At 56.6% G+C, this 114,182-nt stretch carries 105 protein-coding genes (2 of these 105 cut by a window edge); 62 read left to right on the top strand and 43 right to left on the bottom strand.

Annotated elements, in window-relative coordinates; translation table 11 throughout:
* A protein-coding gene (gene gcvPB, locus ACWFTY_RS13695) for an aminomethyl-transferring glycine dehydrogenase subunit GcvPB (protein ID WP_447524744.1) crosses the window boundary here: on the top strand, positions 1–790 show its 3' end. It extends 794 nt beyond the left edge of the window; the window shows 790 of its 1,584 coding nt (coding positions 795–1,584); the start codon falls outside the window, past its left edge; it ends in the stop codon at positions 788–790.
* Between the two features lie 174 nt (positions 791–964).
* Entirely contained in the window at positions 965–1,123 is a 159-nt protein-coding gene (locus tag ACWFTY_RS13690) for a hypothetical protein (RefSeq protein WP_447524743.1), read from the top strand.
* Between the two features lie 52 nt (positions 1,124–1,175).
* Here the strand turns inward: ACWFTY_RS13690 and ACWFTY_RS13685 are convergent, their stop codons facing one another.
* The 3 genes from ACWFTY_RS13685 to ACWFTY_RS13675 form a co-directional block, all read right to left on the bottom strand.
* Positions 1,176–2,003 (bottom strand): hypothetical protein, encoded by an 828-nt coding sequence (locus ACWFTY_RS13685; protein ID WP_447524742.1) that lies wholly within the window; start codon positions 2,001–2,003, stop codon positions 1,176–1,178.
* 117 nt (positions 2,004–2,120) lie between these two features.
* Positions 2,121–3,785 (bottom strand): hypothetical protein, encoded by a 1,665-nt coding sequence (locus ACWFTY_RS13680; RefSeq protein WP_447524741.1) that lies wholly within the window; start codon positions 3,783–3,785, stop codon positions 2,121–2,123.
* A 94-nt stretch (positions 3,786–3,879) separates the two neighbouring features.
* On the bottom strand, positions 3,880–4,476 hold the full coding sequence (locus tag ACWFTY_RS13675; protein WP_447524740.1) for a methyltransferase family protein: 597 nt from the start codon (positions 4,474–4,476) through the stop codon (positions 3,880–3,882).
* Positions 4,477–4,577: 101 nt separating this feature from the next.
* Between ACWFTY_RS13675 and ACWFTY_RS13670 the strand changes: the two genes are divergently transcribed.
* The 5 genes from ACWFTY_RS13670 to ACWFTY_RS13650 all read left to right on the top strand — a co-directional run bounded on the left by ACWFTY_RS13670 (position 4,578) and on the right by ACWFTY_RS13650 (position 8,887).
* A complete protein-coding gene (locus ACWFTY_RS13670) occupies positions 4,578–5,393 on the top strand; it encodes an SDR family NAD(P)-dependent oxidoreductase (protein WP_447524739.1) in 816 nt (271 codons plus the stop codon).
* Between the two features lie 22 nt (positions 5,394–5,415).
* On the top strand, positions 5,416–6,057 hold the full coding sequence (locus tag ACWFTY_RS13665; protein ID WP_447524738.1) for a DUF938 domain-containing protein: 642 nt from the start codon (positions 5,416–5,418) through the stop codon (positions 6,055–6,057).
* A gap of 95 nt (positions 6,058–6,152) precedes the next feature.
* Positions 6,153–7,727 carry a long-chain-fatty-acid--CoA ligase gene (locus tag ACWFTY_RS13660; RefSeq protein WP_447524737.1) on the top strand — a complete coding sequence of 525 codons (1,575 nt, stop codon included), beginning with the start codon at positions 6,153–6,155 and terminating at the stop codon, positions 7,725–7,727.
* Positions 7,728–7,857: 130 nt separating this feature from the next.
* Positions 7,858–8,283, top strand: coding sequence for a PaaI family thioesterase (locus ACWFTY_RS13655; protein ID WP_447524736.1), 426 nt, complete (start codon positions 7,858–7,860; stop codon positions 8,281–8,283).
* A 181-nt stretch (positions 8,284–8,464) separates the two neighbouring features.
* Complete coding sequence (locus tag ACWFTY_RS13650; RefSeq protein WP_447524735.1) at positions 8,465–8,887, top strand: BLUF domain-containing protein; 423 nt, start codon at positions 8,465–8,467, stop codon at positions 8,885–8,887.
* Between the two features lie 49 nt (positions 8,888–8,936).
* Here ACWFTY_RS13650 and ACWFTY_RS13645 read toward each other — a convergent pair whose 3' ends face one another.
* From ACWFTY_RS13645 to ACWFTY_RS13635, 3 genes are all read right to left on the bottom strand, one after another.
* A complete protein-coding gene (locus ACWFTY_RS13645) occupies positions 8,937–10,295 on the bottom strand; it encodes an MBL fold metallo-hydrolase (RefSeq protein WP_447524734.1) in 1,359 nt (452 codons plus the stop codon).
* A gap of 107 nt (positions 10,296–10,402) precedes the next feature.
* A complete protein-coding gene (locus tag ACWFTY_RS13640; protein ID WP_447524733.1) occupies positions 10,403–11,323 on the bottom strand; it encodes a copper resistance protein B in 921 nt (306 codons plus the stop codon).
* The gene (locus ACWFTY_RS13635; protein ID WP_447524732.1) at positions 11,320–13,128 is read right to left on the bottom strand and encodes a copper resistance system multicopper oxidase; all 1,809 of its coding nucleotides are present in this window, start codon (positions 13,126–13,128) and stop codon (positions 11,320–11,322) included. The genes ACWFTY_RS13640 and ACWFTY_RS13635 overlap by 4 nt, the downstream gene beginning before the upstream one ends.
* Positions 13,129–13,188: 60 nt before the next feature.
* Between ACWFTY_RS13635 and ACWFTY_RS13630 the strand changes: the two genes are divergently transcribed.
* From ACWFTY_RS13630 to ACWFTY_RS13610, 5 genes are all read left to right on the top strand, one after another.
* Positions 13,189–13,464, top strand: coding sequence for a metal-sensitive transcriptional regulator (locus ACWFTY_RS13630; RefSeq protein ID WP_339827324.1), 276 nt, complete (start codon positions 13,189–13,191; stop codon positions 13,462–13,464).
* Positions 13,465–13,516: 52 nt separating this feature from the next.
* Positions 13,517–13,984 carry a DUF411 domain-containing protein gene (locus ACWFTY_RS13625; RefSeq protein WP_447524731.1) on the top strand — a complete coding sequence of 156 codons (468 nt, stop codon included), beginning with the start codon at positions 13,517–13,519 and terminating at the stop codon, positions 13,982–13,984.
* Positions 13,985–14,007: 23 nt separating this feature from the next.
* Positions 14,008–14,280 (top strand): hypothetical protein, encoded by a 273-nt coding sequence (locus tag ACWFTY_RS13620; RefSeq protein ID WP_447524730.1) that lies wholly within the window; start codon positions 14,008–14,010, stop codon positions 14,278–14,280.
* Positions 14,281–14,460: 180 nt separating this feature from the next.
* Positions 14,461–16,809 (top strand): heavy metal translocating P-type ATPase, encoded by a 2,349-nt coding sequence (locus tag ACWFTY_RS13615; RefSeq protein ID WP_447526896.1) that lies wholly within the window; start codon positions 14,461–14,463, stop codon positions 16,807–16,809.
* 98 nt (positions 16,810–16,907) lie between these two features.
* Entirely contained in the window at positions 16,908–17,420 is a 513-nt protein-coding gene (locus tag ACWFTY_RS13610) for a DUF305 domain-containing protein (RefSeq protein ID WP_447524729.1), read from the top strand.
* Between the two features lie 52 nt (positions 17,421–17,472).
* Here the strand turns inward: ACWFTY_RS13610 and ACWFTY_RS13605 are convergent, their stop codons facing one another.
* Complete coding sequence (locus ACWFTY_RS13605; RefSeq protein ID WP_447524728.1) at positions 17,473–18,723, bottom strand: adenylate/guanylate cyclase domain-containing protein; 1,251 nt, start codon at positions 18,721–18,723, stop codon at positions 17,473–17,475.
* A gap of 384 nt (positions 18,724–19,107) precedes the next feature.
* Between ACWFTY_RS13605 and ACWFTY_RS13600 the strand changes: the two genes are divergently transcribed.
* Complete coding sequence (locus ACWFTY_RS13600; RefSeq protein ID WP_447524727.1) at positions 19,108–20,370, top strand: cytochrome P450; 1,263 nt, start codon at positions 19,108–19,110, stop codon at positions 20,368–20,370.
* A gap of 9 nt (positions 20,371–20,379) precedes the next feature.
* A complete protein-coding gene (locus tag ACWFTY_RS13595; protein ID WP_447524726.1) occupies positions 20,380–20,700 on the top strand; it encodes a 2Fe-2S iron-sulfur cluster-binding protein in 321 nt (106 codons plus the stop codon).
* A gap of 820 nt (positions 20,701–21,520) precedes the next feature.
* Here ACWFTY_RS13595 and ACWFTY_RS13590 read toward each other — a convergent pair.
* On the bottom strand, positions 21,521–23,260 hold the full coding sequence (locus ACWFTY_RS13590; protein ID WP_447524725.1) for an amidohydrolase: 1,740 nt from the start codon (positions 23,258–23,260) through the stop codon (positions 21,521–21,523).
* Between the two features lie 25 nt (positions 23,261–23,285).
* Positions 23,286–24,209: a DMT family transporter gene (locus tag ACWFTY_RS13585; RefSeq protein WP_447524724.1), complete on the bottom strand. Its 924-nt coding sequence runs from the start codon at positions 24,207–24,209 to the stop codon at positions 23,286–23,288.
* Between the two features lie 90 nt (positions 24,210–24,299).
* On the opposite strand from ACWFTY_RS13585, the gene ACWFTY_RS13580 reads away from it, so the two are divergent.
* The 8 genes from ACWFTY_RS13580 (at position 24,300) to ACWFTY_RS13545 (ending at position 32,291) form a co-directional block, all read left to right on the top strand.
* Positions 24,300–25,802 (top strand): CoA-acylating methylmalonate-semialdehyde dehydrogenase, encoded by a 1,503-nt coding sequence (locus ACWFTY_RS13580; protein ID WP_447524723.1) that lies wholly within the window; start codon positions 24,300–24,302, stop codon positions 25,800–25,802.
* Between the two features lie 153 nt (positions 25,803–25,955).
* Positions 25,956–26,912 (top strand): polysaccharide deacetylase family protein, encoded by a 957-nt coding sequence (locus tag ACWFTY_RS13575; RefSeq protein WP_447524722.1) that lies wholly within the window; start codon positions 25,956–25,958, stop codon positions 26,910–26,912.
* 10 nt (positions 26,913–26,922) lie between these two features.
* On the top strand, positions 26,923–28,170 hold the full coding sequence (locus ACWFTY_RS13570) for a dipeptidase (protein ID WP_447524721.1): 1,248 nt from the start codon (positions 26,923–26,925) through the stop codon (positions 28,168–28,170).
* The gene (locus ACWFTY_RS13565) at positions 28,167–29,309 is read left to right on the top strand and encodes an acyl-CoA dehydrogenase family protein (protein WP_447524720.1); all 1,143 of its coding nucleotides are present in this window, start codon (positions 28,167–28,169) and stop codon (positions 29,307–29,309) included. Before ACWFTY_RS13570 ends, ACWFTY_RS13565 begins: the two co-directional genes overlap by 4 nt.
* 8 nt (positions 29,310–29,317) lie before the next feature.
* On the top strand, positions 29,318–30,361 hold the full coding sequence (locus ACWFTY_RS13560; RefSeq protein ID WP_447524719.1) for an enoyl-CoA hydratase/isomerase family protein: 1,044 nt from the start codon (positions 29,318–29,320) through the stop codon (positions 30,359–30,361).
* Positions 30,358–31,140 (top strand): enoyl-CoA hydratase-related protein, encoded by a 783-nt coding sequence (locus tag ACWFTY_RS13555; RefSeq protein ID WP_447524718.1) that lies wholly within the window; start codon positions 30,358–30,360, stop codon positions 31,138–31,140. The genes ACWFTY_RS13560 and ACWFTY_RS13555 overlap by 4 nt, the downstream gene beginning before the upstream one ends.
* Positions 31,141–31,205: 65 nt before the next feature.
* Positions 31,206–32,087: a 3-hydroxyisobutyrate dehydrogenase gene (mmsB, locus tag ACWFTY_RS13550; protein WP_447524717.1), complete on the top strand. Its 882-nt coding sequence runs from the start codon at positions 31,206–31,208 to the stop codon at positions 32,085–32,087.
* 6 nt (positions 32,088–32,093) lie between these two features.
* Entirely contained in the window at positions 32,094–32,291 is a 198-nt protein-coding gene (locus tag ACWFTY_RS13545) for a hypothetical protein (RefSeq protein WP_447524716.1), read from the top strand.
* An 8-nt stretch (positions 32,292–32,299) separates the two neighbouring features.
* Here ACWFTY_RS13545 and ACWFTY_RS13540 read toward each other — a convergent pair whose 3' ends face one another.
* A complete protein-coding gene (locus ACWFTY_RS13540; RefSeq protein WP_447524715.1) occupies positions 32,300–33,829 on the bottom strand; it encodes a CpaF family protein in 1,530 nt (509 codons plus the stop codon).
* 172 nt (positions 33,830–34,001) lie between these two features.
* Between ACWFTY_RS13540 and ACWFTY_RS13535 the strand changes: the two genes are divergently transcribed.
* Positions 34,002–34,919 (top strand): DMT family transporter, encoded by a 918-nt coding sequence (locus tag ACWFTY_RS13535; RefSeq protein WP_447524714.1) that lies wholly within the window; start codon positions 34,002–34,004, stop codon positions 34,917–34,919.
* 107 nt (positions 34,920–35,026) lie between these two features.
* Here ACWFTY_RS13535 and ACWFTY_RS13530 read toward each other — a convergent pair whose 3' ends face one another.
* Positions 35,027–36,160 carry a hypothetical protein gene (locus tag ACWFTY_RS13530; protein ID WP_447524713.1) on the bottom strand — a complete coding sequence of 378 codons (1,134 nt, stop codon included), beginning with the start codon at positions 36,158–36,160 and terminating at the stop codon, positions 35,027–35,029.
* Positions 36,161–36,232: 72 nt separating this feature from the next.
* On the opposite strand from ACWFTY_RS13530, the gene ACWFTY_RS13525 reads away from it, so the two are divergent.
* Positions 36,233–37,552: a lipopolysaccharide biosynthesis protein gene (locus tag ACWFTY_RS13525; protein ID WP_447524712.1), complete on the top strand. Its 1,320-nt coding sequence runs from the start codon at positions 36,233–36,235 to the stop codon at positions 37,550–37,552.
* A gap of 22 nt (positions 37,553–37,574) precedes the next feature.
* Here ACWFTY_RS13525 and ACWFTY_RS13520 read toward each other — a convergent pair whose 3' ends face one another.
* From ACWFTY_RS13520 to ACWFTY_RS13500, 5 genes are all read right to left on the bottom strand, one after another.
* Positions 37,575–37,832, bottom strand: a complete 258-nt coding sequence (locus ACWFTY_RS13520; RefSeq protein ID WP_447524711.1) for an ATP synthase F1 subunit epsilon — start codon at positions 37,830–37,832, stop codon at positions 37,575–37,577.
* Positions 37,833–38,019: 187 nt separating this feature from the next.
* Positions 38,020–39,465 carry a F0F1 ATP synthase subunit beta gene (atpD, locus tag ACWFTY_RS13515; protein ID WP_447524710.1) on the bottom strand — a complete coding sequence of 482 codons (1,446 nt, stop codon included), beginning with the start codon at positions 39,463–39,465 and terminating at the stop codon, positions 38,020–38,022.
* Between the two features lie 25 nt (positions 39,466–39,490).
* Positions 39,491–40,366 carry a F0F1 ATP synthase subunit gamma gene (locus ACWFTY_RS13510; protein ID WP_447524709.1) on the bottom strand — a complete coding sequence of 292 codons (876 nt, stop codon included), beginning with the start codon at positions 40,364–40,366 and terminating at the stop codon, positions 39,491–39,493.
* A 115-nt stretch (positions 40,367–40,481) separates the two neighbouring features.
* Positions 40,482–42,011, bottom strand: a complete 1,530-nt coding sequence (gene atpA / locus ACWFTY_RS13505) for a F0F1 ATP synthase subunit alpha (RefSeq protein WP_447524708.1) — start codon at positions 42,009–42,011, stop codon at positions 40,482–40,484.
* A 12-nt stretch (positions 42,012–42,023) separates the two neighbouring features.
* Positions 42,024–42,578 carry a F0F1 ATP synthase subunit delta gene (locus ACWFTY_RS13500; protein ID WP_447524707.1) on the bottom strand — a complete coding sequence of 185 codons (555 nt, stop codon included), beginning with the start codon at positions 42,576–42,578 and terminating at the stop codon, positions 42,024–42,026.
* Between the two features lie 289 nt (positions 42,579–42,867).
* On the opposite strand from ACWFTY_RS13500, the gene ACWFTY_RS13495 reads away from it, so the two are divergent.
* The 3 genes from ACWFTY_RS13495 to ACWFTY_RS13485 all read left to right on the top strand — a co-directional run bounded on the left by ACWFTY_RS13495 (position 42,868) and on the right by ACWFTY_RS13485 (position 48,033).
* Positions 42,868–43,335: a DUF1203 domain-containing protein gene (locus ACWFTY_RS13495; RefSeq protein WP_447524706.1), complete on the top strand. Its 468-nt coding sequence runs from the start codon at positions 42,868–42,870 to the stop codon at positions 43,333–43,335.
* 3 nt (positions 43,336–43,338) lie between these two features.
* On the top strand, positions 43,339–44,376 hold the full coding sequence (gene ada / locus ACWFTY_RS13490; protein ID WP_447524705.1) for a bifunctional DNA-binding transcriptional regulator/O6-methylguanine-DNA methyltransferase Ada: 1,038 nt from the start codon (positions 43,339–43,341) through the stop codon (positions 44,374–44,376).
* Between the two features lie 345 nt (positions 44,377–44,721).
* Positions 44,722–48,033: a PAS domain S-box protein gene (locus tag ACWFTY_RS13485; RefSeq protein ID WP_447524704.1), complete on the top strand. Its 3,312-nt coding sequence runs from the start codon at positions 44,722–44,724 to the stop codon at positions 48,031–48,033.
* A 192-nt stretch (positions 48,034–48,225) separates the two neighbouring features.
* On the opposite strand, the gene ACWFTY_RS13480 is transcribed toward ACWFTY_RS13485, so the two are convergent.
* The 3 genes from ACWFTY_RS13480 to ACWFTY_RS13470 all read right to left on the bottom strand — a co-directional run bounded on the left by ACWFTY_RS13480 (position 48,226) and on the right by ACWFTY_RS13470 (position 52,891).
* Entirely contained in the window at positions 48,226–48,969 is a 744-nt protein-coding gene (locus tag ACWFTY_RS13480; RefSeq protein ID WP_447524703.1) for a flavodoxin family protein, read from the bottom strand.
* A gap of 17 nt (positions 48,970–48,986) precedes the next feature.
* The gene (locus ACWFTY_RS13475) at positions 48,987–50,528 is read right to left on the bottom strand and encodes a trypsin-like peptidase domain-containing protein (RefSeq protein WP_447524702.1); all 1,542 of its coding nucleotides are present in this window, start codon (positions 50,526–50,528) and stop codon (positions 48,987–48,989) included.
* A 197-nt stretch (positions 50,529–50,725) separates the two neighbouring features.
* The gene (locus ACWFTY_RS13470) at positions 50,726–52,891 is read right to left on the bottom strand and encodes a primosomal protein N' (RefSeq protein ID WP_447524701.1); all 2,166 of its coding nucleotides are present in this window, start codon (positions 52,889–52,891) and stop codon (positions 50,726–50,728) included.
* Between the two features lie 64 nt (positions 52,892–52,955).
* Here ACWFTY_RS13470 and ACWFTY_RS13465 point away from each other — a divergent pair, with 64 nt between their 5' ends.
* Entirely contained in the window at positions 52,956–53,636 is a 681-nt protein-coding gene (locus ACWFTY_RS13465; protein ID WP_447524700.1) for a DUF4197 domain-containing protein, read from the top strand.
* A gap of 139 nt (positions 53,637–53,775) precedes the next feature.
* Positions 53,776–54,429 carry a fructose-6-phosphate aldolase gene (gene fsa, locus ACWFTY_RS13460; RefSeq protein ID WP_339693087.1) on the top strand — a complete coding sequence of 218 codons (654 nt, stop codon included), beginning with the start codon at positions 53,776–53,778 and terminating at the stop codon, positions 54,427–54,429.
* Between the two features lie 97 nt (positions 54,430–54,526).
* On the opposite strand, the gene ACWFTY_RS13455 is transcribed toward fsa, so the two are convergent.
* Entirely contained in the window at positions 54,527–55,720 is a 1,194-nt protein-coding gene (locus ACWFTY_RS13455) for a penicillin-binding protein activator (protein WP_447524699.1), read from the bottom strand.
* Between ACWFTY_RS13455 and rsmI the strand changes: the two genes are divergently transcribed.
* The 6 genes from rsmI to ACWFTY_RS13425 all read left to right on the top strand — a co-directional run bounded on the left by rsmI (position 55,721) and on the right by ACWFTY_RS13425 (position 60,171).
* Positions 55,721–56,560, top strand: a complete 840-nt coding sequence (gene rsmI, locus ACWFTY_RS13450; protein ID WP_447524698.1) for a 16S rRNA (cytidine(1402)-2'-O)-methyltransferase — start codon at positions 55,721–55,723, stop codon at positions 56,558–56,560.
* Positions 56,561–56,660: 100 nt separating this feature from the next.
* Entirely contained in the window at positions 56,661–57,014 is a 354-nt protein-coding gene (locus tag ACWFTY_RS13445; RefSeq protein WP_447524697.1) for a YraN family protein, read from the top strand.
* A gap of 216 nt (positions 57,015–57,230) precedes the next feature.
* Positions 57,231–58,184, top strand: a complete 954-nt coding sequence (gene gshB / locus ACWFTY_RS13440; RefSeq protein ID WP_447526895.1) for a glutathione synthase — start codon at positions 57,231–57,233, stop codon at positions 58,182–58,184.
* Positions 58,174–58,506 carry a hypothetical protein gene (locus ACWFTY_RS13435; RefSeq protein ID WP_447524696.1) on the top strand — a complete coding sequence of 111 codons (333 nt, stop codon included), beginning with the start codon at positions 58,174–58,176 and terminating at the stop codon, positions 58,504–58,506. The genes gshB and ACWFTY_RS13435 overlap by 11 nt, the downstream gene beginning before the upstream one ends.
* A 22-nt stretch (positions 58,507–58,528) precedes the next feature.
* Positions 58,529–59,131 (top strand): DedA family protein, encoded by a 603-nt coding sequence (locus ACWFTY_RS13430; RefSeq protein WP_447524695.1) that lies wholly within the window; start codon positions 58,529–58,531, stop codon positions 59,129–59,131.
* Between the two features lie 59 nt (positions 59,132–59,190).
* On the top strand, positions 59,191–60,171 hold the full coding sequence (locus ACWFTY_RS13425) for a hypothetical protein (RefSeq protein ID WP_447524694.1): 981 nt from the start codon (positions 59,191–59,193) through the stop codon (positions 60,169–60,171).
* 341 nt (positions 60,172–60,512) lie between these two features.
* On the opposite strand, the gene ACWFTY_RS13420 is transcribed toward ACWFTY_RS13425, so the two are convergent.
* Positions 60,513–62,978, bottom strand: coding sequence for a TonB-dependent receptor (locus ACWFTY_RS13420; protein ID WP_447524693.1), 2,466 nt, complete (start codon positions 62,976–62,978; stop codon positions 60,513–60,515).
* Positions 62,979–63,517: 539 nt separating this feature from the next.
* On the opposite strand from ACWFTY_RS13420, the gene ACWFTY_RS13415 reads away from it, so the two are divergent.
* A complete protein-coding gene (locus ACWFTY_RS13415; protein ID WP_447524692.1) occupies positions 63,518–63,892 on the top strand; it encodes a hypothetical protein in 375 nt (124 codons plus the stop codon).
* 157 nt (positions 63,893–64,049) lie between these two features.
* The gene (locus ACWFTY_RS13410; protein ID WP_447524691.1) at positions 64,050–64,211 is read left to right on the top strand and encodes a hypothetical protein; all 162 of its coding nucleotides are present in this window, start codon (positions 64,050–64,052) and stop codon (positions 64,209–64,211) included.
* A 48-nt stretch (positions 64,212–64,259) separates the two neighbouring features.
* Here the strand turns inward: ACWFTY_RS13410 and ACWFTY_RS13405 are convergent, their stop codons facing one another.
* The 3 genes from ACWFTY_RS13405 to hemW form a co-directional block, all read right to left on the bottom strand.
* Complete coding sequence (locus ACWFTY_RS13405) at positions 64,260–65,192, bottom strand: tyrosine recombinase XerC (RefSeq protein ID WP_447524690.1); 933 nt, start codon at positions 65,190–65,192, stop codon at positions 64,260–64,262.
* 217 nt (positions 65,193–65,409) lie between these two features.
* Complete coding sequence (locus ACWFTY_RS13400; RefSeq protein WP_447524689.1) at positions 65,410–67,197, bottom strand: long-chain-acyl-CoA synthetase; 1,788 nt, start codon at positions 67,195–67,197, stop codon at positions 65,410–65,412.
* An 89-nt stretch (positions 67,198–67,286) separates the two neighbouring features.
* Positions 67,287–68,474 (bottom strand): radical SAM family heme chaperone HemW, encoded by a 1,188-nt coding sequence (gene hemW / locus ACWFTY_RS13395; protein WP_447524688.1) that lies wholly within the window; start codon positions 68,472–68,474, stop codon positions 67,287–67,289.
* Between hemW and ACWFTY_RS13390 the strand changes: the two genes are divergently transcribed.
* The gene (locus ACWFTY_RS13390; RefSeq protein ID WP_447524687.1) at positions 68,469–69,128 is read left to right on the top strand and encodes a CAP domain-containing protein; all 660 of its coding nucleotides are present in this window, start codon (positions 68,469–68,471) and stop codon (positions 69,126–69,128) included. The two genes, hemW and ACWFTY_RS13390, sit on opposite strands and share 6 nt — an antisense overlap.
* 95 nt (positions 69,129–69,223) lie before the next feature.
* On the opposite strand, the gene rdgB is transcribed toward ACWFTY_RS13390, so the two are convergent.
* Positions 69,224–69,853, bottom strand: coding sequence for an RdgB/HAM1 family non-canonical purine NTP pyrophosphatase (rdgB, locus tag ACWFTY_RS13385; protein ID WP_447524686.1), 630 nt, complete (start codon positions 69,851–69,853; stop codon positions 69,224–69,226).
* Between the two features lie 113 nt (positions 69,854–69,966).
* Positions 69,967–70,680: a ribonuclease PH gene (gene rph, locus ACWFTY_RS13380; protein WP_339693106.1), complete on the bottom strand. Its 714-nt coding sequence runs from the start codon at positions 70,678–70,680 to the stop codon at positions 69,967–69,969.
* Between the two features lie 126 nt (positions 70,681–70,806).
* On the opposite strand from rph, the gene hrcA reads away from it, so the two are divergent.
* From hrcA to ACWFTY_RS13365, 3 genes are read left to right on the top strand one after another with little or no spacing between them, the layout of a single operon-like run.
* Positions 70,807–71,856 (top strand): heat-inducible transcriptional repressor HrcA, encoded by a 1,050-nt coding sequence (gene hrcA / locus ACWFTY_RS13375; protein WP_447524685.1) that lies wholly within the window; start codon positions 70,807–70,809, stop codon positions 71,854–71,856.
* Positions 71,857–71,878: 22 nt separating this feature from the next.
* Positions 71,879–72,469: a nucleotide exchange factor GrpE gene (gene grpE, locus ACWFTY_RS13370; protein WP_447524684.1), complete on the top strand. Its 591-nt coding sequence runs from the start codon at positions 71,879–71,881 to the stop codon at positions 72,467–72,469.
* Positions 72,470–72,502: 33 nt separating this feature from the next.
* Entirely contained in the window at positions 72,503–73,483 is a 981-nt protein-coding gene (locus tag ACWFTY_RS13365) for a cobaltochelatase CobT-related protein (protein WP_447524683.1), read from the top strand.
* A 74-nt stretch (positions 73,484–73,557) separates the two neighbouring features.
* On the opposite strand, the gene ACWFTY_RS13360 is transcribed toward ACWFTY_RS13365, so the two are convergent.
* Entirely contained in the window at positions 73,558–74,100 is a 543-nt protein-coding gene (locus ACWFTY_RS13360) for a hypothetical protein (protein WP_447524682.1), read from the bottom strand.
* A gap of 118 nt (positions 74,101–74,218) precedes the next feature.
* Positions 74,219–74,668 carry a hypothetical protein gene (locus tag ACWFTY_RS13355; RefSeq protein ID WP_447524681.1) on the bottom strand — a complete coding sequence of 150 codons (450 nt, stop codon included), beginning with the start codon at positions 74,666–74,668 and terminating at the stop codon, positions 74,219–74,221.
* 119 nt (positions 74,669–74,787) lie between these two features.
* Between ACWFTY_RS13355 and ACWFTY_RS13350 the strand changes: the two genes are divergently transcribed.
* Entirely contained in the window at positions 74,788–75,990 is a 1,203-nt protein-coding gene (locus tag ACWFTY_RS13350) for a PQQ-dependent sugar dehydrogenase (RefSeq protein WP_447524680.1), read from the top strand.
* Positions 75,991–76,005: 15 nt separating this feature from the next.
* Here the strand turns inward: ACWFTY_RS13350 and ACWFTY_RS13345 are convergent, their stop codons facing one another.
* On the bottom strand, positions 76,006–76,794 hold the full coding sequence (locus ACWFTY_RS13345; protein ID WP_447524679.1) for an SDR family oxidoreductase: 789 nt from the start codon (positions 76,792–76,794) through the stop codon (positions 76,006–76,008).
* A 91-nt stretch (positions 76,795–76,885) separates the two neighbouring features.
* Positions 76,886–78,013, bottom strand: a complete 1,128-nt coding sequence (locus ACWFTY_RS13340) for a serine hydrolase domain-containing protein (protein ID WP_447524678.1) — start codon at positions 78,011–78,013, stop codon at positions 76,886–76,888.
* A 226-nt stretch (positions 78,014–78,239) separates the two neighbouring features.
* Between ACWFTY_RS13340 and ACWFTY_RS13335 the strand changes: the two genes are divergently transcribed.
* A complete protein-coding gene (locus tag ACWFTY_RS13335; RefSeq protein ID WP_447524677.1) occupies positions 78,240–78,845 on the top strand; it encodes a PadR family transcriptional regulator in 606 nt (201 codons plus the stop codon).
* 176 nt (positions 78,846–79,021) lie between these two features.
* On the opposite strand, the gene ACWFTY_RS13330 is transcribed toward ACWFTY_RS13335, so the two are convergent.
* Together ACWFTY_RS13330 and ACWFTY_RS13325 are read right to left on the bottom strand one after the other, a co-directional pair.
* The gene (locus tag ACWFTY_RS13330; protein WP_447524676.1) at positions 79,022–80,380 is read right to left on the bottom strand and encodes a GntP family permease; all 1,359 of its coding nucleotides are present in this window, start codon (positions 80,378–80,380) and stop codon (positions 79,022–79,024) included.
* Positions 80,381–80,612: 232 nt separating this feature from the next.
* Positions 80,613–81,773, bottom strand: a complete 1,161-nt coding sequence (locus ACWFTY_RS13325) for an indoleamine 2,3-dioxygenase (protein ID WP_447524675.1) — start codon at positions 81,771–81,773, stop codon at positions 80,613–80,615.
* Positions 81,774–81,992: 219 nt separating this feature from the next.
* Between ACWFTY_RS13325 and ACWFTY_RS13320 the strand changes: the two genes are divergently transcribed.
* The 3 genes from ACWFTY_RS13320 (at position 81,993) to ACWFTY_RS13310 (ending at position 84,559) form a co-directional block, all read left to right on the top strand.
* A complete protein-coding gene (locus ACWFTY_RS13320; RefSeq protein WP_447524674.1) occupies positions 81,993–82,283 on the top strand; it encodes a YMGG-like glycine zipper-containing protein in 291 nt (96 codons plus the stop codon).
* A gap of 69 nt (positions 82,284–82,352) precedes the next feature.
* The gene (locus ACWFTY_RS13315) at positions 82,353–83,741 is read left to right on the top strand and encodes an MATE family efflux transporter (protein ID WP_447524673.1); all 1,389 of its coding nucleotides are present in this window, start codon (positions 82,353–82,355) and stop codon (positions 83,739–83,741) included.
* Between the two features lie 143 nt (positions 83,742–83,884).
* Positions 83,885–84,559 (top strand): OmpW/AlkL family protein, encoded by a 675-nt coding sequence (locus tag ACWFTY_RS13310; RefSeq protein ID WP_447524672.1) that lies wholly within the window; start codon positions 83,885–83,887, stop codon positions 84,557–84,559.
* A 206-nt stretch (positions 84,560–84,765) separates the two neighbouring features.
* On the opposite strand, the gene ACWFTY_RS13305 is transcribed toward ACWFTY_RS13310, so the two are convergent.
* The 3 genes from ACWFTY_RS13305 to ACWFTY_RS13295 form a co-directional block, all read right to left on the bottom strand.
* Complete coding sequence (locus tag ACWFTY_RS13305; protein WP_447524671.1) at positions 84,766–85,545, bottom strand: hypothetical protein; 780 nt, start codon at positions 85,543–85,545, stop codon at positions 84,766–84,768.
* A gap of 588 nt (positions 85,546–86,133) precedes the next feature.
* The gene (locus ACWFTY_RS13300; protein ID WP_447524670.1) at positions 86,134–86,583 is read right to left on the bottom strand and encodes a vgr related protein; all 450 of its coding nucleotides are present in this window, start codon (positions 86,581–86,583) and stop codon (positions 86,134–86,136) included.
* A gap of 9 nt (positions 86,584–86,592) precedes the next feature.
* Positions 86,593–87,045: a copper chaperone PCu(A)C gene (locus ACWFTY_RS13295; RefSeq protein ID WP_447524669.1), complete on the bottom strand. Its 453-nt coding sequence runs from the start codon at positions 87,043–87,045 to the stop codon at positions 86,593–86,595.
* A 192-nt stretch (positions 87,046–87,237) separates the two neighbouring features.
* On the opposite strand from ACWFTY_RS13295, the gene dnaK reads away from it, so the two are divergent.
* The 3 genes from dnaK to ACWFTY_RS13280 all read left to right on the top strand — a co-directional run bounded on the left by dnaK (position 87,238) and on the right by ACWFTY_RS13280 (position 92,037).
* Positions 87,238–89,187 (top strand): molecular chaperone DnaK, encoded by a 1,950-nt coding sequence (dnaK, locus tag ACWFTY_RS13290; RefSeq protein WP_447524668.1) that lies wholly within the window; start codon positions 87,238–87,240, stop codon positions 89,185–89,187.
* 105 nt (positions 89,188–89,292) lie between these two features.
* Complete coding sequence (gene dnaJ, locus ACWFTY_RS13285; RefSeq protein WP_447524667.1) at positions 89,293–90,447, top strand: molecular chaperone DnaJ; 1,155 nt, start codon at positions 89,293–89,295, stop codon at positions 90,445–90,447.
* A 933-nt stretch (positions 90,448–91,380) separates the two neighbouring features.
* Positions 91,381–92,037: a LuxR C-terminal-related transcriptional regulator gene (locus tag ACWFTY_RS13280; protein WP_447524666.1), complete on the top strand. Its 657-nt coding sequence runs from the start codon at positions 91,381–91,383 to the stop codon at positions 92,035–92,037.
* Between the two features lie 347 nt (positions 92,038–92,384).
* Here the strand turns inward: ACWFTY_RS13280 and ACWFTY_RS13275 are convergent, their stop codons facing one another.
* The 3 genes from ACWFTY_RS13275 to ACWFTY_RS13265 are packed head-to-tail and all read right to left on the bottom strand — an operon-like array spanning position 92,385 to position 96,516.
* Positions 92,385–92,780 carry a nuclear transport factor 2 family protein gene (locus ACWFTY_RS13275; protein ID WP_447524665.1) on the bottom strand — a complete coding sequence of 132 codons (396 nt, stop codon included), beginning with the start codon at positions 92,778–92,780 and terminating at the stop codon, positions 92,385–92,387.
* Between the two features lie 36 nt (positions 92,781–92,816).
* Positions 92,817–95,228 carry a TonB-dependent receptor gene (locus tag ACWFTY_RS13270; protein ID WP_447524664.1) on the bottom strand — a complete coding sequence of 804 codons (2,412 nt, stop codon included), beginning with the start codon at positions 95,226–95,228 and terminating at the stop codon, positions 92,817–92,819.
* A 58-nt stretch (positions 95,229–95,286) separates the two neighbouring features.
* Positions 95,287–96,516: a cytochrome P450 gene (locus ACWFTY_RS13265; RefSeq protein WP_447524663.1), complete on the bottom strand. Its 1,230-nt coding sequence runs from the start codon at positions 96,514–96,516 to the stop codon at positions 95,287–95,289.
* Between the two features lie 127 nt (positions 96,517–96,643).
* Between ACWFTY_RS13265 and ACWFTY_RS13260 the strand changes: the two genes are divergently transcribed.
* From ACWFTY_RS13260 to ACWFTY_RS13250, 3 genes are all read left to right on the top strand, one after another.
* Complete coding sequence (locus ACWFTY_RS13260; protein ID WP_447524662.1) at positions 96,644–97,351, top strand: MarR family winged helix-turn-helix transcriptional regulator; 708 nt, start codon at positions 96,644–96,646, stop codon at positions 97,349–97,351.
* A gap of 314 nt (positions 97,352–97,665) precedes the next feature.
* Positions 97,666–98,271 (top strand): DUF6445 family protein, encoded by a 606-nt coding sequence (locus ACWFTY_RS13255; RefSeq protein ID WP_447524661.1) that lies wholly within the window; start codon positions 97,666–97,668, stop codon positions 98,269–98,271.
* Between the two features lie 140 nt (positions 98,272–98,411).
* Positions 98,412–99,359 carry an MBL fold metallo-hydrolase gene (locus ACWFTY_RS13250; protein WP_447524660.1) on the top strand — a complete coding sequence of 316 codons (948 nt, stop codon included), beginning with the start codon at positions 98,412–98,414 and terminating at the stop codon, positions 99,357–99,359.
* Here ACWFTY_RS13250 and ACWFTY_RS13245 read toward each other — a convergent pair.
* Positions 99,356–101,710, bottom strand: coding sequence for a patatin-like protein (locus ACWFTY_RS13245; RefSeq protein WP_447524659.1), 2,355 nt, complete (start codon positions 101,708–101,710; stop codon positions 99,356–99,358). The two genes, ACWFTY_RS13250 and ACWFTY_RS13245, sit on opposite strands and share 4 nt — an antisense overlap.
* Positions 101,711–102,028: 318 nt before the next feature.
* Between ACWFTY_RS13245 and radA the strand changes: the two genes are divergently transcribed.
* From radA to ACWFTY_RS13225, 4 genes are read left to right on the top strand one after another with little or no spacing between them, the layout of a single operon-like run.
* Positions 102,029–103,393, top strand: coding sequence for a DNA repair protein RadA (radA, locus tag ACWFTY_RS13240; RefSeq protein ID WP_447524658.1), 1,365 nt, complete (start codon positions 102,029–102,031; stop codon positions 103,391–103,393).
* Positions 103,394–103,402: 9 nt separating this feature from the next.
* Complete coding sequence (locus ACWFTY_RS13235; protein ID WP_447524657.1) at positions 103,403–103,927, top strand: CvpA family protein; 525 nt, start codon at positions 103,403–103,405, stop codon at positions 103,925–103,927.
* Positions 103,924–104,364: an iron-sulfur cluster assembly scaffold protein gene (locus tag ACWFTY_RS13230; protein WP_447524656.1), complete on the top strand. Its 441-nt coding sequence runs from the start codon at positions 103,924–103,926 to the stop codon at positions 104,362–104,364. Before ACWFTY_RS13235 ends, ACWFTY_RS13230 begins: the two co-directional genes overlap by 4 nt.
* 3 nt (positions 104,365–104,367) lie before the next feature.
* Positions 104,368–106,134: a monovalent cation:proton antiporter-2 (CPA2) family protein gene (locus tag ACWFTY_RS13225; RefSeq protein WP_447524655.1), complete on the top strand. Its 1,767-nt coding sequence runs from the start codon at positions 104,368–104,370 to the stop codon at positions 106,132–106,134.
* A gap of 21 nt (positions 106,135–106,155) precedes the next feature.
* Here ACWFTY_RS13225 and aroB read toward each other — a convergent pair whose 3' ends face one another.
* Together aroB and ACWFTY_RS13215 are read right to left on the bottom strand one after the other, a co-directional pair.
* The gene (aroB, locus tag ACWFTY_RS13220) at positions 106,156–107,256 is read right to left on the bottom strand and encodes a 3-dehydroquinate synthase (RefSeq protein WP_447524654.1); all 1,101 of its coding nucleotides are present in this window, start codon (positions 107,254–107,256) and stop codon (positions 106,156–106,158) included.
* Positions 107,253–107,828 (bottom strand): shikimate kinase, encoded by a 576-nt coding sequence (locus ACWFTY_RS13215; protein WP_447524653.1) that lies wholly within the window; start codon positions 107,826–107,828, stop codon positions 107,253–107,255. The genes aroB and ACWFTY_RS13215 overlap by 4 nt, the downstream gene beginning before the upstream one ends.
* Positions 107,829–107,922: 94 nt before the next feature.
* On the opposite strand from ACWFTY_RS13215, the gene ACWFTY_RS13210 reads away from it, so the two are divergent.
* From ACWFTY_RS13210 to ACWFTY_RS13190, 5 genes are all read left to right on the top strand, one after another.
* Positions 107,923–108,057 carry a hypothetical protein gene (locus tag ACWFTY_RS13210; RefSeq protein ID WP_276308585.1) on the top strand — a complete coding sequence of 45 codons (135 nt, stop codon included), beginning with the start codon at positions 107,923–107,925 and terminating at the stop codon, positions 108,055–108,057.
* Positions 108,058–108,322: 265 nt separating this feature from the next.
* Positions 108,323–109,909: a hypothetical protein gene (locus ACWFTY_RS13205; RefSeq protein ID WP_447524652.1), complete on the top strand. Its 1,587-nt coding sequence runs from the start codon at positions 108,323–108,325 to the stop codon at positions 109,907–109,909.
* A 39-nt stretch (positions 109,910–109,948) separates the two neighbouring features.
* Entirely contained in the window at positions 109,949–110,845 is an 897-nt protein-coding gene (locus tag ACWFTY_RS13200) for a tyrosine recombinase (RefSeq protein ID WP_447524651.1), read from the top strand.
* Between the two features lie 31 nt (positions 110,846–110,876).
* Positions 110,877–111,824 carry an acetyl-CoA carboxylase carboxyltransferase subunit alpha gene (locus ACWFTY_RS13195; RefSeq protein WP_447524650.1) on the top strand — a complete coding sequence of 316 codons (948 nt, stop codon included), beginning with the start codon at positions 110,877–110,879 and terminating at the stop codon, positions 111,822–111,824.
* Positions 111,825–111,935: 111 nt separating this feature from the next.
* A complete protein-coding gene (locus ACWFTY_RS13190; protein ID WP_447524649.1) occupies positions 111,936–113,435 on the top strand; it encodes a M48 family metalloprotease in 1,500 nt (499 codons plus the stop codon).
* 68 nt (positions 113,436–113,503) lie between these two features.
* Here the strand turns inward: ACWFTY_RS13190 and ACWFTY_RS13185 are convergent, their stop codons facing one another.
* Both ACWFTY_RS13185 and ACWFTY_RS13180 read right to left on the bottom strand, forming a co-directional pair.
* Positions 113,504–113,668, bottom strand: coding sequence for a Flp family type IVb pilin (locus ACWFTY_RS13185; RefSeq protein WP_089131894.1), 165 nt, complete (start codon positions 113,666–113,668; stop codon positions 113,504–113,506).
* Between the two features lie 115 nt (positions 113,669–113,783).
* The gene (locus ACWFTY_RS13180) at positions 113,784–113,957 is read right to left on the bottom strand and encodes a Flp family type IVb pilin (RefSeq protein ID WP_447524648.1); all 174 of its coding nucleotides are present in this window, start codon (positions 113,955–113,957) and stop codon (positions 113,784–113,786) included.
* Positions 113,958–114,049: 92 nt separating this feature from the next.
* Between ACWFTY_RS13180 and ACWFTY_RS13175 the strand changes: the two genes are divergently transcribed.
* Positions 114,050–114,182: the start of a (deoxy)nucleoside triphosphate pyrophosphohydrolase gene (locus ACWFTY_RS13175; protein WP_447524647.1), read on the top strand. The gene runs 278 nt beyond the window's last position; 133 of the gene's 411 nt are visible here — the first part of the coding sequence; its start codon is at positions 114,050–114,052; the stop codon falls past the right edge of the window.

The following is a 114,182-nucleotide window of genomic DNA, read 5'->3' as shown; positions in this document are numbered from 1 at the left end:
TGGTCTGGTCTATTGCGATGGTGCCAATTTCAACGCCATTGTTGGCCGGGTGCGGCCCGGCGATCTCGGCGTCGATGCGATGCATATCAACCTGCACAAAACTTTTTCCACGCCGCATGGCGGCGGCGGTCCCGGTTCCGGACCGGTGGTCTTTTCCGAAGCACTGGCGCCCTTCGCGCCGCTGCCGATTGTCGAGAAAATGGACAATGGCCATTTCCGTCTCGTCGAGGAAGAAACGGCCGAGGACCATCACAGTAGCAGCTTCGGCCGGATGGTCGCCTTCCACGGCCAGATGGGCATGTTCACCCGCGCGCTGGCCTATATGCTCAGCCATGGTGCGGATGGCCTGAAGCAGGTCTCGGAAGATGCCGTGCTCAACGCCAATTATATCCTGCGCAGTCTTGAAGGCGTGCTCGAAGCGCCTTTTGCGAAGAGTGGCCCCTGCATGCACGAAGCTCTGTTTTCCGACAAAGGCTTCAGCAATGGCTTGTCGACGCTCGACTTAGCCAAGGGCATGATCGACGAGGGCTATCACCCGATGACCATGTATTTCCCGTTGGTGGTCCACGGCGCGATGCTGGTCGAGCCGACCGAGACCGAGAGCAAGGCGGCGATTGACCAGTTTATCGGTGCGTTCCGTTCCGTGGCTGAACGGGCCAAAGCGGGTGACGAACTGTTGAAATCCGCGCCCTACTTTGCCCCGCGCCGCCGCCTCGATGAAACCCAGGCAGCCCGCAAACCGATATTGGTATGGACCGAGTCTGAGGATCTTGCCGAAGCGGCCGAGTGATTGCGCTCCCTGATAGCGCAATCACCTGAGCTTGATTATTTTACGCAATATTTGCCGGAGGTTTTCAATCCACTCGAGCAGCTGCCGCTTCTGATTTCCGCATAATCGCCTTTATCACCGACGCAGTAATTGGCGGAGGATTTGAAGCCTGTGGGGCATGAGCCGATTTTGGCAATGGCGACTGCGCCAGAGCTGGATTTGCACGAGCTTCCCGATGATTTGAAGCCGGTCGGGCAGCTGCCATCCTTGGCCACGGTGGTCCCGCTCGACTGGGCGAAAGCCGCCGGAACGGCCATGCTGGAAATGATCAGTGATGACAAGGCGATTGCGTAACGCATATTCAGTTTCCTTTTGGAAATTGGGATAGTCTGTAGCGGGTTCGATACTATCGAGCCGGCGCGCTCAGATATTCGAATGCGACCAGGCTCTTGCCGGTTCTCTTGTTATAATATTGGCAGTAGAGTTTTTCCGTTTTCGCGCGGCTGTGCTCGTTGAGGCGAGCGAGAAAGCTGATGCCATATTTGCCACGCTTTTTCCGGTCGGCGGAATAGGCGGAGGCACGGGACGAGTTGGTGCCGGTGGCGCAATCGCTAACGCCCTGATCATTGCCGCAATGCAATTTCATATGGGAATCGCCAAGATATTGATCGCTATGCCAGGTCCAGTAATCGACCGTGCCGGCGCCCGGGTCGTCCGATTTCACACACTGCCAGGTAAAGTCATTGCCCTTGTCCATCGCCTTGTATTTTTTTTCGTCGACTTCGAAATAGAGAATTTCCTGCGGTTGCAGAGATGGCGCAATGCACGACCCGCTCACTGTGCCGGGCTTGCGGTTAATGAAGCCGGTGCGCTTTTCTTTGCTGAAGCCCTGCTGGAATGTATATTCCCCGAGATTGCCGACCGTCACATTGGAAAGCGCAAGGCCTGCACATTGGGTTTGTGATGTGAGATTGGCAGATGGCGTACCGAGGGCCACAGAACCGCTGCGGCCACTGCTTTTCCCGATCTTGATCTTTTTGCCTTTTTTCCCGCGTATCGCGTTATCAATTGCATTGGCGGCTTCTTCTGCGGCCTGTTCCTCCGCATCGCTCTGGGTCTTTCTCGCTTCTTTTTTGATCGCCTTGCTCAAGCCACCAAATTGGGCCTGCGCCGTGCCGCTGCCGAGCAGAGAAATGGCAAATATTGCCGCGATAGCTGGTTTCGAAAAATTCATCCTTGGCCTCCATTGGGTTCAGCAGCGGAACTAGGGGAGCCATGCGGGCTTTAGAATATACCATATGGTATAGTCGGGCAGATTATCTGGCTGGCGACAAGGCTTGCCGAAAGCGGTTCAATCCGGATGGCTTTTGGCGGCTTCCTCGAAGATCCTGTGCGGCACCTGCTGAATCGCCAGACTGCCGACATCGGGCAAGGGACCGATCAGGTTGAAGCCATAGTGGTCGCAAAATTTTGCAACCATGTCGGGCGGCGCAAGCCGGTCTTCCGCTCCGCAAATGACGGTGACCGGCACTTGCAGATCGCGGCACCATTTCGACCAGTCGCTCGCCGTCAGGATTGCCTGTTGCGCAGTCGATTCATAGCCATCTTCAAATGTCCGCTTCATCGAGAGCTGCATCAGTTCCGCGACATCGGGCCGGCTGAGCGTTTTCATATCGGCAGCGCTTTCGCCGTAAATGCTTTTGAAATAGGCCATGCTCTTTCCGCGCCGGACCATCGTCGAGATGGCCGCGAAATATAGCCGTACGAAGGACGGCGCGATCCGCGCCAGCCGCAGCGGTGCCCGATAGCCCATGGCGAGATGCGAGAAATCATTGGCATCGCCTGCCGGCAATATCGTCCCCGCCATGACCAGTCCGCAGAAGCGATCCGGGTGGTTGCGAATGGCGGCCATCCCATAAGGCGCGGCAACTCTCGCCGAAACCACCGAACAGCGCGCTATCTTCAGCTGATCCAGCAAATGGACAAGCCGTTCGACAAATTCGTCCACCACCGCGAGGCCCGTGCTCGCCATCTTGCTGCCGGCATAAAAGGGCAGCCAGGGCGCAATGATGCGCAAATTCTGCCGCGTCGCCGCGTCCTGTTGCCTGGCCGTCAGATAGGCACCGTCGATTGTGGCGTGCAGATAGAGGACCGGCCTGGCGTTCGGATTGCCATAGATTTCAAACGGCAGATGGCTGCCGTCCTGCAAAGTCAGTTTGTGACTGGAACAGGCAGGGTCCAGATTGGGGGCCTTTGCCTCAGCTGTCGCGAAGGCGTTGCTAAAACCGGCATAGAGGGCAATCAGATCGGTCTGCGAACCAATGGCCAGCTTGCGAAGCAGACCCTTGAGCTGGTTTCTCGCGGTCCCCAGAGCGCGCTGGCGATCGGACGCAAATTCCAGGACAGACAGGCCATTGACCAGATATTCCGCCAGCTTTTTCTCTGTGGCGGTAAGCCCTAGCGACCGCGCGAACGCATCGCCACTGACAGAATTCCAGCGCAGTCGCATCACCCGGAAATCCAGTTGCGCACTGTCGGCGCCGGATGTCTGCGCGGCGAACAGCACGCCTCTGTCATCCTCCGGATCCATATATAGGCGAATGATCACAGGTCCAGCCTTGCTTCCGCCAGCCATGAGCCTTTCGACCTGGGCAAAAGTCTCGCCATCGACGTCGAAAAGCCAGTCGGGTACCGATTGTCCCCGGACGATTTCTGCGCTCTGAAAAATCTGTTCGTCGGCGCGCAACACGATCATTGACGGACCAAGTTTCAGGTCCGCTGGCGTCAGTTCGCCGTCGGTCCCGTCCAGGTCCCGGGCATAGGTGGCAAAATCATCCCCGACACTAGGATCAATTTCGGTCAGCAACGCGGTTACATTGGCAAAATGCGGCTGAAGCGCGCCTTCATCCTCGGCAGTCGGCTCCTGCAACACCGTCAATAATTTAATCAACCGTTCCGGCTGGGCCGCTATAGCATAGGCGTCGCGGATCAGCGGATCGAGAGAATCATTCGGCATAGTTCCAGCCTACAGAAACCGACAAGTTTCGGAAAGAACATCTCGCTTTTTCAGGTGGTTGTCCGGGTGCCGGATAAAGGCCAGCGAGGTGGCTCTAAAACCAGCGTCGAACCTTGGCTTTATAGGCGAGATATTCGTCACCAAATTTCGCCGCCAGATAGCGTTCTTCCCGCGCGATCACCTGTGTGCGGATGACGATGAGTGCGACCGGCAACAGGATCACCGCCCAGCTGCTGCGGAACCACAAGGCCAGGCCGAGATAGAAGAGCGCCATGCCCAGATACATCGGATTGCGGGTGTAGCGGTAGACGCCGGTACTGACGATCTGGTTGCTGTGTTTCCATGGCTCGAGATTATTGCCCAGTTTCCTGAAACGGCTGGTTCCGGCGAGCATCACAAAGATACCGGACAAGAGCGCAATGCCTCCGGCCGCCATGATCAGGGGAGAAACCGGAATGAAGTCCGGTACCCGGTCGCTCAGACGGTCGAGCAACAATCCGGTCAGCAGAAAACCGACATAGACCAGCGGCGGTGGAAACCTGACTTGCGCGCTGTCTTCTTCGGGGCGGAAAAATTTCATCATCAACCGGGATAATATCGCAAAACCGCCGGACAGGCAAACTCTCGGTTGTAGCGACTGTGCGCTCAAAACTGCCGGTGCAAAAACTGTGACGGTGAAATTCTGAGCCATATAATCTCGCCAATCCGGACCATAAGGCTGGCATTCCCGCTCCATCGTCGGCAATAAGCTCGCAAATTCCTTCCACGAATATCCTTTCGAAAGCATATATTATGAAAATCGACAGCAGCAGCGTAGCCTTCATCACCGGCGGAGCTGCGGGTATCGGGCTCGGTATCGCTCAAGCCTTTGCCAAGCGCGGCGCGAAATTGATGCTCGCCGATATTGATCAGTCCACGCTTGATTCTGCTGCAGAAACATTGAGGGCCGACGGCGCTGATGTGGCAACCGTGGTCTGCGATGTCGCGGACGAAGCGCAAATGCGCGCGGCGGCGCAGGCGACCATCGACCGTTTCGGTAAAGTCCATATCGTCGTCAATAATGCCGGAGTCGCGCTGGGCGGTATGACCGGCGAGATTGACCTGAAAGACTGGCGCTGGATTGTCGATATCAATCTGATGGGCGTGGCGCACGGCGTCGAAATATTTACTCCGCTGATGAAAATCCACGGGGAGGGCGGTCATTTCATCAACACCGCGTCGCTGGCGGGCCACATCGCGGGTCCGGGCATGGCGCCCTATCATGCGACGAAATTCGCGGTCGTCGGATATTCCGAAGCCATGCAGCAGGAACTGGCTCCCGCCGATATCGGCGTCAGCGTATTGTGCCCCGCATGGGTTAAAACCAACATCCACCGTAGTGGCTTTAACAAGCCGACCGGCGGTGGGAATGAAGAAGATCCGAAGTTCAAGGAAATGAGCAAGGTGATCGATGGCGGTCTTGATCCTGCCGATCTTGGCGAGTGGACGGCGACTTGCGTCGAGGACAATCGGCTATATATCTTCTCCCATCCCGAGTTCGCAGCGGGCATCGATATGCGCTATGCAGCGGTGAAGGCCGATTATGACGCAGTTCCGTTTGGCAAATGACAAAGAATAGCAGGTTCTAGCAATGGCTGATTCCAAACCCTGGACGATCGACGACGCTGCCCCTGGCGAACAGCGGCATGCCCCGGCAACGCTCCGCAACCGCGATGCAATTGTCGAAGTCTTGCGCGATATCCTGCCAGAGCAGGGTGCCATATTGGAAGTCGCCAGCGGCACCGGCGAGCATGCCGTCTATTTTGGCCGGACTTTTCCCAATCTGACATTCCAGCCCAGTGACCCCGATCCCGCATGCTGCGAGTCGATCGCCGCGTGGACGAAGCGCGAAGTGGTGCCGAATATCCTGCCGCCGAAACAGCTCGATGCGCAGGCCGCGCAATGGGACGTGGAGAACGTGGCGGCGATCCTGTGCATCAATATGGTCCATATCAGCCCGTGGGAATCGAGCATCGGCCTGTTTGAAAAGGCCGGCAAGCTGCTCGCTCCCGGCGCGCCTTTCTATCTCTACGGTCCCTACCTGCGCGAGTATGTCGAGACCGCTCCGGGCAATCTCGCCTTCGAACGCAGCCTCAAGAGCCGCAATCTGCGCTGGGGCTTGCGCGATGTCGCGGATATGGACTCGCTGGCGGCACGCAACGGTTTCGTTCGTGAGAGCCTGATTGATATGCCGGCGAATAATATATCTTTGGTTTATAGAAAGCAGGATTAAGCCCCTCCTTTGAAAAGGAGAGGCTAATCACCGTTCCTCTTGCCATGACTTAATCGCCCGATTAACAAGGGTGCAAATCAATTAGGAGCGGGCAAATGACAGAGACACGACGCTGCATGGGGTCTTCCATTGCCCACTGGGCTGCGAACACGCCGGACAATATCGCGATCGATGATCCCGATGGTCTCGTCAGCTATGCCGAACTCGACAAGCGGGTCACTGCCTATGCGCAGGCCTTTACCGGCGCGGGCCTTTCCAAGGGCGACCGGATCTGCTGGCTGGGCAAGAATAGCGGTCTCTATTTCACCCTGTTCGCCGCGGCCAGTCGCGCCGGTATGGTTATCGCTCCGATTAACTGGCGCCTCGCTGCGCCGGAAGTCGCCTATGTCCTGAAAGACACAAGGGCACCGCTGCTGATGTGCGAACCGGATTTTGCCGACACCGCGAAAAATGCAGCGAAAGAATCGCCCGATACCAAGACGATAATCTGCACAAAGCCCGGCACCGATCTGCCAACACTGGCCGATTTTGTAGCCAACACCGCGTCCGGTGATCTGCCTCAGTGCGATCCGGCGGAAGGCGTACTGCAACTCTACACCTCCGGCACCACCGGCAATCCCAAGGGGGCTGTGCTGACCAGTGACAATCTGTTCAAGCTGCGGCCGCTGGTCGAGGATCATCCCGATCATAAATGGATCGATCTGAAGCCCGGTGACAGCACGCTGGCGGTCATGCCCTGCGCGCATATCGCCGGCTCCGGCATTGGCCCGATTGCCTTCTACAACGGCGCGACGATGATGGTCATCCCGGAGTTCCACCCCGACCATGTGCTCGATTGTATCGACAAGGGGCTCAACCAGTTCTTTCTCGTGCCGACCGCGCTGCAGATGCTGGTCAACTGGCCGCGCGCCAAAGACACGGATTTCTCCTGCGTCCGATCGGTCACCTATGGTGCCGCGCCGATCCCGCTGGAACTACTCCGGCAATGTATCCAGACCATGCCCAAGGCGCTGTTCTGCCAGCAATATGGCATGACCGAGACCACCGGCACCGTCTGCATATTGCCGCCCGGGGATCATGATCCCGAAGGCAATGAACGGATGCGCGGCATCGGCATCCCGCTGCCCAGTGTTGAGCTGAGGATTGTCGACGAGAACCGGCAGGAAGTTCCGCCCGGCACCATCGGAGAAATTGCCACACGATCCGGCCTCAACATGCTGCATTATTACGACAATCCGCAGAAGACCGCAGAGACGGTCGACGCCGATGGCTGGCTCTACACCGGCGACGCGGCGGTGATGGATGAAGACGGCTATTTCTACATCAAGGACCGGGTCAAGGACATGATTATCTCCGGCGGCGAGAATGTCTATCCGGCGGAAGTCGAGAATGCGATCTTCGGCCACCCGCAGGTCAACGAAGTCGCGGTTATCGGCATTCCTGACGCCAAATGGGGCGAAGCGGTCAAGGCGGTGGTGTCACCCAAGCCGGACGCCGGGGAGATCGACACCGACAGCGTCATCGCCTGGGCTAGGGAGCGGATTGCCGGTTTCAAGGTGCCGAAAACCGTCGACGTAATTGCGGAACTGCCGAGGAACGCCAGCGGGAAGATATTGCGACGCGAACTGCGCGCGCCTTATTGGGAAGGCAATGATCGCGGAGTGAACTGAGGGGGCACTTCCAAACCGGGCGGCAGTCAATGTCTCCTTCGGGAAAACGCTCTCGATCAATCGACTCCATAACTTAATCTTATTCGGGACGATGGAGCGTCGTCATGAACGGTCGACGCGGAATATATTTATGAAAAACAAAGAAAAAATAATAGAAGAAAGCAATCGAAACGGCCCCAAGTTTATCAGTATGCTGGGCGGGAAGCTGGTTGATATTGATGATGAGAAATGCGCTTGCACATTCGAATTTGATATCGGGAAAGACTATTGCCATTCGATAGACATTGTCCAAGGCGGATTTGTCACCGCTATGCTGGATGCTGCCATGAGCCACGCCCTGTTTCTACACGATCCGGATATTGTCGGCCTGTCATCGCTGGAAATAAAGACGACATATCTGGAACCGACCCGGGCTGGCAAGCTGCGGGTTGAAGGCTGGGCGATCAAGCAAGGCTATAAAATAGTCTTCATGGAAGGCCATGTTTACAACGAAGACAATGTTCTGACGGCGACAGCCAGTACGGTCAGCAAAATATCCCGTGGGCGTGCAGCCTGAGCTACTTGCAGACCGCACCACGTCCACGGGAATACTCTGCCGACACCGGATATTGCGCCGCGGATTCAGCCTGACGGGATACCACCTGTCTGCTCTATTTTGCGTCTAGCCACCGGCGTCAAATGGCGATAGCGTGATCGCTGTTTAACGGGAAATTGGACGGGGGAAAGCAAGCTACGCCATGCCGAACGGATTGATTACATCACTTTGTTATATCAGCACCGCGCGCGCGGATCTGACGGAGGCCGATTTTCAGGCTATTCTGAAAGAGGCCAACCAGCGGAACGACACGCTCGAACTGACCGGTCTGCTTGCGTTCAACGGACTGAATTTTATGCAAATTCTGGAAGGTTCCCGGGCGAGCGTTAACCAGTGTATCGCCCTCATAGAGACCGATCCGCGCCACGACGGCATGGTGATATTCGATCGTCGCGAGGTCCGGCGGCGTGAATTTCCCGGTTGGCAGATGGCCGGCATCAAGGTCGATCCAGAGAGTCAGGACAGCAAGGCCGATCTGGACCATATTCTTTCCGAGGACGGGGTCCGGCCCGACACCCGAAAGCACTTCGAGAGCTTTCGGTCCTTCGGTACGCCAGCGCAATAAGGGCAGGTCTGGAGACGGCCCGGTCTCTGTCTTTCGCCGGTAATATCTTCTAATTCTCTTCGCGAGCGGCTTTCCACGCCCCCATCGACCCCAGATAAATATCGAGTTTTTCAAATCCGCGGCTGGCCAGCCAACCCGCTGCCACCGTCGCCCGCATGCCGCTGGCGCACATCAATGTATAATGACGCGCCTTGTCGAGCTCTTTCCACCGTTCGCTCAATTCGCCAACATAGATATGCTGCGAGCCGTCGATCGAGAATTCGCTGCGTTCATCCGCATCGCGCACGTCGAGCAAGGTCCAGTTGTCGCGGCCCTCTTCGAGCCGCGTCTTGACCTCGTGCGTCTCGATCATCGGGATTTGCGCCATGTTTTTCCCTGACGCCGCTGCCGGAACCATGCCGGTATATCCGCCAACGATATTGTCGAGCGCGATACGAACGAGATGCTCCGTGGCACCGGCAAGCTCGCTTTCGTTCGAACCAATCAGCAATATGCTGTCGTCCTCGCCGATATACCATCCGGCAAAGGCAGAAACCATGCCGACCGGCAGGCTCATTGATCCCGGAAAATGACCCGAGGCATAGGCCATCGGATCGCGCACATCTACCCAATGGGTAGCGTTGCAATTGTCCAGTTCCGACAGGGTCAGGTTTTTCGGCCTTGGTACCCGCGGAGCAGGATCGCCACCTTCCATATTGAGGCGTTCCATCAACCGGAAATAGGGGGGCTGATAGTGGTTCTCGTTGACCTTCGCGTCGATAAATTCTTCCCGGCTCTGGATTTGCAACCGGGAATTGTTTCTCCGTTCATGCCCGACCGTCGAAAATTCCCGCTCGGCCATTCCCGATCCGCAAACCGACCCGGCACCATGGGCAGGATAGATCATCGCCTGATCGCCGAGCGCCAGAATTTTCTGCAGCGAATCGAACAACAGTCCGGCCACTTCCCGTTTGCGATCCGGGTAGAAATCGGTCCGGCCGACATCTCCCACGAACAGCGCGTCTCCGGTGAATACACCTACTGCGCCTTCAGGATATTCGCTGTCGTAGAGCGCGAAGGCGATATGATCGTCCGTATGTCCGGGCGTCTCGATGATCTCGATTACCAGCTGCCCAATTTCGAAACGGTCGCCTTCACGGGCGGTCTTCGCATAAACGATATCACCTGCCGGATTGGGGCCATGATATACTGTGGCGCCTGTCATGCTTGCCAATATTGGCGCACCGGAGACCAGATCTTCATTCCGATGGGTCTCGAAGATATGCGTTATTTCAAGACCCTCGGCGCGTGCGGTCTCGAGATAGATGTCGCAGTCCCGTCTCGGATCGATGACAGCTGCCTTGCCGCCTGAACCGACCAGATAGGAAAGATGGGACAGGCCGGGCGTCTTGATTTTCTTCAACAACATGATTTTTCCTCGCATCGATCAAATTACACGGAAACCCGCCTCGGGTTCCGCCGATATGTGGCCGGTAGCAATGCATTTGCTACAAGATCATCCGCTCCGCCACCTGATCAAAACCAGAAACGCACGCCCACCACATAATTGGTGACGCTCGGGTCCTCACCGGCAAGCCGCGCAAAGTCGCGGCTGCCGCCGAGTTTCCATTCCTGCTCGATCCCGACATAAGGCGCAAATTCGCGGACGATCTCGTAGCGGAGCCGGAGGCCAAGCTCGATATTGTCGATACCGGCGCCGATATCCAGTTCGGGAATCTCCTGAGCCGACAGGTTTATCTCTGCGCGCGGTTGCAGGATCAGGCGCTGGGTGAGGCGCTGGTCATATTCGGCTTCGATGCGCGCGGTCAGGTCGCCCTTGGTCGAGAGAAACGCCGCGATATCGACTTCGAACATATATGGCATCAGGCCCTGGACGCCGATCACCGCATGGGTGCGATCGGGGCCGGTCAGATCCTGTCGCACTCCGGCTTGCAGATCGAAAAAGGGCGCGATGGCGCGACTGTATAAAGCCTGCACTTCGGCGCTTTCCAGCGGCTCGCCAAAACTGCCTTCGCCCTCACTCTTGAACCAGAATTTGTTCAGATCTCCGCCATAATAGCCCTGCACATCCCAGAGATAGCCGTCATCGCCCTGGCGCGCACGATATTCCAGCCGGTCGCCCTGGAACCAGAAGACCTGCATATTGCCATGTTCTTCGTAGAGCGCTTCGCGAGAAGGACGCATCGCATCCGCGCCCCAGATAGCATCCGCCGCATTGGGAGGACCGGTCAGGTTGTTCGAAGAAGATGATGGCGGGGCGGCTGGCGTATCATGGCCCATCGCTCCATGATCCATCTGGCTATGGTCTACCTCTGGCGCGGCTTCCGGCGCAGCGGGCATCTGATGCGCGCTATGGTCCATCTGGCTGTGATCCTGAGCCAGTGCCGGCGTGGTCGCGATGATCGCTGCCAGGCTCGCTGAAAATAGCCGCATCATGCTGATCCTTCCGGAAAGGCAACGCTGACCGTCTGCATCATCCCGGCGTGCATATGATAGAGCAGATGGCAGTGAAAGGCCCAGTCACCCGGCTCGTCGGTGGTCACGTCAAAAGTCGCGCTGCTGCCCGGCTGGACGATCACCGTATGCTTTTTCGGCTGGTGATGACCCTGGCCATTGACGACCTCAAAGAACATGCCGTGCAAGTGGATCGGGTGGGCCATCATCGTATCATTGACCAGCTTTACACGCACGCGCTCGTTAAAGCCGAAGCGGATCGGATCATCGCCGACCGCGCTCATTTTCTTGCCGTTGAACGACCACATATAGCGTTCCATATTGCCGGTGAGATGCAGTTCCATCTCGCGGTCCGGCGAACGCTTCTGATGGTCCATCTCAAGCGACTTGAGCAGGCGATAGTTCAGAACGCGATGCGGCACATCATCGAGACCCAGTCCGGGATAGCCGGTGCGGTCCTGGGGGTTCATCGATACCATATCAATGCCGGGACCGACCTTGACCGTATCGGGCAGCAGCGAGGTGTCGCGCATGCTCATCCCGCCGCTCATATCCATCGTGCCCATATCATGGCCGCTATGCGCGTCATCTGAAGCCGCTTCCGGCATGGCATGACCCATGGCTGCGTGGTCCATCTTGCTGTGATCCATCGGCTCGGCTGGCTCAGTACTATCGCCACCATGATCCATATCGCCATGCCCCATGTCCACCATCGACAGCAAAGGGGGCGCGCGCAGGGCAGGGAAGGCGGCCTTGCGTCCGGGTTGCGAGGTCAGCGAGGCTCGCGCCATGCCGCTGCGGTCCATGCTTTCCGCCGCGATCGCAAAAGCACCCGCTTCGGTCGGGGTGACAACCACGTCATAAGTCTCGGCCACACCAATCTGCAGTTCGTCCACCGCGACCGGCTGCACATTTTGGCCATCGGCCTGTACCACCGTCATCGGCAGGCCGGGCAGGCGAACGTTAAAGAACGTCATCGCGCTGCCGTTGATGATCCGCAGCCTGACCCGCTCGCCCGGCGTGAATGGCAGCTCCAGCCGGTCCTGCGGCCCATGGCCGTTTATCAGATAGCTGTAGGTCGGCGCCGAAACGTCAGCGATATCGGTCGGCATCATCCGCATCCGCCCCCACATCCGCCGCTGTTCCGCGCTTAGTGGATAATCGTCCGTCGCACTGGTCTTCTGCATGCTGAAATAGCCTTCGGCGACCTTCAGCTTCTTCATGATCTGGTGTGGATGCATCGGCGTGAATTCGCTCAGCAATATGATATGCTCGCGGTCATATTGCACCGGATCGGGGACAGCGGGATCGATGATGATCGGGCCATAATGACCGACCTGTTCCTGCAGCCCGCTATGGCTGTGCCACCAGTAAGTACCGGATTGCCGCGGGGTCAGGGGGATATCGAAACGTGCGCCGGGCTTGATCCCGGGAAAGCTGATCCCCGGCACACCGTCAAACTGGAACGGCAGGAGCAGGCCATGCCAGTGAACAGAACTGTCCACGTCCAGCATATTGTGCACGGACAGCAGTGTCTGCTCGCCCTCTTTCAGCCGGATCAGCGGTCCCGGCACCGTGCCGTTGACCGCAATCGCATGGCCGGACCGACCGCCGGTGGCAAAGCTGCCATCGGCAATATGCAGATCAATGTTCGCGCCGGAAAGTTCATGGATACCCTTGCGCACCGGGCCACCCATCTTGCCCATGGACCAGGCAGGCATGGGCAGGGCAGCAAGGCCGCTCAATGCAGCAAGAGAGCCGATCATCGTGCGCCGCGAATATTTCATGTTGGTTTTTTGCATGGCTTCATATATACCCCCATAGGGTACCAAGACAAGAGGGAAGATATGGCCAAAGGTGCAGTGGATCAGAAAATCAACCGGCTTCGCCGCATCGAGGGACAGGTGCGCGGCATCGCGCAGATGGTGACCGACGACCGCTATTGTATCGACATATTGCATCAGGTGCAGGCGGTGAAATCCGCGCTGGCAAAGGTCGAAAGCCAGATATTGAAAGACCATGCCGCCTGCTGCGTCAGCGAGGCGATCGCGACCGGAAGTCCGGCCGAGCAAAAAGAGAAATTTGAAGAATTGATTGATCTGTTTGAAAAAGTGAAACGGTGATCCGCCGGTCTTGCTGCTTCGGCAGCGGGCGGCAATTGGAAAGGAAAGTTTGATGATTGGAGCTATTGCCAAATCGATGAGGGAGACCAGCGCGGCCGGACTGCTGCTGGTGTCGCTGGCAGCCTGTTCGACGGCAGCACAGGCCGCAAGCTACACCATGTACCGCGATGCTGGTTGTGGTTGCTGTCTGGAATGGGCGGATCATGCTTCTACCGGTCTTGATGCCGAGGTAATCGCTGAAAATGCCGATATGCAGATGGTCAAGGATCTGCACGGTGTGCCAAACGAACTGCGCGCCTGCCACACGATGATCGTTGAAGGCTATGTTATCGAAGGTCATGTCCCGGCCGAAGCGATCCGGAAATTGCTCAGCGAAAAACCCGAAGGCTTCACAGGACTCGCGGTTCCCGGCATGCCGGTGGGATCGCCTGGCATGGAATATCAGGACATGACGGAACCTTATCAGGTGATCGCTTTTGGTCCCAAGGGTCAGCGCGTATTCGCCAGTTATAACCAATAAACAAGACCTCGAAGGAATCGATAATGAACAGATTTACACTCTCGCTCTCTGCCGCAATCTTCGCTCTAGCTTCTCCCGCGGCGGTTCTTGCCGAGCATCATGAAGGCGGAGTTGATGGTCATCAATGCGAGAAGACCGAAGACGGAAAAATGAAATGCTGCATGACCGACAAGGACGGTAAAAAAGCCTGCCATATGATGGAAGGCGACAAAATGGATCACAGCAAGATGGACCATTCAAAAATGGATCATGGCAATATGGCGGACTCTGAAACGCCGGATGCAAATCCCGAGTAAATCCGGTTCGGCTTTAACCGCCGTGCTCCCGTAAAATCTCCATTAGCCCCATGTCGCTATTCCAGTGACATGGGGCTTTTTGACAAGTGCTGTTGCCGTCAGGCAGCGGTCCTCATTGACTCCTGCTTTATTTGAACCCATATACCCCTATAGGGTATATTGATCGCAATCGAAAAGGATATGGATATGACCGAGCCCGCTTCACACGAACATGGCCACGAAGAAAATGCTGCACCGGTCAAAGACCCAGTCTGCGGCATGACGGTCGATCCCGCCAACACCGAACATCACGCGCATCATGCCGGTCAGGATTATCATTTCTGCTCCGCCGGTTGCCGGACGAAATTCGTCGCCGATCCGGATCGCTATCTATCGCCAAATCCTTCTGTCGCGCAGGAGGACGTACCCGAGGGCACGATCTACACATGTCCGATGCATCCCGAAATCCGGCAAGAGGGACCCGGCTCCTGTCCGATCTGCGGCATGGCGCTGGAGCCGGAAACATTCTCGCTCGATAGCGGCCCCGATCCGGAATATATCGACATGCGCCGGCGTTTCTGGATCAGCGCGGTCTTTTCCCTGCCTTTGTTCGTCTACGCCATGGGCGACATGATCCCCGGCAAGCCGTTTGAATCCTGGTTCGATCCCGGCACCGCAAACTGGGTGCAGCTGTTGCTGGCTTCCCCGGTCGTTCTCTGGGGTGCCTGGCCGTTTTTTGTTCGCGCCGTGCAATCGATCAAGACGATGAATCCCAATATGTTCACATTGATCGGGCTGGGCGTTGTCGTGGCTTATGGTTTCAGCCTGGTCGCGACTTTCTTTCCCGGTCTGTTTCCTGCGGCCTTCCGCGGCCACGACGGAACGGTCGCTGTCTATTATGAAGCCGCCGCCGTTATCACGACATTGGTATTATTGGGGCAGGTGCTGGAGCTGAAAGCGCGCGGCCAGACCTCCAGCGCCTTGCGCGCTCTGCTGGAACTGGCCCCGCCGGTTGCCAAGCGGATCAACAAGGACGGCTCGGAAGAAGAAGTAGCCCTCGACGAAGTGCAGTCGGGTGACGAGCTGCGCGTCCGGCCCGGCGAAAAGGTCCCTGTCGACGGCACCATCGCGAAAGGCGCGAGCACGATCGATCAGGCGATGATCACCGGCGAACCCATTCCTGTCCAGAAATCCGAAGGGGACACTGTCACCGGCGGCACCGTCAACCAGACCGGCAGCTTTGTGATGACCGCCGAGCGCGTCGGCAAGGACACGTTGCTGGCAAAAATCGTCCAGATGGTCGCCGACGCCCAGCGCAGCCGTGCTCCGATCCAGAAGCTCGCCGATACGGTGGCAGGCTATTTCGTGCCGACCGTGGTTCTGGTCGCGCTGATGACCTTCGTGGTCTGGGCGATATGGGGACCGGAGCCGGCGCTGGCTTATGGCCTCGTCAATGCCGTCGCCGTGCTGATCATCGCCTGTCCCTGTGCGCTTGGTCTCGCCACGCCGATGGCGATCATGGTCGGCACGGGCAAGGGCGCGCAAAACGGCATTTTGATCAAGAATGCCGAAGCGCTCGAGACGTTTGAAAAGATCGACACGATCGTCGTCGACAAAACCGGCACCCTTACCGAAGGAAAACCCAAGCTGGTCTCGGTCGAGCCGGAAAGCGGCTTTGACGCGAACGAAATGCTCGCATTGGTGGCCGCTATCGAAGTCGCCAGCGAGCATCCGCTTGCCGCCGCGATTGTCGAAGGCGCAAAAGACAAAGGTCTGCAGTTCGAGGCAGCGAGCGACTTTCAATCGGTCACCGGCGAAGGCGTCGAAGCGACGGTCCGGAATAAACGGGTCGCGATCGGCAACGAAAAGATGATGGAACGGCTCGGCGCAACCAGCGCTGACCTGACGTCGAAAGCCGATGATGGCCGCTCGCAGGGCCAGACGGTGATGTTTGTCGCGGTCGATGGCAAGGCGGCCGGCCTGATCGGTGTTGCCGACCCGGTCAAGGCGACAACGGCAGACGCGATCAAGACGCTGCACAAATCCGGTCTCCACGTCGTCATGCTTACGGGGGATGCCGAAGCCACGGCGCAGGCGGTTGGCAAGATGATCGGGATCGACGAAATCCACGCCAACGTCTCGCCCGAGGACAAGCATCGGGTGATCAGCGAATTGCAGGCTGCCGGCAAACGGGTGGCGATGGCCGGCGACGGCATCAATGATGCGCCAGCGCTTGCCAAGGCGGACGTCGGGATCGCGATGGGCACCGGTACCGACGTCGCCATGGAAAGCGCCGGCATTACGCTCGTCAAAGGCGATCTCGGCGGCATCGCCAAGGCGCGGCATCTCAGCCAGCTGACCATGAGCAATATCCGGCAGAATCTGTTTTTCGCCTTTTTCTACAATGCGCTGGGCGTGCCGGTCGCTGCCGGCATATTATATCCCTGGTTCGGGATTTTGCTCAGCCCGATGATCGCCGCCGCCGCGATGAGCCTTTCCTCGGTATCGGTGATCGGCAACGCGCTCAGGCTCAGGGGCAAGCAGCTTTAGCGGGGGGAGTGGGCCGCCCCCAAGAGGAACTTTTCCACTGCCCGGACGTAAATTACCCCATAAGCGCATGAACTCAGCCAATCTGAAGGGGAAATAAAATGTCGAAATACACCAGATTCATTGTGATGATCGCGACCTCCACGCTGGTGATGTTCGGCCTGATGTATCTGAACACCTACGCGCTGGATCATATATTTTATAGCGAAACCCGGACTTGGATGGCGCTGTACATGGGCAGTGCGATGGCCATCATCATGCTGCTGTTCATGCTCGGCATGTATGACGACAAAAGGAAGAACGCGCTGATCCTCGTTGGCGCCGTCGTCCTGTTTGCCGGCTCGCTCTATCTCGTCCGGTCGCAGGATACGATTTCCGACCAAGCCTGGCAGAAAGCGATGATCCCCCACCATAGCATCGCGATCCTGACCAGTGAGCGTGCCCATATCGAGGACCGACGCGTACGGGAACTGGCCGATAGCATTATCAAGGCCCAGCGCCGCGAGATCAAGGAAATGAAGTGGCTGATCGAAGATATTCGCAAAAACGGCAAGGCGACCACCGAAGCCGAGGCACAGGCGCGCCCGGTGCCGGAATTTCAAGGAAAATTATGAGCCGGGCGGCAATGCAATAGCGCTCGGGTAGCGCGGTAAACCCGCCGCTAAATCACTCCGCAATTTCGGGTTTGATCCGGTAGATAACCGTATCGCCGACGCCCTTCAGCGCGATGGTTTCGGGCGCATCAAATTCATGGGCTTCGGTACATTGATAATAAGTGGCGGCGGATACAGCGATGCCATTGGGCTCGGCCGCGCCTTCGATCCGGCTGGCGATATTCATCGTATCGCCCCAATAATCATAGGCCAGCCGGCTGGTGCCGACCACGCCGCCGACCACAGGACCGCTATGGATGCCGACCCGCAACTGGATGTCGATCCCGCCGTCTCTGGCCCGGCTCTGCATTTCCGCGATCACATCCTTGGCAAAACTGACCGCATCTTTCGCGCCGGGGCCTGTCGAGGCGGTGCCGCCAGAGACGGCGAGATAGCAATCACCAATGGTCTTCACCTTTTCGATGCCATAGCGGCTCGCACATTGGTCGGCGATCAGGAAAAAACCGTTCAACTGCTCGACCAGATGGCCCGGCGACAATTGTTTGGACAGCTTCGAAAAGCCGACAATATCGATGAAGACGACCGAGATGTCGGAGAAGGAATCTGCCACCACTTCGCCTGCCCGCAGCCGCGTGGCGACTGCTTGCGGCAAGACATTATAAAGCAGTTTCTCGGTCTTCTTCCGTTCCTGATTAAGCTCCTGGCGCGCCACATACATGGCCCGCGCCCGGCGATCCGCTTCCCAGTTGGAGAAGATCGCGAACAGCAGGAAAAAGCTGATGTTGACGATGGTGTGATACATTTCGTCGACGTCGATGCCATGGCTGTCCATATAGGCGATGAACACGCCCAGCGTGCCGATCGCCCAGATCGCGAACAGCCGCACATTGGCGACAAAGGCAACGCTGGCGATGAAGTAGATCAGGCCAAAGAAGACCACGGCAATCTTGGTGATATCAAGGTCATTTTCAGCGGTGGTCCGCACCAATACCGTCATCAGCACGGCCGCGGCGACGGTCATGGCTACGAACGGCAGGATATCCAGCCAGGGCCACTCGACATAATGACGGTTTGTCGTTGCAAAGATCGCCAGCGCAAAAAAGCCGACAATCGCCATCGTGGTGATGTTGAACGTCGCAAAGGCCTGGTTCGACGAAAACACCGGGGTCAGCATGAAGAAACCGAGGAAAATCAGTGGCCCGAGAATGAGCACCGCCCGGGTCGCCTTGAGCCGGGACGCGCGCTCGTCATGCACATAGTTCCGCTCGTCTTCGGCCTCGGCAAAATGATTGATAAATGCCATATTATATCCCCCCGGATGAAACAGTCGCTGGCCGGAAAACCGTGCGACGCGAATGCTGCAATCCGGCCCTTCTATCACAGGGCTATAGGGTGCTACTATTAACTAGTGGTTGTTTTGGAGGAATTGTTCCCCGGGAGGGTGGAGCGGAGGGGAGCCAATTGCGCTTTGGCCAGAAAAGCGGACATTGCGGATAGGGAGACTGAATGGCGACTAACGCTCCAGAGCTGGTCTTTGCCTGGGTCCTATTTGACGTCCGCTATGGCGCAAAAGAGCACATCAGTTTTGCAAAAAAGCGGTATTGAATTAGAGTTGCGATCTGCTACTGATCTGTTACTGACCTGCTGCTGGCAGTTGGACCCGAGAAACTATTTTTAGGATATTGATATGAGCGACGAGGCCCAATTTCTAGACAAAAGCGTTGTTATACCGGATCCCTATTCGATCTCGCTCGATCAAATCAATATGGCTCAACCCATGTTATTTCAAAACAATGCGCATGGTGAATATTTCCGCCGCCTGCGAAATGAAGACCCGGTTCATTATTGCGCAGAGAGTGAGGTTGGTCCTTTCTGGTCGATCACCAAATATGATGATATCGTGAAGATCGACAGCAATCATAAACAATTCTCCTCGGAACCTACCATTTCCATGGGTAATCCATCGGAAGATTTCACCACGCCGATGTTCATTGCCATGGACCCGCCAAAACATGATGTGCAGCGCAAAGCAGCAAACCCAGGAGTCGCGCCTGCGCGCCTTGCTGATCTTGAAGGGCTTATAAGGGAACGCGCCGGCAAGATTCTGGATGATCTGCCCGTCGGTCAGGAATTTAACTGGGTTGACCGCGTATCGATCGAATTGACAACCCAGATGCTTGCGACTTTGTTTGATTTTCCGTTTGAGGATCGCCGCTTGCTCACCAAGTGGTCAGACGTCACGACCGACGTCGAAATGTTCGCCAACGAAGAAAAAATTCAGGAACGGCGTGAAATCCTTCGTGAATGTCTCGCCTATTTTACCCGGCTTTGGCTAGAGCGCGCTGAACAGCCACCAAAGTTCGATTTCATTTCCCTGATGGCCCATAATCCGGACACAAAGGATATGATCAATAACCCGATGGAATTGCTCGGCAATCTGATACTTCTCATCGTCGGGGGCAATGACACAACTCGCAACAGCATCAGTGCAGGCATTGTTGCGCTCAACCAGAACCCGCAGGAATATGACAAGCTGTTGGCTGATCAAACATTGGTCCCGAACATGGTCTCGGAAATTATTCGCTGGCAAACGCCGCTGGCCTATATGCGCCGCACCGCCAAGGAAGATGTCGAGTTTCAAGGCAAGCAGATAAAAAAAGGCGATAAAATTGTCATGTGGTATGTTTCGGGCAACCGTGACGAGACCAAGATTGAGAATGCCGATGCCTTCCTGATCGACCGCGCCCGCGCGCGCCAGCATATGTCGTTCGGCTTTGGTATTCATCGCTGCATGGGCAATCGTGTCGGCGAGATGCAGGTCCGGATCCTGTGGGAAGAAATATTGAAACGGTTCGACCGCATTGAAATGGTCCGTGCCCCGATCCGCGTAAAAAGCAGCTTCGTTATGGGTTATTCAGAAGTCATGGTCCGGGTTAAGCCAAAAGGATAAATTGTAAATATGCCGAAAATCACCTTTATCACGCATGATGAAACCGTTTACGAAGTGACGGCCGATATAGGCGCGTCCGTTATGGATGCTGCTTTCGATAATTCGATCCCCGGCATCGATGCCGATTGCGGCGGCCAATGTGCCTGCGCTACCTGTCATGTCTTTATCGATGGCGACTGGGCCGCCAAAGTCCCGGCCCGAGAAGAAATGGAAGAATCCATGCTCGAATTGGCGGAAGGCGTTACCGAATTTTCCCGCCTCGCCTGCCAAATACCGATTACCGATGCATTGGATGGACTGAAGGTACAATTGCCGGAAGCACAGCATTAGCTAATGCCCGCTTTTGCGTTCATCACGGTTTGATCTCTTCCGGTTCCCGATGTCTGCCACCGATTGACCTGCTTTGCCGCGAACGTTGCCTTCGGGGAAAGCGGGTGGCGACATGGCACGACGGCATTGCACATTGGTCTTTCCTACACCTGGCTCGATCGTTTATCTTCGTCTTGGCTCTTTGACAATCTGGACAAGACTACAGCGATAGAGCTCGCCCGCCTGAACCACCCGGACCAGATTGTTTGTTTCACCTAAAGGTCACACTCGGCGCCATGGTGGCTGAGAGAAAAGACCGGAAAATTGCGGATTTGGGGCAAAGGTCGCGGAAAACAAAAGGGCACGTTTGTGTAAGGTTTTAATTGTGAGCGCGGTTGAGGCCAGTTCGTAGTGATACGGTCCTTCGACAGGCTCAGGACGAACGGGGCTGTTTGCGGGCTCGCACTAAGACACAAAGTTACAAAGGGTGTTAGAAACGCGCACCAAGTCTTTGTGACTTTGTGGCTTTGTGTGCAAAAAAGACATCATGCCGCTGGCCGCGAATAACCGTTCTTGGCCCTAACTTTGACGAACTTTGGAATTGCTCATGGCAAAAATCCGTTCGCTTCGAGCGAAGTCGAGAAGCCTTGTACCATGTGTCTCGACTACGCTCGACGCGAACGGATTGGGGTGCACTCGTCATCCTGAACTTGTTTCAGGACCTCGGGCGGCGGTGCGCAATCTCAAGGGGTCCTGAAACAAGTTCAGGATGACGAAGCTGTCCAGCTTGCTCGCGGCAAGCACTTCAACAGGCTCGGTGCGAACGGTGTTTGCAGACGCTCTATTCCGCCGGGAACCAGCGCCCTTCGAATATCACGCCCTCGATCCCGACCTCCCGCAGCTTCGCCGCACCGCCGACATAGGGATCGCGATCCAGTACGGTGAAATCGGCCTTCTTGCCGGTGGCGATACTGCCGACCATATCATCCAGGCCGATAACCTGCGCCGCCTCGACAGTGATCGCGCGCAGGGCCTTGTCGAGCGAGAGCCGCTCTTTCGGCGCTTTGACATTGCCGTCGAGCGTGATCCGGTTGCTCGCCACCCAGGCGAGATAGAGCGGGTCGATCGGCGCCATGTTAAAGTCGCTGTGCAGGCCGAGCGGGACACCCTTGCGCTCGAGCGAGCCGAGCCGGCTCATCTGCGCGGCGCGGTCGGGGCCCATGCCGGTCTTGGCATAGGCATCGCCGAGGATGCGGATATAATTGGGCTGGGCGGAAACATAGAGGCCCATCTCGCCGATCCGCCGGTTCTGCGCCTCGGTCGAATAGCCGAGATGCTCCATGATGATATGCTGGCCGTTGCGGAGGGCGAGCTTTTCGGTGATGTCGAGCACCACATCGAGCCCCTTGTCGCCGTTGACATGGGTATGCAGGTTCCAGCCGGCGTCCCAGAAACGCGCGGTCTGCTCGAGCAATTCTTCCGGTTCGGTCAGCCATTTACCCTCGTGACCGTCGCTGTAACCAGGCGGGTTCATCTGCATATATTGGGCAAAGAACGCGCCGTCGGCAAACAGCTTCACCCGGTTGGAGAAGAAGAATTTGCTGCTGTCATATTTGGCTTTCATGTCCTTGAGCCAGACATTGGGATCGCCGGTAACCAGCGGCGCGACAGGGATAGCGAGGATGCGGGATGGCGTGGTCGGCTGGTCATAGAGGCTCTTGAACAATGCCGACTCCATCTCCGGTCCGCCGAAGCCGCCAAAGGCCAGATCGGCGCTGGTGGTGACGCCATTTTCCAGCATCATCTGGCGCATGTCGGAAAGGCCCTGCTGCACCTTGGCCGGTGAGAAAAGATAGGGCCGGAGCATTTCGATGCCGTTGAACAGGGCGGTTTCGTGGATGATACCGCTGGCAAAGTCGGCATGGCCGGGATCGATATTGGGCTTGCTGAACGCGGCGGTAAAGGCCGCTTCGTCGCCGATACCGAGCAGGGTCAGCGCCTTGCTGTTGGCGATGATCTCGTGGAAGCTCCGTTGCCAGATCACCACCGGCCGGTCGGGCGCGATGCGGTCGAGTTCGGCGCGGTCCATGTCGCCGTGGAACAGCTTGTGATGGCCCCAGGTGATAAACAGGGCGTCTTCGCTCTTGGCCATTTCCGCGCGCAGCCGCTGCTCATATTGCGCCTTGCCGCGGGCTGCAGGATAGGTCTTGCCGGGGAGCTGCCATTCCTCGGGACTGATGAACGGCATCGGCAGCATCATGATCGTCTGCATTGGATGGATATGCGGCTCGATAAAGCCGGGCATCAGGATCTGCTTGGAAAACTGCCGGTCGACGGTGACCTTGCGATCCCTCGTCCATGCTTCCAGATCTTCCAGAGTCTGGCCAAGCCCGAGGATGATGCCGTCGGCGGTTGCGACATAGCGGGCCTCGGGATAGCCGGGCTCCATGGTGATGATCTTGGCGGCTTCGAAGATCGTCACTTCGGGATAGGGGAGGGCAGCGGGTCCCTCTTCCGCCTGCGCGCCGGTTGCCAATAGCAGCGTAAGCGCCGCCCCGATGGACGATATGAATTTCAGCATGTCTCTCTCCCTTAGGCGGGAGTGATTATGCGCTCGGCTCCGCCTTGGCAACTGTCAGCTTGCTTGCCTTGACATGTTCGCGCCAGGCAATGAACAGACCCGAACCGATGATCACCGGCGCGCCGAGCCAGATCGACAGGCCGGGATATTGACCGAAGATCACGATCCCGAAGAAGGTCGCCCAGATCAGCGCGCTATAGTCCATCGGCACGATCGTCGACACCGGCGCATAGCGCAGCGACTGGGTGATGCACAGCTGGCCGAGCGCGCCGAATATGCCGATGCCGAGCAGATAGCCCCAGGTCTGGGCATCATGGCCGCCGCCGTAAATGAAGGCGCAGACGGTGAGGGCGGGCAGGGTGTAGACCGAGAACCAGAAGATCGTAACGACGCTGGTTTCGGTGCGGCCGAGCATGCGGATCACCATGGTGACTGCCGCCGTGACGAGAGCGCCGCCAAGGGCAACCGCTGCGCCGAAGGCGGGGATCAGAGATCCGCCCGGCTGGACCACGATCAGCACGCCGATGAAGCCGATCAGGATTGCCGACCAGCGCCTGATGCCAACCTTCTCCCGCAGGAATATCGCGGCGAACAGGGTGGCGAAAATAGGCACGGTGAAGCTGATCGTCGTCGCGTCGGCCAGCGGCAACAGGGTCATTGCCCAGAAGTTGAGGCCCATGGCAAAAATGCCGAGACAGGAGCGAAGGATATGGAGCTTGTGCTTGTTCGAAATGATCGACGGCCAACCCTCCCGGCTCCGCATGATCAGAAAGCAGATCAGCGGCATGGCGATCAACTGGCGGTAGAACAGGCTTTCGGTAACATGCACGCCTTGCTCACCGGCCAGTTTGACAAAGGCAAACATGACCGCGAGCGAGAGCATCGCTGCCAGACGCGTGAGGATTCCTGCCATCGGCCGGTTCTGTCCGATTGCATCGTCATTAATCATGCAATCTTGCCAATAAAGATAGCGGTACGGGTGTTGTGCATTGGCGCGGTTAATAGCATATAGCCGACAAATGCAATCAGGAGTCTTTCAATGCGCACTGTAACCCATGTCTTGGCCTCCGGCGGAACCGCAGCAGCCTCCCGCCAGAGCGATATTTTCGATCCCAATAATGGCGGTATCCAGGGCAAGGTGGATCTCGGCGACGCAGCGGTGCTCGACAAGGCGGTAGAGTCTGCTCTGGCAGCGCAACCGGCCTGGGCTGCAACCAACCCGCAGCGCCGCGCACGGGTGATGTTCAAGTTCAAGGAACTGGTCGAAGCGCATATGGACGAACTGGCCAATCTGCTGTCGATCGAACATGGCAAGGTGATCGCGGACTCCAAGGGCGACATCCAGCGCGGACTGGAAGTCATCGAATTCTGCTGCGGCATTCCGCATATCCTCAAGGGTGAATATACCCAGGGCGCAGGACCCGGCATCGACGTCTATTCGATGCGCCAGCCGATCGGCATTGGCGCCGGCATCACCCCGTTCAACTTCCCGGCGATGATTCCGATGTGGATGTTCGGACCGGCCATCGCGACCGGCAACGCCTTCATTCTGAAACCATCCGAACGCGATCCGTCGGTACCGGTACGGCTCTGTGAACTGATGCTCGAAGCCGGATTGCCAGAAGGCATTTTGCAATGTCTGCAAGGTGACAAGGAAATGGTCGATGCCATTCTTGATCATCCGGCTATTGGCGGCATCAGCTTCGTCGGTTCGTCCGATATCGCCCATTATGTTTACCAGCGCGGCGTTGCAGCCGGCAAGCGGGTCCAGGCAATGGGCGGCGCGAAGAACCACGGTATCGTTCTGCCAGACGCGGATCTCGATCAGGTTGTAAATGATCTGTCTGGCGCTGCTTTCGGTTCGGCTGGCGAACGCTGCATGGCGTTGCCGGTGGTCGTTCCTGTCGGTGAGGAAACCGCCGACCGTCTGCGCGAGAAAATGATCCCGGCAATGGACGCGCTCCGTGTGGGTGTCTCGACCGATGAGGAAGCGCATTACGGCCCAATGGTCAATCCGGCGCAAAAAGCGCGCGTCGAAGGCTGGATCCAGAAAGGCGTTGACGAAGGCGCTGAACTGGTCGTCGATGGCCGCGGCTTCTCGCTGCAGGGCCATGAAGAAGGCTGCTTCATCGGGCCATCTTTGTTCGACCATGTCACCACCGATATGGAAAGCTACAAGGAAGAGATTTTCGGCCCCGTTCTGCAAATCGTCCGCGCCAAGAATTTTGAAGAAGCGCTCGCGCTGCCGAGCCAGCATCAATATGGCAACGGCGTCGCGATCTTCACCCGCAACGGCCACGCCGCCCGCGAATTTGCCAGCCGCGTCAATGTCGGTATGGTCGGCATCAATGTACCGATCCCGGTACCGGTCGCCTATCACAGCTTTGGCGGCTGGAAGCGCTCGGCTTTCGGCGATACCAACCAGCACGGCATGGAAGGCGTGAAATTCTGGACCAAGGTCAAGACGATCACCCAGCGCTGGCCTGACGGCACGGCCGATGGCGGCAACAAGGATGCGTTCGTCATTCCGACCATGGGCTAATGGACCGGTAAGGCTTTGGCGCTGTAGAGTTCCAAATCAGGACAAGCCGCCCGAAATGCTGGAAATTCTGGTGTTTCGGGCGGAAACGATCATCATGGCTGCCTACTCGATATTGATCCCGGTGCCGCGTTGCTAGCGCTGTCGCCAAGGCTGTTGCTGCCATCGGTTCTGCTGGCACTTGTCCTGTTCGCCTTCTGGCGTCCGGACAATGTTGCAAACGAGACAATGGCCCTGCCTTCGCCGGTCGCAATGTCCGACAAGCGCATCGCCTTCAGTTTCGACGATGCGCCGCGGGGCAAGGGCGCTTTTCTGGAACCGGACGAGCGACCGAAGCTGTTGATCGAGGCGCTGAAAACAGCGGGCATCGAACAAGCCGCCTTCTTCATCAACACGGGGCGGATTACCGCTTACGACAATGACGCGGCCGATATCGCTGCGTATGCCAAGGCCGGACATGTCCTGGCTAACCATACTGCCAAACACAGCAAGCTCTCAGCCGTATCGGTCGAGACCTTTCTCGCCGATATTGATGCAGCGGAGGTCTGGCTGAAAGACAAACCCAGTTACCGCCCGTGGTTCCGCTTCCCGTTTCTCGATGAAGGACGGAAAAACAGAGTGAAGCGCGATGCGGTGCGGACTGGTCTGAAAAAGCGCGGTCTGATGAACGGCTATGTAACGGTTGATGCGTCCGACTGGTATCTGGAGGACATGGCGATCTCGGCGGCCAGGGCGGGAAAGATCATGGACTGGAACGCGCTGCGCGACCTGTTTGTCGAATCCTATGTGCAATCGGCCGAATTCTCGGACGATCTGGCGCGGCGGACGCTGGATAGAGCGCCGGTACAGATGATATTGCTGCATGAAACCGATTTGTCCGCGATGTTCGTCGATGATCTGGCAGCAGCGCTCAAGGCGTACGGCTGGACGATTGTCACCGCCGACGAGGCTTATCGCGACCCGATTGCCAATATGGAGCCGGACGTCGATTTTGCCGATGGTACCCGCACACAGATGCTGGCCGCCGAGCGCAACATCGGCAATCGATGGTACAAGCGTAATGATCAAAAAGTAGCAAAAAAGCTATTTGCCGAGAGGGTGCTGCGCGACTAGACCTCGTTGCATGAAAACCATCCCTATCATCTCCGGCCTTGTTTTGGGCTTTGCCGCACTAGGCACCCCATCGGCGTTGGCGCAAACACCGGAACAGGTGGCGCAACAGGTGCTCGCCAAAAGCCCGGTCATCGACGGGCATAATGACGCGCCCGAACAGATTGCCGAGCGGTTCGGCAGTGATTTCTCGGAATTCGACTTTCGAGACACATTGCCGACCAACGGGACGGGTTCGAAGCCGATGCACACCGATATTTCTCGACTCCGGCACGGAGGAGTCGGCGGTCAGTTCTGGTCGGTATGGATCGACCCCGAATTGCCCCAGTTTGAGGCGGTTCAGCGGGTGATCGAGCAGATTGATATCGTCCACCGGCTGATCGATACATATCCGGATGATCTGCAACTTGCCCTGACCGCTGATGACGTGGAGGCGGCCCGGGAAAATGGCCGTATCGCCTCGTTGATCGGTATGGAAGGCGGCCATTCAATCGGCAATTCGCTGGCCGTACTCAGGCAGACTTATGCTCTGGGCGCGCGCTACATGACGCTGACCCACTGGAAAACGCTCGACTGGGCCGATAGCGCAACGGATGCGCCCGAAAGCGACGGCCTGTCAGACTTTGGCGTTTCGGTAGTCCAGGAGATGAACCGGCTCGGCATGATCGTCGACATAAGCCATGTTTCCGAAGCCACGATGAATGACGCGCTTGATGTGACCAAGGCGCCCGTGATGTTCAGCCATAGCTCTGCGGATGGTGTTACCAAACATCCCCGCAATGTGCCGGACGCGGTGCTGAAGCGGCTGCCAGCCAATGGCGGGCTGGTGATGGTCACGTTCGTGCCGTCCTACGTCAATGCAAAAAACCGGGACTGGGCCGCTGCGGAAAAGGCAGAAGAAGCTCGTGCGGCTGCTCTATATCCCGGCGATGCGGTGGCGCGAACAGCCCATCTGGCGGACTGGAATGAAGCAAATACTATGCCGCCGGTTACGGCAACGGATATCGCTGACCATATCGATCATATTCGCGATGTTGCCGGCATAGACCATATCGGCCTCGGCGGAGACTATGACGGAATCCCGTTCACCCCCGACGACCTCTCGGACGTATCGACCTATCCGCTGCTGTTTGCTGAACTGGCAAAGCGTGGATATAGCGCAGCCGACCTTGCAAAAATCGCCCGCGGCAACATATTGCGGGTAATGCGAGGAACAGAATCAACCGCCGCTACAATGGCAAAAAGCAAGAATCCGATATGACCCAATTTTCCCTGACCGAAGACCAGCTCGCCATTCAGGAAATGGCGCAGAAATTTACTGCCGACGCGATCACACCTTTTGCTGCCGAATGGGACGAGAAGCATATCTTCCCGCGCGACACGATCAAACAAGCGGCAGATCTCGGCTTCGGCGGTATCTATGTATCCGAGGAATCCGGCGGTATTGGTCTTGGCCGACTGGAATCGGCGATCATCATGGAAGCGATGGCTTATGGTTGTCCCTCGACCAGCGCTTTCATCTCGATCCATAATATGGCCAGCTGGATGATCGACACATTCGGATCACAGGCGGTGAAGGACAAATATCTGCCCGAGTTGGTGCCGATGGAGAAAATCTCCAGCTATTGCCTGACCGAAGCCGGCGCGGGATCCGACGCGGCCTCGCTGAAGACAAAGGCGGTTCGGGACGGTGATGATTATATCGTCAACGGCTCGAAACAGTTCATTTCCGGCGGTGGCGAGAACGAAATTTACGTCACCATGACACGAACGTCTGATGATGGCGCGAAGGGCGTTACTTGCCTCGTCATCGAAAAGGACATGGAAGGCGTCAGTTTCGGCGCAAACGAAAAGAAACTCGGTTGGCACTCGCAGCCGACTGCCCAGGTGAATTTCGATAGTGTTCGGGTTCCCGTTGAAAACCGCGTCGGTGATGAAGGCGAGGGCTTTCGCATTGCGATGGCGGGCCTTGATGGCGGACGATTGAACATTGGCGCCTGTTCGCTTGGTGGTGCACAGCGCTGTCTCGATGAAGCGGTCGCCTATACCAAGGATCGCAAGCAATTCGGCAAGGCGATCAGCGATTTCCAGAATACCCAGTTCACGCTTGCCGATATGGCGACCGATCTTGAAGCTTCGCGCGCGTTGCTTTATCTCGCGGCTGCCAAGGTGACCGAAGGCGCGCCGGACAAGACCAAATTCGCGGCCATGGCTAAGCGCCTCGCTACGGACAATGGCAGCCAGATCGTCAACGATGCCCTGCAACTCTTTGGCGGTTATGGCTATTTACAGGACTATCCTATCGAACGTTTCTGGCGCGATCTGCGGGTGCATAGCATTCTCGAGGGCACCAATCAGGTTATGCGGATGATCGTTTCGCGCGAACTGCTTCGGCAATAAGGTAAATTATGACAGAAGATCTCATTATCAGAAAAACCGGCCGGGTCGGCCATATCAGCCTGAACCGGCCCAAAGTGATCCATTCGCTCAATCTCGACATGTGTTTGGGGATGATCGACGCGCTGCTCGAATGGCGCGACGATGACGAAGTCGAAGCGGTGATCATCGATCATAGCGAAGGCAGGGGTTTTTGCGCCGGTGGCGATATTGCCATGCTGCGCGAATCCGGCATGACGGACGGTAAGAAAGGCCGTGAGTTTTTCTACAAGGAATATCAGCTCAACCATCTGATGTTCGAATATCCCAAACCGCTTATCGCCTTCATGGACGGTATCACCATGGGCGGCGGCGTGGGTATATCCCAGCCTGCGCCCTATCGCGTTGCGACGGAGAATACACGCTTTGCCATGCCGGAAACGGGCATTGGCCTGTTCCCGGATGTTGGCGGTGGCTGGTATCTATCTCGATTGAGCGGACGTTTGGGCCAATTTCTGGCGTTGACCGGCGCACGTCTGGATGGCGCGGAATGCAAGGAAGTGGGCCTCGCGACCCATTATTTGCCATCAGAGTCTCTGGATGAAGCCAAGCAGAGAATTGCCGAGAACCCGGACCGGATCGAAGGTATATTGGGGCAGCTTTCTGCCAATATTCCGGAGGCTCGGATCGCCAGCAATCTCGACAAGATCGACAAGTTTTTCGCCTCGGATGTTTATGAGGACATATTGGCCGCGCTTGATGCCGATGACAGCGACTGGGCCGCCAAGGAACGCGGTACTCTGGGCACCAAGAGCCCGCAGACCTGCAAGGTGGCTTTGCGCCAGCTCAAGGAAGGCGCGGCGATGGATAGCTTCGCCGATGAAATGCGCAACGAATATCGGATCGGCTATCATGTGCTGGTTATGCACGATTTCCTCGAAGGCGTGCGGGCACTGATAATCGACAAGGACAATGATCCGAAATGGAATCCGGCCACCCCCGAAGAAGTGACCGACGAATGGATTGATGCGATTTTCGCACCCCTGCCAGCAAAAGAAGAATGGAAGCCCCTATGACTTACGAAACAATTCTCACCGAGAAAAAGGGTGCGGTCACCCTGATTACTCTCAACCGGCCCAAATCCCTGAATGCATTGAACAGCCAGGTGCTCGAAGAATTGATTGACGCCTTTGCTGCTTTTCAGGCTGATGACACGCAAAATTGCGCCGTCCTGACCGGTTCCGGCGACAAGGCTTTTGCTGCCGGTGCCGATATCAAGGAAATGTACGACAAGTCCGCGGCTGATTTCTATCTGGAAGATTTCTTCGCCAAATGGACCAGCCATATCGTCAAGGCCACCCGCAAGCCGTGGATCGCCGCGGTCAACGGCTTCTCGCTCGGCGGCGGCTGTGAACTGGCGATGATGGCAGATTATATCATTGCCAGCGACAAGGCGAAATTCGGTCAGCCGGAAATCAAGCTAGGCGTCGCACCGGGCATGGGCGGCTCGCAGCGGCTGACCCGCGCGATCGGCAAGGCCAAATCGATGGAAATGTGCCTGACCGGCCGGATGATGGACGCAGAAGAAGCCGAACGCTCCGGGCTGGTTGCTCGCGTGGTGCCGCATGACGAATTGCTCGATGAAGCGCTTAAATCGGCTGCGCTTGTCGCCTCGATGCCGCCGATGGCCGCGCAGGTGAATAAGGAAATGGTCAATGCAGCGTTCGAAAATAATCTCGAGCAGGGCTTGGTCCACGAACGGCGTCTGTTCCAGATCCTGACAGCCACCGAAGACAAGAAAGAGGGCATGGCCGCGTTTATCGAGAAGCGTGAAGGCCAATGGAAGGGGCGCTAGAACTAGCTGCTTCTACCTCGCAACGCCGCATGGCTTTGTTTCGCTGACAATCACTGGAGACTATAATGAAAATCGGATTTATCGGCCTTGGCAATATGGGCGGCGGCATGGCTGCCAATCTCGCGAAGGCGGGGCATGAGGTTTTTGCCTTTGACCTGTCTGGCGAGGCGCTGGCTAAAGCGGGAGAAGCGGGCTGCCATCCGGTCAGCGATGCTTCTCAGGCGATCCAGAATATGGAAGCCGTGGTTACCATGCTCCCGGCCGGCACCCATGTCCGCAAAGTCTATGAATATGAAATCATCATCAATGCCAATCCCGGCACATTGGTGATCGACTGCTCGACCATCGACGTCGACAGCGCCCGCGACGTGGCGACCATGGCGGAGGCCAAGGGCCTTGTGCCTGTCGATGCGCCGGTATCTGGCGGTATCGCTGCGGCTAATGGCGGCACATTGACCTTCATGGTTGGCGGCAGCGACGAAGGCTTCAAGCGCGCGGAGCCGATCCTGTCCGACATGGGCAAGGCGGTAATCCATGCTGGCGGCAATGGTGCCGGACAGGCAGCGAAGATCTGCAACAACATGCTACTCGGCGCGTCGATGATCGCCACTTGCGAGACGTTCAAGATGGCGGAGAAGCTGGGTCTCGATCTGCAGAACTTCTATGATATTTCCTCGAAAGCTTCGGGACAAAACTGGTCGATGACCAGTTATTGCCCAGTACCCGGTGTCGGTCCGCAAAGTCCGGCAGACAATGGTTACGAAGGTGGATTTGCCGCCGCTTTGATGCTCAAGGATCTGCGCCTGGCGATGGAGGCTGCGCAAAGCGCCGGCGCTGATGTACCGATGGGCGCAGCAGCGGCGAAACTCTATGAGCAATATGCCGAAGGACAGGGGCAGGGCGGCAAGGATTTCTCCGGCATCATCAATATGATAGACAAAGGCTAAGCCTATATGCCGCCGCTGTGGATGGTGATCTGCGGGCTGTCGGGTACGGTTGCCCTGATCTCGGAGATCGGCAACCGGCGCCGCAACAATCGCCGTGATATTGAAGATGTCGGCTTCATGCCTTGGTCAACCATCACCGCCTTGGCGTTGCTGACCTTCGGGATATCGATTGCCTTCGGACTGGGAATAATCTCGACCGGATGAGCGCGTGATTACAGGCAGGCTTCCAGCAGCGGCTGGTCAAAGCCATATTGTCGCGCTTTTTCGAGCGTATAGGGCCGCAGGCCCGCCGATACATATTCACCGATGATCTTGCCGTCGGCATCCTCGTCGAGATATTGATATTTGAACAATTCCTGGGTGACGATCACGTCGCCCTCCATCCCGATTACCTCGGTGATGTTGGTCGTGCGGCGCGAACCATCGCGCAGACGCTTCACCTGGACGATCAGATCGACGGATTCGGCGATCTGGCGGGAAATGGCTTCCTTCGGGATTTTGATGTCGCCCATCAGGATCATATTCTCCATACGGCCGAGACATTCGCGCGGGCTGTTGGCGTGAAGCGTACACATGGAGCCATCATGGCCGGTGTTCATGGCGGCCAGAAGGTCGAAACATTCCGCGCCACGAATCTCACCAAGGATGATCCGGTCAGGCCGCATACGCAGGGCGTTCTTGACGAGATCGCCGATGGTAATCGCGCCTTCGCCTTCAAGGTTGGGCGGACGGGTTTCGAGCGGCAGCCAGTGCGGCTGTTGCAAACGAAGCTCGGCGGCATCCTCGATCGTCAGTACGCGTTCACCCGGATCGATCATTTTCGACATCGCATTGAGCATGGTCGTCTTACCGGAACCGGTACCGCCCGAGATAACAACGTTGAAGCGGCATGCGCCGGCAATCTTGAGCGCCGTACACATGTCATCGGACATGGAGCCGAAGCCCTTCATCATATCGAGAGTGATCGGTTTCTCGGAAAATTTACGAATCGAGATCGCGGTGCCTTTGAGGCTCAGCGGCGGAACGATTACGTTCACACGCGAGCCGTCCTTCAGGCGCGCATCGGCAAGCGGCGTTGTCTGGTCGACGCGGCGGCCGACCTGGTTGACGATCCGCTGGGCGATCTGGAACAGATGTTCCTCGTCCCGGAACTGTATCGGCGCGATTTCGAGCTTGCCCTTGATTTCGATATAGGTCTGTTCGGGACCGTTGACCATGATATCCGAGATGTCCGGATTGCTCAGCAGCTCTTCGAGCGGTCCAAAGCCGAGCAATTCGTCGACCAGCACTTTTTCCAGCGCAAATTGTTCGCGCCGGTTGAGCGTGAGCTTTAACTCGGTCAGCACTTCCATGATGATCGGGCGGAATTCTTCGGTCAGTTCTTCCTTGTTCAGGGTCGCGGCGGCTTCCGGGTCGACGCGCTCTAGCAAGCGCGGCAGCACCTGTTCCTTGATCTTGTGGACCGAGGCACCAAAGCCCTCTTCCTTTTCGGAATCTTCTGCCAGCGGTTGCGAACGCTCGGAAAGGCGCGCCATTGCGTCACTTTGCGCAGGAGCTGGTGAGGATGGCGTTTCGTTATCGGTGAGCGGAATGGATTCAAGCGGCGGAAACTGGTTGCCACCCAGATTGTCATCGCGATTTTCTGGCTCGGCAATCTTCTTGCCGCCGCCGGTCATGGGCTTCGCCACGCCAAAAGACGGTTTACCGCCGCCCAGTCCATTTTTCTTGCCAAATGCGCTCATGCTATTCTGTCCGATATGTCTAATGTCACACGATCAATGCCCTCTTTCCCCGAAAATGGTTAATAAACTGGTAAATCTGCCTGATTTCAACAGGACGATTGTTCATGCATTTTTGTGACTTGCTCCGCATAAAGCAGCCGCTAAGCCGACAATATGCGCAAGGAACAAAATTTTGACTGCTGACCATTCTCGTGATCGGGCAGCCGCCAGCGGTATCACACTCGCGCTGGTGGCCTTTGCCGGTTTCCCGCTCGGTGATGCGGTGATCAAGTCGATGGCCGGAGACTGGCCGGCGCCGGCTGTGGCAGCGCTTCGCTTTGCGATCGGTGCGCTGGCTCTCGCGGTAATCCTGTTCATGCGGGAGGGTCGTCGCGGCTTTCAGGTCAACCGGCCGTGGCTCCACGTTGCGCGCGGATTTGCGTTGTTTGTCGGGACCATCAGCTTCTTTTCCGCCATTTATATCATGCCGCTGGCAGATGCGGTGGCGATATCCTTTATCAACCCGATCCTCACCGCATTATTTTCCGGCTGGTTTCTGAAAGAAAAGATGCCGCCCCGGACATGGGTCGCGACGATCATTGCATTTGCCGGGGTGCTGATCATGCTGCGTCCCAATGTTGCCGCCTTTGGCTGGGTGGCTATATTGCCGCTGATTTCCGCCTTTGCCATGTCGACGATGCTGATCCTCAACCGCATGGTGTCGACCCAGCGGTCGATCTTCGCGGCGCAATTCTATATTGCCTTCTGGGCGGCAGTATTTCTGATCATTGCTTCGCTGATCGGGCACTGGCTGGTCCCTGTCATGGCCGTCCCCAGTGCGCCGGATTGGGACGTTGTGCTGCGCTGCCTGTTGGTGGCACTGACTGCGACGGGCTGTCATTTCCTGCTGTTCATGGCAACGATGCGAACGACCGCGGCGGCGATCGCGCCGATTGTCTATATCCAGTTGCTGATCGCGACGGCCATCAGCGTCTTTGTCTTTGATGATCCGATTGACCGTACCGCGATGTTCGGGGGCTTTTTGATAATTTTCAGTGGATTGCTGCTTTGGCGCAGCTCCCGGAAGGCGACGACAGTGCTGGAAGCCTAGGCTATTTGGGAAACTTGCTGAAGCAATGCGAGATGCCGGTCTGTCCAAAGTTACACGAACAGCAGCATTTTCCCTCAAAAATGGTCAATCAGTAACGTTCGCTTTCCCTATTTGCGCTGCGTCTTGCCATGGTGATAATAGTCCATAATCGCATCCGCCGCATATTCGGCTCCGTTTTCAATGTCATCGCCTAGCGCGTCGCGCGTCAGTTTTTTCTGTATCTCGATATATTGCGGATGCATTTCGTGCGCGCGCGCCACGGCGGCAAATATGTCGGCAGGATCGTCAATAACCTCGCCCATTTGCCAGAACAGATAATTGGGGTTGTCCCGCCAATCTATCTTGTTGAAATTGAGAAATACGCACGGTCTGGGCCGGGCCGTGAACTCATAAACCTGACTGCTGACATCCCCGATATAAATATCCGCCGCGACAGTATAGCTGTTATCAAGCAGGCGGTCCGAGCAGGTGTCGATGAGGATATTCTCGGTGCTGCGGCTTTCCCACTTCTCTCTAACGCTTGCCGACCGTCTGCGGAACATCTTGATATGGGGCGCTACGATCAGGTTGAATATATCCTGTCTGGCAAACTGGTCCAGCATCGGCTCGATTGCCTGTCGCCATGATGATTGCTTCCGGTCCTTATGCGGATTGTAGATGACGGCCGGCCGGTCGTTTTCGAACAACGCCTGCTTTCCCTTGCGCAGCCGTTCCGTGACCTCGGTTTTCAGATAGCCGGTTGTTACGATCCCGTTCGGCTGACCCAGTCCCTGTTCCAGATATCGTTCCGCTGTCTTGGATCCGTGTGGCAGGAGCAGATCGAACTCTGCGATGCGGGGATGCCAGGCGACATCCCTGTCGCCCGCGCCATGGCTTTTGAACACGAAAACAGGACGGTCGGATTTGCGCTTCTTGGCAAGCCAGGCGACCGTATTCTCGACCGAAACGATTACATCATAGGATAATAGTTCCCGCATATTCGCGCGCATGACCTGGTTTTTCGCCATACCAAGAAAGCGTACTGATTGGATCATCCAGCCCAGAAAGCCGCGTTTCAGGCGCTTCACAGGTACGGGTTTGACGCCATTTGCAGTCGCTATCCGCAGCAAATGCTCAGGCACTGTCGGATCATTATAATATGCGATCACGTCACACCCATCGCGTTTGGCCAGTTCCAGAGCTATGGTGTAGCCGTGATAAGTTTGATACGCTTCTGCAATGAACAGGAAGGCAATTTTCATACAAATGGGTCCAGTATGTCTGAAGGGTTTCCTCGGACATGAATTTCTGTTGGTCGGATTGCAGGTGTACTGTTGAATAACAAGATTATTATCGGGGTTCGATCCTTTTTCGAGTCCAATAGCTCGCTCAGTCGTGTGATCAAAAACCTTGGCTGGCTGCTGGCTGGAAAGGGTTTCGGTGCGGTGCTGAGCCTATTCTATCTGGCATTGGCGACCAGGTTGCTCGAGCCTGCCGGTTTTGGATATTTCACGCTGATACTGGTGACGGCACAGGTCGCTTCGGCATTTGTCTCTTTTGAAAGCTGGCAACTGGTAATCCGCTTCGGCAGCCAGCTGCAGGCGCGAAAGGCAGATGACGAGATCAACAGGCTCGCTGCATTCTGTCTGCTGCTTGACGTCAGCTCGGCTCTGCTCGGGATATTGCTGGTTACCGGCTTGATAGCGATTTTTGCGCACCAGTTCGGCTGGCAGGATGAAATGATAAAAATGGCGATCCTGTTTGCGGTTGTCAGCCTGCTCAGTGTGCGTTCCTCCGCTATCGGGATATTGCGCCTGTTCGACCGGTTCCGCGATGGTGCAATGGCCGCTGCGATGACGCCGCTGGCCCGATTTGGCGGCGCCTTGCTGGCCTGGTCATTCTCGCCCGATATAAAGGGCTTTCTGATCGCCTGGGCTGCGGCGGAGGTACTCACTTGCTTCGCCTATTGGGTGACTGTCCGGCTGGTCACGCCCGTCCGGTTTGCCGGCCTCGGGTTCTCCGAGATACTTGCGACACCAAGAAGCTTCTCGCAATTTTTCAGCTTTCTCTGGATCACCAATCTCGGCACGACCGTAAGAGCTATCGCGCAGCAGGTTCCGTTGCTGGTTGTTGGCTTTTTTGTCGGCCCGGCCGCCGCCGGACTGTTTCGATTGGCCTATCAGTTGAAAGACGCGGTCGCGCGGCTCGCCGATATGCTCGGTCGAGCCGTTTATGCGGAACTGAGCGCAGTGGATTCGCATGAGGGCGGCGACGCCCGCAAGACGCTGTTCGCACAGACCAGTCGCATATCCGCGGTCGGTTCCGTATTGTTGGTGATCATTGCGCTTCTGCTCGGAAAACCGGCGTTGCAGCTGATTGCCGGAGATGCGTTCCTGCCGGCCTATCCGATACTTCTGGTTCTGGCACTGGCTGCGGCGGTCGAACTATGGGGTGTCAATTTCGAACCCAATTTGATGGCCGCTGGCCGTCCCCGGGCAATTCTCTGGATACGCGCTGCCGCAGCATCGGTTCTGCTCGGCCTGCTGGCGGCCCTGATACCCAGTCAGGGCGGTCTCGGCGCGGCCTATGCCATATTGGCATATAGCCTTCTGGCTAATATGGCGCTGTGGATATTTACCCGCTATTCAGACTGATAGCGGACGATCAAGGATCAGATCAGGAAACAGCCTCGGCCAGAACCGTCAGGCCCTTTTCATTGACCTGGGCAAAGCCGCCCTGCACGGAAATCGTCTCCGGCGTCGCGCCTTCGCTGGCGTAAATAACCAGTTCCGCATCGCGGATCGTCGACATCACGCCGGCGTGATGGGCAAGCACGCCAAAATCACCCTCGATACCGGGCACCACCACCATATAGACATCTTCCGACCGGACGAGCTTCTCTGGGGTTACGAGTTCGAAATGTAGATTTGCCATTTTCATATCCTTTATCCCTCTCCCTGGAGGGAGAGGGTTGCGACGACTTGGCAGCTTGCTGCCTAGTCATAGCTGGGTGAGGGTGTTCTGCCATCTGGCGCAGGGAGCACCCTCATCCAACTTCGGCTAGCTGGCAAGCCAGCAAGCCTCCGTATCCTTCTCCCTCAAGGGAGAAGGCTTCGATTCATTAAGCCGCTTCAGCAGCCATTTTTTTGCCTTTTTCGATCGCTTCTTCGATGCCGCCGACCATGTAGAAAGCGTTCTCTGGAAGGTGATCATATTCGCCTTCAACAACAGCCTTGAACGATTTGATCGTATCTTCGAGATCAACGAACTTGCCCTTGATGCCGGTGAAGACTTCCGCAACGTGGAACGGCTGCGACAGGAACTTCTGGATTTTACGGGCGCGCTGGACGACCAGCTTATCTTCTTCCGAAAGCTCGTCCATGCCGAGAATGGCGATAATGTCCTGCAAAGACTTATATTTCTGCAGGGTTTCCTGAACAGCACGGGCCGTATCATAATGTTCCTGGCCAACAACACGCGGTTCGAGAACACGCGAGGTTGAGTCGAGCGGATCAACAGCAGGGTAGATGCCAAGCTCCGAAATCGCACGGTTCAAAACGGTGGTTGCGTCGAGGTGGGCAAAGGATGTTGCCGGTGCAGGGTCGGTCAAGTCATCGGCAGGAACGTAAATGGCCTGAACCGATGTAATCGAACCCTTGTTGGTCGAAGTAATGCGTTCTTGCAACTGACCCATGTCGGTCGACAGGGTAGGCTGATAGCCCACAGCCGAAGGAATACGGCCGAGCAGTGCGGACACCTCCGAACCAGCCTGGGTGAAGCGGAAAATATTGTCGATGAAGAACAGAACGTCCTGGCCTTCGACGTCGCGGAAATATTCCGCCTGGGTCAGACCGGACAGAGCCACACGAGCACGCGCTCCTGGAGGCTCGTTCATCTGGCCGAATACGAGAGCCACTTTGGAGCCTTCCGACTTCGGATTGCCGTCGGCATCCTTGGCGATAACGCCAGCGTCGAGAAATTCGTGATAGAGATCGTTACCTTCGCGGGTACGCTCACCAACACCGGCGAAGACGGATGTGCCGCCATGGCCTTTTGCGATATTGTTGATCAGTTCCTGAATAAGAACGGTCTTGCCCACGCCGGCGCCGCCGAACAGGCCGATCTTGCCGCCTTTTGCATAAGGCGCGAGCAGATCGACAACCTTGATGCCCGTCACCAGAATTTCATTCTCGGTGGACTGGTCGACAAAAGCAGGGGCTTCCGCGTGAATAGGAGAGGTAGCTTTGTTGCCGATCGGGCCGCGTTCGTCGATTGGCTCGCCGATCACGTTCATGATCCGGCCAAGCGTTTCAGGACCAACAGGCATCATGATCTGCGAACCGGTGTCGGTGACTTCCTGACCGCGGGTCAGACCTTCGGTCGCATCCATTGCGATGGTACGAACCGTGTTCTCGCCGAGATGCTGTGCAACCTCGAGGACCAACCGGTTGCCGTTATTGTCGGTTTCAAGAGCCGAGAGAATTGCCGGGATTTCGCCGTCAAAGGTTACGTCGACGACAGCGCCGATAACCTGTGAAATGCGGCCTATATTTTTGGTTTTTGCCATTTTTCCGTTTCCTTGCGTACGTGCTTTAGAGCGCTTCAGCGCCAGCGATGATTTCAATCAATTCGGTGGTAATCGCGGCCTGACGGCTGCGGTTGTAAACAATCGTGAGGTTGTCGATCAGATCGCCGGCATTGCGGGTCGCATTGTCCATGGCGGTCATCGATGCCCCTTGCTCTGACGCGTTATTTTCAAGCAATGCACCGAAAATTTGAGTGGTCAGGTTGCGCGGGAGCAGTTCGGCCAGGATTTCTTCCTTGTCCGGTTCATAATCCACTGCACCGCCCGCCTCGGAAATAGCGCCGTCTTGAACTGCAATCGGAATGATCTGCTGGACGGTAGGCTCCTGTACCAAAGCGGATTTGAACTTGCCGTAAAACAAATGGGCAACATCATATTTGCCCTCTTCGATCATATCCGTCAGGTCCTCCGCAATCGCCTTGGCCTCTTCATATCCCGGTGCCTTGACGGTCGACGTATCGAAATGCTTCAAAATCTGGCCGGGATAGAAACGCTTGATGATCGGAATACCCTTGCGGCCGACCATGTAGAATAAAACCTTATGACCTTCGGCCAGAAGCCGCTCTGCCTTGGCGCGGGCTTCCTTCACGATATTGGCATTGAACGCGCCGCACAGGCCGCGGTCTGAAGTGGCGACGACCAGCAGATGGGTTTCCAGCTTGCCCGTACCTGCCAGCAGTTTCGATGTATTTACATCAATCGAAACCTTGGTGGCGAGGCTCGCCATCACATTTTCCATTTGCTCGGCATAAGGACGCGCAGCTTCGGCGGCCATTTGCGCCCGACGCAACTTGGCTGCTGCAACCATCTTCTTGGCTTTGGTGATCTTCTGGGTCGACTTAACCGACGCGATCCGATCTTTCAGTTCTTTAAGACTAGCCATTTCATTCCTTCAATTGTCATTCCCGCGAAGGCGGGAACCCAGTTCAATAAAAATGTCGCTTCGCGGCTCCTTTATTCTCTGGATCCCGGATCAAGCCCGGGACGACATTTTCTCCTTATACGAACGCTTTGCCAAATGCTGCCAGAGCCGCTTCCAGAGCCGCCTTGGTATCATCCGCCAAGTCACCGCTTTCACGGATCGTTTTCAATATGTCGGCATGTTCGCTGCGCAAATGAGCGAGCATCGCTGCTTCATAACGCACAACATCAGTAACGCCGACCGTGTCGAGATGGCCGTTGGTACCAGCGTAGATCGAAGCAGTCTGCTCTTCGAATGGAAGAGGCGAGAATTGCGCCTGTTTCAGAAGCTGCGTCAAACGCTCGCCACGTGCCAGCAATTTCTGGGTCGACGCATCGAGATCGGAACCGAACTGCGCAAACGCAGCCATTTCACGATATTGCGCGAGATCGAGTTTGATCGAACCCGAAACCTTTTTCATCGCCTTAGTCTGTGCAGCAGAACCAACACGGGAAACCGACAGACCCACGTTAATTGCGGGACGGATGCCCTGGTTGAACAGGTCGGTTTCGAGGAAGATCTGGCCGTCGGTGATCGAAATCACGTTGGTCGGGATGTAAGCCGAAACGTCGCCAGCCTGGGTCTCGATGATCGGCAATGCGGTCAAGGAACCGGAGCCATTGGCTTCGTTCATCTTCGCGGCACGCTCAAGCAAGCGACTGTGAAGATAAAAAACGTCACCAGGATAAGCTTCACGTCCTGGAGGACGACGCAACAGCAGGGACATCTGGCGATAAGCCACAGCCTGCTTGGAGAGATCGTCATAAACGATACAGGCGTGCATGCCGTTATCGCGGAAATATTCGCCCATCGTCACACCGGTATAAGGTGCGAGATACTGGAGAGGCGCAGGCTCGGAAGCGGTTGCGGCAACCACGATCGAATATTCCATGGCGCCATTTTCTTCGAGGCTCTTGACGATCTGTGCAACCGTCGAGCGTTTCTGGCCGATGGCAACATAGATGCAGTAGAGCTTCTTGCTTTCATCATCACCGGCGTTGACTGTCTTCTGGTTGATGAACGTGTCGATCGCGACAGCGGTCTTGCCGGTTTGACGGTCACCAATGATCAATTCGCGCTGGCCACGGCCAACAGGAACGAGAGCGTCGAGCGCTTTCAGGCCGGTCTGGACGGGTTCGTGGACCGATTTACGCGGGATAATGCCCGGCGCCTTGACTTCCACCCGGCTACGCTGCGTGGTGTTGATCGGGCCCTTGCCATCAATCGGGTTGCCGAGACCGTCGACCACACGACCAAGCAATTCCTTGCCGATCGGAACGTCCACAATCGTGCCGGTCCGCTTGACCACGTCGCCTTCTTTGATTTCAGCGTCAGAGCCGAAGATCACGACGCCGACATTGTCAGCCTCGAGGTTCAGCGCCATGCCCTGAATACCGTTGGAGAATTCAACCATCTCGCCGGCTTGCACCTGATCGAGGCCGTGAATACGGGCAATACCGTCACCGACGGCGAGCACGGTTCCGACTTCGGAAACCTGGGCTTCATTGCCAAAATTGGCGATCTGGTCCTTGATGACCTTTGAAATTTCTGCGGCGCGAATATCCATGTGTATCTTCCTTTAGCCCTTCATGGCCTGCGATAGGGTGTTCAAACGGGTTTTAATCGAGCTGTCGATCATCTGGCTGCCGATTTTCACGACCAGCCCGCCCAATATGGACGGATCGACTGCGGTGGAAACGCTAACATCGCTTCCCACACGTTTCTTGAGCTGCGCCTTGAGCGCATCAATCTGCTTTTTATCCAGGGGGTGAGCCGAGGTGACTTCCGCAGTAATTTCGCCGCGATGGTCCGATGCCAAAGTGGAGAAAGCGCGAATAACCGCCGGGATTTGGTCGAGCCGGCGATTGGCCGCGAGCACACCGAGCACGTTGGTCGACAGCTTGTCGAGGCCAAGGGCCTTGGCCGTGGCTGCAATAGCCCTGCCGGCATCATCGCGCGAGACAACCGGGCTGCTGGTCAGCGCCCTGAGGTCATCCGATTCGGCCATGGCTGCGCTCAATGTCGCGAGACTGGTCAGCACCGCGTCGATGCTTTTATTTTCTTCTGCAAGCGCGAACAAAGCCGTGGCGTAACGCCCCGCTAAACTCGCTCTAATGCCGCTGGAATGATCCACGCGTTTGCTTCTCCTTGACCGTAATTGTGGTCTGAAAACCGTTCATGAAATAGTCCGTTTAATGGCCGGAAATCCTGCAATTCCGCCCACAGATGCGCGGCGTCTAGCAACCATTTTGCTGCGATGCAAGACGGCTTTGGGAATCATTTTCCCGGAAAGACAAACCAGCAGTTTTTGGCGGCTTTGAATCGCTCCACGGATTATTTTTTGCTTTGAACGCAAGATACGGGAAGCCGTACCGGCAGAGCTGATTTATATCCGTTTCGACAGCCAGAATGGGCGATTGCATATGACCTACAAAATCACCGGATTGAGCCCGGAACTGGCAGAGAGGTTTGAGGTCGCAACCGCTGAAGAGCTCTCGGCGCTGGGTGCGGTGCAAATGACCGCGACCAGTAAGCCCGGCTTCCCATGCCGCATATCTTTGGAAGATGCCGAAGTGGGCGAAAAGGTGATCCTGTTCCACCACACATCCCATGATGTCGATTCGCCCTATCGGAGTTCCTACGCGATATTTGCGAGAACCGGGCTGACAGCGTCTGCGCAATTTACCGATATGGTTCCGCCGGTCTTCGAGGGACGGCCATTGGGCATGCGCGCTTTCGGCGAGGATGCGATGCTGAAAACAGCCATCCTTGCCTTGTCCGGCGAAGCTGACCGGTCGATCCGTGAGCTATTTGAACTGGACGAGGTTGCCTATATAGATGTTCATAATGCAGCCCATGGATGTTTTTTTCGCGCGGGTGGAGAGGTTTGAGCCGTGAACGAGAATTTTGTGGATAATGTTCGAGCATGGACGGCTGTCCAGGCCCGCGACCGCAGCTTCGACGGAAAATTCGTAACTGGCGTCCTGAGCACCGGCATCTATTGCCGCCCCTCCTGCGCCGCACGCCACCCCAAGCGCGAAAATGTACGTTTCTTTGCGAAAGCCGAACAGGCAGAGGCAGCAGGTTTGCGCGCTTGCTTGCGCTGTCTCCCCAACGACGTGGCGCGTGACGAAGCGGCGGTGAAGACAGTAATTGACGCGATCCGGATGGCGGAGGCCGCACCGACGCTCGGCGAACTGGGCCAGCTGACAAGCTATTCGCCGACTCACCTCCAGCGGATTTTCAAACGCGAAACCGGACTTTCGCCAGCCGCCTATGCGCGGGCTTTGCGATCAGAACGGGTCAAGGACGCGCTGGCTGGCGGCGCATCGGTAACCGAAGCCATTTACGACGCCGGCTATGGATCGGCTTCGCGCTTTTACGAGGAACAGAAAATGGGCCGGAAAATGGGAATGAAACCGGGCGTGTGGAAAAATGGCGGGGCAGGGGTGACGATCTATTGGGCCAGTGTCGAGACATCGCTGGGCGTGATGTTGGTAGCGGCGACCGATAAAGGCGTTTGCTGCCTGTCTTTCAACGAAGGCGAAGCAGAGCTATGCCAACGATTCCCGAAAGCGGACCTGCAACAGGGCGGTGACGATTTTCGGAAGCTGCTCGCGCAGGTGATGGCACAGGTCCAAGCGCCGGGCCGGCCGCACAATATCCCGGTGGATGTCCAGGGCACTGCCTTTCAGGAAGCTGTCTGGCAGGAATTGCGCAAAATCCCCGAGGGCGAAACACGCAGCTATGCGGATATCGCTGCTGCCATCGGCAAGCCCAAAGCCGTCCGGGCGGTGGGCAGCGCCAATGGCGCTAACCATGTCGCCGTGCTGATCCCCTGCCACCGGGTGGTGCGCAGTGACGGCTCGATGGGCGGCTATGCTTATGGGCTGGAGATCAAGCAAATGCTGCTGGAGAAGGAACGAGGTTAAAGCGTTTCTCAATAGCGGTCATCGCTAACGCCTTGCCAAATCGCTGATATCTGGAGGTAGACTTAATGGTTCTCCGGTCAGAACCGACTTGCTCCCCGATTCGCCAGCGATCAGCGTCGAGAAAAGACGGATGAGCGCAGATGAAAATCCCAATTTTGCAGTTAAAATAGAGGCCCGCAGTCAGATCGAAGTTCAAGATGATCCATCCCCTTGGCCTTAATTGATATTGTATTTGCCGTAACCAACCGCAGATGACCTCGTATCAATCTGCAAATAGTTTGAGCCAATCAGCCATCTGAATGTTCGAGGGCGGCAGGTTCAAACGGGGCAATTACGGCCTGCAAAATGTTAGATCGATGTCCTGGTCAATATTGTTCTGAAAATTGGGCGTGGAGCAGGTGTTTCTATGCGACGCCTGCTTTCACTAAGGATGGATTCGGTGACCAGATGACTATTGAAGACAATATGCCAACTTCGACTGGCAAAAGGATTTCCATCTTTGCGGGGATCACGGCGGCATTTGGCCTGTTATCAATTCCAGGAATCTTGCTGACCCGCGGAGGGGCAGATTTTTCAGCATTGTGGATTTCGAACGGCTTCCTGGTCGCCGCATTGCTGCGATATAGGGGCAGAATTTCCGTCCCGCATATCCTGGCATGCGCAGCAATCGGATTTGTTGTCGCAATCAGCGTGGGCGATAGTGGGACGAAAGCCCTGTCCATGGCGACCGCCAACGCTGTTGAGGTCGCGATCGCGATTTTTCTGATCCGCAGACAGTGCGGGACGGATCCCAATTATGTGGATTTCGGAAAGCTGATTTGGTTCGCCATGCTTGGTGGTTTGGTGGCGCCGCTGATTGCCAGCGGGGTGGCAATCGGACTGTTTTCCATATTCGGCGAAAATGTGTCGCTGCTTGGATGGCTTGACTGGCTGATAGCGCATAGCCTTGGCATGTTGATCTTTGCCCCGATTTTTTCGATCATTTTTGGAAATCGCAACGGTATCCATCGGTGGAACAAGACGATGGACCTGGAATATCTGGTCATCTTCGGGCTCGGCGGACTTTTGACAATCTTTGTGTTCAGCCAGTCCTCCTACCCGTTTCTGTTCATGACTTCGCTGTTCGTACTCTTTGCGGCGGTCCGTAAGGGAATTGTCGGTGCATCCTTATCTGTGGCGGTCATTGCAATCATTGCGATTGCCGGCACATTTAACGGATCCGGGCCAGCGCAGTTGATAGACGGAAATTTGCACGACAATATATTTGTCGTACAAATTTTTCTTCTGTTCACCTTTGCAAGTTCGCTCCCGTTTGCCAGTTTTCTCGAAGCGCAAACCATTTTGCAGCGGGAATTGCGGGTCAGTCGAGATCAAACCCAATCGATATTTGACAATATGCGGGACGTTGTTTTCCGCACCGACAAATTTGGGCGCTGGGTCCTTCTCAATCCGGCCTGGGAGACAATAACGGGCTATTCCGTGGAACAGACGCTGGGTTGGTCGGTAACCAAATTATTGACTGAAAATTCTTTACAGACAGCAGAGATGGAATATCTCCGGCTCGCAAGCGGGGAATTGGACACTCTTACTCTCAACCAGACCTTCATTCGCGCTGACGGAAAGGAACGTCGCGTCGAAGTGTTTCTCGAGGCCGTACGTGACGAGATGGGACGGTTTGAGGGAGCGACGGGGAATATCCGGGACGTTACAGAGGCTATATCGAGCAGGCACGCTCTGGAAAAGAGCGAAGAACGGTTCCGCAGGCTCGCGGAATCCGCTCCCGTAGGATTTTTCCAGGCGGATGCGGAAGGCATAATTTTCTATGTGAGCAAGGCCTGGCGTGAACGGGTCGGCCTCAGTGAGGAAGAGGTCAAAGGCGACGGATGGATGCGGGCGCTGAAAGACAGAACTTCTTACGATATGGACGAGGCGTTTACCGGCTTTAACAAGCCCGGAGACAAATGCGAACGGGAAGCCTGCCACACCACAAAAGATGGCGAAGAAATCTGGGTTCGCACCGTAAACCAGGCCGAGTTCGATATTGATAATAATATTATCGGTTATGTCGGTGTCATTGTAGAGATCACCGAACAGCGCAGGGCGATTGCAGAGCTGCGCCAGCGTCAGAGCGAATTACGGGAAGCGCGTGACATCGCCGAAGCAGCAACTGAAGCCAAGGCATCATTCCTGGCGAATATGAGCCACGAAATCCGTACGCCCATGAACGGTGTGCTCGGTTTCGCAGAGATGCTCAGCCAGTCGGAACTTGATGAACAACAGGCGGGATATGTCTCGCTGATCGAGGAGTCCGGCAAAATCATGATGGCATTGTTGAATGACATTCTCGATATTTCCAAAATTGACGCAGGATTATTGGCTTTGTCGCCGGAGCCGTTTGAACTGGCCCATTTGCTCAAGAGCACGTGCAACATGATGCTGACCGCGGCCGGGAATCACGGGCTCGCACTCAAGCTGGACTATACAGAGAATCTGCCAAAATTTATCGAGCATGACAAGCTGCGGCTCCGCCAGATTCTGACGAATCTGATCGGCAATGCGATCAAGTTTACCGAGTCCGGATCGATAACCGTCAAGGCTGAAATGTCAGATGACGACAATGGCAAGTTCCGGGTAAGCGTTATCGATACCGGCATCGGCATAGCCGAAGAACGGCAACGCTCGATATTCGACGAATTCGTACAGGCAGAACATGATACGGATCGGTCCTACGGCGGGACAGGTCTCGGACTGGCGATTTCTAGCAAGCTTGTAGAAATGATGGGTGGCAGTATCAGCTTGCAAAGCACACCCGGTTCGGGATCCACATTTTGTGTCGAGATACCTTTAAATGAATGTGTCGACCCCCGTGGGGAAGCAACCAGGCGCGCTAACACCGACAGCCAGCAGTCCACGTTACCGGCCGTCAGTCGTACCATATTGCTGGTCGAGGATCATGAAATCAACCGGCTGCTTGCGACAGCGATGCTCGAGCGCATGGGCTGTAGCGTTATCTGCGCCGACAATGGCGTGCGCGCGCTGGAAATCCTGACCGGCGATGCTGACCAGGGACTGAAATTTGGACTTGTCCTGATGGATATGCAGATGCCGATCATGGACGGGATCGAATGCACAAAAAAAATCCGCCAAGCTGGCATCACAGCCGCACAGCTTTCAATTGTCGCGCTGACCGCCAATGCTTTTTCCGAAGACCGGGAAGCTTGCGCGGCAGCGGGCATGCAGGATCATGTTTCCAAACCGATCCAGTTTAATGACCTCTACAAAGCTGTGTGCAAATGGTATTTTGAGCCGCGTTCGAAAAAACGGACTCCGGCGGCAGAAGTGGTAAAGGAAGACGAGACCATAGCCTTGCTTCGTCCGAAATATGAAGAATTTCGAAACAGAACACTGGATCGCCTGATGGCTGGAATGGCTACAATCAACCACTGGTCGGTGGAGCAAAGCGAAGAAATCGCTGGTATGTTGCACAAGCTTGTGGGGTCCGCAGGCTCATTCGGTGAAGGCGAAATGGCCGCCGCGGCAAAGCAACTGGAAGACGCGATCAAACAGGATAAACCAGTCGATGTTTTAAGATCGCTATCCAACAATCTGCTGACCTATGTTCGACAGGATACCCAGCTGAGAGCCAACCGTGCCTGAGCAATATAAAAGAGTGTCTGGACGATTTGGGATTTTCGGTTAACGACCAGCGCACTTCTGAAAGCCTGAGCCGTATAGAATGGCCAGCCGGGGCGTTCTAGGGTCTAGCGCGGAATCCAATCATCGAGTCAGCAGCTGAAATCCGCTAGCCCGTTCACTTCGGCACAATCACTCGTCATATATGCGAAGCACTCAACGATATTCCGGGTTTGGATGGTTATACCGCGTGCCGTCATCCCAGGCTTCGCGCGAATTGCCGTAATCGGGTATGCCGCCAGCCTGCTTGAGCATATGAGCGGTGTGCATCAGGTTCCAGGCCAGAAATGTTGCGTTGCGCTGCGTGAAATCGCTGTCAAAACCGACGCGAGTGCCATCGTCTTTCTTGTCCCCGTAAGAAGGACCAGGGCCGATCGGGCCAATCCAGCCGGCGTCAGCCTGTGGCGGAATAGTATAGCCGATATGACTCAGCGAATAGAGCGTGCTCATCGCGCAGTGCTTCACGCCGTCTTCATTGCCGGTAACGATACAACCACCGGCTTTGCCGTAGAATATATACTGGCCCTTGTCATTGGTCTCGCCGGAATGGGCGTAGAGCCGCTCGATGATCTTGCGGCATTCCGATGACACATCTCCGAGCCAGATTGGGGTGCCAATGACCAGTATCTCCGCTTCCATTACTTTTCGGGAGATCACTGGCCAGTCGTCCAAGGCAAAACCATGTTCTGTCATATCGGGATAAACGCCGGGAGCGATATCATGATCGACGCTGCGGAAAGTCTGGACCGATATGCCGGCGTCTTCCATGATTTTCCGGACGACGTCCATCAGGCACTCGGTGTGGCTGAACGCGGGCGAAGGCGTCAAAGTGCAATTGATGAAGACCGCTTTCATGCCCGAATAATCAGGTTTTTGGCTGGCGCTATTTTTGCTGGTCATGGGTGTTTCCTCTCGGGCTAATCAGTCTTTCTACACTCGTATACCAGGCTCTCGTTTGCCTGCGACGGCAATTCCGCTCTGATTGCCTTCACCATATCCTCGATGTCAGCGAGCGCCTTGACGTCGGTCGTGCAGGCCCGGTTGCCGTATTCGGCACGGATCGCCCGCGCTGTGGTCATCGCGTCCAGCCCCATCAGATAACGCTCTTCGGTAAACTCGCTGCGATCCGGCTGGAAGCTGCTGATGGTGACGGTCTGCTCCTGATTGGGAACGAAGATACGGGACCATTTGGCACCATCGCGGCCATATTGGGTGCGGCCGTTGACACAGCCGCCATCGGTCCACTCGAGCGGCAGTTCATTTTCCTGCGAGACGGTGATCCGGCTGCGTTGCGGGTTGATCGTGCATTGATATTTGCCCGACGTTGCGATGCTCGGTTGCTGCGGTTCGCTCTTATCCGCCTTTTCCTGCAACGCGGCAGCGACACGGTCATCGATTTCGCTAAAATCCGGGCGCGCCAGGAAGATAATGACAGCGCCGAGCAGCAGAACCGCCGCACCGCCCGCTGCCCCGATGCCCGGGTTGCGCTTGCCCTGAACCAGCAGAATAGCCGCGCCACCGGCTGCCAGCAACGACAGCGCCAGCATCAGCGCCGCAATCGCGATCCGGTTTTCGCGCTCTGCGATGATATCCTGGGTTATGCTGGTGCGCAATTTGGTTTCGGCCCGTTCGCGCTTTTCGGCTTCGGCTTCCTTGGCCGCTGTCACCTGGGCACGGGCAGCCGCTTCACGCAGCCGTTCTTTTTCGCTGATCTCCGCAGCCGATCGGCAAGGCGTCGCCGTTGAGCCCACCTTTACGCCCGCCTGACGCAGGAAGTTCAATATTTCGCGCGCTGATACGGCAAAACCGAATTCGGCATCATTGCCCTCGCTGATCGAACCGAAGCTGTTGACGCCCAGCACCCGGCCGCAATTGTCGATCAGCGGTCCGCCGCTATTGCCCGATGCTATCGGCGCTGTGTGGAGGATCGTGTCAAACTGCTTGGTTGTGCGGCCGCCGGAAACCGTCCCGGTGGTCTTGACCGGCGACATCGGGTTGATCAGATCGTCCAGATCAAGCCCCTGCGCCCGATCGACGGAACCGGGATACCCGACCGCTACTACATCCGCACCATCTCCGACCGGACCGCCAAAGATCGTCATTGGCGGCAGGCGCCCGCCATCCAGTACCTGGATGAGCGCAAGATCGTTCTCGGGTGAATAAGCGATGATTTTCCCGCCATAGCTGGTTCCGCCCTGCGACGGGATGATGCCGATAACGACCGAGCTTTCCTGCCGCGCGATCTCGACAACATGGGCGTTGGTCACGATCTTGTCCGGCGCCACCGCGAACCCGCTGCCATGACCGACAAAGGCAACTTTGCTGCCGTCTTTCGCAGCCAGAACCACGCGGACCACCGAACGGCTGGCGGCGCTGATATCGGCCGGGTCGGCCTGGGCCGGGCCGGTTAGCAAGGTGGCCACGAGCATAGAGAAGATGAGGGACAGTTTTTTAATCATAGTTCGGCTCATGCTTCAAATAGACGCAACATTCAAAGGACTTTTGCACTTCATCTTAGCGCCTCCTTTGCAAAGGAGGGGGCGGGGCAGTTGCGAGCGCAAGCGAGCTGCGCGACATCAAGGCACAAACCGGAATAGATCTCGTTGGTGCCTATCCCCCCCCTTCTCCTGCCTTGAAAGCGAGGGATGATCGGAAATCAAACAAAACTATAGGGATCGACATCCACCCCGACCCGTACCGCGCGCGGCCATTCCAGCTTCTCCAGCCATTCGCGCATGATATTCTGGAGGTCGACCGACCGCAGGGCGTGTACCAGCAACCGATGCCGGTGCCGTCCGCGCAGCATCGACAGAGGCGCAGGGGCAGGGCCGTAAACCGAAAATCCGTCGAGCTTGGGAGCTGTCTGGCCAATCAGGCGTGCGGTTTCCATCGCTTCCTTGTTATCCTCGGACGAGACAATGATCGCGGCCCAGCGCGCGAACGGCGGAGCAAGGGCCTGTCGACGGGACTCTATTTCGGCGGCATAAAAGCCTTCCCGGTCATTCTTGATCAGCGCCTGGATCACCGGCGCTTTGGGCATCCGGGTCTGGACATAGACACGGCCGGGTTTCTCCGCGCGGCCGGCGCGGCCGGCGACCTGGGCAATCTGCTGAAAACTGCGTTCCGCGGCGCGCAAATCGCCGCCTTCCAGCCCGATATCCGCATCGACCACGCCGACCAGAGTCAGATTGGGGAAGTGATAGCCTTTGGTCACCAGCTGAGTGCCGACGACGATATCAATCGCGCCCGCTTCCATCTGCTGGACGAATTCGGCGGCCTTCTGCGGCGACCAGATCGTGTCCGAAGTGACGATCGCCGTGCGTGCGGCAGGGAACAGCATTTTGACCTCGTCGCAAATTCGCTCGACCCCGGGCCCGCAGGCGACCAGACTGTCTTCGTCGCCGCATTCCGGGCATTTTTCCGGAATCGGCATGACATGGCCGCAATGATGGCAGGCGAGGCGGCGGGTAAGGCGATGCTCGACCATCCATGCGGTGCAATTGGGGCAATCGATCCGGTGACCACAGGTCCGGCACAGGGTGAGCGGGGCAAAGCCGCGGCGATTGAGAAAGAGCAGCGATTGTTCGCCGCGCTCTAGGTTCTCCTCCAGCGCATGGACCAGCGTCGGCGCCAGCCAGCTTCCGCGCGGCGGGACATCCTCGGTCAGGTCCAGCGCCTCGATATCGGGCATAGTCGCTCCGCCGAAACGCGCTGGCAATTCGAGCAGTTCATAATTGCCCTGCTCGACCTGATGGCGGCTCTCGATCGCCGGTGTGGCGGAGGCCAATATGACCGGAATCTGCTCGTACAGGCCGCGCATCACCGCGACATCGCGGGCGTGATAGCGCACGCCGTCTTCTTGCTTGAAGCTGGTCTCGTGGGCTTCGTCGACGATGATCAGTCCCAGGTTGGCATAAGGCAGGAACAGGGCGGAACGCGCGCCGACAATGACCTTGGCATTGCCCTCTGCCAGCGCCCTCCAGTTTCTTTTGCGCTCCGACTGTTTCATGCCGCTGTGCCAGGCCAGCGGCTCGGCCCCGAACCGCGCCTCGAAACGGTTTAGAAACGGTTCGGTCAGGGCGATTTCGGGCTGCAGGACCAGCACCTGCTTGTCCTGACGCAAGGCTTCGGCGACAGCCTCGAAATAGACTTCGGTCTTGCCCGAACCGGTTACGCCGTCGAGCAGAAAGGGTTTGAACTGCGACGCGCGGACCGCCTCGATCAATATATTGCTGACATTCTGCTGATCAGTGCTCAGATCAACCGTGTCGAAATCGGGCGTGGGCCTGGCGGTGGTGGCGAAAGGGGAGACTTCTTCCCGATCAAACACGCCCAGCTTTTCCAGTCCGCGGATTACCGCGATCGACACATCGGCCTTGAAGGCCAGTTCGCTGATCGTACCCTGCACGCCAGCCAGTTTTTCGAGCGCCTGCTCGCGCCGCGGCGTCATCCGGTCCGGCACCGTGCCATTCAACCGGTACTCGCTGATCGGGCGATTGTCGGCGAAGGCAGCGCCGCTCGACAATACCATGCGCAGCACCGAGGCTGGCGAGGCGAAGTAATAGGCGGCGGTCCACTCGATCAGTCTGCGCAACGGCGCACGCAGCGGCGGCACATCGCGAACCTCGAGCAGGGGGCGCAATTTCTTCGGGTCAATTTCCTCGACCGGAAAGCTCTCCGCCTCCCACACCACTCCCGGCAATTTGCGCGGACCAAGCGGCGCCATCACTATCGAGCCCGGTTCGACCCGCATGCCGTCGGGAACGCGATAATCGAGCGGACCCAGGGCGGCATTAAGGAGGAGTACACGAACGCGATTCATATTCATGCTATAGGCAGCTTATCATCATCCGTCATTCTTGCTTTGACGAAAACAGGAGAGAGTAATGAACTATCATCGCAGATCGGTTCTGGGCTTTGGCGCTGTCGCCGGATTGCTGGCGCTTCCCGGCTGTTCGAGCTTGCCGGGCCTCAGCCTGACCGAAGCTGTCAAACGGCTGCTCACCCTGTCGTCACAGAATGCCTTCGCAGAATTGCTCCAGCCCAACGGGTTCTTCGACAGCCAGATCGCCCGTATATCCGTGCCGGATTCGCTTGGCGGGGCGCGGGTAACAAGCGTCGCAACCGCCTTGCTGCGTTCCAAGCCGATCCAGGACCGCTTGCTGATGCAGGTCAACCGAGCGGCAGAAACGGGTGCCGAGCTCGCTGCTCCGATCGTCGCTGAAACAATCCGCAATATGAGCATCGATGACGCTGCCGCGATCATCAATGGCGGACCGCGCGCGGCCACCAGTCTGCTGCAGGGGCAACTCGGCAACAGCTTGGTCGACCGGATGCTGCCGGGCATCGGTAATGGCCTGAGGCTGTTCGACAATGAAATTATCAATCTCGTGCTGTCGCAGGCCACCAATGTCGATTTTTCCAGCATCAGCCGCGATGTGACCAACAAGGTCAGCGATGCCATCTATCGCTCGATAGGCGCGCAGGAGGAATCCATTCGCGCCAATCCGCGGGCTACCAATGATCCTCTGCTGATTGCGGTTCTGGGTGTCGGGAAGGCCTTTTAGCGGCTTTTTATCCCGCAATCTTCCCCCAAACTATCCACAGCTTTCTGCCGCCAAGAGACGGGGGGCAGTTCCACGGATCGCGGAAAGCGGATAGGCACAGGGTAACAGCCGCATTTTTCCCATTTCTGGAGCCAGACCGATGAAATTTTTCGTAGACACAGCCGATACCGCAGAAATCGCTGACCTTGCTGCGACCGGCATGGTCGACGGCGTCACCACCAACCCGTCGTTGATCAAGAAATCCGGTCGCGATATCATGGAAGTGACCAAGGAAATCTGTGGCCTGACCGACGGACCGGTTTCTGCCGAAGTCATCGCGCTCGATCACGAAACGATGATGAAAGAAGCAGAAGTGCTGCGCAAGATCGCCGACAATGTCTGCATCAAGGTGCCACTGACGATCGACGGGCTGAAAACCTGCAAGGCGCTGACCAGCGAAGGCACGATGGTCAATGTCACGCTTTGCTTCTCGGCCAATCAGGCGTTGCTCGCGGCCAAGGCCGGCGCCAGCTTCATCTCCCCGTTCGTCGGACGCCATGATGACAATGGCCTCGACGGCATGACGCTGATCGAAGATATCCGGCTGATCTACGACAATTACGCCTTCGACACGGAAATCCTGGTCGCTTCGATCCGCCATCCGATCCACGTGCTCGAATCCGCCCGTATCGGCGCCGATGTCGGCACCATGCCTCCCAATGTCATCCGTAATCTGTTCAAACATGTGCTGACCGACAAGGGGCTCGAAGGTTTCCTGAAGGACTGGGAATCAACCGGACAAAATATCGGCTGATCCGATAATCGTCATCCTGAACTTGTTTCAGGACCCCGTGCGTTAGCGCATTGCCGTTGGAGGTCCTGAAACGAGTTTAGGATGACGAAGAGCTCTATCAAAAACCCTTGGGCGCCGGATCGACCACGGTAAAGCTGCCATTGCGGATTTCCTGAACTTCCAGGGCCCGCTCCGAAACACCGTCAGCCTTGAACCGGAAAACGCCGTCCAGTCCGATAAAGCCGCCCTTGTCGGTCAGTTGATTGATCGGGAAGGGCGATCCCACTTTCCAGTTGCGGGCGACCTTGACCGTCAGCAGTACCGAGTCATAGCCGAGGCTCGACAGCCGGAATGGCGCCTTGCCATAGCGGGCGCGATATTTGTCGGCATATTGCTTGTACAGCCCATCAGAAACGCTGGCGAACCAGGCGCCGCGCATCGACGGCGCGCCGGCCAGGTTGCTGCTGGTATTCCATAGATCGGTGCCGAGGATTTTCGCGGTGCCGCTGGCATTTTTGCGAATATAGGGCGCGGCCTTGATCGCCATGTCGCCATTGTCGGCGAGCAGGACGGCTTCGAAATCGCCATTGTCGGCGAGCTTCTTGGTGGCCGCCTCGATCGATTTGGAATCGCGGTTGAAGGTCTGGATCGAGACCACGGTGCCGCCGGCATCTTTCACGCTGCGCAGCAAGGTCGAGGATGCGCGCTGTCCGTAGACGCCGTTAGGAACCAGCGCCGCAAAGCGCTTCATGCCTTTGGATTTGGCATATTCGACAACCCGGTTGATCGACTGCGACGGGATATGGCCCAATATGAAGACATTATTGCCAGCGGCGCCGCTGTCGTTGGAAAAGCTGAGGATCGGCACGCCGGCCGGGCGGGCGATATTGGCGGTCGCCACGACATTGTCGCTGAGCAGCGGGCCGATGATCAGTTTATTGCCATCGCGGATTGCATTTTGGGCCGCTGCAGCCGCGCCCTTGGCCGTATCATAGCTGGTCATGCGGATATTCTCCGCCTTGGTATCGAGCAGCGCCATGGTGGTGGCATTGGCCAGCGACTGGCCGATACCGGCATTTTTGCCGGATAGCGGCACCAGCAGGGCGATGCGGTGATGTTTCTGGTCGTCGGGCAAGCCGGCGGTCACCGGAGGCGGTGCAGGCGTGTCGGTCCGCACCGGCTCTGCGCCGCGCGGGACAACCGTTGCACAACCGGCGAGCATGACGAATGCCGAAACACTCGCCCACTTCAAAATGCCGCGTCGTCTGCTTTGATCTTGTCCTAGATGCACCTTGTCTGCCATGACCGTCATATGTCTGCTCCTGCCCAATCCGGTCTCTATATCGTTGCCACCCCTATCGGCAACCTCGGAGATTTGTCGCGCCGCGCCGAAGAGACGCTCGCCGCCGCCGATATCATCCTCGTCGAAGATACAAGAGTGACCGCCAAGCTTTTGAATCACATAGGTAAAAAGTCGAAGATGATGGTCTATAATGACCATAAGTCTGCGGCCGATCGCGAGAGCATTTTGGATGCGATACGGTGCAAAATTGTCGCACTGGTCAGCGATGCGGGAACGCCGCTGATCTCTGATCCCGGCTACAAACTGGTCCGCGACGCGCAGGCGGCGGGCCTCTATGTTACGACAATTCCCGGCCCCAGCGCCGCGATCGCCGCCCTGACCCTGTCCGGATTACCCAGCGACCGGTTTCTTTTCGAAGGATTTCTGCCGAGCAAGACCAAGGCGCGAACCGAATCGCTCGCTGCTTTAAAGTCGCTCAACGCCAGCCTGATCTTCTACGAGAACGGCTCCCGGCTGGGAGCGATGTTGTCCGACTCGCTGGCAGTGCTGGGCGACCGGAAGGCAGCGGTTGTCCGCGAAATCACCAAGAGATTCGAGGAAGCAGTCGCCGGTTCCCTGAGCGAACTGGCCGAGCGCTATGGTGCGGAAAGACCCAAAGGCGAGATCGTCGTGATCATCGGCCCGCCGGGCGCACCGGAAGCGGCCAGCGAAGCGGATATCGAGGCGGCGTTGCGGGAAGCTTTGGTGCGGCTGCCGGCATCGAAAGCGGCTGGCGAGGTTGCGCGCGCCTTCAACACGGACCGCAAAGCGCTCTACGAACTGGTCAATCGCTGGAAATCGGAAAAATGAGCACCGTTCGCCCTGAGCCTGTCGAAGGGCCTCTCTCGGCCATGCGGTGCCTCGACGGTCGAGGTGCTTCGACAAGCTCAGCACGAACGGTCTCTCGAAAATGAAACGCGAGGCCGCCGAGAAGCGCGGGCGCCAGGCTGAAAAGACCGCAGCCCGCTTCCTGCGCCTGAAAGGCTGGCGGATATTGGGCGAACGGGTGCGAACACCACGCGGTGAAGTCGATCTCGTTGCCAAACGCGGCGGCCTTGTCGCCTTTGTCGAGGTGAAGGCCCGCACGAAGCTGGAGGATCTCGAGCAGTCGATCGATCTGAAACGGCTCCAGCGCGTCGCCGATGCGGTGGAAATACTCTATCCGCAATTTTGCACCAAGGGTGAAGATGCACGGATCGATGTGATACTGGTTTCACCAAGACGCCTGCCTGTCCATTTGCCTAACGTATGGCATGGGTTCTAGAATCAAACATGCCGTTCGTCCTGAGTCTGTCGAAGGACACTTCTCGACGATAGGCGTTGTCGAGCTTCGCTCGCCCTGCGGGTCAACAGGCTCGCCAACATCGGCAAGCGGATCGAACTTTCCCTTTACCGCGGTAAACAAAAACGCCCTTCGACAAGATCAGGACGAACGGTTATGGATCGTCAAACGCAGCACAGTGTGAATGAAAGCAAATCAATGACCCTGAAAATCGCCGTACAGATGGACCCGATGGAAAGTGTGAATATCGCGGGAGACAGCAGCTTCGCGCTGATGCTCTCCGCCCAGAAACGCGGTTACGAAATATTCCATTATGACGTAAAAGGCCTGACACTGCACCCCAATGGCCGCCTGACCACGCCCGCGCATCCGGTGACGGTACGGCCGGTCGAGGGCAATCATTATACATTCGGCCATCCGCTGAATCTTGATCTCGGCAGCGATATCGATGTCGTGCTGATGCGGCAGGACCCGCCGTTTCACGTCGGCTATATCACCGCGACCCATTTATTGGAACGCATCGAGAGCGAGACACTGGTGGTCAACAACCCCGTCTCCGTCCGCAACGCGCCGGAAAAAGTCTATGTGCTCGATTACGCCCAGTTCATGCCGCCGACCCTGATCACCCGCGACCTCGACGAAGTGCGCGCCTTTCAGGCTGAACATGGCGGCATCGTCGTTAAGCCGCTGCACGGCAATGGCGGCAAGGCGATCTTCCTGGTGCCTGAAGATGGCAGCAATCTCAGTGCATTATTTGAGGTATTCAACCAGACCTGGCCGGAGCCGCATATGGTCCAGCCTTTTCTCCCCGAAGTGCATCAGGGCGACAAGCGCATCGTGCTGATCGACGGCGAAGTTGCCGGCGCGATCAACCGCAAGCCCGGCGAAGGCGAATTCCGCAGCAATCTGGCGCAAGGCGGCTATGCCGAAGCGGCAGAACTGACCGAGCGCGAGAAGGAAATCTGCGCGGCGATGGGGACGGACCTGAAACGGCTCGGCCTGATCTTCGTCGGCATTGATGTGATCGGCGGTAAATGGCTGACCGAAATCAACGTGACCTCGCCGACCGGCATTGTCGCAATAGACAAGTTCAACGGTACCGATACGTCGGGCATGATCTGGGATGCGATCGAGCGGCGGCTTGGAAACTAAAAACTCCATGTCAAAAAGGCTATGGTCCAGCGGCGGTATTGTACTGCTTTTGCTATTGACGCAGATTGCCGTCTTGCTTGTGAGTTGGGGCTCGCTCCATCAAATCAGTGTCTTTTGTACCGGACCTCTGGACGGGCAATATTCCGAGATATTTGGGTCGATCCATATCGGATTTCTGCTTTTGCTGGCAGTTGGTATCGGTTCATTTTTTGTCAAAAAGCTGAGGTGGGTTTATATTCCGCTCGCATTGCTAGGGTTTGCATTGCTTCCCGTGCAGTATCATTTTGTCGAACAAGGTTTGCTCTCCTGTGATTTCCCTTGAAGCCCAAAGCCGTGAGCTCTGAATGAGCAGCTGGGTAACAGACCTGATCGAGCAGGGTGGCTATTGGGCCATTACTTTGCTGATGGCGCTGGAAAATATCTTCCCGCCGGTCCCGTCCGAGCTGATCATGGGGCTTGGCGGCGTCGGCGTGGGGCAGGGGACGTTCCACCCGGCCTGGCTGGTGCTGGTCGGCACCATCGGTTCGCTGGCTGGCAACTATGTCTGGTTCATGGTTGGGCGGCACTGGAACGAGGATGACCTGCGCGCCTTTGTCCGCAAGCACGGCCGCTGGCTGACGCTCGATGTCGCGACAGTCAACCGGATCGACCGGATTTTCGACAATCACGGCCAGTGGGTAGTCTTTGTCGCCCGCTTCATTCCCAATATCCGGACGATGATTTCTGTCCCGGCCGGCTTGTTCGGGATGTCGCACAAGCGCTTCATCCTCGCCACCAGCGCCGGTGCCGCGATCTGGAACAGTGCTCTGGTTTATGCCGGCTATACGCTACAGCAGAATGTCGATGATATCGGGCAATATCTGGGACCGGTGTCGCTTGGCGTGATCGGGTTGCTGGTGGCGGTCTATATCTGGCGGATTATCTTCTGGCGGCCGAGTGAGGGCTGAGGCAGAAAAGGATTGGCCGGAAGTGATTGGCCGGAAGTGATTGAAGGGCGGTTGGAGTTATGACTGATTCCGGAAGAAAATTCGGTCGAGCAGACCATATATTGACGGCAAGTTTGCTGACAATCCTGTTCGGAATCGCCTTGCTGCTATTTTACAGTGACCGTTGGGGGGTAAGCGATGCGGGTTTCGTTGCCCTGCTTGTCGTCCCCGCAGCGCTTGGCGGATTAACCGTCCAACTGGGCGACCCCAACGGCAGCAAGTCCATGCTCGGCTGCATCGGCTTCGTAACGGTAGGTCTGGGGATCATTTTCTTGTTCACTTATCTGGCCAAAGTTGAGGGATTGATCTGCATTGCGATGATATTCCCGTTCTGGATTCCTGCGGCAGCTGTCGGAGCACTCATCAACAGGTGGAATGCCAGAGAGGCAAGGAAACAAGGAACGACCCGGCTGATGTCCATGGGCTGGGTCGTCGTTCCCATAGTGCTGCTGGCTGCCGAACAGAGGATACCGCCAGAATGGAATAGTTGGGAAGTGTCTCGTGAAATCGAAATCGAAGCAGCGGCAGAAACCGTGTGGCCGCTGCTGATCAATATTCCCGCAATCTCCTCGGATGAGGGGACATTCAACCTGACTCAGGATATTTTGATGGTACCCCGTCCGAGTGAAGCGAAAATTCAGCGCGAAAGCGCGGGCCTGGTTCGAAAAGCGCAATGGGGTAAAAACATTCAATTTGATGAGGCGATTTCCGATTTTCAACAAGGCGAAGCTCTGGGTTGGAATTTCCGCTTTCCCGATGATTCAGTCCAGAAATACACCGACAAACATATTTCCCCCGATGGCGATAAGCTGAAAATTATCTCGGGGCGCTACGAACTCAAGCAAACGGGATTCAACCAATCGAAGCTGGTTTTGACCACCCGCTACAAAATGCGCAGTCATATGGATTTTTATCTTAGCCTGTGGGGTGAACTTTTGCTCGGCGATGTTCAGGACAATGTTTTGCACATCATCCAAGAACGGGCCGAGAATTCGATCTAGGCACCGTCGAAAAATCGGCAAGCTCAGGTTATTATCCGGCCCCCGGATGGCACCATAATAAACATCCAGCAAATGCGTCGCATCAACGGTAGTATGGACCTGCGTCGAACTCCGGCTCGCATGGCCCAATGATTCCTGCAGGCTCCGCAAACCGCTAACTCCTTCTCCCATAGCGAGAGGATGAATCCCTGTCATTCCAGTCTCGTCATTGCGAGCGTAGCGCAGCAATCCAGAGCGGCCCGGGGCTGTGAATCATGGATTGCCGCCTCGTTCCGGATAACAGCATCAGGCCGGACAGCAGCTGCTGGTCCGGCCTGATGTGATCAACGGGAGAGTGTCGATCAGAATTTGAAGGCGGCTTCGACGAACAATTGCCGGCCGCGGTTCTGGGTGACTATGCGGTCATCGCCGCCAGCGGGCAGAAACGGCCGGTCGCCAACCGTGTTGGCCCATAGCTCGTTGGTCAGATTGACGCCGATCAGCGACAATTTCCACTTGCCGTCGGGCTCGCCGATCGAGACCGCGCCGTCGAGCGAGACATAGCTGTCCTGGACATAATCGGTGAAATTATTATTGCCGGCGAAATAGGACGAGCTGTAGGCGGCGTTGCCGTTCAGCCCGAACTCGATCGAATCTCCCATCGGCACGGTCCAGTCGAAAGCGATATTTCCCGACCATTTTGGTGCCCGCGCCGCGGTCCGGCCGTCGAGGTCGACGTCATCGGCGTTTCCGGGAATGCCGTCGGGGTCCTGCGATATGAACGTGTCGGTGAACTTGGCATCGGTATAGCCGAGCGCGCCGGAGAAGCTCAGCCCCTCGACCGGGGTGCGCCATGACCAGTCGAGGTCAAAGCCCTTGGTCGTCAGTTCGCCCGCATTGATGGTCAGGAAGCGGACCGCGGCGCCGTCGAAATTCTGCACCTGCAGATCATCGAAGACGAAATAGAAGGCCGACGTGTTGATCCGGAATGCGCCATTGCCGAGCATCGCCTTGACGCCGATTTCGCCGCCCTTGGCTGTTTCAGAGTCGTAGATAAGCGAACTCAGCGCCGCTGCGCGGGCCGCCTCGGGATCGGGATAGAGTCCCGGATATTGTTCTGCGAAACCGGGAACGACCAGCTGGATCGACGCGGTCGGCAGGCTGCTGTTGTCGACGCCGCCCGACTTGAAGCCGGTCTTGTACGATGCGTAAAAGTTGAGATCAGGGGTCGCCTGATATTTCAGCGTCACTTCCGGCGAGATATTGCTGTCGGAGAATTTGACCGGACCGGTCTGGAAGCCTTCGGGAACCACCAGGCCGATGCCGCCGACAATGCCGTTGAGGAAGGTCAGGGCATTGTGCACGAACGGGAAGGAGGTTCTGTGGGTCTTTTGCTCGTCGGTCCAGCGGACACCACCGGACAGTTCCAGCTGGTCGGTAATATCCAGGCTCATGCTGCCGAAGAAGGACAGGGCCTCGCTTTTTGTCGTGCGGTCGGCAACCCAGTCATAGGTGATACCGCGGGAATCGGGGAAAATGAACGAGCCGAGGAAGGCGTTTTGCGATGTCTGCAACGGCTGGCTGCGGCTTTCCCAGAAACCGCCGACCATGAAATTGAACATACCGTCAAAGTCGCTGGTCAGGCGGATTTCCTGCGTGTGTTGGGTGAGTGAATCGGTGAAAGGTGCGGGCAGGCCGCCGGGATCGCCATTGGCCAATATGCCGACATAGCTGAAGTGATCGGCATGCTCGTTATCGAGGTCGAGAAACCCGCTGACCGTCGACAGGGTCAGCGTGTCGCTGAGTTGCAGGTCCATCGCCAGCCGGACAAAGACGGTGTTGGTCTCGTTATAGGATTGGCCGGTGTAGCGATCCGCACCGGTGGTGCCGGGGGCGATGACCTGCAGGTCAGGATGGCCATCGGGATGGGGATAGAGTCCGTCCTGAATGTCGCAGGTGGCGTTGGACGGGATCGAAACGCCGGGCACCGCCAGAAGGACATCATCCGCGACACCATTGGCACCGCAATCAATATCGGAGTGACCCAGCAAACTGTCGCCTTGGTTATGATTATAGTTAAGTTTCAGGTTAGCGGAGAAATTATCTGTCGGATCCCATTGCAATGTGACCCGGCCGACAAAATTCTTCAGTCCCTTGCCCGAGTCGGCAAAGACCGACGGCGTGCCTGCTTCCAGCTCGACATATTTGTCGATATCCTGATATTGCGCCGCGACGCGAATGCCGAGCGTGTCACTGACCGGACCGGAAATATAGCCGCCCACCGTATAGCCTTGTTCTTCAAACTCGTAAGAGGCCTTGCCGCCGACTTCCCAGTCCGCGGTCGGATTGGCGGAGCGGACCGAGAATACACCCGCCGATGCGCTTTTACCGAAGAACAGGGATTGCGGACCTTTGAGAACGTCAATTTGTTCGACGTCGAAAAAGGACGCCTGAACCAGCCGCATGGTGCTGATCGATACGCCGTCAAAATCGAATGCTACGGCAGAGTCGAAGGCTGCGGAAATATTGGTCGTGCCAACGCCGCGCAAGCTGATCTGGCCACCAGCTCCCGAGCCACCGACTTGCACGTTCAGGGCCGGAATGCGGCTGACGACATCGGCAACTTCATTGACCTGGAATTTATCGAGCGTGTCACCGCCTATGGATGTAACCGTTACCGGTGTTTCCTGAAGCGTTTCATTTTGCTTGCGCGCTGTGACGATGATGATGTCGCTGCCGGTTTCATCTTCGATCAAATCCTGCGCTAAGGCTGGCGCGCTATAGCCGACAGCGCCAATGGCCACCGCCGAACTCATCAGTGCGGTCATGATTGATTTGCGTGAAAAAATTGATGCGTTGTAATGCGTTTCCTTATCCATTTCAAACTTCCTCCCTGGCGCAGATAAAACAGTCCTCGTTTCAGTTCACATATTCTCTTTTTAGATGGAATTATGGGACCTACTCTGCTGGCCAATAATGAGTGACGTTACGGAATGCGCTACTAACTAAAGAATTAGGCCATCGCGGAAAATGCCCCTTTTATGGTCATTTTACGCTAACCAATCTGACAGGGATGTTCGAAATTCGGCACCGCGCCCCATCGAAATAATTCTTGAAGATGAGTTCGGTCCTCGCTTCTCTCGCGCCACTGACATGAAGCCAAAGGCGCGGTTCCGCGCTAACAACGCGACGGGATCGCATATGTTTTCTGTTGCGCAGCCTGTAGGCCGACCGCCATCCCAAAGCTCACGCCCTGTCCCTTGGTACATATTGTGGTTCTTGCGCTCCGAATTTATTAATTCAGACTTACGGAAGGTTCCGGTTGGCTGAAAAGCACCCATTCGTTTCATCACGGACTGGGGGGCATATGCACTTTACCGATATTGCGAACAATCTTCTGACAGTTGCCGCAAAGCGCAACCAGATATTTGGTGACGAAATCTCTGACCTCGGGGAAGACACCTGGCTGGTGATGCTGAAATTATATGCCTGTCGGGATTGCGTGCCTGTCGTTCTTGAATCTTCGCTGACGGAAGTGATGCGCTTCCCGACAAATCTCGACCGCATCCTGTCGGTGCTGGCAAAACAGGATCTGGTAACCGGGAATATTTCCGAGACCGGAGTGGACCGGAGTTTCAAGATTACCGGCAAGGCCATTTCGACAATCGAACTGGTGTTGGATGTTGCGGCTGAACCAGCTTCTCCGACGGCTGAATATGAGGCTGGCGACAAAGCGGTATGACATTGCGCCTGCAGAATTTATCGTTACTTTTCTAGTGTATCCCAAGTAAATTTTGACTTTTGGCTCCCTTGGCTTCACTGTGCCGTTTGTGGAAATGATGGCTTGATATTGGAAGTCGTTACCATTGATATTCATATCAGTTGCAAAAGTGTTCGGGATGAAAAACGAAGATAAATTATCCGGCTTCATCCAGTTGCTCCAAGAGCTTCTGGTACAGCTAGACGAGCTACAACTGAGTGTCCCCGCGGTAAAGGTCGCCGAGGCGATCGATATTCTGACGCTAGCAATCCAAAATAACGCTTCCGACGACGCTGGTTGACACCGGTCTAATTCGTGTCCCGATGGTCCTGGTCGTTGCATCCGGAAATCACCCAGCCCGTGGATGGGCATTCTGGTAAACATCCAGCAAATGCGCCGCATCGACAGCGGTGTATACTTGCGTTGAACTCAGGCTGGCGTGGCCGAGCAATTCCTGCAGACTCCGTAAATCCGCACCGCCCGCCAGCAGATGCGTGGCAAAGCTGTGCCGCAAGGCGTGAGGGGTGGTTGTATCGGAGATACCGAGCTTGGTTCGTGCCTGCTGCACCACGCGACGGATCATATTGGGTGACAATGGCCCACCACGCTTGCCGCGGAATAATGGCGAACCGCTAATCTGGTCATTCTTGCAGCGAGCAAAATCCTGAGCAATGGGATAGGGACAGAGATCGATATAATGTTCGATCGCCTCGCGCACCTTGGGCAGCAAAGGCACGATCCGCACCTTGCTGCGCTTGCCGGTCACCCGCAATGTGTCGGACAGGGGCAGGACGTCGCCGGTCAGGTCGAGCGCTTCGCTGATCCGCAGACCCGAGCCGTAAAGCAGCAGCAACACCGCCCAGTCGCGCGCGCCAATCCAGTCCTCGCTGGCGCTGTCCTGTGCGTCGCCGGCCAGTGCCAATATATCATCGGGCGAAGCCGGACGCGGGACCCCGCGCCTGACCTTGGGGCCTTTGATCTTCGGTACCTGCGCCTCATCGCCGCCGACATGTTTCAGGAAGGCCCGGAGGGCCGACAATTCCCGCGCCGCGCTGTTGTTGGTCAGGCCGTCACCTCGGCGATAGGCAAGATAGGAACGGATATCGGCCTGCTTCACCGCCTTGATCTCCGCCGCGCCGATACCACTGCCAATATGCTCCATCAAAAAGGCGCAGAAACGTTCTGCGGTGATCACATAAGCCCGCACCGTATGCGACGACCGCCGCCGGTCGTCCCGGAGATAGGCCGAGAAGGCGTTGATGAGGGTTCTGCCGGTTTCCATTGGGGGAATCTAGCAGGTCACGGATTGAAGTCCAACTTTCCTCTCCCCTTGAGGGAGAGGATACCAAAGCCTTGGCAATTTATTGCTTAGGCGACGTTGGTGAGGGGGCTCTTGCCGCTCACCCCTCACCGAGTTTCGCTAGTGAACAAGTTCACAAGCTCCACTTGTTCTCTCCCTCAAGGGGAGAGGATGAATGCAGCGTCCGCCGCACCCGCTGCTACAACCAATATTCTCCCGATAGCAGCTTCTTATGTTCCGCCTTGGTCAGCTCGGCATAACCCTCCACATCCGGTTTGCAGAACCAGATCGGGTCCTTGATCCTGGCGACATCAAAGCCCTCCTTGACCAGTTCGACCTTGCGATATTTGAACGTGCCGGTGGTCTGCGCCTCCGGCTCGATCCGGATGAACAGAGGCACGGCATAAGGCGGCATTTCCGCGGCCAGAAAGACGCGCAGGCCCGAAATATCGAAATCATCCGCCACGGTCAGCGAGGCCATGCCGGCGCGGCCATCGGTGCCAGGGACTTCGACGCCATAGACATTGGCGGTCTTTATCCCGGGATATTGCGACAGCACTTCGGAGACTTCGTTGGTCGCGACATTCTCGCCCTTCCAGCGGAATGTATCGCCGATCCGGTCCTTGAAATAGATATAGCCGGAGCGGTCGCGGCTCATCAGGTCGCCGGAGCGGAACCAGGCGTCACCCTTTTCAAACACGTCGCGCAGGATTTTCTTCTCGGTCGCTTCCTTGTCCTGATAGCCGGAAAAATCGGACGGGCTGTCCTTGAAAATCCGCCCGATCAGTTCGCCCGCCTCATCCCAGTCCGCCTTGATGCAGAAGCCGTCGTCGCCGCGCACCGGCTGTTCTTCTGCAATATCGAATTTCACGATCCTGGTGTCGCCGAACTGCTTTTCCAGATATTTCGGTATCCGGCCGACCGCGCCGATCTTGCCGTCGAAATTCATCAGAAAGATATTGCCCTCGGTCGAGCCATAGATTTCGAGCAGCTTCGGCACCTGGAACCGGTCGACAAACTGCTGCCAGATATCCGAGCGCAGACCATTGCCGATGCCGACCCGGACCTTGTGAGAGCTTTGCTTGGGATTATCCGGCTGGTTCAGCAGATAGCGGCATAGCTCGCCAATATAGACGATCACCGTCGCGCCATAATCGGCCGCATCATCCCAATATTGGGATGCGGAAAATTTGCGTCGTAATATGACCGATGCGCCGCTGAGCAAAGCGCCGCCCATACCGATGAAGCCGCCGGTTACATGATAGAGCGGCAGGGTGATGTAAATGCGATCCTCCGGTGTCAGCGGGCAGGTCGAGATGGCAATGCGGAAGCTGCGGCGGGCGCGGGCATGGGAGATACGCGCTGCCTTGGGCAGTCCGGTGGTGCCCGATGTATAGACATAGAGAAACAGGTCCCTGCCGGTCATATGGGCGCGGTGGCTCTGGTCGGGGCGATCATCGGGCAATTCCGCCAATGCGCTGTTGAGGTCTTTACCGACTTCGCCCTCCCAGTCCCACAGCGCCGGCGATCCATCCAGCTGGGCTGCGATTTTCGATACCCTCGGTGCGAGATCCGCGGTGGTGATAACTGCCTTGGTCTCTACGATATTCAGGCAATGGGCAAGGCCTGTGCCTTCGAGATTGCTGTTGATCAGGGCAGTGACGATCCCGACCTTGGACAGGCCGAACCAGGTGGCGACAAAATCGGGCGCATTTTCCATGAACAGGGCGACCGTGTCTCCCGCCTGATAGCCTTGTGCCAGCGCCCAGTGGGCGATCCGGTTGGCGCGCGCCTCAAACTCCGCATAGGTGACCGTGTCGTCTTCAAAATGAAAGGCGATATTGTCGGGAAAGCTGTCGATCGTGGCTTCGATATCGTCGGTGATCAGGATAGGAGCGTCCGCGTCAATATCCTTGACCAGAGCCATCACGCTTTTGAGCGACTGTGTGAAATGGAGCTCGCGCTTGATGACGCTGAATATTCCCATGACTTCTCTCTCCTCAGACCTGAAGCGAGTGTGACAGGTAAGTTGATAATATTCAACGCCCGTAGGACGATAGAACATAGCGTGCGATTTCAGATGTCGGCGATGATCTTTGGCAACAGCGCATCGAGCAGCGGCATGCCCCTGGGAGAAATTGTCAGCCGTCCGCCCGCCGCGTCGAGCAGGCCCAGTCCGCTGAGATGATTCACGGATTTCTGGTCCACCATCTGCGCTGCCGCCAGCCCGGTCTTCTCTGCGAGCGCGTCCAAATCGACGCCCTCGGCCAGCCGCAGCCCCATCATCAGCGCTTCCATCGCCCGCGTCTCAGGTGACAGCGCCTGTTCGACCTTCAGCCCGTTGCCGTTGCGCTCCACCGCAGAGAGAAAATTCTCCGGCTTCTTGTGCCGCTCGGTTGCGCTGTCGAGTCGTCGCCCATGCGCGCCGGGGCCGATGCCGACATAATCCTCATAGCGCCAGTAAGTCAGATTGTGACGGCTTTCCTGACCCGGCTTCGCGTGATTGCTGATCTCGTAGGCGGGCAGGCCGGCTGCGGTCATGATGCTGCGATTCAGTTCGAACAGATCGGCGCAATGATCATCATCGGCCGGCACCAGCTTGCCGGTGCGCACCAAGGTCTCGAACCGCGTGCCGGGCTCGATGGTCAACTGATAGAGCGAGAGATGCCCGGTGCCGAAGCTTAGCGCGCGGTCCAGTTCTTTCTGCCAGTCTTCGAGAGACTGCCCGGGGCGGGCGTAGATCAGGTCAAAGCTGACCCGGTCGAATGCCTGTTGCGCAGTGTCGAGCGCCGCCAGCCCTTCCTCGACATCATGCGCACGGCCCAGAAATTCGAGCGTCTGGTCATCCAGCGACTGCAGGCCGAGCGACACCCGGTTTACGCCCGCCTCAGCCAGATCGTGAAAATTCGCTGCCTCGACCGACGACGGATTGGCTTCCAGCGTGATTTCGGTATTTTCCTCGAAACCCCACAGACGCTCCGCCGCCGCGATCAGTGTTTCGACCAACGCCGGTGGCATCAGAGAGGGTGTGCCGCCACCAAAGAAGATACTCGACAGCTTGCGCCCCGGCGTCAGCGCCGCTTCATGCGCCATATCGGCGAGCAAGGCCGCTTGCCAGGCCACGAGGTCAACCTGTTCGCGAACATGGCTGTTAAAGTCGCAATAGGGGCATTTGGAGACGCAGAATGGCCAATGGACATAGAGGGCCAGCGGCCCTGTAGCGGACTTGTTAACTGTTGGCTTCCTATGGTCTCGTTCATGCATATATTCCGCGCCCTTAGCCCTATCTTTGCGATCGCGCCACTATTAGCGGCCTGTTCCGTCATCCCGCCGCAAATCCCCTATCAGGATGCGGCGATGCAACCGCCAGCCGCAGGCAAGCTGGAGCCGCGCGTGCTTGCAGGTCCTGCGCCGCGCAGCATTCCAGCGCCTGCACCGCGCGCCGTCCAGGCTCCCGCAGCGCGGCCGCTCAGCCCTTTGCAAAGTGTGATGATGCGCGCCCATAATCAAACACGGGCCAAGGTCGGCGCGCCGGATCTGCTGTGGAGCGACGAATTGGCGAGGGATGCTGCGACCTATGCCCGCTCGATGGCCCGCACTGGCCGGTTCGGGCATGATAGCCAGTCCAGAAGCAGCGAACGGCAAGGCGAAAACCTGTGGATGGGCACGCGCAACGCTTATGATCATATGGATATGGTCGGTTCCTGGGTCGAGGAAGATCGCTATTTCAAGCCGGGCCGCTTTCCCGAAAACAGCACCACCGGCAACTGGGGTGACATCGGCCATTATACCCAGATAATCTGGCCTACGACCCGGCGAGTCGGCTGCGCTTTGGCCAGCAGCGGTCACTTCGATTATCTCGTCTGTCGCTATAGCCCGGCGGGCAATGTGATGGGCAGGGATCCGTTGCGGGGGTAGGTTAACCCGTCATGCCGGCGAAGGCTGGAATCCAACCCGCTTACGGGAGTCTCACGACCCTCGGTTTGGGCCCCAGCCTTCGCTGGGGTGACAGTTTAAAAACAGCTTTCGACCAGTTTCCGGAACGCATCCGCCCGATGGCTCATCGCCTGTTTCTGCGCCGGATCAAGTTCTGCAAATGTCTCGGTAAAACCAATCGGCTGGAACACCGGATCATAGCCAAAGCCCAGTTTTCCGCGCGGCGGCCAGACGAGATTGCCCTCTACGCGCCCTTCGAAGATTTCGGAATGCCCATCGGGCCAGGCCAGCGCCAATGTGCAGGCAAAATAGGCGCTGCGGTCGACGTCGGGGCCTTGTTCGGCAAGCTTTCCCTCGACCTTGCCCATCGCCATATACCAGTCGCGGCCCGGTTCACCCTCGAACCATTGGCGCTCGGCCCAGTCGGCGGTGTAAACCCCCGGCTTGCCGCCCAGCGCCGCAACGCACAGCCCGCTATCATCGGCCAGAGCCACGCAATCCGCACCCTCGGCGCTCGCGCGCGCCTTGAGCAGCGCGTTTTCGGCGAAGGTCGTTCCGGTTTCTTCCGGCTCGGGCAATCCCAGATCACCCGCCGACACCGGCTCGATGCCATAAGGCTCGAGCAACGCCCGGATTTCGCGGACCTTGCCCTGGTTGTGGCTGGCGATGATCAGGCGTCCGGGGGCGAGTTTGCGGTGGGTGGTCATCTGTTTCTCACATTTTCGTCATCCTGAACTCGTTTCAGGACCCCTTGAGACCGCGCACAGCCTTTGGAGGTCCTGAAACAAGTTCAGGATGACGATTTCTTTTCTTCTAAATCCTAACCAACCGCCTTGTCCTGCGCCTCGAAAATCTGGCCACAGCCGATTTTCGCCAGTCGCATCAGCCGCATCAGCCCTTCGTCGTCAAAGGTCTGGCCCTCGGCAGTGGCTTGTGCTTCAGCGATATTGCCATCACCGGTCAGCACGAAATTGGCGTCGGCGCCGGCGTTGCTGTCCTCGTCATAGTCGAGATCGAGCACAGGCGTGCCGTCGAAGATACCGCAGCTGATCGCGGCGATCTTCTGCTGGATCGGGTCTTCCTTGAGCACTTTCTGGTCGAGCAGGCCGTTGACCGCCAGCCGCAGCGCCACCCAAGCACCGCTGATAGAAGCCGTCCGCGTGCCGCCATCGGCCTGGATCACATCGCAATCGAGCGTAATCTGCCGCTCGCCGAGCTTCTTGAGATCGACGACCGAGCGCAAAGAGCGCCCGATAAGCCGCTGAATTTCCTGCGTTCTGCCGGACTGCTTGCCGCGAGCCGCTTCGCGCGATCCACGGGTATGGGTGGCGCGGGGCAGCATCGAATATTCGCCGGTCACCCAGCCGGTACCCTTGCCGCGCATCCATGGTGGCAGGCTCGTTTCAACGCTGGCGGTGCACAATACCCGCGTATCGCCAAAGCTGATCAGGCAGCTTCCTTCGGCATGTTTGGTAAATCCGGTTTCGATGGAAATGGCGCGCATTTCGTCCGGCGCACGGCCCGATGGTCGCATAGTTTGATCCTTTTTAGAGTTGGCGCGTCCTTAACCTCTCGCAACGGGCGAGGCAATCCCTCCTCCTCTCCCAGTCGGAGAGGAGTAGTGCTGGAAACCTATCGAGATTCATCCTATCTAATAGTCATGACCAACACGCCGATCACCGAGATGACCACCCGAGCGCAGGATATTTTCCGCGTTGTCGTGGAATCCTATCTCGACACCGGTGCGCCGGTCGGGTCGCGGACCATTTCCAAGGCCCCCGGTCTTGAGCTTTCCCCCGCTTCGATCCGCAATGTCATGCAGGATCTCGAGGAACTGGGCCTGCTCGCCGCGCCGCATACCAGCGCCGGACGGATGCCGACCGAACTCGGGCTGCGATTGTTTGTCGACGGCATGATGCAGGCGGCGGTCCCGACGCAGCAGGAGCGCGACGCGATCGAGAGCCAGATTACCGAACAGGGCCCGGTCGAGGATGCCCTGCGCGCCACGACATCGATCCTGTCCGGACTGTCCTCCTGCGCCGGTCTGGTGCTGGTGCCCAAGCGCGAGCCGTTGCTCAAGCAATTCAGTTTCGTCAAATTGTCCGAAGGGCAGGGGCTTGCGATCCTCGTTTCCCAGGACGGCGGCGTTGAAAACCGCGTGCTCGACCTGCCACCCGGTGTGTCGGAATCGGCGCTCGTCGAAGCCGGCAATTATCTCACCGCCCGCTATGGCGGTAAGACGCTCAGCCAAGCGCTGGCGACCGTGGGCGGCGAGATCAGCGCCGGCGAACTGGCGATCGACAAGGCGTCGGAAGAACTGGTCAGGGCGGGCATGGTCACCTGGAGCCGCGATCCGGCGGACCGGCCGGTATTGATCGTCCGCGGACAGGCGAATCTGCTGCAGGACAATAGCGCTCTCGAGGATCTCGATCGGGTGCGGCGCTTGCTCGACGAGCTTGAAGCCAAGCAGGAAATTGCCCGTCTGCTCGACAACGCCCGCGACGCCGAGGCAGCGAAAATATTTATCGGCGCAGAGAATAAATTATTCTCCCTTTCCGGCTCATCTGTGATAGCGGCGCCCTACAAAGACGGCGACGGACAGGTGGTTGGCGTGGTCGGCGTAATCGGTCCGACAAGGTTGAATTATGCCCGCGTGGTACCCATGGTAGACTTTACCGCGCAAACCCTGTCGCGTTTGTTGACCAAATGATCAAAATAGAGTGACCCAAGCAATGAGTGATAACAAGCAGAACCCCGGACAAACTGACGCCGATGCCGCCGCCGAGCTGGACGGGGTGCCGGAGTCGATGAAAGACGGCGGTGAAGGCCAGTCTTCTCAACCCGAAAATTCCGACAACCGTATCGAAGCCCTGGAAACCGAACTGGCCGATGCCCAGCAGGCGGTTCTTTACGCCCAGGCCGAGACCCAGAACGTCCGCCGCCGCCTTGAAAAAGACGCGCAAGACGCCCGCGCCTATGCCGCCACCGGCTTTGCCCGCGACATGCTCTCGGTAATGGACAATATGCAGCGCGCCCTCGAAGCGATTCCCGCCGAAGTGAAGGACGAGGAAAAGTGGAAGGGCCTGATCAACGGCATCGAAGCCACCGGCCGCGAGCTGCAATCCGTGTTCGAGAAAAACGGCATCAAGCGCGTCGCCTCTGTCGGCCTCCCGCTCGACCCCAACCAACACCAGGCGATGGTCGAAATTCCGACCGCTGATAAAGAACCCGGCACGATCGTGCAGGAAATGCAGGCTGGTTATATGATCAAGGATCGGTTGCTGCGGCCGGCATTTGTCGGGGTGGCGAAGAAGCCGGAGTGATGTTGTTGGCGATAAACCACTGATGCTAGTTCGGTGACCTTTTATTGGTTGCTAATAGGTTTTGGCGTTGCTCCATTGATCTATCAATATGTTTTTAAACGATATTTTGGATCGAGGCCTGTTAAGGATCTGCCTGAAGGTTCAGCTTATCGCGTTTATACCGACAGGTTTGACACAATACTGGACGCTAAGCATTATCCTGAATTTCTTCACGCGCGGTCTGAACCAAATGCGAATTACGTTGCCGAAGCGATAGATGAGCGGCCGATCAGGCAAGGCGATTGGCAGGAACTCGTTAATGAATGTGACGACTTGTTCAAAGCGTTAAGCGGCAAGTGGCTTTCTCTCGAAGCCGATATCGATATGCTTAAAAGTCAGGCGCACGACACGGCAATAACGCTTTTGATAGACCAATCGGGTTCCTTGCTGGGCGATAAAATCTTGCATCTGGCTGCCGCGACCAAGTGGCTGGCGCATGAGTTTGAAAAACGAGATATTGCTTTTGAAATTTTGGGTTTCACGACGTCGATGTGGAAAGGCGGGCAGTCGCGGAAACAATGGTTGGCGGATGGGCGGCCGGAATATCCTGGGCGGCTCAATGATCTGCTGCATATAGTCTACAAGCCATTTGATGATACGCTCTCAGAAGATGCCATTAGAACTATGGCGCATCCCCAATTGCTACGAGAAAATGTTGATGGTGAGGCTATCCAGTGGGCTGCCGATCGACTGGAGAGCCGCAAGGAAGACGGAAAGATTCTGGTGATTGTCTCGGATGGAGCGCCGGTGGACGATTCCACCTTGGTACAAAATGGACCGAGCTTCATGGTCCGCCACCTGTCGGCTGTTCGGGATGCGATTGCAGATGCCGGTTCGATCCAATTGGGCGGCGTGGGCATTGGCTATGACGTCGGTCAATATTATGCCGTGTCGGAAAGCGATAAGGATTTAACCAAGATACCCAAAAGGATCATCGAAGTCTGCAAGGCGCTCGCGCTGCACGCAGGCAAATGAGGAAGCTATCGTGATCCGTCAGGCTAGCGCACGCCGGCATCCAGCCCGCTTATGGGGATCTCACCACCCTTGGATTAGCCCCCGGCCTTCGCTGGGGTGACGGAGGTCTTCGCCGGCTGAGATGTGCAAGATGGTTTGGGGCTGATGTCCAGCATCGTCAGTTCGTTCTCCGCTTTTGCGATACCGATCCGAACATTTCTCAAGTCATCCATCGACATAGCCGTTATTTTTCGGACTGGAGGCTGGCAGATTTGAGCGGCATTTTCGAATAAGATAATGATTTCAGATCCGCGCGTTGCCCAACTCATCTCAGAGTGCGCAATTTCGGATCTAAACTGAGCGAACGGCTTGAATGCGGTCAAGCGCACCTTCATCTTTTTAGCGAGCTTCGATGGATTTTCGTCTTGATCGAGCAGCTTTTTCATCTGATCGATTTTTTGAGAAAGCATCATCGCCGGTTTCTGGAACAGTGAAATCTGATTGAACAGCCATCGCTCCACAGATGCGCATTCAGCGATAATCTTGCTATGCAGAATATGTGCCTCATCCATATTGAATGTGGTTGAAAGCTCGCTCACGGCTTGGACCGCTTTGATATCGAGAGACATATCATTCATCGCGCATCTCTAGCGCAAATCATTGAATATATTCTAAACGAGGGCAGGCATGTAAGAACCCGTCTTGCCAGCGAAGGCTGGCACCCAGCCCGCTTATGGGAGTCTCGCTACCCTTGGTTTAGGCCCCAGCCTTAAATGGCATGACGGGGCGAACCGCGATCCGCGCAAACACCCAGCCGCCAAGCGCACCCGCGAACACCTGCCCCAGAAAGCCCATGGTCGATCGCGCGCCGCTGATCGGGATGGTCTGGAACACCATATACATGGCGCCGAGCGTGACCGCGATCGCGGCAGCGCCGGCAATCGGATAGGCGACACGGGCCAGATTTGGCAGAAAGCGCTTCAGGATCGTGGCAATCAGAAAGCCGGCCAGCAAGGCGATGGCGATAATCGCCAGATAGGCGACCATGTTGGAAATATCGAACAGCGTCATGTTCAACCGGTCGCCGATGCTCACAGGAATATCGTGCATGGCGATGACAGATTGGGAATTCAGCACGGACCCGACGATATAGGTCGCCAGTGCCGCCGCAATCAGGCCCAAAATCCATCGAACAAAGCGCGCCATAAAATTCTCCTGTCAGCAATTTAACCTAAATGCTTTGTTGTGACTAGCAAGGGGTGATTTAGAGAGGCTGGCCAGACCGGATAAAGTTGATAGACTGTGCGATCCAGCAGGGGGCCAATATGCGAAACTTCAAGATCATCCTTTCCGTAATCGCAATAGGCGCACTGGCGGCCTGTTCGAACCAGGGCGCTTCTTCAGACGGCGTAAAAACCAGTGAAGCCGCTGGCCGTGTCGATCCGGCTCCGGTCAATTATACGCTTGAAACAGTCGCTGACGGTCTCGATCATCCCTGGTCGCTGGCGTTCCTGCCGGATGGCAATATGCTGGTGACCGAGCGTAGCGGCAAGCTCAAGCAGGTCGCTCCCGATGGGACTACGACGGTAGTCTATGATTTTGCCAGCGGCGATGAACATCCCAAGGTGCATAATGCTTCGGGTGCCCAAGCCGGTTTGTTTGACGTGGCCCTGCACCCGGATTTTGCAGATAACGGCCTGTTGTATATTTCTTATGCGGCGGAGCAGGGCGATGGCACCAACACGCTTTCGCTGATGCGATTTGAATATAGCAATACGGACGGAAAGCCGCGGATCAGCAACGGCCAGCAGATATTCGCCGCCTCGCCCAGCCGGGTCCAGGGCAATCACTATGGCGCGCGGATCATCTTCCTTCCCGACGGGACGTTGATGATGCCTGTGGGCGATGCATTCCACTTCCGCGAACAGGCGCAAAAGCTGGACAGTCATTTCGGCAAGATCATCCGGTTGAATGACGATGGTTCGGTGCCAGCGGACAATCCCTTTGTCGGACAGGAAGGCGCGTTGCCGGAAATCTGGAGCTATGGTCACCGCAATCCGCAGGGGATCATTCTCGCGGCTGATGGGCGTGTCTTTGAAAATGAACATGGCCCGGCCGGCGGTGATGAAATCAATGTTATCAAAGCGGGGGTCAATTATGGCTGGCCGACGGCCTCTTACGGGCTGGATTATTCCGGTGGCCGGATTTCGCCTTATGAAGCTTTCGAAGGCACCGAACAGTCGCTGGTCCACTTCACGCCGTCGATCGCGCCTTCAGGCTTTGCCCAATATGCGGGAGAGGCATTTCCGGACTGGAATGGCGATCTTTTCCTTTCGGCGCTGGCGCTCAAACATGTGCGCCATGTGAATATGAACGCCGATGGCTCGCTAGGGAAACAGACTGAACTATTTGGCGAGCTGGACACGCGCTTTCGGGATGTCCGGACCGGTCCTGACGGATTTCTATACCTGCTGACCGAAGTGCCAGACGGTCCGACCAGCAAGATTTTGCGTGTGCGACCGAAATAGTCGCGCACACCGCCGCTAGAAAATTGAATTGCCCATGCCGCCGTCGACGACCAGACTCTGGCCGGTGGCGTAACCAGCCATTTCGCTGCAGAACATCGCGACAAACATGCCCATATCTTCCGCGTCGCCAAAGCGCCCGACCGGTATCCGTACCTGCTTGACGAATTTGGCGACTTCCTCGTCATAGCTGGTGCCGTTGGCCTCCGCCTGGCTGTCGAACATTCCTCTTATCCCGTCGGTATGGTGCATGCCGGGCAGGATATTGTTGATCGTGACACCATGTTTGGCGACCTGTTTCGCCACGGCGACTGTATAGTTGACCAGCGCTGCACGCGGCGGCCCCGACAGCACCCGCATCGCGGCCGGATATTTGGCGGCACCGGTCGCGATATTGACGATGCGGCCCCATTTGCGCTCGACCATGCCGTCGATCACCGATTTGATGAATTCCACCGGGCTGAGCAGTGTCAGCGACAGCGCTTCCTCCCATTCCGCGCGGCCGACGGTGCGGAAATCGCCGGAGAAAGGGGGAGGGGAACAGGTGGCGACCAAAATGTCCGGGCTGGGACAGACGGACAGGATCGTCTCGCGGCCCTCGTCACTGCTGTGGTCGGCAACAATCGGCGTGATCTTGGCACCGGTTTCGCGGGCCAGCTCTTCGCAAGTCTGGTGCAGCCGCTCTTCGCCGCGCGCGGTGACGAACAATTCGGTCTTCTCCCGGGCCAGTGCCAGCGCCGCTCCACGCCCAAGGCCGGCGCTACCGCCATTTACCAGTGCAATTCGTCCCGCAATTCCCAAATCCATATCGGCCTCTATCCTGATAGGTTGAGTTGCTGTTCTAGCGGGAGCGTCGCGCCGTGCCGACTAGCCATAGTGGGGAAGGCATAGCCTTGGATCAGGCCATCGACATATACATCGCCGCCGCCAGCCCGAAGCCTCTCGGATCGCCCAACAGGCCAGATTCCATCTTGTTCATCACATAGGAAAAACACAGCCGCGCGTCCTGATCGATGATCACCGACGACCCGCCATAGCCGCCCCAGAAAGCCGTGTTGGCATTGGGGCTGATCGGCGTCGCCGGATTGTTCAGGCCATAGCCCATGCCAAAGGTCAGCGGCAGGCCGAGCACCAGATCGGTGCCTTCGCTCTGTTTCTCGAATATGCGTTTCGTTCCGGCTTCGGACATGATGGTCTTGCCGAATGCTTGGCCACCATTGGCCATGGCGGTTTGGGCGCGGACGATGCTGCGGGCATTGCCCTGACCATTGGCGGCGGGGATTTCCGCCGCGCGCCACTTCCGCTTTCTCGGTTCGGTGGCATCGACGCCGGGATTGGCGAAGGTACGGCCCGCAATTGAATCCGGATCGGGCGCAGGGCCGCTCTTCGGCGGGACGAGATTGCCGATGCGCGTGTCGAGCGCTTCATCCGCGCCGATATGGAAATCCGCGCCGGTTGGCTCGGCGATTTCCTGACGGAAGAAATTGCCGATCGTCTGGCCGGTCACCCGGCGGACGATTTCGCCGATCAAATGGCCTTGGGTCAGGGCATGATAGCCCGATTGGGTGCCCGGTTCCCACCAAGGCTCCTGTTTTGCCAGAGCGGTTGTCATCCACTCCCAGTCATAGAGCGCATCGCCATCGACCTTTTTGTCCATGCCCGACAGGCCGGCATTATGGCTCAGAAAATGCCGGACTTCGACCGCTTTTTTACCACTTTGGGCGAATTCCGGCCAATATTTGCCGGCCGGTGCATGAAGATCGACCTCGCCGCGATCGGCGAGCAAGAGCAGCGACATTGCCGCCATCGTCTTGGTGCTCGACCAGACGTTGACCAGCGTATCTTCCTGCCATGGCTGAGTGCGTTCCTCGTCGAGATGGCCACCCCAAAGGTCGACGACAAATTCGCCATCCAGCGTGATCGCAACCGAAGCGCCGAGATCGTCATGCTCGCTGAAATTATTCTCGAATGCCGCTTTGACCGCTGCAAAGCGGGGGTCGCAGGTGCCGTGTATCGGGGCTGTCATTGATCTCTCCATCCAGACTTTAACTGTTCGATTAACAGTTTGTGGACGCGAGTCCAATATCTTTAAAGCGGGGCACCATCTTTGATGGACCAGGATTAGGCAAAATATTCCAACATTTTTTCAGAGACTTGCACGTTTTTCCGCGGTTCACTATTGCAAAGACCCATTTAAGATATATCTTAAGAACATCTTATAAATGTAGAAAGATTTGAAAATGAGACATGGAATGAAATTTGGAACCGGAGGCCCCGAGGGGTCCGGACGTGGATCTGGCCGTGGTCGCGGCCGCGGAAGAGGCGGACCGCCTGGCGAGAAATTCGCCCGGGCCTTTGCCCAGGCTGCTTTTGAAGGCGGCAAGGGCAAAAGACGCGCACGGATGTTCCGGCGCGGAGAACTGAAGCTCCTGGCCTTGCACCTTATCGCGGAAGAACCGCGGCACGGCTATGATCTGATCCGTCAGGTCGAGGAACTGACCGGCGGCCATTATGCGCCCAGTCCGGGGATCGTCTATCCGACGCTGACCCTGATGGCGGAAATGGACCTGATCGACGAAAAGGTCGATGACGACGGCAAGAAAATCTATTCGATCACCGAAGCGGGTTCCGCCCGGTTGGCCGAGGACGAGGCGCATATCGCCGAAATTCTGGCAAGGCTGGAAGGTGTGTCGAAGATGGACGAGGCCAGCGACGGTGCGTCGATCCGCCGGGCCGTCCACAATCTCAAAAGCGCCATCCGCATCCGGCTGGTTGATCAAGAGAAAGGATCAGACAAGATCCTGGAGGTTGCGGCGATTATCGACGAAGCCGCGAGCAAGATCGAACGGTTGAAATAATATAAGCCGGCTCTTTTTTCGGAACCAATTTCCAAAATAGATATCAAATAACAGAAATATAGAGGCATTACCTAAGATTATATCTTAGATAATGCCTTTGTCTGTTCGGAATGGCAAAGATGCTTCAAAATCTTCCATTTATTGCGCCGGGGACATTGCGGAGAGCGCAGTCCGCGTCAGCCGAAAATCCCGAACAGTATCACCGCCATGACCGTCCCGATCACCGGTATCACCACGGTCAGCGCGCCCACTGCGCCGTAAGCATCCTTGTGCGTTTCCCCGCAAACCGCGCGGATCGTGGTCACGACATAGCCATTATGCGGCAAGCTATCGAGCGCGCCAGAGGAGATAGCGACGACCCGGTGCAGTTCGTCGGGTTGCGCACCAACATCGATATAATGGGGCGCGATCAGGGGCAGGGCGATCGACTGGCCTCCCGATGCGGAGCCGGTCAGGCCGGCGATCACGGTGACGGCAATGGCCGCGCCGATCAGCGGGCTACCGGGAATATTCTGTACCATGATCAGCGCTTCCTGAAAGGCCGGTGACAGCTTCGCGACGGAACCGAACCCGACAACCGCGCAAGTGTTGGTAATCGCGACAACCGCGCTGGTAGCCCCGCGCGAAAAGGCTTCCGGCATCGATTTGAGCTTCTGATAACCGACGATCAAGGCGACAACCGCACCCGATCCCAAGGCCGCGACCAAAGCCCATTTGTCGAGCGATTCCTGCGGCAAGATCACTGACAGCGGCCCCATATCCTGCGGATATTGAAAGACCAGAAATATCGCCAGCACCGCAACCAGCGGCAGGATGCAGAGCAAGGGTGCGGGCAGGTTGCTATAGTCTGTATTATGGTCGTCCGTTTCGCGCCCGACGAAATTTTCGCCCTTAGCGACCGCGCGCTTGACCATATGGTTGAGCCAATATTGTCCGGTAACGGCCATGAACAGCGCAATCACCAGGCTGACCTGCCAGCCGGCATAGGCGGTGGTGCCGAGATATTCCATCGGGATCAGATTCTGGATTTCCGGGCTGCCGGCGCTGGTCATGGTGAAGGTGACCGACCCGAATGCCAGCGCAGCGGGGATGAAACGTCTTGGCAAATCCGCCTCGCGAAACAGATGCACGGCGAGCGAATAGACGCTGAACGACACGATAAAAACGCTGACGCCGCCATAGGTCAGGATCGCGCAGGCGGCGACCACGGCGAGCACGGCATGTTTGATGCCGATCTTCTCAATTACCCAGTGGGCGACGCTGGCAGCGGCCCCGCTGGCCCCCATGATCTCGCCGAATATCGCGCCGAGCAGGAACATGAAAAACCAGCTTTTGAAGAATCCGACAAAGCCGTCCATATAGGCGGTGGCGAAATCAGGAGCACCTGCTGCGGCCAGCGGGGGTAACCAGGCAATCCCGCTGGTCAGCGCGACAACTGCCGCGGCGATCGGTCCGGCGATCAGGATATTCACCCCGCGCACCGTCATCCAGATGAGCAGCGCAAGTCCGCCGATAAGTCCGATTGCCGATAGCATATATGTCCCCCGTTCCTGGCGAGCCTAGTGGCAGAGGGGAGGGAGGCGGTGCAAGGAATTTATCCTCTCCCATTGCGGGAGAGGAAACCACAGCCTTTACAGCTTGCTGCTTAGGCGACGTTGGTGAGGGCGCGTCTTGCCGCAACCCCTCACCGACTCCGACTAACCGCCTTCGCTTGGGCTACGGCGCCACGTCTCCGTTTTCTTCTCCCTTTGGGGGAGAGAAAAAACATCAGATCAGCTGGGCCCGGTTTTCATCGCGGTGCTTTTTCAGATATTTCATGAACGGTGTTCCTCCGGTACCGACCTCGGTGTCATTGCCTTTGCCACTCACTGCCTGCTTGTTGATGTAGCTGGCCGCATATTCGAGATGCCTTGTGCGGAAGCGCGCGACTTGTTCGACGCTGGCGTTGAAAGCCTGCCTGAGCGCCGCATCACCGCTGGCAATGGCGAATTCCCGCAACTTGCTCTGTTCGCGCAGATCCTCGATGAAGCGCCGGTGGTGGACCGGGCGATACGCATGGAGTTCGTCGAGAAAGGCGCGCAGCGGATCATTGCCATGCTGCACCTGGAACAGCGCGTCCATGCTCGGTACAATCGAGCTTTGCGACCCGGTCTGGCCGCGAAATGCCTGGCCCCGGCCTTCATATTTCTTGACACCCTCGTAGATCAGGCCATCGGGCAGCGCCGGGTTATTCGCCCAGCCATGGATATAGGGCCGCACCCGCTGATAATAAATATAGGGATCGCAGCGGTCTGGCATGCGGCCGAATATCGCGTTGACCGTATCCCAGTGGCCGTCCATTTCCTCGAGCAGCGCCGTTGTTCTGGCGGTGTCTTCTTTACGCGCGGCTGCGACAAGATCGCAGGCAAGATCGAGAAGTGGACCAGCCGCAGCCTCGATAGCGACGTGGATCATCACAAACCAGTTCTCGTCTGCTCCGCCGTAGAAATTCTGCACCATATAGACATTGTCGAGGGAGATCGGGCCGTCACGCTCCAGCCGCGCCCAGTTATCGAGCACATAGCCGCTATAGGGCAGCAACGGTGCCTGATCGAGCCGGTCGGCAAGCGCCACCATTGGACGGGCGAGATTGGCGGGCAGGGTGGTCGGCGCATCGCTTTCGCCCCAGACATAGGCCTGGACGAGGAAAGAATAGCGCACCATCGCGACCCGGACCTGCTCTTCAGGCGCATTGGCAGCCCAGTCGGAAAGATCAAGCGCCGGCAGCAGCTCCAGCCAGTGCCGCACCCGGCCGGTGGTCATCAGGCCGGACAGATTTTCTGCGGCCTTGATGATCGGGGCAAAAATATCGGGAAGGTCAATATCGACTATTTCGAAATGCGAGAGAAATCCGCGGGAAGCGGACATATCATAATCTGACAATTTCATAGGGTCACCACTTGGGCAAGCGCGGGTTGGGCCGCTTGCGCAACAGCGGGATGGTATCAAATGAAATCAGATCGGGCAAATCGAATTTTTGCTCTGGCCAGCAGGTGCAACTGGTCGCATCGACGAAGCGTCCTGCCTTGCAAAATACATCTGTTCAGGAACCATAGGTCGCCTGAAGTGTTGAATGACCAACGGAACGATAATCGATGGAGATTGACGATGATGACATGGGCAAAACAATTGGCACTCGCGACGACCGCTGCATTCAGCCTGACGGCGTGCGCGCAAAATTATGCGGCGGAAGGTGCCGGAGCCGGGGCCGCAGCCGGCGCGGCGATCGGAGCTATCACCGGTGGTAATGTACTGGAAGGCGCCGCTATCGGCGCTGCAGCTGGTGCGGCTGGCGGCTATTTTATCGACAAAAATGACGGCTGCGACGGCTATGACCGTAACGGCAAGCTGGACGACGATTGCTACGGCACGCGTGGCTATCCGAGAGACCCTAGATAATATCGAACAGTTTTAGGCTAGAGCGCGGTTTCACTGGCTTGGTACTGCGCTCTGGGCTAACGCCCGCCGATGACCGGCGCATCCCTTAACCTGCGAGAGCAACACCCCTGGCGGCATGAATTGCGCGTCACGCTAGCGCTTGCCTGGCCGCTAATCCTGTCGAACCTGACGATGGCACTTATCGGGGCCACCGATGTGCTGATGCTCGGCTGGTTGGGAGCGCGCGAACTGGCCGGGGCCACGCTCGGTTTCAATCTGGCGATGACCGCGGCAATCTTCTGCATGGGGTTGATTACCGCCTCCGCGCCAATGATGGCCACTGAAATCGGCCGGATGCAGCACAGCGTTCGTGATGTGCGCAGAACGTTCCGTCAAGCCATGTGGGCTGCGTTTGCGGTTCTCATACCCTTCTGGGTTCTGCTCTGGAATACCGAAAGCCTTTTGCTGCTATTCGGTCAAGAACCTGATCTCGCTGCCATAGCTGGTACCTATATCAGCGCCTATATGTGGTCGATCCTCCCGTTTCTGTTCTTCATCATCCTGCGAAATTTCATTTCAGCACTGGAACAACCGGTCTGGGCACTGATCATCAGTGTCATTGGCGTATTATCCAATGCCCTGTTCAACTATGCACTGATCTTCGGAAAGTTCGGCGTGCCTGAATTTGGTGTTGTCGGCGCCGGTATCGGCAGCGTGATGACCAATGTGCTGATGTTCGGGGGGATGGTGCTGGTGGTGGTGCTGCACAAGCGCTTCCGCCGCTATCATCTGTTCGGGCGCTTCTGGCGCAGCGATTGGCAGCGCTTTCGGGCTATGTGGAAACTTGGCCTGCCGATTGCCATCACCATGGGGCTCGAAGGTTCCGTATTCGGTGTCGCCGCCTTGTTGATGGGACTGATCAGCGCAGAATCCGTAGCCGCTCACGCGATCGCCCTGCAACTCGCCGCCTTGACCTTCATGGTGCCGATGGGGCTGGGGCAAGCCGCCACGGTGCGTGTCGGTATCCAGTATGGCCGGAAAAATATTGCCGGCATCACGCGCGCCGGCTGGGTGAGCTTCGTGCTGGGGACATCCTTCATGGCAGCGATGGCGCTGGTGTTCGTTCTCGCTCCCGATTTTCTGATCTCGATGTTCATCGACGCCAGCGCCCCCGGCAATGCAGAAGTTGCCGCGCTGGCGGTCAGTTTTCTCGCCATTGCCGCCATCTTCCAGATTGTCGACGGCGCCCAGGTCGTCGGTGCCGGTATGCTCCGCGGGTTGCACGACACGACCATGCCGATGCTGTTCGCACTGATGGGATACTGGTTTATCGGCATCGGTCTGGGAGCCGGTCTTGCCTTCTGGCAGGGCTGGGAAGGCGTCGGCATCTGGGCCGGTCTGGCCGGAGGACTGAGCGTGGTCGCCGTGCTAATGCTGGCGCGCTGGATGATGCGGGCGAAACTGGGCCTGTTGCCATAAACAGCGGCACAGGACACGGGCGGCTTTCCATCCCGGTTCATCGAAACAGGTCTTTTCGGCTCCCTTCAGGGATATTGCGTATGTCAGTGATTTCCCCATCCCGTTAATGGCCTCGGTCAGAAACCAAACAGGGATTGAATGATATGAAAAATGCATTGAAATGGACCGCAGCTGCGGCAGCGTTGGCGATGAGCGGAACGGCGATTGCCGGTTCCAGCGATGGCAAGATCCAGATCAAGGCTTTGGCCACGCTGGTTGCCCCCGATGGCAAGATTACCTCGATCGAACTGGACAATATCGGATTGCCTGCCGGCACGCAGACCAAGGCCGATGACAATTTTGTTCCGACTATCGCCGCCGAATATTTTTTCACGCCCAATATTTCCCTGGAAACCATCTGCTGCGTCACCCAGCATGATGTGACCGGTACCGGTCCTTTGGATGGCGCCGGACTTGTCTCCAACGCAAATATCATACCCGCGACCCTCACAGCGAAATATCACTTCGGCGACGGCAGCGGGTTCAAACCCTATGTCGGCGTCGGACCGACCTATTTCATTTTCATTGACGAGAAAGCCGGTGACACGGCGCAGGCGCTGGGTGCGACACGCCAGAAGATGAACGACAAGGTCGGTGTTGCCTTGCAGGCCGGATTTGATCTGCCCCTCAATGACAAGGGGCTGGGCCTGAGCGTCGACGCCAAGCGCTATTTCGTCAACACGACGGCCCGCTGGTATGCTGGCGACACCGAAGTTTTGCGGACGCGCCACAAGATTGATCCCTGGGTGATCAGCGCCGGTCTGGCCTATCGCTTCTGAGCCCCTCGCAATCTGACCGGGAGCATAATGACCGGGAAGCAATGCTTCCCGGTCATTTACATTTGCGCCTGAATGACACTCTAGAAGGGCAATAGCAGCGCCAATGGCAGGAATACGCCTTGCTGATACTGACTCGCTGAACGATGCGGGCAAAGCTGGCGCTGCTACGCCATGCAGTTAACACATAAACCTAATCAACGGCGAAATTAGACTTCAGGTTCGGACGGTGTTTCCGTTTCAGCAGCTTTTAGAATGAGCTCAGCAAGCCTGTCCTCCAGCGGTTTTAGCGTCGCTGGTTCGGCTTTTGCCGATCGCAACATCGTAATGCTCGTCGAGAGATTGCTGATTTTTGTCTGCAGTTCGTAATTTTCGTTCAAAGTCGTGAAACGGGCCTGATTGGCGGATGCCGTCATCAGTGATTGCAGTCCTGTACCAAAGGAACAAGCCTGATGATATTGGTTTACCATCCGTATCATCTCGTCGACATTATATTCGTAGACGGTCTTCGACCGATTCTCGGCGATCTTGCCAAGCAGTTCTAGGCGCGTGACGTCGATTGCATTGGTGATCGCAGTCGTAAGCTGGTTTTTCCAGATATTGGCGTTGAGATGATCGCGGCTGCTGCTAGTAAAAGCCGCGCCACCGGCCAAGATCGATTTTGCCAAATCGCCTGATACGATCGAAGAGACGGTAGAAAGACCGGTCGTCAATATTCCTAAACCGGCGTTGGTGGTTGCTTCATTGGCAAAAATCCGACCCTTTTCGATAGTGCAGATATCTTGTGACCGCTTGATTAGCACTTCCTCCAGACGGTTGCGATAATAGGTGTGGACATCCTTCGTCGGTACAGGCTTCTGGGTCCCTACCGGCGCCACTGCTGCCGGGGCAACCGCTGCAACCTTTGGTACTTTGGCCTTGGGGCCCGCCGCTACGGGCTTGGCAGCGACTGCAGCAACCGGTGGAAATATTCCATTTGCTTGGAACATCAGCGGCATCTTCGCGGGAACTATATAACCCGCAGCGACTTGATAGGCTGATTCCGAGTCGTTCGGAAATTTGAAACAGGATAGATTGATTGCACCTTTCCAGCTTGTTGTATCCCCATAAACGAGCGGGCAATCCTGTTTCCATGCTCCCTTGTTGTCGCGGTCATAAGACGCAACCATATTTGGGTTTATTCTGGCTTTGCTGCCAAGAGTTTCGCCGATCGTCGTGCATCCGGCCAGCCCCGATGCCATGATCACAGCGATTGATAGATATTGGAAATTTGATTGTGCCATTAGTATTCCCCCCACGTCCATTGAATTGCATCCCGATCAAATCCTAACATGAATCCAACAGGTTCGAAATCTATTTGATCACTGCTATCTTTTTATTGCTACCAGGTGTCAAACGATGATGGGATAATGCTGAGGTCACACGATCCGTGTTCTCCGATATCATGCCGATTATTTGGAAAAGCGTTGTGACTGGGCGAGAGTATATCAGAGAAGGATCCGCGCCCGGTGCCTCATCCAACGGAAAAAAACGACAGCCCGGCGGCTTTATATTGGATGTTGGCCGCAAAAATTGTTCTAGAAGGGCAATAGCCCTTGATAATCTCCTATACGATAGCCGTTTTTCAAACGGGCACCCAGCCTGAGCAGAAAATAGTGGCTGACGATCTCGGCCTGCTGTTCGATGCCGTAATGCGCGAAACTCTTGCCCGGCAGCAATTCATAATCATAGCGGCAGAAGGGATGGCGCGCCAAGGGCAGGAAGACGCCTTGCTGATGCTGCCAGACATGCACCATTTCGTGGATGAACAATGCCTGGATATTCAACGATGATCCGCAGAAATCATCGCAGAAAAGATTGCTTTTCGGATGAAACCAGAGATTGCCATCCGGCGCCATGGTGACCCTGGGGTTCTGGAACAGCCACCATTTGCGGTTGAAGACTGTCACCCTGTCATAGTCGATAGCTTGCCCGAAGACGGACAGGCACAGTGAGACTTCGGGTCGGGTCAGCGCACGGCCTGTCACCTGGACGTCTTATTCTTCAGAAACTGGCGCGGGATCGCCGACTTTTTTGACAACGGCATCGATCTCGATCCGGTCATCGTTGGAATAGATCAAGGTCATGGTCAGCAAGCCGCGCTTCTTCGATCCTTCGCCCACGCCCCAGATCATCAGATGCTTCCCGCCGGGCTCCAGTTTCACCGCTTTCCCGGCCGGGACCGGAATCGACTTGAGCTTGGCCATGCTTGCCATGCCATTTTCCTCGGTGGTCTCGTGCATCTCGATCCGCAATACATCGTCGGCGGTCACGCCGACCAGCTCAACATCCACGCGGCCACCGTGCAGAGTCATGTAGCCAGCCGACGGATTTCCTTCCACCGGAGACAGATTAACGACCGCTTTGTCCGCGAAAAGAATGTCCCCCTGACCACAGGAAGCGAGCAAAAATGACGCGGATGCGGCTAGCATGATAGAGATTTTATTCATGATGATACCTCGTTAAACCGTTGTAATTCTGTCCCGATATGGGTGTTTTGCGTTGATTTTTCAAATGTACGATGTCTCACGTCTTGTGCCAAGGAAAATGCCACCTATATCCGATTGCGAAGCCGTAACGGTGCCACTTGACTAGGGCCGGGCGGCAATTTTGCTAATGTTAGAAAATTGATTGAGGGATTTATGGGTAAAGTAATCGGAATTGATCTGGGCACCACCAACAGCTGTGTTGCCGTTATGGATGGCGGAAAGCCAAAGGTTATTGAAAATTCGGAAGGCGCGCGGACCACGCCGTCTGTCGTCGCATTCACCAAGGATGGCGAGCGCCTGATTGGACAGCCGGCCAAGCGCCAGGCAGTGACCAATCCGGAAAGTACGATTTTTGCCGTGAAGCGTCTGATCGGTCGCCGGTTCGATGATCCGATGACGAAGAAAGATATGGAACTGGTTCCTTATGAAATCGTCAAGGGTTCAAACGGCGATGCATGGGTGAAAGCCGGTGGCGAAGATTACAGCCCGTCGCAGATTTCTGCTTATACATTGCAGAAAATGAAGGAAACGGCCGAAGCCTATCTTGGTGAAACCGTAACCCAGGCCGTGATCACCACGCCTGCTTATTTTAACGACGCCCAGCGTCAGGCAACCAAGGATGCGGGCAAGATTGCCGGTCTCGAAGTGCTACGGATCATCAACGAGCCAACCGCTGCGGCGCTGGCTTATGGCCTCGACAAGAATGACGGCAAGACCATTGCTGTCTATGACCTTGGCGGCGGTACGTTCGATATTTCGATCCTAGAAATCGGCGACGGTGTTTTCGAAGTGAAATCGACCAACGGCGATACTTTCCTCGGCGGCGAAGATTTTGATGCCAAGCTGGTCGAGTTTCTCGCCGCTGACTTCAAGAAAGCCGAAAGCATCGACCTCACCAAGGACAAGCTTGCTCTGCAGCGTCTCAAGGAAGCTGCTGAAAAAGCAAAAATCGAACTGTCCAGCGCGCAGACGACCGAAATCAACCTGCCGTTCATTACCGCAGATCAAAACGGTCCGAAGCATCTGGTCAAGGCGATCAGCCGCTCGGATCTTGAAAAGCTGGTTGGCGATCTCGTCAAGCGGACCCTCGATCCTTGCAAAAAGGCACTCAAGGACGCTGGCGTCGAAGCCAAGGATATCGACGATGTCGTAATGGTTGGCGGTATGACCCGCATGCCGATGGTTCGTGAAACGGTTGAGAAATTCTTCGGTCGGGAACCACATGTTGGCGTGAACCCTGACGAAGTTGTTGCAATGGGCGCGGCTATTCAGGCAGGCGTTTTGCAGGGCGACGTGAAAGACGTATTGCTGCTCGACGTGACACCATTGTCGCTGGGTATCGAAACACTCGGCGGTGTATTCACCCGCATGATCGACCGCAACACCACGATCCCGACGAAGAAGTCGCAAGTCTATTCGACCGCTGATGACAATCAGGGTGCTGTGACAATTCGTGTCTTCCAGGGTGAACGCGAAATGGCAGCGGACAACAAGATGCTCGGCCAGTTCGATCTGGTTGGTATCCCTCCCGCACCACGCGGCGTGCCGCAGATCGATGTGACTTTTGACATCGACGCCAACGGCATCGTCAACGTGTCCGCGAAAGACAAGGGCACGGGCAAGGAACAGCAGATCAAGATCCAGGCTTCCGGTGGCCTGAGCGATAGCGATATCGACCAGATGGTTCAGGATGCCGAGAAATTTGCGGAAGAAGACAAGCAGCGGCGTGCCGAGGCGGAAGCCAAGAATAACGCGGAAAGCCTTGTCCACACCACAGAGAAGCAGCTTGAAGAGCATGGCGACAAGATTGACGCCGATCTCAAAGGCCAGATCGAAGCAGCCGTCAAGGAAACCAAGGAAGCCATCGAAGGTGGCGATCCCGAAGCGATGAAGACCAAGTCTGAAGCGCTGGCACAGGTTTCCATGCAAATGGGTCAGAAGATCTATGAAGCGGAACAGGCTGCTGGTGGTGAAGCCGGTGATGCTGCCGCTGCAGATGCGGCAGCCAAAGCGGCTGACGACGATGTTGTCGACGCCGAGTTCTCCGAAGTGGATGACTCTGACGACAGCGACAAGAAAGATGACGCCAAGGCGGCTGAGTAAATATTGGAACGTTGCCCGCGCACGGGTCGAGGCTGCTGGACTTAGTTCCAGCGGCGTCGGCCTGTGCCGGGACGACGATCTTCTCGCTTTGGGGGAAGCATGAGTATGGCATCCGAAATCGATTATTATGAGCAACTGAATGTGTCGCGCGATTGTGATGGCGCGACGCTGAAATCTTCCTATCGTAAACTGGCAATGCAGTGGCACCCGGATAAAAATCCCGGCGACGACGCAGCGGAAGCCAAGTTCAAGACGATCAGCGAAGCCTATGATGTATTGAAGGACCCTCAGAAACGCGCGGCCTATGATCGTTACGGCCATGCAGCGTTTACCAATGGCGGCGGTAATAATGCCGGCGGCGGCGGTGGCTTCGGCGGCGCGGCTTTCAACGATATTGGCGATATATTTGAGACTATTTTTGGCGGCGGTGGTGGCGGCGGTTTTGGCGGCCAGCAGCAACAACGCGGTCCTGCGCGCGGCGCGGACCTGCGCTATGATATGGAAATTACGCTGGAAGATGCGTATCATGGCAAACATACCGAAATTGAAATTGACGTTTCAGTAGCGTGCGACGAATGCGACGGCTCCGGAGCGGAGCCGGGCACCGGTGTCAAACGATGCGATACCTGTCATGGCCACGGCAAGGTTCGTGCACAGCAAGGCTTTTTCGTTGTCGAGCGTACCTGCACCAGCTGTCAGGGTCGCGGCGAAGTGATCGAAAGTCCGTGCCACGTCTGTTATGGCGAGGGCAGGGTGGACAAGCCCCAGATGCTGGAAGTCGATATCCCTGCAGGGGTTGATACCGGCACGCGTATTCGCCTAACCGGTAAAGGTGAAGCGGGAGCACGCGGCGCCCCGGCTGGCGATCTCTATATTTTCATTCACCTGATCCGGCACAATATTTTCGAGCGTGAAGGAACAACTCTGTTCACCCGCGCACCGATCAGCTTCACACTGGCCGCTCTGGGCGGTGAAATCACCATTCCCGGCCTCGACGGTGAAAAACATGCCATCCGGATTCCGGCGGGCATCCAGAGCGGCAAGCAGATCCACCAGCGCGGTGCCGGCATGCCGGTCCTACGCGGGCGCGGCAATGGCGATATGGTAGTGCAGATCGAGGTCGAAACACCGACCAGACTGTCCAAGCAGCAGCGGCAGATCCTTCGCGACTTCCAGGCCACCGAAACCGGCGACGAAACGCCGAACTCGACCGGATTTTTCGGCAAATTGAAAGATGCCTGGGAAGATTTGACCGAATAAGGCGGCGCGATGCGCGGCAATCCTGAACGTCGACCCGGGCTGCGGGTGACGATCAGGCTAAATCAGTCGAACATGGCACTGACAGTAGCGGTGCGTGTAATATCAGGACGCTTGTCATAGTCGTGATCGACAGCGGGCATCGTTGGCAATGAACCAGTCACTGCAAACGCATTGATGCGGGAACTGGTTCGCGAACGCGGACTATATTGTCCCGATTGACGAGAAAATCTTGCGGGTCTGTTGAACGATGGTTCCCGCATTTTCGAATCCGCGCCGGGTAAGCGACAGATTATCGCGCGCTAGGTCGAAGCAATCCTCTTCTTTTAGGTCATATGCGCAAACGATGTCGTCGTTCAAAAGCGCCGTCAGATATCGCAAAACCGAAGTCCTGCTGATTTCGAGATGCCGGGCGATTGCACTGGAATCTATGGGAAGATCGTTGATTTCGTGGCTGTACAACAACAATATTATATCCCAAAACTTGTTTGTGAAATATTGTTCGTTGAATAATTCGCTGCGATTTTTTCTGACCGAGACTATTGCGTTTATATCAATTTGCATATTGTTATAATTATTGGGGAAGATCCGTTCAATTTCTGAAAGCATAATTTCAATTCTTTTTGATTAAATCTACTAGTTGAACATATTCTTACAGGGTATTCCTTATCCGCACACGTCACGTTGCTACGTGACAGATATGAAATCCGCCAAAAAGTCGCTTATTCTGCCGCATTCACGAGTCTCCTGAGCGAATGGCTTTTTTGTCCTATTCAATCTCGACGGCCTATTTATTGACGTGGGGACGCAATGTTTTTTTCAGGATTTTCCGGCCATTCCTGAAAACCATCGCGACAAGAAATGTGTGGTAGGCCTATGGTTTATAATTACAGCCCGCTCCGGGAGGGGTTTTCAGTAGCTTCGCAACTGAATGAATTGTCTCATCAACTGATGGCTCAGGGCGTCAAGGCGTTGTCTTACCATATCACGCCGCCATTTTATTCGCAGGTGTCGAAACGCTCGTCGGTATTCCATTTCGGATATCCGGAGGAAATAGTCGCCACATATCTGGATCCGGAAGTCTTTGAATCTGACCCTTTCCCCGACCACGTCATGGCAGTCGGCCATGCGGTGACGTGGCAACAGGCTGTGGTCGATCAAAAACTGACAGAAAAGCATTTGGAGTTTCTGAAAAAAGCAAAAAAACTCGGGTTTCTGGACGGAATTGCCGTCCCTCTATTCGGCCCGAACAGCAGGAATTCCTATTTCTCGATGAATTTTGAACGAAATATGACGGTCGATGATGAAGCAATTATCGCGCCACTGGTTGGTATTGCACAGTCTTGCCACCGGAGAATATGTGCCATCATAAACCAGAGCAGTGATGAGGAACCGCCGCTTTCCGAACGGGAAAGTCAGGTATTATACTGGATTTCGCGCGGCAAATCGAATTCCGACATGGCGATCATATTGGACATTTCCCAGGCAACGGTGGATTCCTATATCCGGCGCCTGTTCAAAAAGCTGCAAGTCAACGACCGCATATCCGCGGTGATTGTCGGACTGAGCAATTCCCTGATCAAATTGATGTAATATCCGGCTCCGTCGGTCCCTCCGGAGGCATGGTTTGCCGCCGATGGCGGACGCATGGCCAGAACCGGTGGCCGGTTGTCAAAAGGTGCTGTATTTTGCGGGGAGAGTAAGCGGGTCAGGAAAGGACCAGCTATCCTGACCCGCTGAATTGATGTTCGTCAGTCAAAATCTTCGCTATATCAAAAGGGCCTGGGTGGGACATGGGCCAATCCGATTGGAATATTCCTGCTCAATCATCAATCTGAGCTAAGAACGGCGAGAGGCGCGATCGATTAACCCGCGAGGCCGAAATTAATTGGACTCGCGATTCTATTGCAGCTCTCGGCCCGGTTTCTGGCGGCTTCGGTCTAGGAAGAAAAAGCGTTGGCCGCTTCGACCGTATTCATGAAATCCCGGAACAACAGCCATTTCTCGTCGGTCACGGTAATGACATGGACGAAGTCGGATTCGATCTGCCGTCCGGTCGAGCGGGCGGTGAGGCGGAGATGGCCTGTGACCACTACCTTGTCGCCTTCGCAGATATACTCTTCCGGGTCGAACTGGTGGATATCGACCGAGGACAGCACCGTCTCGAAAAACCGCCGCGCCTGTTCGAGGCCGTCATAGGTCCCCGCATAGGGGATGACCTCTGGCCCGTAAAATTCGATCCGGACATCTGGGTGAAGCCACTGGACGATGGCATCGACGTCGGCAGCGCCAAAGGCTGCGAAGACGTTCCTGGTTACATCAATCGGGGCGATCATGGATATTCTCCTTGGATAGGGTTACGCTGGCTCGGCTCAGAAATTGAACCGCAGGTCGACGCCATAAGTGGCCGGTGTGCCGAGCGGCCCGACAAATTCCGCGCCGTAGACGGTGCCAGTGAGGATCTGGTTGGTGAAATAGGTCTCGCCGGTCAGATTGTCCCCAAACAGGCGGACGCTCCACCTGTCATCGGCGCTGGTGAAGCCGAGGCTGGCGCGAAGCAGGCCATAGCTTTCCTGCGAGGCGGCATCGATGTTGAAGACGGTGAAGTAGATCTTGCTCTGCCAGTGATATTCGGCGCGGGCGGTGATCGTGCCGCTGTCACCCACCGGCTGCTCCACCTGACCGGCAATGCTATATTTCCAGCGCGGCGCGCGCGGCAGGCGAAGGCCGTCAAGGTCGCGGACAAATGTCCCCGGATCCTGGCTGAGCGGAGCAGGGCGCAGGGCTTCAGTGAGCTGACCCTCGGTAAATTGCGCATCGACATAGGTCAGCGCGCCTTCCAGCCGCAAGAAGTCGGTCGGTTTGGCGACGGTCTCGACTTCAAAACCGCGCACCCGTGCTTTGCCGACATTGCGGATGATCGGCTGGTTGCCGACGCTGTCCTGCGCCTGCAGATTGGTATAATCATACCAGAAGGCCGACGCGTTGAGCATCAGGGCGCGGTCGAGCAACTCGCTGCGCGCGCCGATTTCATAGGACCAGATTTTCTCCGGTTCGAACGGGTCGCGCTGGCTGCTGCCGATATTATAGCCACCGCTTTTGAAGCCGCGCTGCATCGAGACGTAGAGCATGACATCGTCGCTAGGCTTGTAATCAATGCCGAGTTTCGGAGTGAAGGCGCTGAAGGTCGTCGGCCCGTTGACCGGAGCGATGACGAAACCGAACGGATCGGGCTGCGCAGCATCGCGGTCTTCGGTGATTGCATTCGGGAAGAAGATCGTGTTCGGCGCAATGCGGATATCCGGAAGCATCACCAGATCGAAATTCTGCCGACCGTCGCGCCGCTCTTCGCTATAGCGGCCGCCCAGCCGTACGGTGATCTGGTCCGAGACTTCCCATTGCGTGTCGAGATAGGCGGCCCAGGCCTTGGTTTCCTGTTCGCCGCTCAGATGCAGCTCGCAGCACAGGTCGGTTTCCGGGAAGACCACCGGGAAGGACGGCAGGACACCGGCGGCTTGCAGATCCGTGAAGCCCTGAATCAAGATAGGCTCCCAGAAATTGCCGAATATATCATTATCGATGATATTGCGTTCTTCGAAATAATAAGCGCCGGCAATCCATGAGAAGGGCTTGCCGGTGGGCGAGCTCAGCTGCACTTCGCCACTCCACTGCCAATGGTCCTCTTCGCGCCCGACATAATTGACATAGGCGTCTGACAGATCGAATTCATTCTGCGAGGCCGGGTTGGTGTCGCGGTAGCTGCCGATGACCTTCAGATTATAGTCGGCGATATCCCAGTCTAGCGTGGCACCGAGACCCCAATTTTCGACCTTGTTGAAATAGGGGGCATCGGCAAAAATATCGCGCGAAGCGGCTTCGGAAACACGACCCCCATTTTTCATACCGAAATAGGGCAGGGTCTGCGATCCCTCGCGCGTCCCGTACCAGCCGGGAATCTCGTCGGCATAGCCTGCGCTGGCATAATAATAGGCATTGGCCTTGTCGTCTGCGTGATAATAGTCGCCGTTGAGGGTCAGGGTAGCGTCCGGAGATAGATCGGCTTCTACCGTAAGCCGGATGGAATAATCCTTCTTGTCTTCCACCCGCTCGGTGCTGTCGTCGGGCCGGGTCACGGTTGCATAGCCGTCGCGATTTTCCCACTGAAAGGCAAGCCGCGCGCGGATCGCATCGTTGATCGGCCCGCTCAAGGCACCAGCGACGCGAAAGCGATCATAATTGCCAACCGTGAGCTGCAAATTGCCTTCCAGATAATCGGTAGGGCGATTGGTGACGATATTGACCGCACCGCCGGTGGCGTTGCGACCATAGAGCGTCCCCTGTGGTCCGCGCAGCACTTCGATGCGTTCGATGTCGAAAAATTGCGGACCAATGGCGGCGGGCCGGCTGATATAAACACCATCAATATAGGTTGCTGTAGAGCTGTCCGTGCCGGCGATGATCGATGGCGTGCCGATGCCGCGGATGAAGATCGACGTGTCCCCCTGATAGGTCGATATCTGTACACCGGGCGCGATCGCGCCGACTTGTTCGATCGAGGTGATCGACCGGTTGACGAGTTCATCGCCGCCGAACGCGGTAATCGACATCGGTGTATCCTGAATCGATTCTGCCCGGCGGTTCGCGGTCACGATGATGACATCGCCGGTGCTTTCCTGCGCTTCACCGCTAGCATCCTGCTGGGCGTAGAGCGGCGCTGGTGCCGCGATGATGGCGAGCAGGCTGGCTGTTGCCAGTACCGCCTTCTTGTTGTTCCGAATGTTCATGTCTTCCTCCCTCGTTCGGTGATTTTGCTCACCGTTTCTTTTTGAATATTTTGTTCGGCTAATCCCGGGCGCGAAAAATCACCGGGTTGCTGTGCAAGCCGTGGTTGAGCAGGCTGACATCCTGCCAGACCGCTTCGCCCGCGCGTTCAATCTGGTTGTATCGTTCGCGCAGCATGCGCGCGGTGGACTCCGCTTCCAACTGCGCCAGCGGCGCACCGAGACAGCGATGGATGCCGTAGCCGAAGCTCATATGGCGATTGGCGTTCTTGCGGTTCAGCTGGAACTCGTAAGGTTCGGGAAAGGACTCCGGATCATAATTGGCCGCGCCGAAAAAGCAGGCTACCCAGTCACCGCGCTTGATGTCGGCATTGCCTATGGTGATGTCGCGGGTCGCCACCCGGAACAGGCGTTGTGGCGGGCCGTGAAAGCGCAGGGTTTCCTTGTAGATCGCGTCGAACTGAGTGACGTCCCCGACGTAGCTCTGCCAGATTTCGTTGAAGTCGGCGAACACGGCAATCAGATTGCCGAGATAGAAAGACGTTGTTTCTGCTCCGGCGACGGTGGCGGTCATGCAGAAGCGGACGATTTCCTCAAAGGACAGGCTGTCACCGTCGACTACGGTGCGAATGAAGGCATTGAGCAAGGGGCCGGGCGTATCTTCGCCCTTTGCAATCCGGTCCATATGCTTTCTGACATGCCTGCCAAAAAAGGCCATGGCTTCTTCATTATAGGCCTGCCGTTCTTGCGGGCTTATATCGGCGGATAACATGAAGGCGGTCGCCCAGTTGCGCACGTCCCGGTCCATATCGTCCGGCATGCCGAACAAATAGGCCATCACCCTGCTCGGCAGCATCGCGCAATAGTCGGCCATCACGTCAACCGGTCGATCCTTGACAAAAAAATCGTCCATGGCTTTGCTAACCAGTGCGTCCACCGCTGGTGCCAGCGATTTGATCGATGCTGGCTGAAAAACCTTGGTCGCAATCTTGCGCAGCCGCGTGTGTTCCGGCCGGTCATGATTGACTAGCATCAGCGATGGCGCGGAGGATTCCTCCTGCAAGCTGTCGCGTGACGAAAAGCTGTCATGATCCCACGCTACGGCGGCGACATCATCAAAATTGAGTACCACCCACGACGGTTTGGGCTCGTCCACTCCCGGCATCGTGCCAGGAGGAAAATCGCGATAGCCGAACACCGGGGACTGGTCGCGCAGCAGATCATAATAAGGATAGGGGTTCCGGATGACCTCCGGGCTGTTCAATTGGTCAACGCCAAACGCGGGTTTCATATATCCTCAATCCTCAAAATATTATATGTCGTTGGGACATAGTGTCCGTGAGACATAATATGAATTGGAAAGAGAAATTGTCAACCGATCTGAATCGCCCGCATCGTTTATTACTATAATATGCTGAATGTATTGGATAAAATTGGACGTTGTGACCTGGATGATGGATGACCTGACGGCGGGCATATCGACAGTCGTGCTGGCAAGGCGATGTTTTTCAAGCTGGATGATTAGACTTTGGCGCGATATTCGTTCATCCATCTATTTGATTCGTGGCCAGGGAAACCTGGCGGACATCCCAACGATGGAGCATCGAGTGAAGCAGCAGTCCGATTTCGGTATAGACTATCCCATAAAACGGGATGCTGCCCCGCAAAACTTTCTCAAGCTATTCTATCCGTTTCATTATTCGGTCGGCATGGCGGTTGAAAAACATTTGAGCGGGTCCAATCTGACCCGACACCAGACGGTGATCCTGTGGATCATCCATTCCAAGGGTACGGATGGCAATACGATCCATCGAAAGACCATCGAACGACTGATTGGTGAATGGTATGAACTGGGAAGTCCGGCGATTTCGAAAGTCTTGCGCGCTATGGCGGAAAAAGAGCTCAATCTGATATCGATCAAGGAAAGCAAGACGTCGGCGCGGGAAAAGGTGATCCGTCTGACCAAAAAGGGTCAATCCACGGTGAATGAAATGATGGAACGGACAGAGGCCTTCATCAAGTTGATCTCTGACGAGCTGACCGACGAGGAGATTGCGAATGGCATGGAATTCATGAGCAGGGTCGGAGCCATTGTCGAAGGTGGCATTGCCGGTCGAAAAGCTTAGCTCTGATGCGGCTGACCCAAAGGTCCGGCAGAATGGCCGGCGGGTCAAGCAATAAATCTATGTCCTACAGCCGGCTATTCATGATAGGGATGCAAAATGTCTGATCTGCTAGCTTCTCAATATTTGTCTCGCCTTGCCAGTTGCTTGGGGGGCATTTTTGACGCTGAAAATGAAGGCAGGTTTTTTTCCTTTAACAGTGTAAAGTTTGTAAAGTTCATCAGATTATCGGCGCGTAATATGAACGGCGGGGACCAGATATTGTTCCGCGGTTTTGCCGCGATGATTATCTTTCCGTATCGTCGGAGAGTTTTTTGATGCTGCCTTCGCTGCTCATCCTCGACAATTTTATCTCGGACCCGGTGGCGGCGCGCGACGCTGCATTGGCGCTCGATTATGATCCGCAAAACAAGCAAGGTAATTATCCGGGCCGTATCTCGACCAGACCGCTGGATATCCAGGGTCTGAACGAGCGGATTTCCGGCATGATCAACGCTCCGGTCAAGGCTGCACCGAATACCAGCCACTTGCATTGCCGTGTCACTCTGAAAGGCGATCAGGGGCGCAGTGGCGTGCACATTGATCCGGCCTTTTATTCAGGCATTCTTTATCTGTCGCTGCCTGAGCATTGCAAAGGCGGGACCGAGTTCTTCCGCCACAAGCGTACCGGGCTTGAGCGGGTGCCGACAGATATGCCGGGGATCACGAAAGCCGGCTATTCCGATATTAATGCGCTGATCGAGGATGTGGTCAACAAGGACACCAACCATCCGGCAAAATGGGCGAAGGTTATGACCGTGCCGATGCGTTTCAACCGGTTGATTCTGTTCAGTCCCTGGATGTTCCATAATAGTGGTGCCGCGTTCGGCAAAACGCGGCAGGATGGCCGGCTGGTCAACCTGATGTTTTTTGCCAAGGGATAGCGACTGGTGCGTATCAGTGATAAGTCGCAAGAATAAATTGTCACCCCAGCGAAGGCTGGGGCCTAAACCGATGGAATTGGGGTAAGCGATAGCTCCCTGAAACCACCGACCGGACGAGAAAAAAACAGGAGACCCTTCCCATGTCAAAACCGATATCCAGAACTTTCGCTGCCCTTTTGCTAGCGGCTTCTCCATTGCCCCTCTTCCCCGTCAGTCAGGCCCATGCCCAGGAAACCGACCGTTTCGCGAATGTCGAGATCGAGGCGGAACCACTGGCCGATGGAGTGGCTGTTCTCTTCGGGGCAGGCGGCAATATCGGTATTTCCTACGGGCCCGACGGAACCGTGCTGATCGACGACCAGTTTGCGCCACTGACGCCGAAAATCCAGGCTGCGATCGCTGACCTTGGTGCAGAGCCGGTCACATATCTGATCAACACACACTGGCACGGCGATCATAGCGGCGGAAACGAGAATTTCGGCAAGGCCGGTGCGCTGATCATGGCGCATGACCATGTCCGCGAACGGATGCTGGGCATCCAGAAGTCGGGACGGGGCAATGATCCGGCATCACCGGTCGAGGCCTTGCCGACGGTGACCTATCATGACGGGATCAAGCTTCACCTGAATGGCGACGAAGTGCAGGTCAGACATATGAAACATGGCCACACCGACGGCGACAGCATCATCTTCTGGAAAAAGGCTAATGTTGTTCATATGGGCGATCTGTTCTTCCACAAGATGAGTTTGCCCTTCATTGACCTGAACAGCGGCGGCAATGTGCGTGGCGTGCTGGCGGCGGCAGAAAAGGTGCTGACCATGGTGAATGACGACACCAAGATCATCCCCGGTCATGGACCAATGGCGACCAAGGCCGATCTGATCGCCTATCGCGATATGTTGAAAACGGTCATCGGCGCAGTCGAAAATGCACAGGGTGAAGGCAAGTCACTGGAAGCGGTGCAGGCGATGAAACCGGCGGCGCAATGGGACGTCAATCCCGATGCCTTCATCAAGGGCGATGCCTTTGTCGAGGCGGTCTACAAGAGCTTGCAAAAGCCGGATCACGCGGAAGGCCATGCCCACTAGCAGAGAGTCGCGGCCTCGATCTCCTCGCGCAAGGCGGCAATCAGCGGCTTGACCCTGGTCAGCCGGGGCTCCTCTTCATCGACGATCTTGCGGAAGATGGTTTTCTTGAATCCGAGGATCGTGTCATCGCCGGGGCGCTTGGACTCGGGCAGGGTGGAGAGCATGATATCGATCATCCGGTCGGCGCCGTGCAGGCGGCCCCAGAGATAATCATTCTCGCGGTAGCTGCGGCTGAAAAAGGCGCCGAAATTGTTGAATTCAATGCCTTTTAATGTCGCCGCCACGCCGCCTTTGCGGATCGTCTTGGCATCTTCGGGCGAAATGCGGTCGACCTTGATCGGGTCGAATTCGTCGAGCCCTTCGCCCTGCAGCAGCGGCAGGGTGGCGATGTCGTAGAAAGGGAAGCCGAGGAAAGCGAGCAGCATCGACCGCTTCTCCGCCTTGGGTATCACGGCCAGCGCCGCGGCCAGCTTGGCATCGACAATCGCGTCGGCCGAGGTCAGATCGCGGGCCTTGGCCAGCGCATCCAGCATGGCCCCGGGCTGCTCCTCTGCATGTTCGGCAAGGCTGACGAAATCATCGCCGAGATAGTCGATCGTCTCGCGCTCGATATAAAGCGAAAGGCAGTCATAGATGACATCATGCATACCCTCCATTACCTCGGCAGCGGCCGGATCGGCGCGGTCGAGATCCTCGGCAAGCTGCCGCGCCATAAAGCGCAGCCGCCGTACCCGGAAGCCCAGGTCGTGCTGCCGGAAGAACTCGGCTGCCGGCTTGGTCGGTCCGCCGCTCTTCTGCCCGACATTGTCGAGGCCGAGGCGGCGTATCTCCGTCCATAATGCGTTGCGCAAGCCGGGGTGATTATGTCCGTTGGGATCGGATTTGGCCCGCCGCACCGTATGCGCAATATCCTCGATCACCGTCGCCAGCTTGAGATGGCCATAGGCGCTGTAGGAAAACCCCGAAAGCTTGGCCGCCTTGTCGCGCGACTTGCGGCGCCAGGCGGCCACCCGTGCTGGCGTGGGCCGGTCGAGGAAGAAGGTGCGTCCGAACAGGCTCTCGACATGTTGCTCGACTTCGCCGCGCAAATTCTCGGTGATCAGCCGCATCTGGGTGATCCGGTTCGATCGTCCGGCAATGGCGTTGAGATTGTCGCGGATCGGCTGTTCGCGGGGAATATTCGAGATCGCTCCGAAAATCGTAGAAAAGAAACCGGGCAGCGCTTCATCGTCGGCTTCCTGTGCCGCTTGCAGGCGCTGCGTTGCCTTGTCGCTTTTCGCTACGTCGAGATCGGGGCGCGGGTCGATATAAACGAACCGTCGGTCGACTTCGCGTTTCGCCGGCCGGTTCTTCAAAGCCTCGATCGCTTGGGCAAAGGGTGCGTTTGCAAGGACCGAACCGTCGATCAGCACCGTATCCTCCGCTGTTCCGGCCCGAAACTGGTTGGGCAATATCCGCTTGAGAAAGGCCGAACGGCCCTCCCAGACATAGTCATGCTCGGCCAACAGCCCGTCCAGCTCCCGCACCGTGAAGGGTGGGAAAGCGCCCGGGAAACTGGCGGTGGCCCGGCCGGCAAAGGTCAGGGCCGCCGGATCGGCAATCGCGTCATCTCTCTTGCCTCGGGTCGAGAAACCGATGGTGATGCGATGCTCCATCTCGAGCGCTTCGGGCGGGCTGTGCAATTGCAGCTTTTCCGGATGGCCGACAAAATCGGTAACCGTGACGAACAGGTCGAGCGGCTGGCCCGGCGGCAACAGCCGCGGCCCGCGTTCCGTCGCCCGGACTGCTGCCAGCGCATCCCAGATCAGGCCGCTGAACACCTTGCCGCCGAAGGGCGGGGCAAACCAGCGCGCGCGGACAAAGCGCGAGAGTTTCATCTTGACCTCTTCGCGGGCTTCCTTGGATACGGTCTGCTCCACCGCACCGCCCTTGCGGCCCAGCGCCATCCAGGCAATCGGCTCGGCCCAGAATTTGGAGAAACGCGACAAAGGTCGCGCATCGGGATCGAGCAGCTTGTCGACATCGGCGGTATCAAGCCACAAGTCGGTCAGCGGATCGAGCGACTGGCCCGACAGGATCGCCTGCGACAGGAATATCCCGTTGATTCCGCCAGCGCTCGCTCCGGAAATAATGTCCGGCAAGATCCGGAGCCTCGTGCCGGTTTCCTGCTCCAGCCATTCCAATATGTCATAATAGATGCCGCGACTGCACTGGTCGACCCGCGCGCCATCGTGAAAATCCCGGCTTGCCTGCGCCAGCTTCCAGATTTCCTTGGTGATGCCGTGCATATAAATGGCCAGACTTACGCCGCCATAGCAGATCAAGGCCAGTCTGAGTTCTTTCTGCCGCATGGCTTTTAACTACAGGATGGCGGGGAGGGCGCAACCTGTAATGCGTTGCTTAGTAATTGTGGAGCGAAGTCGTTCGATACGCCTCTCGCTTTTCCATTTCAAACTCGCTTTCCTACACCAGCACCTCTCTGCTAAACCAGAGCCATGAACCGGCATCACCCTGATCACACGAGCAAGAGCGATCTTGCTCGTGTCTTCGCGCGCGCCCTCTCAACCTGGAATCATTTTCTCATTTAGGGGGTGTGACCCGTGTGACCCTGTTGTAATTTTTGATGTAAAACCACTGGCGTTCCTTATTTGTTCTGGTAGATAAACCGCATGGCCAAACCGAAGAAAAAATATGTCTGTCAGAATTGCGGCTCGATCGCGCATCGCTGGGAAGGGCAGTGCGGTGATTGTGGCGAGTGGAATACGCTCGTGGAGGAAGCGGGCGAAACGGTGTTTGCTTCCAAGCATAATCTGCAGACCGGCGGACGCGAAGTGCGTCTGGTCGGGCTGGATAGCGAGATCGCGCTGCCGGACCGCAAAAAGACCGGCATCGCCGAATTTGATCGCGCCGTCGGTGGCGGGCTGGTGGCCGGATCGGCGACGCTCATGGGCGGCGATCCGGGAATCGGGAAATCGACATTGTTGCTGCAAGTTTCTGCGCGCTTGGCCGAGGCGGGGCTTTCGGTGGCCTATATTTCCGGCGAGGAAGCGGCGGATCAGGTACGTTTGCGGGCGAGGCGTCTGGGGCTGGGCAAGGCACCGGTTAAACTGGCATCTGCAACTTCTGTCCGCGATATTCTCACGACATTGGGCCGCGATGCGCCGGATTTTGTCGTGATCGATTCGATCCAGACCATGCACAGCGATCTGATCGAAGGCGCGCCGGGGACCGTGAGCCAGGTGCGCGCCTCGGCGCAGGAAATCATCAAGTTTGCCAAGGAACATGGCACGATGGTCATGCTCGTCGGCCATGTCACCAAGGATGGCAATATCGCTGGTCCGCGCGTGCTCGAACATATGGTCGACACCGTGATGAGTTTCGAGGGCGAGCGCAGCCATCAATATCGCATCCTTCGCGCGATCAAGAACCGCTTCGGCGGGACTGACGAAATCGGTGTTTTTGCGATGGAAGAGAAAGGCCTCACCGAAGTGGCCAATCCATCCGCCCTGTTCCTGACCGATCGCAGCGAGGAAGTCACCGGAGCGACCGTCTTCCCGGCGATGGAAGGCACACGGCCGGTACTGGTTGAGATTCAGGCGCTGACGGTCCGGCTGGCGAGCGGCGCAACCCCTCGGCGTTCCGTTGTCGGATGGGACAGTTCGCGGCTGGCGATGATCCTCGCGGTTCTGGAGGCGCGCTGCGGGCTGAGCTTCTCCGGTGCTGAAGTCTATCTCAATGTTGCGGGTGGCTATCGTCTCACCGATCCCGCCGCCGATCTGGCGGTAGCGGCGGCGTTGATCTCCGCCCATGCCGAACGTCCGATGCCCAGCGATGCCGTGATATTCGGCGAAATTGCGCTGTCCGGAGAGATTCGACCGGTCTCGCGCACGCCGCTTCGCCTGAAAGAAGCATCGAAGCTCGGATTTGACCGCGCGCTGATACCGGCGTCGGGCGAAAAAAGCAGCGATAGTATGAAGAAGCTGCAATTTGCCAAACTCGCCAATCTCGTTGACCATATGCTCGAGCGTGACTAGCTAGAGCCGATGACCGGTCTCGACATATTTGTACTGATTTTAATGGGCGGGGCTGCGGTCCTCGGTTTCCTCAGGGGATTCGTTCAGGAAGCGCTGTCGCTCTTCGTCTGGATATTGGTAGTGGTCGGCGTCCGGATGCTGCACACGCCGATTTACGAGCGGCTGATCAGTCCGGTGGGCAGCGAGAGCGGTGCCTCTGTGCTGGCTTTCGCATCGATTGTCATTGTCACTTATGCGCTGGGTCGCTGGGTCGCCCGAGCCATAGGCAGTAAATCGCGGAAATCCGTTCTCGGTCCCATCGATCGCGTGCTCGGCTTCGGCTTTGGCATGATCAAGGGGCTGATCGGTGCCACCTTGCTCTATTTGCTGGTGGTTCTGGTTTATGACACCATCTATGGGGCGGACGAACCGCGGCCGGAATGGCTCGCTGAATCCCGCACCTATCCGCTGCTTAACGCGAGCGGAAAATCGATGGTCGATTTCGTTGAGGAACAGCGGAAATCGAGCGATGAGCCGACGGTAGCGGATCAATGAGCGGGGCGCTTTACACGCGCGAGATTTTGCGTCTTGCGGTCTCTATCCCGCATCAGCAAAGGCTGGAGAAGCCGGATGGCACCGCAGAACTGCGATCCAAAACATGCGGCAGCAAGGTCGCGGCAGACGTGATGGTTACCGATAGCGGTAGCCTAAAGGATCTGGGCTTTGAAATTAGCGCCTGCGCACTGGGACAGGCATCCGCTGCCATATTGGGCGCGCAAGCCATCGGCAAGTCGGCCAGTGATATCGGTGCCGTCCGAACCAATCTGGCAGCATTTCTGACCGGCTCAGGCGAGTCGCCGGGAGAATGGCCGGATATGGACAAGTTGGCAGCCGCCCGGGAGCACAAGGGTCGCCATGCCGCGATATTACTTCCCTATGACGCAGTGATCGCTGCATTTGCAGACGCTGCTGCCAAGCAAGAGGCAGTCTGATCCATGGAACCTGAAACCCATATGGCCGACCTGCTGTTGGGCGGTTTTGTCATGCTCGGCGCTGCCTTGGTCATGGTGCTGATCTTCCGGCGCTTCGGCATCGGCGCGGTGCTTGGCTATCTGATCGCCGGCGTATTGATCGGCCCGCACGGCTTTCAGTTGATCAGCAACGCCGGCACGATCCTGGAGTTTTCCGAAATCGGAATCATACTCCTGCTTTTCATCGTCGGACTGGAACTGGCACCGGCGCGACTCATGCGCTTGCGTCAGGCTATCTTCGGGCTCGGAATGAGCCAGGTCGTGTTGTGCGGAATAGCGCTGTTCCTGCTAATCATGGCCACAACTAACTTCACCCTTGCCGCATCCATCGCGATTGGCTTGCCACTGGCGCTCTCCTCGACGGCGCAGGTGCTTCCGATGCTGCAATCGTCCGGTAGACTGAATACGCCAACGGGAGAGAAGGCTTTCTCGATCCTCCTGTTTCAGGACCTGTCGATCATCCCGCTTCTCACCATCATCGCGGCATTATCGCGAGCACCACAGGACGAGGGCGGGCCGTCAGGATGGCTAACCGCGCTTTACGCAATATTGGCTATCGGCGGGCTGATTCTGGCCGGCAAATATCTGTTGCAGCCGTTGCTGAAGGTGATCGGCAGGATTGCCGAACGCGAATTGTTCATTGTCGCCGGTCTTGTGGCTGTATTCGGCGGTGCTGCGCTGATGGAATTCATCGGTCTGTCACCAGCTCTGGGTGCCTTTATCGCCGGTGTTATGCTGGCCAATTCTCCCTATCGCCACGAGCTGGAAGCCGACATCGATCCCTTTCGCTCTTTATTGCTCGGTTTCTTCTTTCTCGCGGTCGGCATGATGCTGGACGTCAATGTTGTAATGGAAAATCCCGGCTTTATCGTGGGCGCAGCCATCGCGTTGGTAACGGTCAAGATCGCGATTATTTTCGGACTGGGCAAGCTGTTCGGGATGGATACCAACCCGGCTCTGGCGATGGGCATGCTGCTCAGCCAGGGCGGGGAATTCGGCTTTGTGCTGTTTTCCGAGGCCGAAAAAGCGCTGTTGATCGAGCCGGAAGCGAGTAGCCTTTTCGGTGCGATCATCACGATTTCCATGGCAACCACTCCGTTTCTGATGCTGCTGGCGCGGCGCTTCAGCAACGGCGGAAGCAAGTCCTCGACCAATCTTGAAGACCCCGGCAACGCCGATCGTGCTTCGGTCATCGTTGTCGGACAGGGACGGTTTGGACAGACCGTATCGCAAATGCTGATGGCGGCAAAAATCCCGCTGACACTGATTGATATTAAACCCGACCAGATTGATGTTCACCAGCAATTCGGGGCGAAAGTCTTTTATGGCGACGGCACCCGTGTCGATCTCTTGCGCCGCGCCGGAGCGCATGAAGCGGATGCTATTGTTTTCTGCATGGACGATCCGGACTTTGGTCCCGAACAAGCGCGCGCGATCGTTCAATCCTTTCCGGAAACCAAGATGTTCGTCAGGGTATATGACCGCCGCCAGCTGATCGCACTTAAGGGGCTCGGCATTGTCGGGATGAAGCGCGAAATGTTTGAATCGGCGATCCATCTCGCACGCCAGACGATGTTCGCGATCGATCTGGACAGCAGCCTGATCGAAGACGTCGATGACGAATTCCGTCAGCGCGATTGCGACCGGCTGGAAGCGCAAATGAAGTCCGGTGGTGACATGCTCGCCGGTGCGGAACTCAGGTTCGAGAATAACTCCGGCAAGAAAGTCTGATCTGCATATTGGCAGATCTGCTTAGGTCGACTCGTCCAGAAATGCGGCAACGTCTTCCAGATCGACGTCCTGCGCCAGAAAGGACTGGCCGATGCCGTTGGCAAGCAGGAAGGGCAGGGTGCCGCCGCTCATTTTCTTGTCGTGCATCATATGATCGACCAGACGCTGGCCAGAAGCCTGAACCGAAGCGGTTGCCAAATCATGGGGCAGGTTAACCGACTGCAGATGTGATCGGACGCGTTCGGCATCCGTCGCATCGCAATGGCCGCGGCGCACCGAATATCCGAATGCCAAGGCCATGCCGGCAGCGACCGCTTCACCGTGGACCAGCTTGTTTGAGAAGCCGGTTTCCGCCTCGAGCGCGTGGCCAAATGTGTGACCGAGATTGAGCAATGCACGTCGCCCACTGAGCTCTTTCTCGTCTTCTCCAACGATCAGGGCTTTGGCGCGCACGCTGTGGATGATCGCTTTGCTGAGGGCTTCAGGGTCGCGGTTCAGGACCTTGCTGCCATTGGCTTCGCACCATGCGAAGAAACTGGCGTCGCTGATCAATCCATATTTGATCACCTCGGCATAGCCGGCGCGCAATTCCCGGTCCGGCAGGCTGTTCAGCACGAGCGGATCGATCAGCACAAAGCGGGGCTGGTTGAAACTGCCGATCAGATTCTTGCCGGCAGAACTGTTGATCGCCGTCTTGCCGCCGACGCTGCTGTCTACCTGTGCGAGCAGGCTGGTGGGTATCTGGACGAATCCGCAGCCGCGCTTGACAATTGCTGCCGCAAACCCGGTCAGATCACCGACGACGCCGCCACCCAGCGCCACTAGCGTGTCGGAACGCTCGATTCCTTGGGCCAGCAACCAGTCCGTGACCAGTTCGAGCTGGCTCCAGCTTTTGCTCGACTCTCCCGCAGGGAGGATTTTGACGATCAAATCGATCCCGCATCCGGCAAAGGCTTGCTGCAATTTTGGCAGCAAATGCGCCTCCACATTCTCGTCTGTCAGAATGAAAAGCCGGCGATTGCTGGCGAATTGCTGCAAATGGGTCATTGCCTGTTCCAGGGCGCCTGGTTCAACCAATATGGGATAACTATGTTCGTCGAGTTCGACTGTGATCTGGGTCAACGCTGTAATGCCTCGATTATCTTTTCAACGGTAATTTCATGCGGCGAATCGTTGCCCATGACATGAATATGCGCGGTGGCATAAACGGGATTGCGGGTCGCTGCCAGATCGGCCAGTATCTTTGCCGGATCACCGGATTTCAGCAATGGTCTGGTGTTGCGCCGGGCGACACGTTTCACCAACGTCTCCAGATCGGCATCCAGCCAGATCGAGATGGCCTTTTCAAGGATTAGCGCTCGCGTTTCCTCGTTCATGAATGCGCCGCCGCCCGTCGCGATAATCTGGCGTTCCCCTTCGATCAGCCGCGCTATCACGCGCCGTTCTCCGTCGCGGAAATAGTCCTCGCCAAAACGACTGAAGATTTCTTCGACGGTCAGACCAGCCGCCTGCTCGATCTCCTCGTCGGCGTCGACAAAGCCAAGGCCCAGCCGTTTTGCCAGGCGCCGGCCAACCGTAGTTTTGCCCACTCCCATCAATCCGACGAGAACAATCGATTGTTCAGGCACGAAATCTGGTGTTTCACCGGAATTTCCGTCTGATTTGTCGAAAGAGGCTTTTATGTTTTTGTCCATTGGGGCAAAGGCTATACAAGGGTTGGCTAAGGGTGCAAATTCCAATGCTGACTAAGCTAGTTTTTTTAACCGTTTGGAAGATTGAGTCACATTGATGCCGCGTCAGTTGGTTTTTCTAATTTTGTTTGTCGCAATCCTGATTGGTGCGGCGCTTGCCTTGGCCTCGATGGATGTCGAACAGCCACTGCAGCCGGTTGAAAAGCCGGTAATTGGTGACGATCTGCAATAAGATGCTTATGCGTATCAAGCATATATCTTTAGCCGCTGTCAGCCTCGGCGCGCTTTTTGTGGCGATTCCGGTCCTTGGACGGAATTCTCCGGAATCTCTACTGCCACCCGGATTTGGGGAACCCGCTCCGGCGCCTAGGCCTGCGCCCGCACCTGTTCCAACTCCTGCTCCTGGTCCGGTTTCAGCACGGCCAGTCACTCCGCAGGCAAGCGATCCATCAAGCGACGCTGTTGAAGAGCGGAGTACCGCGGAAACCAACCCGGATATGCCGCTGTTGAAGCTGGATGAAAACGGAGAACTCGATCTCAACGCGCTAGATGAAGCACTCCAGCCGCAATATACTTTATCTGCAGGCGAACGTCGGTCGATGGTGGAAATCGGCGTTTTGACGCCGCAACATGATGGCCTGCCAAATGATGCTTTCGGCAAAGAGGGCGGTCAGTATCTCACCAATTTGATCAGAAACCTGAACGGCCCCATCATTTCCCGTTGGGGTTCGATACTGCTCCGCCGCACTTTGCTCAGCAAGGTTGTCAGTCCCGAAAATGTAAATCCGGCGGATTGGGCTGCCGAACGTGCCTGGCGCTTGTTGCTCATGGGCGAAGCCGATGCTGCTCGTTCGCTGGTTTTGAAAGTGGATGGCGGGAATTATACACCGCGACTTTATGAAGTCGCGATGCAGGCGCACCTCGCAACTGCCGATCCGGCGGGAATTTGTCCCCTTGTCGATGGTGGCGCGCAAGTTAGCGATGCACCGACATGGATCATGTTCCGGCCGATATGCGCATCTCTTACCGGTGAACAAAGCCGGGCGACCAGCCTGTTGCAGCAGGCGAGGCGCGACAAGGTAGCCACCGGCATTGATTATTTGCTGGCAGAAAAGACGATTGGAGCCGGTTTCGAAGGCCGAAGGGCTGTTTCCATCCTTTGGGATGATATTGAATATTTCAATAACTGGCGTTTTGGTTTGGGTGCAGCGACCGGGGTCGAACCGCCGGATCGTCTATATGCCCAAGCCGGTCGCCATGTGCAGGGTTGGCGCGCTCGCGCTCCCATGCTTTCGATCGACTCACGCATGAAAGCGGCTGATATCGCAGCCGCGATCGGCGTGATGTCGAGCCAGGCGATGGTCGACCTGTATGCCGCTGCATATGATGATCCCGAGACAGGCGATGACCGGAAGGCGCTGGCTTCGGTATTGCGTCAGGCTTATACCAACGACACAGCGGAATCCCGGCTGGCTGCAATGCGCGATCTGTGGGGGCGGTCCAACGGCGCGCTAACCCGATATTCGGCCAAGATATTGACCGCTCGTGCCGCGGCGAAAATCCCTCCGTCAACCGCACTTGGTGATGAGAGTGCAGATTTAATCGCTTCCATGCTTTCCGCCGGTCTTGACCGCAGCGCCATTAGATGGGCTGATATTGTCGATCAGGGTAGTGACGGTTGGGCGTTATTGGCGGTGGCTTCCCCGACCAATGTTGTTCCCGTCTCCTATGACGCGCTGGACGATTTTGGCGGAAATGATAGCAGTGATGAGCAGCTGCGCAGCAAATTTTTGCTGGCTGCGGTCGCCGGTCTGGGGAAAGCTGACCAACAGACGATCGATGATTTCGCAAATGATTTGGACCTAGACTTGGGTCGCAGCACAAAGTGGACGAGGGCAATCCAGTCTGCTGCTCGACGCGGCCAGTCAGGAACCGTGGCGTTGCTCGCCGCTGTCGGTATGCAAGGCAGAAACTGGAAGGCGATGTCGCCTCTGCATCTGTTTCACATCATGCAAAGCTTGAAACGGGTAGGTCTCGAGCCAGAAGCGCGTATGATTGCAGCCGAAGCCTTGACGCGGACATAGGCCTTGCATCGACCGCTATGAGGTCTATTCGTGCATATTATGAGCGATGATGCCAATCTGATCGAACGTTTTCTGGAAATGCTCGTCGCGGAAGCCGGTGCATCTCAGCATACTTTGTCGGCTTACCGAACCGATTTGGAACAAGCGTCGGTAATTACCGGTGGACGATTGTCCAGCGCCGATAGCGAGATGATCGGAAAATTGCCGTCTCACTGGCGCAAGCTACAAAATAGCACGGTAGCGCGAAAATCGTCCAGCTTGAGACGCTTTTTTGGCTTTCTCGTGGAAGAAGGCTTTCGGGAGAATGATCCTTCGGATGCTCTGCCAAGGCCCGGACTGGTTCGATCATTGCCGAAGACCCTGTCTCACGCGGAAATCGCGCTTCTGTTCCAGTTGATCGCCGAGGGGTTGGGGCGTGAACCGGTCAAATCTTCAGTGGTAAGGCTTTCTGCGATAATGGAACTGCTTTACGGTTCCGGGCTCAGGGCGAGTGAACTTGTCGGTTTGCAGCGTTCATCAATTACCGGCGACAAGCCCTATTTGATCATCAAGGGAAAGGGAGAAAAGGAACGACTGGTCCCGATTTCTCAACAGGCTCGCAGTGCTGTCCGACGGTGGGCCGAATTTATTGGTCCGCAGGAAAAATGGCTCTTCCCCTCGCGAACCGGTCACATCAGCCGCATCAGATTGTTCCAGATCATCAAGGAACATGCTGCCAGTGCAGGGATCGACTCGGCAAAAATCAGTCCGCATGTCTTGCGACATGCCTTCGCGACCCATTTGCTTGAAGGCGGTGCAGACTTGCGGGCCTTGCAAATGCTGCTCGGGCATAGCGATATCAGCACCACGCAAATCTATACGCATATCGACAGCGCCCGCCTGGTCGAACTCGTGAATAATCGTCATCCATTGAACCAACTGGATCTCGCGCGTTGACGTTTAGCTTGTCCGGTTCTAACTCGTTTTTATGACATCTTATCTTGATTTTGAAAAACCGATTGCCGCTCTGGAAGCCCGTATTCTGGAACTCAGGGATACGGCCGATGAAGGCTCTCTCGATATCGAAGCGGAAATCGAGAAACTGCAGGTCAAATCAGCCAAAATGTTGAGCGACACTTACGGGAAATTGTCGCCGTGGCAAAAAACGCAGGTCGCCCGTCATCCGGAGCGTCCGCATTTTAAGGATTTCATCGCTGGCTTGTTCGACGAGTTTATCCCACTGGGGGGTGATCGGAGCTTTGGCGATGATCAGGCCATTATTGGCGGTTTTGCGAAGCTCGGAGATCGTCGATTGGTCGTCATTGGCCATGAAAAAGGTGACGATACGGAAAGTCGCTTGCGCCATAATTTCGGAATGGGCAAGCCTGAAGGATATCGCAAGGCCATCCGCCTTATGGACATGGCCGACCGGTTTTCGCTGCCAGTTTTGACACTGGTTGATACGTCCGGCGCATTTCCAGGCGTATCGGCAGAAGAACGAGGGCAGGCTGAGGCAATCGCCCGTTCGACTGAAAAATGCCTTTCGCTCGGTGTTCCGATGGTGGCGATAATTGTCGGCGAAGGCGGATCGGGCGGCGCTGTGGCATTGGCCGCTGCAGAACGCGTGTTAATGTTTGAACATGCTGTCTATTCGGTTATTTCTCCCGAAGGCTGCGCATCGATTCTGTGGCGCACGGGTGACAAGGCCGATGTCGCTGCAGATGCCATGCAGATTACGGCCCAAAATCTCAAGAAGCTGGGCGTCATTGAACGGATAATCCAGGAGCCTGTGGGGGGCGCGCATCGCGATCCGGCTTTGGCTATCGCATCCTTGGGCAAGGCGATAGTAGAAGAGTTTGAACAACTCGAGAAACTTGATCGCGAAGAGCTGAGGCGATTGCGTCGAGAAAAATTTCTGGAAATTGGAGCGCTTTAGACGCGTAAATGTAGATTCTACGTCGGCCAAAGCTGCTGAAACGTCATTTTACATGCGGAACTCTTTACCGAATGATCAGTTCTTATACACTGCGACCATGAGGAGCTTGATATGAGACAATTTTCAACAAAACTGATGAGTGCCGCGGGAGTTATTGCCTTGGTGGCGTGCACCGGCAGTGGAGCCGACGCCGGTGCCGTGAATTCTGCAGGAAGTCAGGCTGGTGAAGCCCGCTCGATATCAGCGGCTGAAAAACAGAAAGGCGCGGAAGCCCATCCGCAATTGCTGGAGGAATTCGGCGGTGCATATACCGGCCCACAGGTAGCCTATGTCGTCGGTGTGGGGCAGAATATTGCCGTACAATCAGGCCTTGGCAACGCCCGCAGTGACTTTACCGTGACTTTGCTGAACAGTCCCGTGAATAACGCTTTCGCTATTCCGGGGGGATATGTTTATCTCACCCGCCAGTTGATGGCGTTGATGAACGATGAAGCGGAGATGGCTGGTGTTCTCGGTCATGAAGTTGGCCATGTTGCCGCGCGGCATAGTGAAAAGCGCCAGAAGGCGGCTACGCGCAATAGCATTTTGGGGATCTTGGGCCAAATCGGCTCTCAGGTTTTGTTGGGGGATTCTTCTCTTGGACGGATTGGTCAGGAAATTTTTGGAACCGGGAGCCAGTTGCTGACGCTGAAATATTCTCGCAAACAGGAATATGAAGCCGACGATCTGGGTATTCGTTATCTGGCTTCGGCGGGATATGATCCCCAGGCGCTTTCATCCATGCTATATTCGCTCGCGGCGCAATCTGCGATTGATGTACGGGCGGCGGGCCGCGACGCCCGTAGCGCACCCGAATGGGCCAGCACACACCCCGACCCTGCGCGCAGGGTGTCGCGGGCAGCAACCAATGCGAGCAAGCTGACCAGAACCGGCGGCGTCCGCAATCGCGATCAGTTCCTGCAAAATCTGGACGGTATCCTGTACGGCGATGATCCCAAACAGGGGGTGATCGAGGGCAACAGCTTTCTGCATCGTGATCTGAAGCTGAAGTTCACCGTCCCTAACGGTTTCTCGATGCAAAATGGCGCGCGTGCCGTGTCTATCACGGGCTCTGGCGCGCAGGGGCAGTTTACCACCGGCGCTTATAACGGGAATATGGCAACATATATCGATGCCGCCTTCAAGGGGCTGGCGGGTGAAGGCAAAACCATATCCTATGGCAATATCGAAAGAACAACGGTCAACGGGCTGCCTGCATCTTACGCGATAGCACGGGTAGACAGTAGCAATGGTCCTGTTGATGTGACTGTTTTCGCTTATGAATTTTCAAAAAGTAACGCGTTTCATTTCGCTACAATAGCCCCGGCAGGGAGCGCCAATGTTTTCTCGCCTATGTATCAGAGCATTAGCAGGCTTTCGGCAACAGAAGCAGCCGCGATCAAATCTCGTAAAGTCGATGTCGTAACGGTGAAGAGCGGAGATACGATTTCCAGTCTTTCGTCGCGCATGGCCTACAGCAACTATCAGCAGGACCGGTTTCTGGTGCTGAACCGGTTGAGCGCTAATGACGGGCTACGGGCCGGTCAAAAAGTGAAAATCATCACTTATTGATTCATTCAGGCACAAAAAAAGACGGCAGCCGTAAGGCTGCCGTCCTCTTAACTTGCATAATCCGAAGATTAGCCAGCCATTGAATTGTCTACTTCAGAGAAGGTGTTGCTGAGGGTGTTACCCAGCTGACCCATTGCAACGATAGCTGCAACAGCGATCAGAGCAGCAATAAGGCCGTATTCAATAGCCGTTGCGCCTTCTTCATTCTTGAACATTTTACGTACGAATTTCATGTCTGGTCTCCTAGATTTGACAAACTTCACTTACCCAATTGGATCCAATTTACATCCAATGTTCAATAACCTAGACTAGAAACCTTACCAAAACATTTAACTGTGATAGCGCTATTTATGAAACTTCGGTAACCTGATTGGAAACGTCATCCCACATGCCGACAGTTTTATTGGCCACACCGGCAATCGCCACAAGCACTGTGAGTGCAATGAGAGCCAGTATCAAACCATATTCAACAGCCGTTGCGCCCTTGTCAGAGAGATATAATTTTTTCAAAAGATCAATCATGTCTCTCTCAACGCGGATAAAGTTCTGCTAAGTCGTGAACATGACTTGTTTCACAGAAAGGGATTAATAAAATCCTTACATCGCGCAAAAACATGGAAAAAAATCCGACATATCTGTTTGTCGTCGCTGCTGCTCTAGTCGATCAGAATGGCAGAATTCTGGTGCAAAAGCGGCCTGAAGGCAAGCCTATGGCTGGCCTCTGGGAGTTCCCTGGAGGAAAGGTTG

This window comes from Parasphingorhabdus sp. NYA22 (assembly GCF_976973735.1).
The sequence above is the reverse complement of the archived record's forward strand: the minus strand, read 5'-3'. Positions and strand labels throughout refer to the sequence as shown.

Bases quoted from the DNA above. Each gene is read 5' to 3' on its own strand.
- ACWFTY_RS13190 (WP_447524649.1), top strand. From the start codon at position 111,936: ATGAGACAATTTTCAACAAAACTGATGAGTGCCGCGGGAGTTATTGCC.
- ACWFTY_RS13315 (WP_447524673.1), top strand. From the start codon at position 82,353: ATGACCGGCGCATCCCTTAACCTGCGAGAGCAACACCCCTGGCGGCAT.
- ACWFTY_RS13520 (WP_447524711.1), bottom strand. From the start codon at position 37,832: ATGGCAAATCTACATTTCGAACTCGTAACCCCAGAGAAGCTCGTCCGG.
- ACWFTY_RS13495 (WP_447524706.1), top strand. From the start codon at position 42,868: ATGACCTACAAAATCACCGGATTGAGCCCGGAACTGGCAGAGAGGTTT.
- ACWFTY_RS13570 (WP_447524721.1), top strand. From the start codon at position 26,923: ATGAAAACCATCCCTATCATCTCCGGCCTTGTTTTGGGCTTTGCCGCA.
- ACWFTY_RS13630 (WP_339827324.1), top strand. From the start codon at position 13,189: ATGGCCAAAGGTGCAGTGGATCAGAAAATCAACCGGCTTCGCCGCATC.
- ACWFTY_RS13215 (WP_447524653.1), bottom strand. From the start codon at position 107,828: ATGGACAAAAACATAAAAGCCTCTTTCGACAAATCAGACGGAAATTCC.
- ACWFTY_RS13545 (WP_447524716.1), top strand. From the start codon at position 32,094: ATGCCGCCGCTGTGGATGGTGATCTGCGGGCTGTCGGGTACGGTTGCC.
- atpD (WP_447524710.1), bottom strand. From the start codon at position 39,465: ATGGCAAAAACCAAAAATATAGGCCGCATTTCACAGGTTATCGGCGCT.
- ACWFTY_RS13185 (WP_089131894.1), bottom strand. From the start codon at position 113,668: ATGAAATTCGTACGTAAAATGTTCAAGAATGAAGAAGGCGCAACGGCT.
- ACWFTY_RS13270 (WP_447524664.1), bottom strand. From the start codon at position 95,228: ATGAACATTCGGAACAACAAGAAGGCGGTACTGGCAACAGCCAGCCTG.
- hemW (WP_447524688.1), bottom strand. From the start codon at position 68,474: ATGCATGAACGAGACCATAGGAAGCCAACAGTTAACAAGTCCGCTACA.
- ACWFTY_RS13335 (WP_447524677.1), top strand. From the start codon at position 78,240: ATGAAATTTGGAACCGGAGGCCCCGAGGGGTCCGGACGTGGATCTGGC.
- ACWFTY_RS13645 (WP_447524734.1), bottom strand. From the start codon at position 10,295: ATGTTGTTGAAGAAAATCAAGACGCCCGGCCTGTCCCATCTTTCCTAT.
- ACWFTY_RS13390 (WP_447524687.1), top strand. From the start codon at position 68,469: ATGCATATATTCCGCGCCCTTAGCCCTATCTTTGCGATCGCGCCACTA.
- ACWFTY_RS13475 (WP_447524702.1), bottom strand. From the start codon at position 50,528: ATGATTAAAAAACTGTCCCTCATCTTCTCTATGCTCGTGGCCACCTTG.
- hrcA (WP_447524685.1), top strand. From the start codon at position 70,807: ATGACCAACACGCCGATCACCGAGATGACCACCCGAGCGCAGGATATT.
- ACWFTY_RS13415 (WP_447524692.1), top strand. From the start codon at position 63,518: ATGCACTTTACCGATATTGCGAACAATCTTCTGACAGTTGCCGCAAAG.
- ACWFTY_RS13595 (WP_447524726.1), top strand. From the start codon at position 20,380: ATGCCGAAAATCACCTTTATCACGCATGATGAAACCGTTTACGAAGTG.
- ACWFTY_RS13665 (WP_447524738.1), top strand. From the start codon at position 5,416: ATGGCTGATTCCAAACCCTGGACGATCGACGACGCTGCCCCTGGCGAA.
- ACWFTY_RS13540 (WP_447524715.1), bottom strand. From the start codon at position 33,829: ATGAGCGCATTTGGCAAGAAAAATGGACTGGGCGGCGGTAAACCGTCT.
- ACWFTY_RS13405 (WP_447524690.1), bottom strand. From the start codon at position 65,192: ATGGAAACCGGCAGAACCCTCATCAACGCCTTCTCGGCCTATCTCCGG.
- ACWFTY_RS13640 (WP_447524733.1), bottom strand. From the start codon at position 11,323: ATGATGCGGCTATTTTCAGCGAGCCTGGCAGCGATCATCGCGACCACG.
- ACWFTY_RS13530 (WP_447524713.1), bottom strand. From the start codon at position 36,160: ATGAAAATTGCCTTCCTGTTCATTGCAGAAGCGTATCAAACTTATCAC.
- ACWFTY_RS13430 (WP_447524695.1), top strand. From the start codon at position 58,529: ATGAGCAGCTGGGTAACAGACCTGATCGAGCAGGGTGGCTATTGGGCC.
- ACWFTY_RS13345 (WP_447524679.1), bottom strand. From the start codon at position 76,794: ATGGATTTGGGAATTGCGGGACGAATTGCACTGGTAAATGGCGGTAGC.
- dnaJ (WP_447524667.1), top strand. From the start codon at position 89,293: ATGGCATCCGAAATCGATTATTATGAGCAACTGAATGTGTCGCGCGAT.
- ACWFTY_RS13580 (WP_447524723.1), top strand. From the start codon at position 24,300: ATGCGCACTGTAACCCATGTCTTGGCCTCCGGCGGAACCGCAGCAGCC.
- ACWFTY_RS13420 (WP_447524693.1), bottom strand. From the start codon at position 62,978: ATGACCGCACTGATGAGTTCGGCGGTGGCCATTGGCGCTGTCGGCTAT.
- ACWFTY_RS13245 (WP_447524659.1), bottom strand. From the start codon at position 101,710: ATGCGGCAGAAAGAACTCAGACTGGCCTTGATCTGCTATGGCGGCGTA.
- ACWFTY_RS13685 (WP_447524742.1), bottom strand. From the start codon at position 2,003: ATGAATTTTTCGAAACCAGCTATCGCGGCAATATTTGCCATTTCTCTG.
- ACWFTY_RS13620 (WP_447524730.1), top strand. From the start codon at position 14,008: ATGAACAGATTTACACTCTCGCTCTCTGCCGCAATCTTCGCTCTAGCT.
- ACWFTY_RS13305 (WP_447524671.1), bottom strand. From the start codon at position 85,545: ATGTTCCAAGCAAATGGAATATTTCCACCGGTTGCTGCAGTCGCTGCC.
- ACWFTY_RS13260 (WP_447524662.1), top strand. From the start codon at position 96,644: ATGTATTGGATAAAATTGGACGTTGTGACCTGGATGATGGATGACCTG.
- ACWFTY_RS13560 (WP_447524719.1), top strand. From the start codon at position 29,318: ATGACAGAAGATCTCATTATCAGAAAAACCGGCCGGGTCGGCCATATC.
- ACWFTY_RS13355 (WP_447524681.1), bottom strand. From the start codon at position 74,668: ATGGCGCGCTTTGTTCGATGGATTTTGGGCCTGATTGCGGCGGCACTG.
- ACWFTY_RS13275 (WP_447524665.1), bottom strand. From the start codon at position 92,780: ATGATCGCCCCGATTGATGTAACCAGGAACGTCTTCGCAGCCTTTGGC.
- rdgB (WP_447524686.1), bottom strand. From the start codon at position 69,853: ATGACCACCCACCGCAAACTCGCCCCCGGACGCCTGATCATCGCCAGC.
- ACWFTY_RS13180 (WP_447524648.1), bottom strand. From the start codon at position 113,957: ATGATTGATCTTTTGAAAAAATTATATCTCTCTGACAAGGGCGCAACG.
- ACWFTY_RS13480 (WP_447524703.1), bottom strand. From the start codon at position 48,969: ATGACCAGCAAAAATAGCGCCAGCCAAAAACCTGATTATTCGGGCATG.
- ACWFTY_RS13230 (WP_447524656.1), top strand. From the start codon at position 103,924: ATGAGCGGGGCGCTTTACACGCGCGAGATTTTGCGTCTTGCGGTCTCT.
- fsa (WP_339693087.1), top strand. From the start codon at position 53,776: ATGAAATTTTTCGTAGACACAGCCGATACCGCAGAAATCGCTGACCTT.
- ACWFTY_RS13225 (WP_447524655.1), top strand. From the start codon at position 104,368: ATGGAACCTGAAACCCATATGGCCGACCTGCTGTTGGGCGGTTTTGTC.
- ACWFTY_RS13425 (WP_447524694.1), top strand. From the start codon at position 59,191: ATGACTGATTCCGGAAGAAAATTCGGTCGAGCAGACCATATATTGACG.
- ACWFTY_RS13200 (WP_447524651.1), top strand. From the start codon at position 109,949: ATGAGCGATGATGCCAATCTGATCGAACGTTTTCTGGAAATGCTCGTC.
- ACWFTY_RS13650 (WP_447524735.1), top strand. From the start codon at position 8,465: ATGCCGAACGGATTGATTACATCACTTTGTTATATCAGCACCGCGCGC.
- ACWFTY_RS13680 (WP_447524741.1), bottom strand. From the start codon at position 3,785: ATGCCGAATGATTCTCTCGATCCGCTGATCCGCGACGCCTATGCTATA.
- ACWFTY_RS13265 (WP_447524663.1), bottom strand. From the start codon at position 96,516: ATGAAACCCGCGTTTGGCGTTGACCAATTGAACAGCCCGGAGGTCATC.
- ACWFTY_RS13600 (WP_447524727.1), top strand. From the start codon at position 19,108: ATGAGCGACGAGGCCCAATTTCTAGACAAAAGCGTTGTTATACCGGAT.
- ACWFTY_RS13205 (WP_447524652.1), top strand. From the start codon at position 108,323: ATGCCGCTGTTGAAGCTGGATGAAAACGGAGAACTCGATCTCAACGCG.
- ACWFTY_RS13310 (WP_447524672.1), top strand. From the start codon at position 83,885: ATGAAAAATGCATTGAAATGGACCGCAGCTGCGGCAGCGTTGGCGATG.
- ACWFTY_RS13555 (WP_447524718.1), top strand. From the start codon at position 30,358: ATGACTTACGAAACAATTCTCACCGAGAAAAAGGGTGCGGTCACCCTG.
- ACWFTY_RS13410 (WP_447524691.1), top strand. From the start codon at position 64,050: ATGAAAAACGAAGATAAATTATCCGGCTTCATCCAGTTGCTCCAAGAG.
- ACWFTY_RS13655 (WP_447524736.1), top strand. From the start codon at position 7,858: ATGAAAAACAAAGAAAAAATAATAGAAGAAAGCAATCGAAACGGCCCC.
- ACWFTY_RS13675 (WP_447524740.1), bottom strand. From the start codon at position 4,476: ATGGCTCAGAATTTCACCGTCACAGTTTTTGCACCGGCAGTTTTGAGC.
- ACWFTY_RS13455 (WP_447524699.1), bottom strand. From the start codon at position 55,720: ATGACGGTCATGGCAGACAAGGTGCATCTAGGACAAGATCAAAGCAGA.
- radA (WP_447524658.1), top strand. From the start codon at position 102,029: ATGGCCAAACCGAAGAAAAAATATGTCTGTCAGAATTGCGGCTCGATC.
- ACWFTY_RS13330 (WP_447524676.1), bottom strand. From the start codon at position 80,380: ATGCTATCGGCAATCGGACTTATCGGCGGACTTGCGCTGCTCATCTGG.
- ACWFTY_RS13400 (WP_447524689.1), bottom strand. From the start codon at position 67,197: ATGGGAATATTCAGCGTCATCAAGCGCGAGCTCCATTTCACACAGTCG.
- mmsB (WP_447524717.1), top strand. From the start codon at position 31,206: ATGAAAATCGGATTTATCGGCCTTGGCAATATGGGCGGCGGCATGGCT.
- ACWFTY_RS13195 (WP_447524650.1), top strand. From the start codon at position 110,877: ATGACATCTTATCTTGATTTTGAAAAACCGATTGCCGCTCTGGAAGCC.
- ACWFTY_RS13635 (WP_447524732.1), bottom strand. From the start codon at position 13,128: ATGAAATATTCGCGGCGCACGATGATCGGCTCTCTTGCTGCATTGAGC.
- rsmI (WP_447524698.1), top strand. From the start codon at position 55,721: ATGTCTGCTCCTGCCCAATCCGGTCTCTATATCGTTGCCACCCCTATC.
- ACWFTY_RS13605 (WP_447524728.1), bottom strand. From the start codon at position 18,723: ATGGCATTTATCAATCATTTTGCCGAGGCCGAAGACGAGCGGAACTAT.
- ACWFTY_RS13510 (WP_447524709.1), bottom strand. From the start codon at position 40,366: ATGGCTAGTCTTAAAGAACTGAAAGATCGGATCGCGTCGGTTAAGTCG.
- ACWFTY_RS13320 (WP_447524674.1), top strand. From the start codon at position 81,993: ATGATGACATGGGCAAAACAATTGGCACTCGCGACGACCGCTGCATTC.
- ACWFTY_RS13625 (WP_447524731.1), top strand. From the start codon at position 13,517: ATGATTGGAGCTATTGCCAAATCGATGAGGGAGACCAGCGCGGCCGGA.
- ACWFTY_RS13485 (WP_447524704.1), top strand. From the start codon at position 44,722: ATGTTAGATCGATGTCCTGGTCAATATTGTTCTGAAAATTGGGCGTGG.
- ACWFTY_RS13360 (WP_447524682.1), bottom strand. From the start codon at position 74,100: ATGAATGATATGTCTCTCGATATCAAAGCGGTCCAAGCCGTGAGCGAG.
- ACWFTY_RS13350 (WP_447524680.1), top strand. From the start codon at position 74,788: ATGCGAAACTTCAAGATCATCCTTTCCGTAATCGCAATAGGCGCACTG.
- ACWFTY_RS13340 (WP_447524678.1), bottom strand. From the start codon at position 78,013: ATGACAGCCCCGATACACGGCACCTGCGACCCCCGCTTTGCAGCGGTC.
- ACWFTY_RS13255 (WP_447524661.1), top strand. From the start codon at position 97,666: ATGCTGCCTTCGCTGCTCATCCTCGACAATTTTATCTCGGACCCGGTG.
- gshB (WP_447526895.1), top strand. From the start codon at position 57,231: ATGACCCTGAAAATCGCCGTACAGATGGACCCGATGGAAAGTGTGAAT.
- ACWFTY_RS13585 (WP_447524724.1), bottom strand. From the start codon at position 24,209: ATGATTAATGACGATGCAATCGGACAGAACCGGCCGATGGCAGGAATC.
- ACWFTY_RS13470 (WP_447524701.1), bottom strand. From the start codon at position 52,891: ATGAATCGCGTTCGTGTACTCCTCCTTAATGCCGCCCTGGGTCCGCTC.
- ACWFTY_RS13660 (WP_447524737.1), top strand. From the start codon at position 6,153: ATGACAGAGACACGACGCTGCATGGGGTCTTCCATTGCCCACTGGGCT.
- ACWFTY_RS13295 (WP_447524669.1), bottom strand. From the start codon at position 87,045: ATGAATAAAATCTCTATCATGCTAGCCGCATCCGCGTCATTTTTGCTC.
- rph (WP_339693106.1), bottom strand. From the start codon at position 70,680: ATGCGACCATCGGGCCGTGCGCCGGACGAAATGCGCGCCATTTCCATC.
- ACWFTY_RS13465 (WP_447524700.1), top strand. From the start codon at position 52,956: ATGAACTATCATCGCAGATCGGTTCTGGGCTTTGGCGCTGTCGCCGGA.
- ACWFTY_RS13210 (WP_276308585.1), top strand. From the start codon at position 107,923: ATGCCGCGTCAGTTGGTTTTTCTAATTTTGTTTGTCGCAATCCTGATT.
- ACWFTY_RS13590 (WP_447524725.1), bottom strand. From the start codon at position 23,260: ATGCTGAAATTCATATCGTCCATCGGGGCGGCGCTTACGCTGCTATTG.
- ACWFTY_RS13445 (WP_447524697.1), top strand. From the start codon at position 56,661: ATGAAACGCGAGGCCGCCGAGAAGCGCGGGCGCCAGGCTGAAAAGACC.
- ACWFTY_RS13325 (WP_447524675.1), bottom strand. From the start codon at position 81,773: ATGAAATTGTCAGATTATGATATGTCCGCTTCCCGCGGATTTCTCTCG.
- ACWFTY_RS13565 (WP_447524720.1), top strand. From the start codon at position 28,167: ATGACCCAATTTTCCCTGACCGAAGACCAGCTCGCCATTCAGGAAATG.
- ACWFTY_RS13250 (WP_447524660.1), top strand. From the start codon at position 98,412: ATGTCAAAACCGATATCCAGAACTTTCGCTGCCCTTTTGCTAGCGGCT.
- ACWFTY_RS13235 (WP_447524657.1), top strand. From the start codon at position 103,403: ATGACCGGTCTCGACATATTTGTACTGATTTTAATGGGCGGGGCTGCG.
- dnaK (WP_447524668.1), top strand. From the start codon at position 87,238: ATGGGTAAAGTAATCGGAATTGATCTGGGCACCACCAACAGCTGTGTT.
- ACWFTY_RS13615 (WP_447526896.1), top strand. From the start codon at position 14,461: ATGGATATGACCGAGCCCGCTTCACACGAACATGGCCACGAAGAAAAT.
- ACWFTY_RS13610 (WP_447524729.1), top strand. From the start codon at position 16,908: ATGTCGAAATACACCAGATTCATTGTGATGATCGCGACCTCCACGCTG.
- grpE (WP_447524684.1), top strand. From the start codon at position 71,879: ATGAGTGATAACAAGCAGAACCCCGGACAAACTGACGCCGATGCCGCC.
- ACWFTY_RS13670 (WP_447524739.1), top strand. From the start codon at position 4,578: ATGAAAATCGACAGCAGCAGCGTAGCCTTCATCACCGGCGGAGCTGCG.
- atpA (WP_447524708.1), bottom strand. From the start codon at position 42,011: ATGGATATTCGCGCCGCAGAAATTTCAAAGGTCATCAAGGACCAGATC.
- ACWFTY_RS13690 (WP_447524743.1), top strand. From the start codon at position 965: ATGGCGACTGCGCCAGAGCTGGATTTGCACGAGCTTCCCGATGATTTG.